This is a genomic window from Mucilaginibacter sp. RCC_168, from assembly GCF_041355315.1.
Taxonomy (GTDB): domain Bacteria; phylum Bacteroidota; class Bacteroidia; order Sphingobacteriales; family Sphingobacteriaceae; genus Mucilaginibacter.
Window position 1 is genome coordinate 115,344 of record NZ_JBFUPN010000004.1, and the last position, 115,343, is coordinate 230,686.

Sequence of the window (115,343 nt, forward strand, 5' to 3'; positions counted from 1 at the left end):
GCCGCCGCCTAAAACAAGGTCATCTGCAGGTACATCGGCAACCAATTCGCCGTTCACAAAATATTCCAGGCGTTTGGTATCGGTCACCTCACCAATAACAGCGCAGTTAAGATCCCATTTGTCAAAAACTGCCTCTACGTCTTTTTCGCGACCTTTATGAACCACAATCAGCATACGCTCCTGTGATTCAGACAGCAAAATTTCGTAAGGTTTCATATGATCCTGGCGGGTCGGCACTTTATCCAGGTGGATACGCATACCATGCTCGCCTTTAGCGCTCATTTCGGAGTTGGAGCAGATGATACCGGCAGCGCCCATATCCTGCATACCTACCACGGCGCCGGTTTTAATTACTTCTAAGGTAGCTTCCAGCAACAGTTTTTCCTGGAAAGGGTCGCCTACCTGAACAGCAGGAAGATCGTTCACAGAATCGGCAGTGATATCTTTGGATGCGAAAGCCGCGCCGTGGATACCGTCTTTACCGGTTGCAGAACCTACTATATATACCGGGTTGCCTACGCCGTAAGAGGTTGCCGAAACAGTTTCTCCCGCTTTAACAATACCTGCCGACATGGCGTTAACCAGTGGATTTACATTATAACAATCGTCAAAAAACAGCTCGCCGCCTACAGTTGGAATGCCAAAGGCATTACCGTAGTGACTGATACCTTTTACCACACCTTTTACCAGCCATTTGGTTTTATCCAGGCTCAGATCGCCGAAACGCAAAGAATTGAGTTGCGCGATAGGACGTGCACCCATGGTGAAAATATCACGGTTAATACCACCTACACCGGTTGCAGCGCCCTGGTAAGGCTCTAAGGCCGATGGGTGGTTATGCGACTCGATCTTGAAGGCGCAGCCGATGCCATCGCCCAAGTCAACCAGACCGGCATTTTCTTCACCAGCCTTAGCCAGCATACGCGGACTATCCTTTGGCAAAGTTTTTAGCCAGGTGATCGAATTTTTATAGGAACAGTGCTCACTCCACATCACCGAAAAAATAGAAAGTTCGGTAAAGTTGGGTACGCGGCCCAATATTTCTTTTATACGTTCAAATTCTTCGGGTAATAAGCCTAAATCTTTGGCGGTTTCAACGGTGGTTAATTCCTGGTGCTCCAATGTACTATTGTTTTATTTGAAAGGATGCGCAAAAGTAGGAAAAAAGGCTGAAAGCGGAAAGCTAAAAGGCGAAAGGTTTTGACTCCTATCAGGGTCGGGTATCGGTTTCGGGGTTCGGGTGCCGGAATGGTTAACTAACTCTCATCACCTGAAAACCAAACTTATAAAATTCAAGCTACTAAAACTTTTTAAACCTTCAATTTTAACACTTTTCCGCTCGGAATTGGATGAAAAACCGATCGAAAACACTTCAAAACTTGATCAAAACGATCGACTTTAACACTTTTTAACAAATTTTTGATGGGTTTTGAAACTTTAAAAAGTATTAGATAATTGACATTCAAATAGCTGCATACCAAACGGTCGGTTTTTGTTATTCTTTTTGAGGGAGGTAATTATGTTTTTCAAACAGGGCTAAAAGCCGGGCTGGCCTACTTAAATATACAAAAAATGTTTGGGAGCTGCAATGGGGCTATGGAGTTCCCAAAGCTGATTAAATAATGGTGCGGTGTTATCACTGACCATAGGCTGAATATGCCCAAAACCGAACTACAAGTGTCCGCTTTCGTCACAACGCTTTTTTAATTCACCTGCCACACTATACTGGCTATTAATTAATTATAATTTTGGCATGCATTTTACTGCAATAAGGCATGAAGAAACTACTTCTATTATTTATCCTCTTTACTTACACCTATAACTTGGTAAGTGCTCAAAACATTGATTCTACGGTTCGGCATGCGGCAAGCACTTTTATGGCAAGCGGACCGCGCGTTGGATTTTCTGTTGGCATCATTAAAAACAACCAGGTTTATCGATACCATTTCGGTAGTACGCAAAAAAACATAAACGATATCCCTACCGATCAAACTATTTACGAAGTAGGATCAGTTACCAAAACATTTTTCAGCCTGTTGCTGGCACAAGCCGTAATTGAAAAAAAGGTTAGTTTAAGCGATGATATCCGTAAATATCTTAAAGGAAATTATCCAAACCTGCAGTATAATGGCAAACCTATCCAGCTGGTGCATTTAGCTAATTTAACCTCGGGGTTGCCGGATAATCTTCCGGAAAAATTACCGGCAATTAAAACCATGAGTCCTGATTCGCAATTCTTTGAGGGCAAGAAATTTTATGATGCCTTTACGCGAAACCAGTTTTTAACGGAGCTTCATAACGTAAAGCTGAGTCAAGAACCCGGATCAAACTCAGCACACTCCAACAAAGCAGCCCAATTGTTAGGGCTTTTGCTCGAAAATATTTATGGCACAAACTATGATGCCCTCCTCATAAAATATATAACAGGGCCCTTAAAAATGGGAAGTACTTTTTTTACTGTACCAACAGCTAAACAAGCGCTTTACGCCAGAGGCTATAACGAAAAAGGGGTATTAATACCCGAAATTCCGAAAGACGCCGGAAGCGCGGCCGGACTAAAATCATCACTGGCAGATATGCTGGTGTATATGAAGTATCAGTTGGAAGAGAAAAACGCGGTGGTCACCATGAGCCATAAACCCACCTGGGGCAAGCCCGAAAGTACAGCTGTTGGTTTGGTTTGGTTTACCAGAACACATTTTGATGGTAAAAGGGATATATGGGAATCGGGAGGCACGGGTGGCCATTCCTGTTTAATTGATCTGTACCCTGAAAGAAACTTCGGCATTGTAATACTTACTAATGAAAGCGACAACCAGGCCCAGGACAGGATATCTGACATGGCCGAAACTATTTATAATGAGCTTTATTTTACCTCGGCCCAGCGTTCAAAAGAAGGCTTTGGATTTTCTGCCGCTGCAAATACCCTACTTGATACTTTAAACAAATACGGGTTTCAAAACGCTATTAAAGTGGCAGATGATTTAAAGAAACATAACCCTGCGTTTAAATTAACAGAGGATGAAATGAATGTATTGGGCTATAAATTCCTAAACAAGGGTCAAAAAGAAAAGGCGCTGGAACTATTTAAATTAAATGTAAACCTTTACCCTGCAAGCTCAAATACCTATGATAGTCTGGCCGAAACTTATGAAAATACGGGCAACAAGATTTTGGCCATCAAAAACTATAAACGAGCGCTTGAACTTAACCCCCAAAGCACTAATGCTGTGGAGCATTTAAAGAAATTAGAAAAAGAATAATTACCACCCGCCGGTTACCTGGCTTTAGTCTTGGGACGGGTCCTATAAATACCATAAGGATGTTGGTGCCATTTTTTATATGGCACTAATTTTCCACTATCAAAATCATAATAAATAGTATAATCGGGCAGGTATATCTTAAATCGATAATAGGCAAATAAACGATCGGCAAAATCATCGCATACAGATACCGCGTAATATTGCTGCTTTGGCGTTGGTGTACTTTCTATATAGGCGGTTATCTGCCTGTTCTTTGGTCTCTCCCGGTTTGATAAAATAATTTCGGATAAAGAGTTAATGAGTTTTAAAACTTTCTTTTCCTGGCTGTTAGTCCCCACTGCATCCTGGGCAGCTGCTTTACCAACGGTTAAACTACATATGATCAGGATCAGGTAAAGAGCTCTCATTGTTAAAAGACTCATTAAATATACACATAATCTCCGCCCATTCAGGCGTCTTTCACCTGAATGGGCGGGGTATTAAACTCATGTGCTGCGGCCCCCCTCATCCCAATCACACATTCTCCCGCCTTTAAAAGCCTTCCGAACATCTATGGTGATAACCCGACAATTGTCTAAATCGGACTTCAAAGAATTTATAATAAATTATAATTGACTATCCCTCAGCCCATTTGAAGAAAATAGTTATTTTTTATAAAAAAGATTATAAACTATAACTTTCAATATATAATTTCGCTTATTATTTAACAAAAAAATATCACACATGAACCTTTTCAAAACCTGCTTATTATTTGCGCTTTTAACCTGCTCAAAAGCGCTGTTTGCTCAAGACAATCCAACCATGCAGCCTACCTCACAAAATGGCCAGGCGGTCAATGTAAGGCCTTCCGCTGGTCAGGGTTACATTGCTTTTAATCAAGGAGGCACTTGTATCCTTTTATATGGTGTTTCTGCCACTACATCTCTTAATTTAAAAAAATGCGACCCAAATGATCCAAATGACAAAATAAACAATGCAGTTGTTGTAGGGCCATATAATGGTACAGTTTGGATCTGGGATAATCCAGATGGCCAACAAGACGACGATTATATGTCAATTACTGTAACAAATTTGCCTGCTGGTGCAAGGGTTACTATACCTACCTTCAACAATGGCGGAGCTGCTCCTTCTGTTTGGTATGATAATGGCGCCGGAGTGAAAGTTCAGTCAAAAACCTATTATCATAATGGCTTGAACTCAAAAGTATCAAGAATCAGCAGAGGTATAGGACAATAATTATTTTCTTACTTACTCAGAAATAGATCATTATAGGCATAACTATAATGATCTATTTTTTTGTACACCTATAAATCAAAATATTTGATTTCGGAGGTATGATGTCTTGAACATGGCCAATTTTTTTGAGCGCTTGAAGGCTAATTATTTTCGTTATAATAACTATAAATAATTTAAGGTTTGAAATATGGTTCGAATATTTTGAGCGCTTATAAGCCAAATAAAATGTTAAATATTAAACAATCCCGATTGTTGCAAAATTTACGCTTATTAGGTTCCGAAATATTTGATGGGTTGATATTGATGAAAGCTTATAAATGCAAAGCCTCTTCCGTATTTAAACTTGTAACCGTTATTTGCATAGTCAATTTAGCATCATTCAGTCAGGTATCTGCGCAAAACCAAAACAGGGTTACCGGAACAGTGGTTGACAGTACTTCCTTCCCAATAAGTGATGCAAATATTGCCTTGATTAGTGGTTCTGATACTTTAAAAACCAGAAGCGATATAAATGGGGCATTTCTTTTTTTTATTAAAGAAATCAGCTATTTTCAATTAAAAATAAGTCATATTGGTTTTACCGAGTTTAATAACACATTTTCTTTAACTACAAATTCCGACAGTGTTAATTTAAAGCCAATTAAGTTAAGCATCCACTCAACGCAATTAAAAGAGGTTTTGATTAAAGCTACCCGTAGGCCTATTCTATTTAAAAAAGACACCATTGAATACGATGTGGATTCTTATAATATGAATGATGATGATCTGGTGGAGTATCTTTTGAAAAAATTGCCGGGTTTAACTCTTGATAAAGACAGAAATTTGACCTCGGAGGGTAAAAAAGTCACCAAACTGCGGGTAAATGGAAAAGATTTCTTCTCTGGAAATATTAAAGAATTTATAAAAAAATTACCCCTTGGCATTTTATCTAAAATACAAATCATCAATGATTATGGTGACGATGCAGCATTTAGTGGCATCAAAACCAAACCCATTCAAAAAATGCTTAACCTGGTTACCAAGCCCGACGAGGATAATGGCATCTTTGGTAATGTGTCTTCAACTGCCGGAACTAACAAATTGATTGGGGCTGATATTAATGGCAACTACTGGAAAGGGGTTAAACAAATATCGGGTGATGTAAATTTACAAAACGCTACAAGTGCTGTTGGATCGAGTGTCAATAACAAGGCAGATCTCAGTTATAGTAACCAAATAGGTAAGTATTTAAAAATTGGGGGTAATTATAATTTCGGTAACTCCAGAACAAGTAATGAAACCAATACATTCTCAGAGACAATAAATTCGTTGGGCACCATAAAAAATCAAATTAATAGCAAATCATTTGCAAAAAACACTACCCATTCTTTTAGTTTAAATACCAGTTATAATCCTGACGAAAAAACGGAGATAAAATTAAATGCAAATTTAAATTTAAACAATTCTACCGACAGTACTTTTTCAGATTCACGGCAAACGGGTTTATTTAATCAGGGCCTAATTTCAAGTGATTATGGCAATAGTAAAAACCCAACAGGGAACATTAATGTGCAGATAGGCAAAAGATTTAATAAGGCCGGGCGGGTAATTATGGCCAACATCGAATATAAAAATAGTAATAATAATACTGCCAATGCCATTAATAGAAGAATTAGATATTATGATACACTCGGTAATTTTAAAAAAGATTCAACATTTAATAGTTTAACTACTAACCGGTTAAAAGTTATGAGCACAAACGTAACTTTATCCTATACCGAACCATTAAACTCCAAAAGTAACCTGGACTTTGTTTACAAGTTTTCGGGCAGTAAACAAAACGCATCATTAATTACGGAAGAAAACTTACCTCAAGGGTTAATTAGGATTGATTCTCTTAGTAACCACTACGATAATTATACCTCTAATCAAAAATTAGATATTAATTATCGTTTTGAGGGTGAAAAAATTAATTTAGTTAGTGGATTAAGCTTGCAAAGAAATACCTTATCCGGATTTACTGCCAATACAGTAACCAAAGTTCAACAAAGCATTTATAACTTTTCACCAGCCCTTAATATAACTTACAATCCAAACAGCGCTATGAGTTTAGATTTAAACTATAGTGGCGAGAGCGAGGCTCCTGCAATTGATGAACTACAACCGGTTCGGAATATTAAGGATATACAAAATATTTTCATTGGAAATCCTCGATTAAAACCAGCATTTACTCATCAGGCTGAACTTAACTTTCGTCACTTTAGTGATAAGTCTAATCAATTAATCACTGCCGGGCTATCAGTATCCATTACTCAAAATAAAATAGTTAACAATACTGTAATAATTACAGATACTCTAAACTCATTAAAGCAGCAAACCAGCTTTATAAATGCTAATGGTTCCTATCGGTTAGAGGGAAACTATGGTTATACAGTACCAATAAAAATTTCAGAAGTAAAGTTAAACACAAGTTATACCGGGAACATTGACTTTACAAATGATATAGTGTACACCGATAATATTAAAGCCAATAGCTTCAGTCGGACTATTTCACAAACTATTAAAACTGCGGCATCGTTCAAACATTTTGACAGCGAAGTGGCTGTTAACTATATGACGGCTTTCAATCACTACAACGTAGGGCAAGGATTAACCAATAACGTACATCGATGGATATTTTCGCTTAATGAAAAAGTTACCTTTGATCAAAATACCTCTTTAACTATTGATGCAACAAAAAATTTGAATTATGGATATGCCAATATTAGTTCAAGCAATCCATTTGTTGTTAATGCAACTGTAATGCGCTCGTTTTTTAAACAAAATTTAATGATCAATATACAGGCAACTGACATACTAAATCAAGCAAATAAAATAAATCAGGTTACCATAGGCAATAGTGTTATTAATAATAGAACAAATTATATAACCCGATTTTTCATATTAGGCCTTAGCTATAAAATAAGTAAGTTTGGCCATTTGAAATAAGTATTTACTCTTTTGTTCACTCAGTCCCCCTCGTAGCGGAGCCCGAAGTTCACTGTGCCAACCTCCAGGTGCCTTTCAGGAGATCCGGAGGGAGCTATAGATGCTCCCTCAACCACAATCAAAATAACACATCCATGACAAGGTTATTTGTTTAGACGAAAGTTTGTTCCGATCTTTGAATTAGATGTTTAAACATTTATTTGGAAATAACAAGATGGAAATAGGAATAGATAGTTTCGCCTCGGCGATGTACGGCAGTAAGGAATTGAGCAGCGTGGATGCCATGGAACAATTGCTTGACCGCATTGCCTTTGCCGATGAGGTTGGGCTGGATGTTTTCGGTATCGGTGAACACCATAAAAAGGAGTTCCTGGATTCGGCTACAGCTGTGATCCTGGCTGCTGCCGCGGCACGAACCAAAAATATTAAATTAACCAGCGCGGTAACGGTACTCAGCGCCGCCGATCCGGTACGGGTATACCAGAGTTTTGCCACATTAGACCTCATATCTAAAGGTCGCGCCGAAATGGTTGTTGGCCGGGGATCATCTATTGAAGCCTACCCCTTGTTTGGTTTTAACCTTGATGATTACGACGCGCTGTTTAAAGAAAAGCTGGACTTATTGCTCAAAGTACGCGATAATGAATTTGTAACCTGGTCTGGTAAATTCCGCGCGCCTTTAAATAACAGGCCTGTATACCCAAGGGCCTTACAGCAAAAACTGCCCATTTGGCTGGGTGTTGGCGGAACGCCTGAATCATTTGCACGTGCCGGAACGTTGGGCTTACCCTTAATGGTAGCCGTGATAGGCGGCGAAACACATCGCTTCCGGCCCCTGATAGATTTGTACCGAGAAGCCGGCAAAAGAGCAGGTTTTACACCCGATCAGTTAAAAGTTGGGCTACATTCGCCGGGCTATGTGGCCGCGACCAATGAACAGGCTGTTGCCGATTATTATCCGGGCTATGCCGAACTCTGGACAAAATTAGGCCGGGAACGCGGCTGGCCGCCGGTAACCAAAGCACAGTTCGACAGCCTGATAGCGCCAAAAGGTGTATTGGTAGTGGGCGGACCGGAGCAAGTTGCCGAAAAGCTGTTGCGCCATAGCGAAGCATTGGGCGGTGTGGATCGTTTTACTTTTCAGATGGATAACGCAGGTTTAACCCATACCCAGTTAATGAGTTCCATTGAACTGATCGGGAAGAAAGTGATGCCGTTGGTGAATGCATCATAAGCTAAAGGATATAAAAGGCCTGTCAGTCTGAGCCGGTCGAAGACTCGTGCGCAGAGGCCTGCCCACCATGCTTCGACGGCGCTCAGCATGACAGCCTATTGTTTTTTGTGAGGGTACAGTAATAGCACCATAGGCTAATAAATTGAAAAGCTATCTAAAAATGCGGAAATTGCAATCCAAAATCAACATATGGAAATATCCGTACAAAGCTTTCTTACTCATGCGCAGCTCCAGGCGGTTTATCAATTATGGAATGATGAATACCCCGGGAAATTACAATACGATAGTATCAATGATTTCAACACCTACCTGGACAATCTGGAGCAGAAGAAATATTTTTTGTTAATTGATGAGAATGAAATTCTGTTTGGGTGGTCAGCCACTTTTTTACGTGATAATGAACGATGGTTTGCCATCATTTTGAACAGCAATGTCCAGGGAAAAAAATACGGAACCCAAGTATTGGATGAAATAAAAAAGCATGAAACCCATTTAGTAGGTTGGGTTATAGACAAAGAAGGGGAATTAAAATCAAACGGAAGCCAATATGCATCACCGCTGGCATTTTATATCAAAAATGGCTTTAAAGTACTCGAGGCTCACCGGATTGAATCTGATAAAATATCAGCGGTAAAAATCAGCTGGCAATCTGATGGTAGCCTACATAAATAGTCAGGTGACTACATAAGATACATGGTACGGTGATGACACCGCTCCATAGGCTAAATAAAAACGTGTCATTTCGAACGATAGTGAGAAATCTTTTGCGCTGGAGTTGTCCCGCGCAAAAGATTTTTCGCTGCGCTCAAGAGATAGTTTCTCCTCGTGCCTCGTTCGAAATGACACCTTTTTTAATTCTTTTATCCTGATTCTTGATTCTAACATCTTGACTCTCTAACTTACTTCATAACCGCAAGCACCTGCGCAACCGGCAAGTAGGGTGCTAAAAGTTTCCTGATAAACTTGCTAAAGAAAATCATCGTTTTTTTTTAAAGCATTGATCACCTCATCGGTATTTAATACAGTGGCAAATTCCTCGTTTATCTGTGCCAGGGCAGTTAAGTGGATGGTTTCCGCATCATAATGCTCGCCCTTGATGCCAGTTTTGGCAAAGGCAGCTGTAGCATCGGCTACTACAAAGGTGTTGTACCCAAAATTGCCTGCCATTCGTGCGGTGGTTGATACACAATGTTCGGTGGTGAGCCCAACGATAACCAGGGTATCAATACCGGCAGCATCCAGTCGCTGTTGTAGATCGGTACCGATAAAAGAGCTGTTCACCGATTTTTTGATCACCGGCTCGCCGGGCAAAGGTTTTACAATTTCTTTATGGGCATTGCCTGGGTTACCTTCTGCCAGCAGGGAGTTGGGGTTGGTGGAACAATGCTGAATATGAAAGAGCGGCAGGTTGTTTGCCCGCCAGTGATCAAGCAGTTTACGGGCATTTGCTTCGGCATCCGGGTTATTGCGTTCGCCGCCCCAGTAAGGGATATTGTCAAAACCCTGCTGTATATCAATCAGTATCAGCGCCGGGTTGGTATTTGTTAATGTTTTCATACCTCAAAATTGCAGCTTTGCCAGCACCCGGTTTTTGCTGTGAGGCTTTATTTGTTTGTTATGATAACACCGGTTCGTTACGCTCGCTGCTGGGTGGCGCGCCAAACTTTTGCTTATACACTTTTGAAAAATGCGAAATATTCTCAAATCCACTACTGTACGCTATCCTCGATACGGAGTCGTTGGAGTTTTTGAGCTGGTAAGCGGCATACTCCAGCCGGCGGTTAATCTGCCATTTTACAGGCGTGGTATTAAAGCGCTCGGTAAATTCCTTTTTAAAAGCACTCACGCTCCTACCGGTCAGTTTAGCCATATCCTGTAATGAAAGCTGCCGGTTAAAGTTTTGCTCCATAAAATAGGCCAGGTCGATCTTATTTTCGCTTACCATATGTTTTAAAAACGAAACAAAGGTTTTCGAACTGTCGTTCGATAAAATTTGAAGCAATACCTGGTGCGTTATAAATTTCACGATGCAGCGCGAGTAATCCTGCGGATGTAAAATATGGTGAATGGCCTGTGCTATGTTGGCGTTTATAAATTCGGATGTTTTAAAAATGAAAGGAAGCAGATCGTCGCTTAGTTTTTCCTGCCTAAACTCGGGCACATGACTTTCCAAAAAGTAATCCACAAACTCATTTTCCATAAAAATGAGCATGCTGGTGTAATCGTCAGACGGGAATATCTGGTAATTGCCCCGCCTCCTGAACTGAATATCACCGGCCTTTAAATGTTGCACATAGCCGCCATACCAAACATCGATAGATCCGGTTAAAACCACTTCGAGGCAATGCATGGTTTGCAGGGTATCGTCACAGCCGAAAGGCCGTTTTTTGTCAATAACAAAACCATACATTTCGCACATGCGTAACTTAACATGTGCATGATAACCAAGCAGATCCTTAGGAATTTGTATCATCGTTAACAATTTATTCACACTAAGCTACGGGTTGTAGGGCTATATTCTTAAATTTTGGTTTAATTGTAACAAAACGATGATAAAAGGTGACCTACTAATCCTCTCTTGAGAGTAATAACCCGTGATTAGGCAGGATGCAAGGATCAAACGCGCGTTATCGACCCACCCGACGTCGCTGCGCTTGTCACCCCTCTCTGCCCTTTGGGCAAAGAGGGGATTTTTAATCTTTTTTCTTTACCCTCTTTGCGGCGAAGCCGCAGAGAGGGTGGTCCAGCGAAAGCGCAGACCGGGTGAGTCTGCTATGCTTCATGCTATTGCTCGTCAGAATTTGAGATACATGTCTACCTATGGACTATCATCCGCAAGAAGAGTTACAACAACTTTATACAAACAAAAAAGGGCAAACGAAAAATATTCGCTTGCCCACGGTGGTCATCTAACGATTTCTGTCCCCCCGGAGACGCTATACAACCACTTTATCTTGATTGCTTATTACTCACTTAGCTGAAAATTGATAGGGATGTTATACCGTACCCGTACCGGCTGACCGTTCTGGATACCGGGTTTCCAGGCTTTGGCCAGCTTAAGCACGCGCAGGGCTTCTTCATCAAACCCATACCCTGCGCCATGCTCAACTTTAATATTGGACAAAGAACCATCTTTCTCAATAATAAAACTCATGATCACTCTTCCTGATACCCCCTGTTCCTGCGCAACAGCCGGAAAGCGAAGGTTCTTTTGCAAAAATTTCCCCCAGGCTGCCGCTCCGCCAACTGGTTCGGGCATTACCTCGAGCGTACCAGGGTCATATACGGTTGTTGATGATGGTGCTGTACCCTCTCCCGGTCCTCCGGCCGGTCCTTTTCCTTGATCTATTACATTTTCAGGCCCTTTTGCAGGCCCCTCAACATTTTTGGGACCTATTGCGCCTTCTATTTTACTGATATCAGGTGGATCTACTGTACGGGGATCATCATCTGGGCGTACGATAGTTGGTATAGCGGTTTGTTTTACAGGAACCGCCGGTGCAGGAGGTTCAGCTGCTTTGGGTTGATCTGGCTTTTTGAGTTTTGGTTCTACTGGAGGCTGTATTGTAAGATTCTTCAAATCCACCGGCGTCATAGTTACTTTGGCAACAGGCTCTATTTTGTGTTTGAATATAATGCTTGCCACAACCAAAATAGCCACGCCTGTAAGGGCAAATCCTATGGCTTTGCCCATGGTGCGGCCATAATTCTTTCTCAGATCATAAGCACCGTACTCTTTGTTACGATGGTCAAATACAAGGTCGAGCCACTCGGCGTTGTACAAATCAAATTTGGCAATACTCATAATTTTCAGAATTAAATTTCTTATTAAACGAATATACATATATAATATTTTACAAAACAAGAATTATTTTAAAAATAATTTTCATTCGTATTACGCTGCGCCAAACCCGGTAAAATTTAAATTTTCAGATAAGAGCTTTTTTGCTGAAAGTATTTAGCAATTGAAAACAATCATTGTTAACCCAAAAACAATGTCATTTCGACGAGGAACTAAGAGAAATCTTTTATTTCTTGCGCTAACCGCGGCCAGAAACTATGATATTTTTCAAAATACCGAGCAAACATTCTATATAAACATCATACGAATACTTTTTCTTGCATTTTCAATTAAAAGCACAATTTAAAAAACACTTTACTTATATATTTACTACATAAACAAACAAAAAGTTAAAATATTTATAAAAAAAGTGTGTTTATTTTAATTTTTTACTACTTTTAAACATGGTTAGCAGGATTTATCAATTTACTGCCTTAATTTTTTTCCTTTTTTCCGGATTTGTAGCATCCGGACGGGGAGGATCATACCATATTAATCATCAGAACGAAAAAAAAGCTTCTTTTAAAACCGCAAGCCCTAATCATCGCCCATCCAATTACGAATACAGTCTTAATAATGTACCCCTGCCGGTTATCAATATTCAACAACACCGCGGGGCGCATTCATTACAAGGCTTTGATCACAGTCCCAATTTTTTCTCGATAGGGATCAAATACATCACCTTTACTTGCGGCCGCGGCACAAGTCAGCTGTCGCGTTTCCGCAAACTCATCCTTTTTCCGTTTCACGCTTTTTGGTAGTAGAAAAAACAATGCTATCCCGCTGCCCTGATTAGGCAAGCGGTATTTATTGTTTTTAAAAATTTAGTTAATACCCACGGCATTTTGATTGGATGCCGGGAGATTATTTGAATCAAGAGCCAAGAATCAGGAGTCAAGACAAAAGAATAGTTGATTTTAAAATCCTTTGTTTGAATGTTCATTCTTCAAATCAGGGACAACATTAAGCTATTGCTGTTTTCTTAACTCTTGATTCTAAAATCTTGGCTCTTCATACTGCCTGGTATTTTGATTGGTACCAGGCAGTACTTATCAACTTTATTAAAACTCCCTAAAACCCGAAACATGAAAAAATTCATACCCTTTGGCGTACTTATCCTGGTAATTATACTTGCGCTTGTATATCCCTCGGTTACCCTCACTACTATAAAAGACAGTAAAATTGATACCGGCGATACCGCCTGGCTATTAGTAAGTACCGCCCTTGTATTAATCATGACCCCCGGACTGGCATTCTTCTATGGCGGCATGGTAAGCAAAAAAAATGTACTATCAACCATGCTGCAAAGCTTTGTTTGTATGGGCGTAATTACCGTTATATGGGTGATATTTGGCTTTAGCCTGGCTTTTGGCGATTCCATTGGCGGTTTTATTGGTGATCCGCGCACCTTTTTTATGATGAAAGGTACACTGGGTAATGCTACCTGGAAACTGGCGCCAACTATACCATTGGTATTATTCGCTATGTTCCAGTTAAAATTCGCGGTAATTACACCAGCCCTTATCACCGGCGCTTTTGCCGAGCGTATCCGTTTTAATTCCTATGTAATTTTCCTTTGCCTGTTCATGATATTTATATACGCTCCGCTGGCACACTCTACCTGGCACCCGGATGGTTTCCTGTTTGGCAAAGGCGTATTGGATTTTGCCGGTGGCACAGTAGTACATATGTCGGCAGGCTGGGCTGCATTAGCTTCGGCATTATATTTAAAACAACGTAACGATCAAGCACATTCACCGGCACGTATCAGCTATGTATTATTAGGCACAGGTTTATTATGGTTCGGCTGGTTCGGCTTTAACGCGGGTTCGGCCTTAGGCTCAGGTACATTAGCCGCCACAGCTTTGGCTACTACCACCACAGCATCTGCAGCCGCAGCTATGGCCTGGATGTTTTTTGACATATTACGCGGCAAAAAACCAGGCGTTATGGGCGCTTGTATTGGCGCGGTAGTAGGCCTGGTAGCTATTACACCGGCAGCGGGTTTTGTAACCATACCCCACTCTTTGATCATCGGTATTGTGGCCGCTGTAGTGAGTAATCTGGTCGTGATCTGGAGAACATCAACCAGCATTGATGATACCCTTGATGTATTCCCTTGCCATGGCGTAGGCGGCATGGTGGGCATGTTATTAACCGGTGTATTCGCGCATCAAAATGTAAACGCGGGTAATACTACCGGCAATGGCTTATATTATGGCGAAACCCACTTATTTTTCATCCACCTTATTACGCTGGTAGGTGTTTCGGCCTTTGCTTTTTTTGGCTCACTATTATTACTAAAGATCACAGATATGATCAGCACTTTACGTGTTAGTCCAGAGGAAGAACTCGCCGGTCTTGACGTAAGTCAGCACGACGAAGGTCTTTAATCCGACACACTATCTATCAAACCAAACAACAAGAAAAAACTAAAGCTGCATTTTTAAAGATGCAGCTTTTTTAATTATTGAATTATTGATTTAGTGAATTAGTGATTTGCTTGTCTGAACCCGAATTTGTAGAATTTAAGGATTTTCAGAATTTGTCTAACTTGCTTACCAATTTCTCACCACTCACCACTCACCACTCACCACTCACCACTCACCACTCACCACTCACCACTCACCACTCACCACTCACCACTCCTTCGTCGATATCTTATTGATCTTTTTCTGCTCTTTGGGCAGGGCAGATATTTTAAGCATGTATGATCTCAGTACAGCTCCTACTTTACGGCTATTCAATAGCATGCGGTTCAAAAACTCGGTTACATCGCGCTTATCCAGTTTATCTTTGGCTTTTTCCATGGGAATAGTAACACCTGGTACAGCCTCATACACATTATACCGATTGCGCTGATACGGCACATACACAAAATCGGTAAACCAGTAGCGATATTTATTGTCCTTTACCTCCACGCGCAGGGTGTAGGTTATCTCACCATCTTCATGGGTGGTAACAAATGATTTTTTGGATACCAGGAAACCGCTGCTACCCACCAGCACACCCTGGGCCTTATCAGCGGTTGACAGCTTTAGTTTGCCTTTGGGGTATGCCGACTTAAAAAAATAAAGTCCACGGCTATACAAAGTATCGGCGCTCAGGCCTTCCTGGGTAACCGTTTGATAGTAGATATACTTGTCATTTTCATCAAAAGCCAGCGAATCTGTTTGAGCCGAAGCGCTTTTCACAAACAACACACAAACAAGCGCTATCAATATATTTTTCATTTTTATACTTTATTAAATTAAATGAGCAAGGATTTTTGCTTGAGAGCAAGGATTTTGAGAACAAGGAGCAAGGATAAAAAAAATTAAATCCGAGTAGACAAAGTCCTTGCTCTTTGTTTTTTATCTTTAATCAAAAGTCCTTGTTCTTTACTCCCAAAATCCTTGCTCCCTGAAAACAAAGATAAAAGCCGTTCCGGTAATAGGAACGGCTTTCATAAAAAGATTTGGAATTTATTTTTTTCTTTAGAACGCGTAAACCGCAGCTAACACAAACTGCGAAGCTTTATTGGTTGATACACCGCTGCTGTTAACAAATGGCGCATAGAATTTATCGCTCTTATTATCAAACCTAAGCTCAGGTATCAGTGTTAGCGGACCCGCCTTGATATTTGAAGTTATAGTGATCGCTTTTACATCGCCGCCATCCTTTTTAACTTTAAAATACTCACCTCTTAAACCAAAGCTAACCGCTTTTGATACCGCATACTGTGGATAAAGCGCAACGCCCTCAAAGCCGCCGCCATCATTAGGAGCAGAGAAGGTAGCGCCATTTAAGCCTAATTTAAAGGCATCGGTTATCTGATAGGCAGTTGTAAGGTCAAATTCTGTTCCGGAGTATGAACCGGTTAATACGTTCAGATAAGCTGTCCAGCCTTTAACCGGAGCAACCATCAATTGCGCGCCAAAGGTTGACACATCACCCGAGGTTGTGGCACCCTCGCCTACTGTTCTGAAAGAGGAATAAGTATTCCAGTAGTTATTAAAGATACCGGCCATTAAGCTCACTTTATCAGAAAAAGCATAAGTGGCTTTGAAACCCGCGTTCTGGAACGGTCCATTAGTAAACAGGTACGAGGTTGAATAGTTATAGTTGCCTGTTGGCGCTATTACCTCATAACCCACAAATGTAGCCATATAACCAGCTGTTAAATTAAACTGACTGGTAACATCGTAAGACACATACAGATTTTGAATGTGGTAATTGGGGTTGGGGATGGACTGATCATTTCGCGGACCAAAAGACAATTCACCAACAAACGATGCCTTCCCTACCTTTTTCTTCAAACCCAGATCGATCATACCTATCGAAACCGAGTTTTGATCTGTGGCGAAGCTGGTTGGTATGTTGGCACGTTTAGAAAAATCATACTTATAATAAGCGTCAACAGATCCGGTAATAGTTAGCGGCGGATCTGGTGCTGCTGTTTTTGTGGTGTCCTGTGCTTTCACTGTAAAAGCCGCGATAGAAAAGAAACATAATAGTAAAGCTGTTTTTTTCATGATAACGATTTAATTGTTAATAAAAATTGGGTTTGTTAATTTTTTTGATTTGAAATACTGATATACAAATAGTTATTACCTTATAGGATCTTTTATTGTCGGCATAAAAAATCCCTGTGCAGTTGGCGATGCCATTACATTAAAGCCACACACCAACCACACAAGGTATTACCGATCCGGATGAGGGATCTTTTATTATTATTTATTCGTCTTAAACTTCAGAAGTCGACTTAACCCCTTTGTCAAAAAGACCGCTCAAGCTGATCTCTTCTTCCTGGGCTGGATAAACCTCAATACCGTGATCAAACACGTCAAGACCACCCAAACCAGCTTCTCCATGTTCTTCAACACGCAGTCTCCATGGATTTGGCAATTTGTTAAGCACATACATCATAATAAAGGTTACCACAAAAACCGAAGCTGTAATAGCAAAGCTGCCAATGAATTGGGCCTTCAACACGCCAAAACCACCACCGTAGAATAAACCGGCAACCGGGGCTGAATTATCGGCACCTGTTGGGCTTGTAGCGCCAAACTGACCCGATGCAAATAAACCTAATGATAAAGTGCCCCAGATACCGCAAAGGCCGTGAACAGAAACCGCGCCAACCGGATCGTCGATACGGAACCACTCAATAATATAAACACCTGCAAAAATCACGAAGCCGGCAACCGCGCCAAGCAAAATAGCGCCAAGCGGGCTTACCCAGTAACATGGACAGGTAATTGCAACCAAACCACCTAAAAAGCCATTGATAGTAAAGGCCAGATCGAACTTACCTTTTGTTGGGCCCCACCAAAGAGCGGCAAGCATAGCGGCAAAACCACCGGCACAGGCAGCAAGGGTAGTATTAGCGGCAACACGGCCAATTCCCTGCATATCCATTGCAGACAGGGTTGATCCCGGGTTGAAACCATACCAGCCAAACCATAATATAAAACCACCTACAGCAGCTACCAATAAGTTATGACCAGCAGGTAATCCGCCTTTTTCTTTATCATCGCGGGCAAAGATCCTGCCTAACCGTGGCCCTAACACCATGGCACCAGCCAATGAAGCCACACCACCTATGGTATGCACAACGGTTGAACCGGCAAAGTCACGGAAAGGCTGAGCGGTTAAGTGAGCGAAAACTCCTGAAGTTCCCATGGTAGCCAGGAAACCATCAGGACCCCAAGCCCAATGACCAATTATTGGATAAATAAAACCTGTAATACCTATACTGTACAATATATCGCCACGGAAACTGGTACGACCGATCATAGCACCAGATACAATGGTTGAGCAGGTATCGGCAAACGCGTACTGGAATATCCAGTGTGCCAGGATCGGGATACCGGTTGCGCCATAAGTAGCAGGGGTATTTTGTAAAAAGAACCAGTTAGTAATGGTTTTGCCATCGGCGCCTAAGCCGCCCCAGCCAATAAAGCCATTACCGTTACCAAACATAAAGGCATAACCTATTGCATAAAACAATAACCCGCATAGGCATGTATCAAAAATACACTCCATTAAAACGTTAACCGTTTCTCTTTTACGGGCAAAGCCAGCTTCAAGCATCACAAAACCAGCCTGCATACCGAAAACCAAAAAGGCAGCAACCAAGGTCCATACCGTATTAACGGTATTGATGAGTGCTGTTTCATGAGCGGTATAAGTGTCGGCAGCGTGCGCAGATGTACCTAATAGACCAGGTAAAGTGAACATAGCCACGAGCACCAACCCTAAACCAATCATCTTTCCTGTTAAAATGGTGGCTCCCAGCGCCCATTTTTCACGTGACAGTTGTCGGACTGCACTCAGGAGGTTGTGTTTTGTTGAACTTACTTTCATTTGTCTTTAATTTAGTTTGATTGTTTTTAAAAGTTTAATTTAGTTTGATTGTTTATTTAATTAAGCTTGATTGCAGGTTTAAAATTTAACAAAACCACCACATTCACTCACAAATCCCCTCTTTTAGTCTTTTAACTATTGACATTTTTATAAAAAATACAATAATTATGATGTTTCTGTAAATTATTTTCTGAAATTATGTAGTTATTTTAACAATAACAAATTTTTAACAAAAAAATAACGTTAAAAAATGAAATATTTACGAAAATTGTAAATCAAAACTAAATTTTGTATCATTTATTGATGATTTTGAAATTTTATTTCTTTTCAAATCCAAATAAATTCTATCAACATAAAAATTATAGGCATTTTTCAGAAAAAAAGTCAATTTTTAGGTATTTAAGAGCAAAAATTAACTAAAAAGCCTATAAAAATTCAATTTTGGCTAAGCTCAGCACATTAAAACCATACTTTTCTTGAAATATTCAGCAACTAACTTTTTATTGATTGGGGGCAATTGCCTTTTAAAGCCCATTGTGTTTTTTATTGGCTGAAAAGGGGACGAAAGCTAAATGGCGGAGATTATGCCGGATATTTTGGCATCTCACTTGCAAATACGTTCCATAACAGGCAAATTTCTGACCCGACAAGTGTGAATATCCTGTCGGGTGCCGAAATAAATTCGGCATGACGTGTTTTTCTTTGAAAAAACGACGTTTTACTTGCATTATTTGCTACTTATATCATATTTCCTTTAATTTTTGTGTATATTTTAAATGATAGTTCTATTTTTGAAAGTTGACCTTTATTTAAACCGCATATCTTATGTCTAACATCCGATTTAAAGCACTACAGGACGTCCTGGGCAGGACCATCCCGGAAGTGAAACCACCTTCTTCAAAGATTTCAGATTACTTTGGCGCCAATGTTTTCGATAAAAAGAAAATGAAGGAGTACCTTTCTACCGAGGCTTACCAGGGAATTATTAACTCTATTGAAAAAGGCGAACCAATTCCACGCGACCTGGCCGAGCAAATTGCCGCTGCCATGAAATCATGGGCATTGGGTAAAGGGGCAACGCACTATACGCACTGGTTTCAGCCGCTTACCGGCACTACCGCCGAAAAACATGACGCTTTTTTTGAACCCACCGCCGACGGGGGCGCTATCGAACGTTTTTCGGGCGATGCCCTGGCGCAACAGGAGCCTGATGCTTCAAGCTTTCCGAGCGGCGGCATCCGCAATACTTTTGAGGCCCGTGGTTATACCGCCTGGGATCCGTCGTCACCTGCATTTTTGATGGCCCGTACCTTATGTATACCAACCGTATTTGTATCCTACACCGGCGAGGCCCTGGATTATAAAGTACCTTTATTAAAAGCATTAAGCGTTTTAGATAAGGCCGCTGTAGATGTTTGTCATTATTTTGATAAAGGCATTGAAAAAGTAAACGCATCATTAGGTATCGAACAAGAGTATTTTCTGGTTGATATCGCTTTATTTAATGCCCGTCCCGATCTGTATTTAACCGGTCGTGCTTTGTTTGGCCACATATCTGCCAAAAACCAGCAACTGGAAGATCATTATTTTGGATCTATACCTGAACGGGTATATGCTTACATGCAGGATATGGAAGCCGAAGCCTTATTATTAGGGATACCTTTAAAAACACGTCATAATGAGGTTGCACCTTCGCAATTTGAGTGTGCCCCTATTTATGAAGAAATAAACCTGGCCATTGACCACAACCAACTGTTAATGGACCTGATGGACCGTGTTGCCCGCCGACATAACTTTAAGGTATTATTGCATGAGAAACCTTATGCCGGCATCAATGGCTCGGGTAAGCACAATAACTGGTCGTTAATAACTAACACGGGTAAAAACCTGTTGTCGCCAGGCAAAACGCCTAAGAACAACCTGATGTTCCTCACTTTCTTTGTAAATACCATCAAAGCGGTTTATGAACATGCCGATCTGTTACGTGCATCTATCGCTTCGGTAAATAACGATCACCGCTTAGGCGCTAATGAGGCCCCTCCTGCTATCATCTCCATTTTCCTGGGCAGCCAGCTGAATGATGTACTGGATGAGATAGAAACATCGAGGATCAGCAAAAAGATCAAAGAAGATAACCTGTTATGGCAAGGTATTCCTAAAATACCGCAAATACTGCCTGATAATACCGACCGTAACCGTACCTCGCCTTTTGCTTTTACCGGTAACAAGTTTGAGCTGCGCGCCGTAGGTTCATCAGCAAACTCTGCCAGCCCGATGACAGTATTAAACCTGATTGTGGCTGATCAGCTTAAAAAATTCAAGTATGATGTAGATAAGCTGATTAAAAAAGGTGAGAAAAAAGATGTGGCCTTATTAATGGTGATCAAAAAATACATCAAAGAGTCCAAAAATATCCGCTTCGAGGGCAACGGCTATAGCGAGGCTTGGGAAAAAGAGGCAGAGGCAAGAGGTTTAGCAAACGAAAAAACCACGCCAAAGGCATTGGATGCTATGCTTTCTGAAAAAACAGATATTCTTTTTGCAGAAACCGGCATATTTACTCCACGCGAAGCACATGCCCGCCATGAAATTTTGCTGGATGCCTTTTATAAGAAACTACAGATAGAAGCCCGCGTTATTGGCGAGTTGGTACTCAATGTGATCATCCCATCGGCTATTGCCTATCAATCTAAACTGATCGAGAATGTAAAAGGGCTTAAAGACCTTGGTTTGGCAGATACCACTTACGCTGCACAACTGGATATTATTAACAAGATATCCGAGCACGTGAACTTTATTAAAACCAATGTAGAACAAATGGTTAATGAGCGCAAAAAAGCCAACGTGATCGAAGACTTACGCCAACGCGCCATTGATTATGACGAAAAGGTAAAAACATTCTTCCAGCCAATACGCTACCATGTAGATAAATTGGAACAACTGGTTGATGACACCCTTTGGCCGCTGCCAAAATTCAGGGAGCTGTTATTTATAAAATAAGTACGTCATTAATTGCACGAATTACTTCGAATTTCAGGAATTATTAGAAGGGAGCCGGTGGATACTGGCTCCTTCCTTTTTAGGATCCCTTTTCCACGCGTCATTGCGAGGCACGAAGCAATCTCTACAAAGGCAGGTCAATTATACATACTTGCTCTGTACAGCATAGAGATTGCTTCGTGCCTCGCAATGACGTATTTTAGTAAAGCACATTACACTCTAAGAAGAGTGATGTGTAGAGCGACGCCAGGGTGAGTCCGCAGCGCGCGCAATTCGTGTAATTCGCTAAAATTCGTGCAATTCGTGTTAAAATAATTAGTTTTGCGCCATGGTTTCTTCACAACGTTATGATCAACGTGGCGTATCTGCCTCCAAGGATGATGTACACAATGCAATAAAAAATATCGACAAGGGTATTTTCCCTCAAGCCTTCTGTAAAATTGTACCTGATATATTAACTGGCGACGACGCGTACTGTAATATTATGCATGCAGATGGCGCGGGTACCAAATCATCCTTAGCTTATACTTACTGGAAAGAAACCGGCGATATATCTGTATGGCGCGGAATTGCGCAGGATGCCATTATCATGAACCTGGACGACCTGCTTTGTGTAGGCGCTACTGATAATATCCTGCTGTCATCAACTATCGGTCGCAACAAAAATCTGATACCCGGCGAGGTGATTGCCGCCATTATTAATGGTACCGAAGAAATATTGAGCGAATTACGTGATGCAGGCATTGGCATATACTCCACCGGCGGCGAAACCGCTGATGTGGGCGACCTGGTGCGCACCATCATTGTCGATTCCACCGTTACCTGTCGGATGAAACGGGAGGATGTGATATCCAATCACCGCATTCAACCTGGCGATGTGATAGTTGGTTTAGCCAGCTACGGACAGGCCAATTACGAAAAAGAATATAACGGCGGCATGGGCTCTAACGGCCTTACATCTGCCCGTCATGATGTATTTAACAAAACCATAGCCGATAAATATCCGGAAAGCTATGATGCGGCCATTCCTTATGAACTGATCTTCAGCGGCAGTAAAAACCTGACTGATCTGGTTGATATTGGCAATGGACAAAGTATTACCGCAGGTAAACTGGTATTGAGCGCTACCCGTACCTACGCCCCCATCATTAAAAAAATGCTCGATGCTTACCGCAGCCAGATACATGGCATGGTACATTGCAGCGGCGGTGCGCAAACCAAAGTGCTGCATTTTATTGATAATCTGCATATCATTAAGGATAACCTTTTCCCGGTTCCACCGCTGTTTAAGCTCATCCAGGAAGAATCAAAAACCAGCTGGCAGGAAATGTACAAAGTTTTCAATATGGGTCACCGCATGGAGCTTTATGTACCCCAGGAGATCGCTGGCGAACTGATTAGCATATCCCAAAGCTTTGGTATAGCTGCTCAGATCATCGGTCGCGTTGAAAAAGCTGATACCAAAAAAGTAACCGTAACATCAGAGTTTGGGGTATTTGAGTACTAATAAGAATCAAGAGTCAAGAATCAAGACAGGAAAATTATCTGTATATAAAAACCATGTTTTAATAGTTGCGTTTTAAAAACCGCCAACTGCTGTTATTTTTCTTGCATCTTGACTCTTATATCTTGACTCCTATACAACATACATATTCCCCCGCTTATGCTCAGGTTCCTGTTGGCACAATCATCCTTTAACCTTTGGGTGATATTTTTGGCCGAGAATCTGCTGGTTACCGTACTGGCTTTGCTATTTGGCTGGTTGGTACTCAAATTAAACCACAAGCCTATTAAAGCCGCTTCCCGTCAGGAAGTATTCATTTGTATTCTGACCAACGTAATTAATACGGCTATAACCTATGCAGGCTTCTGGTTATGGCAGCATGGTTATATCCGGTTTAGTTATACCCTATCCTGGTATATAGCTTTTGATTTTATAGTACTTTTTATACTGATGGATCTGGCTATGTTCCTGTTTCATTACGCTATACACCGCTCTGTATTTTATAAAGCCATCCACAAATTCCATCACCATTATGCAGATCCCATCCCTATTGATCTGTTTGTACTTCACCCGCTCGAAACAGTAGGCTTTGGCTCTTTATGGATCGTGATCATCGTATTATTCAACTTTAACTTATATGCTGTCTTTATTTACCTCATCGTTAATGTATTTTTTGGCATCATGGGGCATTTAGGGATAGAGCCCATCCCGGCATGTATCAGAAATACGATGCCTTTTAAATATTTAGGCACCTCTTCCTTTCATCACCGGCATCATCTGGATATTCATCACAATTATGGTTTTTATACCAATATCTGGGATAAGCTTTTTAAAACTTATAAAGGATGATTTTGGGAGTAAGGATTTGGGGAGCAAGGACTTTAGGACTTTAGGATAAAAAGAAAAGCCCGGCCAAATTGGCCGGGCTTTTCTTTTTATTGTCTCTGTTTCAGGAAAGAAACGGATTAGTTAAATATGTATCTAACACCGATCTGAGCCTGGAAACGTGAGAACTGGCTGATATCTGTTTTGTATGAAGAAGTAACAGGTACCAGGTTGTTGGCATCAAGATATGGGAATGAATAAGTTGCCTGGTTTTCGTTATTTGCATTTTTAACAGTACCCATATACCTTAAAACAGTACTTGCTCCAAAGTTATTACCAGTTACTGATGACACCTGTTGGTTACCCCAGTTGCGGTTCAGCAGGTTAGTAAAGTTAATTACGTCAAAAGTAACTTCGATGGTGTTTTTAGTTTTACCAGCTTGTACAAAAAAGTCTTGTGCAAAGTGTAAGTCAACTCTTTTGTAAGTAGGTAATATAGCACCGTTTCTTTGCGCAAACTGACCTCTGTGCTGGCTCAGGTAAGGATCCTGGTTGATAAAGTTATTCAACTGAGTCCAGATCTGTGCAGGTGTACGAGGGTCGGCGGTTCCGTTTGCAGCCTTAGGAGCAGCAACCAGAATAATGTCGTTTTGATTTTTAGGAATGTACATCAAATCGTTAGTAGCACCGTCACCATTAGGGTCATTAGCTGTAATGTATGATACAGCACCGTTGTTAGCAGCTTCAAATACTAAACCAATTGTTGAAGCCAGGTTTTTAGCATATTGCTTACGGTATGATACGGTTGCAATGATACGGTTTGGCTGTACATAGCTACTGTTTGACAGGTTGTCTGCATTCGGGTTACCGGCAACATAACGGGTACTCCAGATAGTTGCAGCAGTTGAACCGCCATCGTTAACATCCTTTGATTTGGTGTACGTATAAGCTACGCTGGCAGCAAAACCGTTAGAGAAGCTTTTTTGTAACTGACCGGTAATAAAGTACGAGAAACCTTTGCTGGTATTTCTCATATAATATAAACCGCTAATTGATGGATTTGTTGCAGTTGCATTAGCAGCAGACGGCGTAGTATTTTTTGAAGCATACTGAATTTGACCTTCTGGACCGGCTAAAGTGCTGTATGCATCAGATAATACTAAGTTCTGGTGATAAATAGCACGGATATCTTTGGTGTATGCACCTTCGATAGTACCGATGATACCGCCTGGTAATTTCTGGTCAACCGCTAAGTTGGTTCTCCAGATTTTTGGATATTTCAGGTTAGGATCAGCAACATCTAATTCATAAGCTGTACTGGCCGCTCCTGCTGCCGGACGATTAGCATTTGGATTAGGATTGAATTTTAAGCGTGGATCCTGATCTGCAAGGGCCTTTTTAGGATCGCTGTTGATGGTGTACGCTCCGAATAACAAACCGTTGTTTGAAGCCTGGTTAGATATCCATACAAATGGTACCGGACCGGTAAATAAACCAGAACCACCACGTATCTGGGTTGACTGATCGCCATTTACATCCCAGTTAAAGCCTACACGAGGTGAAAGTTGTACCCTGTTTTTTGGCAATTTAGATACATCTACATGAGTACCACCCTGGAAAGTAAGAGCTGCAGCATTAGCGTTAGACGCTAATGTGGTAGGGAATACATCATAATCAGCACGTAAACCATAAGTTAACCTAAAGTTATCAGTTACGTGATATTTATCCTGTATATAAACGCTGTAAAGAGACGCTTTGATTTTAGCATACGGGAGCCCGCTACCTACAGCCGAATAACGTAAAGTGTAACCATTTGCTGGCCTGTCATTCAAAAAGTCAGAAGCTGAATTATAAGTATATAAACCGTTATAATCAGGAGCAAAACCGTTAGTGTAGCTCTGGATCTGGTTGCTGGTACCAAAAGTAAACTCGTGCTTACCTGAATAAATGGTAAAGTCATCAGCAAACTGCCAAATGTTGGTACTTAGCAAGTTACCGGCGGTATAAAGCTCAGAACCGAAGCTGGTTGCTGTTGCTGATGCTGGAGAGATAATGTTACCCTGGTCATCAGATGTACCGTTACCGATATCAACCATTGGCACTGAGCCGCCATTACCCAGGAAATTACGGAAATCTCTTAATGCCGAGTATCCAACAGTCAGTTTGTTTGACATGGAATTGCTGATGCGGCTATTTAACTCTACAATTCCAATATTAAAATTGTTATTGATAGTATAACCTGAACCATAAAAAGGCAGAGTATTAGGCCCCGGAGTACGTGTTGTACCATAACCTACAGGGATACTTTTTTTACCTGTAGGATCGGTTGGATCAAGGAATGAACCATTACCTATACCTGAATTACTTGCAGGCTGATCTTTAAACGATTTTAAATAGAAATATTTAGCGCTTAAGGTGTTGTTCTTGTCGATGTTCCAGTCTAACTTAGCAGTTAATTTATTGCTTGAAGTTCTGTAAACATAATCTTGATAAGCTCCTGGATTATAACCCAAGGCAATCAATTTAGCTTTAATAGCATCCAGCGTACTCGCTTGTACGTTTGATACGTTTGAGCCGCTTGCACCGTTACCGCCGGCAACATAAGCAGCGGCTGGTGGCGCGCTAACTCTTTCCTGCTCGCCTGATACGAATAAGAATAATTTATTTTTGATGATCGGGCCACCTACGGCAACACCATCGGTATGGTAATCAAATGGAGTGATAGGCAAGTTGGTTGTACCTGCATGGTAACCTGTTAATCTGGTACCGCGACCATAATAATAAGCAGTACCTTTTACCTGGTTGGTACCTGATTTTACTACGGTGTTAACACCGGCGCCGGTAAAGTTACCCTGACGTACGTCATAAGGGGCAATATCAACCTGGATCTGATCGATCGCGTCCAATGATATAGGCTGTGAGCTGGCCTGACCACCCAAAGTACTTGATAAACCAAAAGAGTTATTGAACAATGCACCGTCAACAGTTACGTTATTGAAAGCTCCGCTACGGCCACCGAAACTATTAAAAGTACCGGTTGAGTTTGCTGATGGAGTTAATTTGGTAAAATCCTGTAATGAACGGGCAACAGTTGGTAAGTTTTCAATTTGCTGGCGGTTGATAGTTTCACGCGCGCCGGTACGTGATGAGTTGATCACTTTACCTTGCGAACCGGTAATTACTACCTCTTTTAATGCAGTCAGATTATCCTCCAGTCTGGTATTGATCTTTTGATCCTGACCGATGGAAAGGGTGATACCTTCCTGAACAAAGTTTTTGTAGCCAACAAAGCTTACTTTAAAGGTGTATGGACCACCTACTCTTAAGTTTGGGATGTTATAACGGCCATCTGCACGGCTTACTGTAGAGTATACAGTACCCGTTGGCACGTGGGTAATGGTTACGGTAGCACCCGGAATGGCACCCTTGGCATCGGTAACAATACCGTTTACACTGGCTGTTGTTACACCCTGTGCAAAGGCATTCCTGTTAAGGAACATAAAACCGGCCAATAATAATAAAAGAAGTAAAGGCTTCCTCATAAATTGCTTTTTTAATTATACTTTCTGTTGATTAGCCGCAAAGATAAGTAATAGCCTGATTGTCAATGTTAATTTTATGTTAACAATTATTATATATTTTTCAACACTTTCATTCATACATAACATTAATTACAAGTAAATTGATAGATATTATATAATATTTATAATAATCCGTACACTTAATCCGGTAAATGGCATTTAATTGTAAATAATAACACGATGCCTACGGGGCGCCTTATTCCATTTTTGCTTTTCAGCCCTTTTACTTAGCTTTGGGCCAATTAAAATTAAGGCCGGTGCTAACAACACGGTTTAGCTTTAATCCGTACAAAGCGAAAATTTAAATTATACATCATTAAAAATATGGACTACGATTTAATTGTTATAGGATCAGGCCCGGGTGGTTACGTAGCAGCAATCCGCGCTTCCCAACTCGGTTTAAAAACGGCCATCATTGAAAAAGAATCATTAGGCGGTATATGTCTTAATTGGGGCTGTATCCCTACTAAAGCCTTATTAAAAAGCGCGCAGGTGTTTGAGTATATCAATCATGCTGCCGATTACGGCATTAACGTAAACGGCAACGGCGAGGTAAATTTTGAATCGGTTATCAAACGCAGCCGTGGTGTTGCCGATGGCATGAGCAAAGGCGTTCAGTTTTTAATGAAGAAAAACAAGATCGATGTAGTACTTGGTTTTGGTAAATTAAAATCAAAAGGTGTTGTTGAAGTTAAAGCCACTGATGGCTCAACTAAACAAATCACCGCTAAACATATTATTGTGGCCACAGGCGGTCGTTCGCGCGAGTTGCCAAACCTGAAACAGGACGGCAAAAAAGTAATTGGTTACCGCGAGGCCATGTCATTACCCAAACAGCCAAAATCAATAGTGGTTGTAGGTTCCGGCGCTATTGGTATCGAATTTGCTTATTTCTACAACTCTATAGGCACTAAAGTTACTGTGGTGGAATACCTGGACAACATCGTTCCCTTAGAGGACGAAGAAGTTTCAAAAGGATTGAATCGTATCCTGAAAAAACAAGGCATCACCATTATGACCAGCGCCAATGTGGAATCTGTTGACAGCAGCGGTGAGCTTTGCAAAGTAAACGTTAAAACTGCATCAGGTATTGAAGTACTGGAGGCCGAGGTTGTATTATCAGCCGTTGGTATCTCCACTAACATTGAGGGTATTGGCCTGGAAGAAACCGGCGTAAAAACCGATAAAGGCAAGGTATTGGTTGATGATTTTTACCGTACCAATGTAGAAGGTGTTTATGCCATTGGCGATATCGTAAAAGGTCAGGCACTGGCACACGTAGCATCGGCCGAGGGCATCATTTGCGTAGAGAAAATTGCAGGTCATAGCCCTGAGCCATTAAATTACAACAACATCCCGGGCTGTACTTATTGCTCACCGGAAATAGCCTCTGTAGGTTATACCGAAAAAGCGGCTAAAGAAGCCGGATACGAAATTAAGGTTGGTAAATTCCCATTCTCGGCATCGGGTAAGGCAAGCGCTGCCGGAGCCAAAGATGGTTTTGTAAAACTGATATTTGATGCCAAATACGGCGAGTTTCTGGGCGCGCACATGCTGGGCTATAACGTTACCGAAATGATTGCCGAAGTAGTTACCGCCCGCAAACTGGAAGCTACCGGTCACGAGATCATTAAATCGGTACACCCGCACCCAACCATGAGCGAAGCCGTAATGGAAGCTGCTGCCGAAGCCTACGGTGAGTGTATACACTTGTAATTTTTAGTTCATAGATCATGGTTAATGGTTCATAGCTAAAATCAGATCTGTTATTATTCTTAATCGTCATAAAATGAATGCATAACATTTAATTTATGGCGATTTTCTTTTTATCTGATCATAAAACCTGAACTATCAGCCACCAACTTAAAAAGATTGTGTTATTTTAGCTTTCGATGATATGGCTCCCCTACCAGCTACCATGATCTATGAACCATCAACCATGAACTAAAACATGAAACTCCACACAATAGATACCGGTTTTTTTAAATTAGATGGCGGCGCTATGTTTGGCGTAGTGCCTAAAACCATCTGGACTAAAACCAACCCTGCCGATGATAATAATTTGTGTACCTGGGCCATGCGCTGCCTGCTGGTAGAGGATGGCAAACGGCTGATACTGATCGACACCGGCATCGGCAACAAACAGGATGAAAAGTTCTTCAGCCATTATTACCTGCATGGCACTGCCACATTGGACAGTTCGCTGGCGGCCCTTGGCTTTCACCGTGACGATATTACCGATGTATTTTTAACCCATTTACATTTTGACCATGTTGGCGGCGCGGTGATACGCAATGGTGATAACCTGACCCTGGCATTTAAAAACGCTATTTACTGGAGCAACCCACAACACTGGGAGTGGGCAGTAAAACCCAATGAACGCGAAAAAGCATCATTCCTGAAAGAAAATATACTGCCCATACAGCAAAGCGGCCAATTACAATTTGTGGATAGTACGGACGGCGTACAATTCACAGAAAACTTTCATATACGTTTTGTTTATGGCCATACCGATGCCATGATGCTGCCATTGATTGATTATAAAGACAAAAAGATACTATATATGGCAGACCTGCTGCCATCTGTAGGGCACCTGCCGCTCCCTTATGTGATGGCTTATGACATGTTTCCGCTTAAAACTTTAGGCGAAAAGAAACTATTTTTGAACGAAGCCGTAGAACAGAATTATATTTTGTATTTTGAACACGATCCTGTTAATGAATGCTGTACATTGCAGCAAACAGAAAGGGGACCAAGGCTAAAAGAGGCGTTTAAATTAAGTGATATTTAATAAGTGTTTCAGGAATGCCACAAAAATCATACCGCTTACAGGATTGAACAGTTAATAATGCAAAAATGAACAATTTGTTAACATTAAAATAGTTAATATCTCATAATCAACAGCTTATAAATGCAATTTATGACGTGCTTTTTTTCGAAATACTATTTGCAATTATATTTTTTTAGAACAATTTTATAACTTTGCACGTTCTGTACTAAATAGAAAGTACCGAAGGTTTATTAAATAAATGAGACAACTCAAAATAACGCAATCCATTACCAATCGCGAGTCACAATCGCTGGACAAATATCTTCACGAGATTGGTAAAGTTGATCTGATAACTGCCGAAGAAGAAGTAATATTAGCTCAAAAAATACGCGAGGGCGACCAGGCAGCTTTGGAACGATTGACCAAAACTAACTTACGCTTTGTGGTGTCTGTTGCTAAACAATATCAAAATCAGGGTTTAACGCTGGGCGATTTGATTAACGAGGGCAACCTTGGTTTGATCAAGGCCGCTAAACGTTTTGACGAAACCAAAGGTTTTAAATTCATCTCCTACGCGGTATGGTGGATCCGTCAGTCGATCCTGCAGGCTATTGCCGAGCAATCACGTATTGTGCGTTTACCACTAAACCAGGTAGGCTCATTAAGCAAGATCAGTAAGGCATTCTCCAAACTGGAGCAGGAATATGAGCGTGAACCTTCACCAGAAGAGTTGGCCGATATTCTGGAAACCACAGTCGATAAGATCTCTGACACGCTGAGCAACTCAGGTCGTCACGTATCTATGGATGCGCCATTTGTACAGGGCGAAGAAAACACCCTGCTTGATGTACTCGAAAACCAGGAACCAAATACCGACTCTATACTGATCAACGAATCGTTATCAGAAGAGATCAAACGGTCGCTCTCAACCTTAACAGAACGTGAACGCGAGATCATTGTGTTATTCTTCGGCCTGGGAACCAACCACCCGCTTTCATTAGAAGAGATCGGTGAAAAATTTAATCTTACCCGTGAGCGTGTACGTCAAATTAAGGACAAAGCATTACAACGTTTACGTCATACCTCCAGAAGCAAAATATTAAAATCATACCTGGGTTAATCTATAAACCCCAATCCTATTGAAAAGCCACCGGTGATCCTGGTGGCTTTTTTTGTTATTTACCTACCATAACTATCCTTTGACCAATCAAGCGTGAACGCGTATAATCATTATAGTTACATGATTAGTGCAACAATTATAGGTTTAAATGCGTCATCGATAATACTCAAACTTATTTACCTTTAATCAGATTCTTATGGCTTCACGATACAAAATACATGGCTTGAAAAACCTCCTTTTACTCATCTTCTTTTTTTATGCTCCATGTTCTTTTGCTCAATATAAAGACCAGTTATCACCAAAAGTCTCTGTCATCATCAATACCAATCTCGAAACCTATTTTTTTGCCGAAAAGCTTGCTGTTGAACACATCAACGATTATGTGTTTGATCAAAAAGGAGGCGATTACGCACATCAACCAATTGTTCATTATGGCTTTCTGCATTTTAATCGCTACGTAAATACTCCGGTTATATTAAGAATCGCAGATCTGCTTAAACAAATAAAGGACACTTATCATGATAATGGCCCTATTATGAACTATTTGCTAAATGAAAAAGAATTCCCCTCCAGAGGACATTTGTTTAAAGGTCTTCCAAAAGACCCAAATCATCCCGAAACGTCAGTTTTATTTGCTGAACTTACCGATAGCTTAAACAGTTTTTATCATTTAGCCAAAGTAAATGAGTTCCTTAAAGAGAATGCTCCATTTTATCAAGGTGCATTAAAAGAAGTGGAGAAAGACATAGATGTTCCTTCTTTTCCGGCTTTGGAAAAATGGTATGGTAAAAGGTTCCCGCAATATTGCATCTATTTAACACCTGCAATGCCAATTACCAAAGGTGAAGACAATTACCGCGGATTTGGCCCAAACATCCTCTCTTCCGAAGGCACTATTCCCGCTATGATCATGAGTTCTGACCAAATGTTGCTACCAGAACCTGGCTTGGCATCTTATAAACATTTCGGCTTTGATAACCCCGCGGTAACTCATTTTTTAACTAAACATGAAATTGGCCACTCTTTTGTCAATCCTGTCATTGAAAAGTATTCAGCCCAGCTTCAAAAAGACTCGGCCTTATTTACCCCCGAGCTTAAACAAATACTCGCCCCTCATTATATTAATAACTGGTATGTATGCGTGATAGAACACCTCGTACGGTTAGGCGAAATCCGCACGGCGATATCTATGAAAGATTTGAAGGAAGCTGAACGCTTACGCAAGCTGCATATTTACAGTGAAAAATGCGTGTTAATTCCGCTGCTTGAAACTCAGATCAGGGGTTATGAACTTAATCGTAAGCAGTACCCTACTTTTGAGAGCTATGTTCCACAACTTATTTCTTATTTCCACTCATTAACGCCTGCTATAATTAATGAGCAGGTTAAAAAGTTCAATTGAAATGACAGTAGGAATTTTAAGTGACTGGAGACTCATTAGCAGTAGAGAACATACATGGCCTCATACAAACAAACCAACATCTACCTGCGTTCTTAAACCATGCAACCCTCCCAGTATGAAAACCTTACAGCGGCACAGGCCATCGCCTATCAGCATGAATTGCGCAGGCAGATCGATCTTACGCCACTGGATAAATCCATTAAAACTATTGGCGGGGCCGATATTTCATTCAACAAATACTCAGAGGTGGTTTACGCAGGTATCGTCCTGTTCAATTATCCGGAGTTGAAAGTTATCGGCACAGCAACAGCCATCAGTAAAACCAAATTCCCTTATATATCGGGCCTGCTGGCCTTTCGCGAAGTGCCCGCCCTGCTGGAAGCCTGGAACAAACTGGAAATAAAACCCGATCTGATGGTTTTGGACGGACAGGGCATAGCGCACGAACGCCGCACCGGCATTGCCACACATTTCGGCCTTATTACCAATACACCATCCATAGGCAGTGCCAAAAGCCGTCTTACGGGGCGCTATGACGAGCCCGGTAACCATCCATTTGACCAAAGTTCCATGTATGATAAAGGCGAAGTGATTGGCATTGCCCTGCGCAGCAAAGCCAACTGTAATCCCATCTATATTTCGCCCGGCTACCGGGTGAGCATAGAGCAAAGTGTGGATATCATCAAAAACTGCATCCGAGGTTATCGCATCCCCGAACCTACACGCCAGGCACACCTGCTGGTAAATAAAATACGCGTTGATGACGGCGGCAACAATAATCGGCAGATTAATCTGTTTGATTAGCTGTTACCTATCTATTATCGCATTGAAACGTTTAAGCATCATTACCTTCCAGTTTTACCGGTTGCTTCTGCTGTATAATATAGCGTTCACCGTACTGGCGCTGTTTCTTTTAATTTTCAATGCAGGAACTATTAACCCCGGAGCAACTGTACTTTTATTAATACCTGCCAAAATTATAGGGTTCATGTGTGCATTAGCCCTTCATTATTTTTCGGCTAAAGAGAACTACTTTTATTTCCGCAATGCCGGTTATGGTATGAAGCGTATGTTCATCAGTGCTTTTGTCATTGATCTTTCTGTCTGTGTATTATTGATCATCTTATTCAAAATCATATTATATGCAGCCCTTCACCTTAAAGGTTGACAGCGTTCAGCTGGAATTTAATGGCAGGATGATCCTGCAAGATGTTTACCTCGACTGTAAGCAGGGTGAGATCATTGGTCTGTTGGGCCGTAATGGTTGCGGAAAATCATCCCTGTTGCGTATCATATTCGGAATTTTAACACCTGGCTTTAAGTATGTAAGTATCAATGATCAGTACATAGCTAAAGGCTATCGCCATACCCGGATAGCTTATCTACCACAGCATAATTACCTGCCGCACGGCATTTCGATAGAAAAACTGGCCAAAAATTTTATCGATCCCTTTTTCTGGGATGAGTTTAGCAGTTTGGATATATACAAGGATCATTTCAACAAAACCGTCGGGCAATTATCTGGTGGTGAACTGCGGCAACTGGAAACCCTGATGATAATTTACAACAAAGCCGATTTTATTTTACTGGATGAACCTTTCACACACATCTCGCCCATACAGGCCGAACAGTTCAAACCCATCATCAAAAGATGCGCCCAACACAAAGGTTTTATTATTACCGACCACCAATACCGCAACATTATTGATGTAAGTGACCGGATCATCCTCATCAGAGATGGCAGCACCAAACACGTTAAAAGCAAAGATGATCTGATCACCTGGGGTTACGTGAGTCATTTAGATTAGCGTTCTTAGAATAATTCAATTGCTGCACGGTGTCGACTCACCCCGCCTACGCTTCGCTGGGCGACCCTCTCTCCCGCTTTGCGGCAAAGAGGGCTGGGAAATTCTTTTTCAAGTCCCTCTTTACACCGAAGGTGAAGAGAGGGATGTCGAGCGAAGCGATGACAGGGTGAGTCGGCACCGCGCGACAATTTGATTTACATTCCCATGATTTAATATTCACATAATAAAAAAGTAATTTAGCTTCATTAGAATATCAATTATGACCATTCCCATATACCAGGCCGACGCGTTTACCGATAAATTATTTGGCGGCAATCCCGCGGCTATTTGTCCGCTTACCGAGTGGCTGCCCGATGATGTGATGCAAAAAATAGCCATCGAAAATAACCTGGCCGAAACCGCTTTTTTCGTAAAAACCGCTACCGGTTACAAACTGCGCTGGTTTACCCCCGAATATGAAATTGATCTTTGCGGTCATGCCACCCTGGCATCGGCACATATACTGTTTACCGAACTGGGCTTTGCGGGCGATACCCTGCAATTTGAAACCGTAAAAGCGGGCACATTAACCGTAAAAAAAGACGGCGATAAATACACCATGGATTTCCCCTCCAGGCCGCCTATACCCATTGAACAACCCATGGGATTGGCCGAAGCCCTGGGCGATAAGCAACCAGTAGCCTTTCTAAGGTCGAGGGATTATTTCCTGGTTTATGAAAGCGAGCAGGATATCAAAGATATTACCCCTGATTTTTTTGCCTTATCAAAAATGGATACCGTTGGCGTTATTGTAACCGCTCGCGGTGACAATGCCGATTTTGTATCCCGGTTCTTCGCACCCGGCGCAGGTATACCAGAAGATCCGGTAACAGGATCGGCACATTGCAACCTGATACCTTACTGGGCAAAAATATTGGGCAAGAACAACCTGCACGCCTACCAGATCTCGGCCCGCCGCGGCGAACTCTGGTGCGAACTTAAAGGCGACCGTGTACAAATGAGCGGCAAAGCCGTAACTTACTTAAAAGGCGAGATCAGGATTATTCATTAGTTCATTAGTTCATTAGTTCATTAGGAAAACTTAGTAACGCTGAAAAGTTTTAGTTTTTTCCTTCCCCGTCAGCAGAACAGCTTCGGGCGAAAGCGGGCAGAACGATGGTGGCATGTGCGGTTGCGGGGACATAGCAAGTTTTTGCTGAAGCGTAGGAAAACGCGCGAACGAAGTAGGGCAAAATAATTGCAGTTCGTGGTTTTGACTGATTTGCAGGGCAAAGGCCATGAGCGCAAAGAAGCATTTCTGGTGACAGCCTTTTTGGTTACTTTTGTGGCGACAAAAGTAACTGGCCCTCCCGCGGCCAAGAGCGGGTATGCGCCATGTAGAACCGCCCTATACTACAACGAAATTGCTTCGTACTCCGCTAAACTACATCCTCAAAAAAAGTTTAATAAAATCATTTTTTTATGATTACTTTGAAGGTTCGATCTTTTATACGGACACAATAATATAAATGCAGCTTACCCGCTTAGAAATCAAGGGCTTTAAAAGTTTTGGAGATAAGATCACCATTAATTTTAATGAGGGTGTAACTGCTATTGTGGGACCAAATGGCTGTGGAAAATCAAATGTAGTCGACTCCATACGCTGGGTTTTGGGCGAACAAAGCACCCGGATGCTCCGTTCCGAGAAGATGGACAACGTTATTTTTAACGGAACCAAGAGTCGGAAGTCGGCCAACCTGGCCGAGGTTTCCCTCACCTTTGATAATACCAAGAACGTACTGCCTACCGATTACTCGCAGGTTACCCTAACCCGCAAGCTTTACCGCACCGGCGAAAGCGAGTACCGCCTGAATGATGTACAGTGCCGCTTGAAAGATATTACCGATCTGTTCCTGGATACGGGTATCGGGTCCGACTCCTACTCTATCATCGAGTTAAGGATGATCGACGAGATCATTACCAATAAGGAAGGCTCGCGCCGTAATCTGTTCGAAGAGGCGTCTGGCATATCCAAATACAAGCTCCGCAAAAAGCAAACTTTTAGTAAGCTTAAAGACACCGAGGCCGACCTGGAACGCGTGGAAGACCTGCTGTTCGAGATCGAAAAGAACCTGAAATCGCTGGAGAACCAGGCAAAAAAAACCGAGCGCTATTACCGCATCAAGGAGCAGTATAAAACGCTCAGCATTATGCTGGCCTCGTTCCGCATTGTATCGTTCAGCGAATCGTTAAAGAAAATTGAAGACCAGGAGCAACAGCAGAAAGCCGAAAAAGGCGGTATCGTTGCCCAAATAGATACTTTAGAGGCCGCCCTGCAGCAGCAAAAGCTGGATAGCATCACTAAAGAAAAAAACCTGTCGGTTCAGCAAAAAACCACCAATGAGTTTGTGTCCAAGATCCGCGCTTATGAGAGCGAGAAAAAGATCAAGAACGAGCAGCTTAAATTTCAGCAAGATAAAGAAGCTCGTTTAAGTGAAGAACTGGAACGCGATAAGAACCAGCTGAACCACGTACTATACAACATCAAGCGCCTGAGCGAAGAGAAGGCTATCGAGGACGAGAACCTGCAGGCCATCCAAAGCAAGGTAACCGACCTCAAAGAGGCGGTTGACGAACTGCGGCAGCAGCAAACCGAGGCCCGTAACGAGCTTAATGAGCTCACTAATATCAATACCCGGTTACAAAACCAGGCGTATAAAGCCGAAAAGGATATTGATATTTTACAGATCCAGCAGCAGGCCCTGGAGCAGGAAAGCCAGCGCAATATGGAGGATACCACCAACAAAGAGGTGGAACTTTCGCATTTTAACCAGGTTGTTGCCGAGCTGCAAGCCCGCAAGGAAACGCTTGATGATGAATACCAGGCATCGCTGGAGGCTGAAAATAAGTTAAAGGAGCAGATCACGGTAACGGAAACCGAACTTACTGAGATAAAGGATACCATTATTAAGGAAAGCCGCAAACTCGACGCCAAACAAAACGAATATAACCTTACCAAAAGTATGGTCGACAACCTGGAAGGTTTCCCGGAGTCGATCCGCTTTTTGAAAAAAAATACCGATTGGGCCAAAAATGCGCCGCTGTTCAGCGATGTACTGTTTTGCCGCGAGGAGTTCCGTGTAGCCATCGAAAACTATCTGGAACCACTGATGAACCATTATGTGGTTGAAAGTTATGACGAGGCTATAAAGGCCATCAATTTACTCAGCACCGCGTCAAGGGGAAGGGCACATTTTTTTATCCTCGAAAATTACAGCGAAACCACACCAACCGAGCCAGCGTTTGAAAATGCCGGCGCAGTATCGGCACTCAAGGTAATTGAGGTAGATAAACGGTATACCAACCTGTGTAACCATTTATTAAAAAATGTGTACCTGGTTGATGACGATAAGGACCAACAGATCAACAATGCACAGCTCCCCGAGGGCGTGGTATTGATCGGCAAAAGCGGCAAGTTCAACAAATCAAAATATACCATGGCCGGTGGCTCGGTAGGTTTGTTTGAGGGTAAAAGGATTGGCCGGGCTAAAAATCTCGAGAACCTGGCCAAGGAGATCAAAGGGATCGAGAACCAGGTGAATGGCTTAAAAACCCGCGTTGATGATCTGCAGAGCAAACTGGCGGCCCTCAAGGCATCCACCAAAACAGCGGAGTTGAATGAGCAGCAATTGATCATCAACCGCTTAAATACGGAGCTTATTACGGTTAAAACCCGGCAGGAGCAATACCAGACCTTTATTGAAAACAGTCTGAACCGCAAGGAGGATATCGCCCGTAAAATAGCCACTATTACCGAGGAGATGCAGAACCTACACCCCCTGCTGGCCGAACTTAAAACACAAAAACAGATCCAGAACGACCTGCTGGTTGAAAAACAAGCCGCTTTTAATGAGCTGAATGAATATGTATCGGTGCAATCAAATGCTTACAACCAGGAGAACATCCGGTTTCATCAGCAGCAAAATAAGGTATCCGGTTTAGTAAAAGATCTGGATTATCGCGATACCCAGCAGGAAAGCCTGGAAGCACGCATCAGGCAGAACAGCGCCGAATTTGAAAACGTAAAAATAGCCATACAGGAAAACCTGAAACAGGCCGACAATTCCGATGAAGGCCTGCTGGAAATGTATGAGCAAAAAGAAGCCCTGGAAAAAGCCACCCAACAAGCCGAACAGGAATATTACCAATGGCGCGGCGTTATTACCGAGAACGAGAATGAAATAACTGCCCTGCGTCGTAAAAAAGATAACAGCGAGGTTATTGAGAACGAGCTGCGGGAAGAGCGCAACAACCTGAAATTGGAACTGAACGCCCTGAAAGAGCGACTTTCGGTAGAGTTTAACATCGATATTGAGGACCTTCCCGAAACCGAAACCCCGGCAGACGAAAATGAACAGGACCTGCGCGAACGGGCCGAAAAACTTAAACGCCAGCTGGATGATTTCGGCGCCATCAACCCTATGGCGGTGGAGGCTTATAACGAAATGAATGAGCGTTATACCTTCATCCAGGCGCAAAAAAAGGATCTGAGCGAAGCTAAGGCATCTTTACTGGCCACCATACAGGAGATTGATGATACCGCCAAAGAAAAGTTCATGACGGCCTTTATTATGGTGCGCGAAAATTTCATTAAGGTATTCCGTTCGCTGTTTAATGAGGAGGATTCCTGCGATCTGGTGCTTACCGACCCAGATCATCCGCTGGAATCTGACATCGATATTATTGCCAAGCCAAAAGGTAAACGCCCGCTGTCTATCAACCAGCTATCTGGTGGCGAAAAAACACTCACCGCAACGGCTATCCTGTTTTCGCTTTACCTGTTGAAGCCAGCCCCTTTCTGTATTTTTGATGAGGTTGACGCGCCGTTGGATGATACCAATATTGACAAGTTCAATAACATTATCCGTACTTTCTCCAAAGATTCGCAGTTCATCATCGTATCCCATAACAAAAGAACCATAGCCAGCACCGATGTAATTTACGGGGTGACGATGGTTGAACAAGGTATCTCGCGCGTGGTTCCCGTTGACCTCCGGGAATTGGCCGATTGATTTTTAACTTACTTTTAGAAGGTGTGCGCTGTTCGAAGTCTCTGACTTCGAACGAATATGTCTGTAGTCTTCAGACTACAAGGAGCTTTTACCGCACAACATCTGAAATTCCCATACTCCAACCAAGACTATTGTCTTTAATAGGCTATTGATACCGAACAAATCTGTCATCGATTTAACATTTCTTAGTAATTATCCTGAAATGATGGAAACATTTCCAGATACCTCGGCTTTAACTTTATAGAACGATAACTTAAATTTCTGTTTATGAAAAAAATTGCAATTTATGGCTTTGGACGTATTGGCCGCCAATTGTTACGGATTGGACTCGACCGGAATCTTTTTGTTCCGTCTGCGGTTGCCGATGTGAAAGATCTGAAAACACTTACCGCCTTATTCAGCGTCGATACCAATTATGGACACTGGAAAGGCAAGGCAGCTTCTAATAATAACGGTTTTGTATTGAATGACCACGAAATAGCTTATGTGGATTCCGCGGCGGGTGTACCTGACTGGGAATCTTTAAACGTCGACTTGGTGGTGGATTGCTCAGGTCGCGCAACCAAAAGGGAAGGCGCACAGGCTCATTTGGATAAAGGCGCAAAATATGTCCTGGTTAGCGCACCCAGCAAATCGCTGGCCGACTGCGATGCTGTTCTTTTGAAAGGCATCAACCTGGATCATTTCGATGCAGAAAAACATCATATCGTTAGCATGGGGAGTTGCACCACCAATGCACTGGCTGCGCCAATCAAGGTTATACGCGAGGCATTCGGTATTGAATATGGCTTGTTCTCAACTGTTCACTCTTATACAAACTCTCAATCGTTAACCGATCAGCCCATGAAGGATCGTCGCGACTCCTGGGCAGCTGCTGAAAACATTATACCCTCTTCTTCAGGGGCGGCGAAAGCCCTCCAATTCATTTGGAATGATCTCAAGGTGACCGGCAAAGCCTACCGCGTTCCGACAAGGACGGGGAGTATTGCCGAATTGAATCTGATCACAACGAAGCCCTGTACCGTGGAAGAGGTAAATGATGCGTTTCGCAAAGCATCAGCCGAAGGAGAACTGCACGGAGTGCTGGATGTGCTCGAAGATGAATGGTCATCAGCAAGGATAGTTGGAGACACCCACTCTGCCATAATGGACCTTCCATTGACAATCAAACAGGGAGATCTGCTCTCCATCGCCTCATGGTATGACAATGAATGGGGATTTAGCAACAGGCTGGCGGAAGTAACGCAATTTATTGCCTCGAAAATTTAAAAATGTTTAAGCATAAGAAGGAGCAACCGATTTATTGGTTGCTCCTTCTCTGTATACCACAGCTCTTTTATTTCCTTCCTTTTAACGTCAGGAACATCGAGCTCTTACGGGACGACTGTTTGTTTACCGAAAGTAATCTCCGCTGATAATCGCTCATCGTTATGGCATTGGTAGCCAGGCTTTGAACCTTTAATGTGGTACTTGACGGATAAATTCCATTTTCAATATAACCCAGGGCGTTGGCCAATAAAGTTTCATTGGTATCACCAAAATCATTCTGAATATTTTCTAAGATCCTTTTACCCTGGAAGGTTCCACCGCCTGATAAGCTGCCCACAGGCGGTATACCGGTATAATAACCGCCTTCGCCATTTGAATTTTTTGTTTCAAACTCTGGCGTATAAAAATAATACCCGTTAACCTTAAGATCTGACAGAAAGCCTACTGGTTTACCAAAAGTGGTATCACCTACTAACTGAACATTCATTTTAGGCCTCAGATTATTGATGGTAAGCTCACTGGCCGATGCCGTATTACCCGTTACTAAAAAGAAAACGCGATTTACGCTTAAAGGTCCTTTTTTATCAAATTTTTCTATCTGTGCCGCATTGGTCGGCTTAAAATATCCGGTAGAAAACGGGCCTAATTTTTTTTGGATAATGGGATATTTATCATTCTGCATATTGGCTGTCCAATAAGTAGTATTCATTACGCTGCCGGTTACGCTTGCCGGTGCTATAAGGTTGGTGAGGTAAACGCTCATATCTACATCACCCCCACCGTTATAGCGTAGGTCGATGATTAGGTCGGTCACATTTTTATTCTTAAAAGCATTAAAAACAGAATCAAGCCTGGCCTGTACATCTGGATTTTTTTCCAAAGTTACAAAACTGTTAAACACCATATAGCCGGCTGTTTTACCACCACTAAGCGCATAGGTATTGGTATAAACAATTGGGTTAACCGTATAACTTTTGGCATTTATAGTAACCGTTTTCTCGGTACCGTTTGCCTTACGGATCTGAAGCGTTATGGTGCTGCCATTATTAACCGCGTTACTTACAAATTTGTAGCCCGCATCATTTGCCGGGTCTTTAAGATTAGTAATGTAGATACTATTACCTGTTTGGCCGTTAATGCCAGTTATCTGATCGCTACGTTGCAATCCAGCCACAGCCGCCGGCGAACCCGGATAAACCAGGCTTACCCTGATCACATTAGCGTATGTATAAAAGTAATTGAAACCAAAATCACCTTTTACAGCATTTAACTCGCCGTTAATAGTACCATCATCAATAAATGAATATTTGGAGCTGCCTGGATTGAAAGGATCGTATTCATAAGGCAGGTTATGATCCGCAGCGTTTGCCGATAACTGGGTATAATGATCAATTTCGTCGCCAAAATTAAGCAGATCCGTGCTCTGCTTGGTATATTTCCTTGGATTAAAATCATTATAGGAGGGCAAAGAACTATTCCAGTAATAATCTTCCTGGGCTATCATATAAATGGAGTCCTGGGTAAGTTGAAACTTGGTATTATCGGTAGGTTTATTGTTATCGGGACTGCTTTTTTTACAAGCCGAAACAACCATTATGCAGGAAAAAAGTATTGGGTAAAATAATTTTTTCATATAGGATCAGTTTATTTAAATGCTTAACGCCATATAACCAACTATGTTACATTGGTTTTATAAAAATTTATCGATATTGATAGAATCTATTCCTACTACTTCGGCACACATCCGGTCAACTTCAGAGTTTTCGATCATCACAATATCCCTTCTTTGTAAATTATGGTCTTGCATAAGCAGGTGAAAAACGTCTGGTTCGGGTTTTAAGGCAGTTTCTTCGGCAAAATAGCAGGCCAGGTACTTTTCCAACCCATGCCATTCTGTTTGTTTAATTTTATTTATCTGCTGCGAAATGTGTCCGTTGGTTACGATAAACAGTTTTTTACGATCAACAACGATTTCCTGCATCAGCGTCAATATATTCTGATACAACAACAGCTTCAAAGGCAGCTTGGCCGTAACCAGCAGATTTTCAAATTTGTCCCTGTACTTTTCAACAATCGGGAAAGCTTCGGCCACTTTATTAAAAACCGAGTCTTTCCCTATGGATGTATACGTATTAACCATGATATCGGTTGTCTGCTTCGCGTCAACTAATTCGGTGTATTCCAGTAAATTGGCAAACAGGTAATAAACCTGATATAAATAATCTTTTTCAGGATAAAGTACATTATCCAGTTCAAAAATAAAAGCGCTCTTGCGCCCGTCGATGTCCTTATAGTTCATTGGTTCATTAGTTCATTGGTCAGGATGCGGATAATCTTGCACATCCGCATATCTGCACATTCGCGCATTACTTCTCCACCACGATCTTTATATTGTACTCATTAAATAATGTCTCGGCCTTTATTAACAGGTCAATTTCTGCCTGGCGAAACAGATAAACCGCTTCAACCCCCATATCCAGGCATAAGGTAAGCATTTCATGCGTATAACTTACTGATTTTGGATCGGGTAGGCGAATAAACTTACCCGGTTTCAGCATAAAATCGGGCAGGTCCATATGATCACCCATGATCACATTATCGCCGTTCAGCAGGTTTTTTAATTTATAAGCGGGTGCGGAGTTGGCCGCGGTTATCAGTATACTCACGTTTAAGCTAAGGGTTGTTCGGCAATTAAACCATCTTTCATTAAAATTGTACGGTCGGACAGGTTAGCCAGATCCTCGTTATGCGTAACGATCACAAAGGTTTGATTAAAATCTTTCCGTAGTTTGATGAACAATTCATGCAATTCAAGCGCGTTCACTGAGTCGAGGTTGCCCGATGGCTCATCGGCAAATATCAAGGCCGGGTTATTGATGAGCGCACGTGCTACGGCTACCCTTTGCTGTTCGCCACCTGATAGTTCATTGGGTTTGTGGTTCACCCTATCAGCCAAACTTAGGCGTTCCAACAGCTCCGTGGCTCTTTTTTCAGCGTCGGGGCGCGAAAAGCCGGCTATAAACGCGGGGATACACACATTTTCTACAGCCGTAAACTCGGCCAGTAAATGATGAAACTGGAATATAAAGCCGATTTTACGGTTCCGAAAATCACTCAGCTGCCGATTGCTCAGCTTGCTTAGTTCAATATTATTGATAAACAGCTGACCAGAATCGGGCCTGTCCAGCGTACCTAAAATATTAAGCAATGAACTTTTACCCGCACCGGATGCGCCAACAATGGTTACAATTTCGCCCTGCTGTACCTCCAGGTCAACCCCTTTTAATATTTGCAGCTGCCCGTATGATTTGTGGATAGATGTAGCTTTAAGCATTTTACAAATGTAGAATTAGTATCAAGTAGTTAGTATCAAGTATCAAGATTTTTTACAAAGGAATTCAAATCTAACAACTGATATATAGAAAAACGGTCGGGATACTTGATACTAACTACTTGATACTTCCCCCTATTGTAAAGACAATGTTAATAAAAGTATTAAGGGTAAATAAACTCCATTTAGGGTATTAACCTTTCAAACAAAATTGTAGCTTTACCGCAAATTCTTCAAAAAACATGAATATTCACGAATATCAGGGTAAAGCTATATTAAAGAGCTTTGGCGTTAGAGTTCAGGAAGGCATTGTTGCCGACAATCCTGAAGAGGCTGTTGCGGCTGCGCAAAAAATGAAGGAAGACTTTGGGTCTGACTGGGTAGTTATAAAAGCACAAATACATGCCGGTGGCCGTGGAAAAGGCGGCGGCGTAAAAGTGGCCAAAAACCACGATCAGGTTAAAGAGATCGCCGGTAATATTATAGGTATGCAACTGGTTACTCCGCAAACCGGACCAGAAGGTAAAAAAGTAAAAAAGGTTTTAGTAGCACAGGATGTTTACTACCCGGGCGAAAGTGAAACAAAAGAGTTTTACATGAGCGTATTGCTTGATCGCGCTAAAGGTCGTAACATTATCATGTACAGCACCGAAGGTGGTATGGACATTGAAGAAGTTGCGCACTCAACCCCCGAATTAATATTTAAAGAAGAAATTGATCCTAAAGTTGGTCTGCAGCCATTCCAGGCGCGCAAAATCGCGTTTAACCTGGGTGTAAGCGGCGATGCTTTTAAGGATATGGTAAAATTCATCACCGCTTTATACAAAGCTTATGATGCTACCGATTCTTCACAATTTGAAATTAACCCGGTATTAAAAACATCCGACAATAAAATTTTAGCGGTTGATGCTAAGGTGAACCTGGATGATAACGCATTATACCGTCACCCGGATTACGCTGCTATGCGCGATACCGACGAGGAAGACCCAACCGAAGTAGAAGCCGGTAAATCAAACCTTAACTATGTAAAACTCGATGGTAACGTGGGTTGTATGGTTAACGGTGCCGGTTTAGCCATGGCTACCATGGACATCATTAAACTGGCCGGTGGCGAGCCTGCTAACTTTTTGGACGTAGGCGGTACCGCTAACGCGCAAACTGTTAAAGCTGGTTTTAACATCATCCTGAGCGACCCGAACGTGAAAGCTATCCTGATCAATATTTTTGGTGGTATAGTACGTTGCGACCGTGTGGCACAAGGTGTTATTGACGCTTATAAAGAAATTGGCAACATCCCTGTACCTATCATCGTTCGTTTGCAAGGCACCAACGCTGCCGAAGCCAAAGCACTGATCGATAATTCGGGTTTGAAAGTATACTCAGCTATCCTGTTAAAAGAAGCTGCCGAAAGAGTAAAAGAAGTATTGGCTTTGTAATTAAAGCTGGTATTTGATAAAACAGCGATGGGCAAAACCCATCGCTGTTTTTATTTCGTGTTCCTAATAGGATAAAACAAGAAAACCTGCTTTTGGTAAAAGCAGGTTTTTCTTTATGGTATTAATTTAGTTTTGTTCTCTTTTATATCTCGAATGAGAAGTCATCATCGGCGCCGGCAGTTTTGGCCACTTCAGAGCCTTCGCTGTATTCGTAGCGTTTTTCAACTACTTCCTGATTCGCTTTGATATACTCAACGGTTTCTTTTAAACCCTCGGCAAATTTTTCGAAGTCTTCTTTGTATAAAAATATTTTGTGCTTAATAAAAACACCATCCTCCAAACGTTTTTTGCTTTCAGTTATTGTAACATAATAATCGTTTGAACGGGTTGCTTTCACATCAAAAAAATAAGTCCTCTTCCCGGCTCTCACCTTCTTTGAAAAAACCTCTTCTCGCTCTCTATTGTCAAAATCTCCCATAATGAATATACCTGTAATTAGTTTTGGTTGGCATAAATATAAATCAAAATTTGAAAGTGCAAGTATTTTATTCAATTTTATTGAACTTTTTGAAACATTTTCGTCATTTTATTGTGTTTACGCAAAAAAATCAGGCGTCTTGTTCTTCTTCCAGCAATTGTTTTTCGTACAACTCAAAGTAGGTGCCTTTCAATTGCATCAGGTGATCGTGGTTGCCGTGTTCAATAATCCGGCCATTATCCATTACCAGAATTTTGTCGGCATTTTTAATGGTTGATATGCGGTGAGCTATAATAATACTGGTTTTGTTTTGCATTACCCTACCCAAATTGTTTAATATCTCCTCCTCGGTACGGGTATCTACTGCCGAGAGGCAATCGTCAAAGATCAATATCTGCGGGTGCTTAAAAATTGCACGGGCTATGGATACACGCTGCTTTTGCCCGCCTGATAAAGTTACACCGCGCTCCCCTATCAGGGTTTCAAAGCCCTGCTCCAGTTCTACGATATTATCATATACCGCGGCATCTTTAGCGGCCTGTTCTACCAATGGCAGATTAAGCACATCGGCGCTAAACGCGATGTTATTGGCAATGGTATCCGAAAACAGGAAAACCTCCTGCGGCACAAAGCCAACCTGCGAACGATAACTTTCCAGGTTCAGTTGTTTTACCGGGTTACCATCGATAGTAATTTCTCCGGTCGTAGTATCATACATACGCATTACCAAATTGGCGATAGTTGATTTCCCGGACCCTGTACGACCGATAATAGCCACCATTTGCCCTGGCTCCACCGTAAACGACACATCTTTTAAAGCTTCTATGCCCGTATCGGGATAAGTAAATGACACATGGTTAAACGCGATGGCCCCTTCAACGGTATGCGCCGGCATATCAGGCGATATGATCTCAGGCTTTTCATGCAAAAATTCATTGATACGCTTTTGTGAGGCCGCAGCACGTTGAATTAATGATGTTACCCAGCCCAGTGATATTACCGGCATAGAAAGCATGTTCAGGTATACAATAAACTCCGCTATGTTGCCAGAAGTAATATTTCCTTTCATCACCTCAACCCCGCCAACATAAATAGTGATCACGGTACTTAAACCTACCAGCAACAGCATAGCTGGATAAAACATAGCCTGTACCTTAACCAGGTCCATAGAGTGTGTCTTGTAGTTTTCGCTCTCGGCGGCAAAATTCTTGCGTACAAAGCCCTCCCGCACGTACGATTTGATAACCCGGATACCCGAAAAATTCTCCTGCACAAAACTCGACAAGGCCGATAGCCGCTCCTGGATCTGCTCGCTGCGCTGATTGATCACATTATTTACATAATATATAACGCCCGCCAGTATGGGTAAAGGTAATACGGAAAGAATGGCCAGCCTTACATTCACGGTAAGCATGGCATATATCACCAATACAAACAGTACCACCGTATTAACGGTGTACATAATGCCTGGCCCCAGGTACATACGCACCCGGCTCACATCTTCGGTAACGCGGTTCATCAGATCGCCGGTATTGTGACGGCGGTAAAAAGCCAGGGAAAGTTTTTGGTAATGATGATAGATCTCGTTCTTCAGATCATACTCGATATGCCGCGACATCAGGATAATGGTTTGCCGCATAAAAAACAGAAACAAACCGCGTAAAAGCGCCAGCACCAATACCAGCACGCCAAAAAGCATCAGGCTGCTGCCAAAAATATCATAGATCATGTTTTGCCTGTTAAAACCGGCAAAAAGCTGGTAGGCTCCAATGTTTTCGGTCACCAGGTCAAACGCCACCCTGATCACCTGCGCCGGCAGCACCGCGAAAATGTTAGAGATGATCACAAACAGCACACCGGGTATCAGCCGCCAGCGATATTTGTAAAAGAATTTATTAAGGTAAGCAAGGTCTTTCATATTTATGTTGTCCGGATAGCCGGGAAGCCGGAAAATCCGAAGGGTATCGTTGCCAGATATCCTTTAATCAAAAGTATTAAAAAGTTGGCAGAGTGGATTAACCAGAAAGTCAGTTAAAAGTCTTAAAGTGATAAAATCGCAGCCCAAAACCTGCCGGGCTTATTACTTTGCCCACTTCCCCGCTAATAAACTTTGTCAGAATAAAAAAAACCTCTACTTTTGTCCACGCCTTAAAACATTTACTATCGTATAACTAATGCCCGTTCAACAACAACCGGAATCCATATTCAATCAGCTCGACGCCTTTGGCCACAAAAAAGTTGTATTCTGCAGCGATCCGGACACGGGTTTAAAAGCCATTATAGCTATTCATGATACTACGCTGGGCCCTGCATTTGGCAGTACCCGTATGTGGAGCTACAGAACCGAGGCTGATGCGTTAAACGATGTACTGCGCCTTTCAAAAAGCATGACCTATAAATGTGCCATCGCCGGTTTGAACATGGGCGGCGGTTACTCGGTAATTATAGGCGATTCGCGCAAGGACAAATCAGAAGCACTCATGCGCAAGTTTGGCCGTTTCATCAAAAACCTGAATGGCGAATTTATCACTTCCGAAGATGTAGGCACCAGCCCGCGCGATATGGAATACATCCGCATGGAAACCGAACACGTTACCGGTATACCTGAAAGCCTGGGTGGCAGCGGCGATCCATCGCCTGTGGCTGCGCAAGGTGTTTTTCAGGGCATCAAAGCTTGTGTAAAAGAACAATTCGGCAGCGATAGCCTTACCGGCAAATCGGTTATTGTGCAGGGCGTTGGCCATGTTGGTGAACACCTGGTACGTTTGCTTCGGGATGAAAATGTAAAAGTTTATGTGAGCGATATCCAGGAAGAGCGCATTGGCCAAATAGCCAAAAGATACGGTGCCCAAGCTGTATCAAATAATAGTATATTTGATATCGATGCCGATATTTACGCGCCATGCGCTTTGGGTGGTACTATCAATACACAAACCATCAATAAGCTCAAATGCAGCATTATAGCAGGCTCGGCCAATAACCAGCTGCTTGATGAAGCCGAACATGGCGCCATGCTTTTGGAAAAAGGAATATTGTTTGCGCCCGATTATGTGATTAACGCGGGAGGTATTATCAATTGCTATTCGGAGCTGATGAGTTTTAGCAAAAAACGCACCATGCAGCTTACCGAGAACATTTACGAGGTAACACGTAATATTTTAAAACTTTCTAAATCAGAAAACATTTCTACCGTAAATGCTGCCAATAAAATAGCAGAAAAACGGATAGCGGATATTAAAAAAGTAAAATCGTCTTATTAAAATCATACTTAACCATCCGCCAGCTGACGGATCAAATCGTTCTTACACATGTTAAACAGAAGGCACCTCCGGGTAAAGGTATTACAGGCACTCTACGCGTATCATCAGTCAGATACTAAAGACGTAAGGCTACACGAAAAAAACATGCTGCATGGCATTGACCAGGTATTTGAAATGTATATCTGGATGCTATCCTTAATTTCAGAAGTGGCTAATTACGCGGCTAATGATGCCGAAGAACGCGCCAATAAACATTTGCCAACCGCTGAAGACCTGAATGCTAATCGTAAAATATTGAGCAACAGGTTTATCGTTACCCTTAATGATAACCGCGATTACCTCATCGCTTTAAAAAAATACAAAGTAGAATGGCACTTTGAGCCCGAGCTGGCCAAAACGCTGTTCATCACGCTTAAAAATTCTCCGGAATACGCCGAATACCTGGCTAAAACCGACGACACTATCCATACAGATAAAGACATCATCAAATTCATTTTCAAAAAAGTGATCCTGAAATCGTCATTAGCCGAACAGGTTTTTGAAGATAAATTTATTTTTTGGCCGGTTGACCGTGATGTATTGCAGGCTTTGATCGCTAAAACATTCAAAAACTTTGCATCAGAAGATGCCAAGCAGAACCACCTGGCCGAAATTACCGGCAACTGGATAGAGGATCGCGATTTTGTGGTAACGCTTTTTGATCAAAGCATCAGGTTTGATAAGCCTTACCAGGAACTTATAGCCGCCAAAACCCAAAACTGGGAGCCTGAGCGTATTGCTATGATGGATACCCTGCTCATGAAAATGGCTATTACCGAGTTTATTAACTTCACCTCCATCCCGGTTAAAGTAACTATTAATGAGTACCTGGAGATCTCCAAAGAGTTTAGCACTCCTAAAAGTAATTCATTTATAAACGGTATCTTAGACAAGATTTTAATTGACCTGAAAGCCGAGCAAAAAATCAAAAAAATAGGACGAGGATTAATAGAATAATATTTTAACCGATGAAACGATTATTTTTAAGCTTATTAACTGCAGGCGTATTATTATCGGCCTGTAACCAGACACCCGCCAATAGCGCGGCAGCAACCACAGCCGACAGTTCTGCAACCAAAACAGCTGCTACTACGGCAAACGCCGCTACTGCCCCTGTTATGAAGTTTGAAAAAGAAAGCCATGATTTTGGCAAGATCAAACAGGGCGATAAAGTTGGTTATGATTTTAAGTTCACGAATGACGGCAAATCGCCATTGATCATCACCGACGCGGTTGCCAGCTGCGGCTGCACCACTCCCGAGTGGCCTAAAACCCCAATTAAACCAGGCGAAAGCGGTTTAATTAAGGTGGTATTTAACAGCGCCGGTAAAACAGGTTTGCAGGACAAACAAATAACCATTACCGCCAATACCGTACCGGCACAAACCATGGTACACCTGATTGGCGAGGTATTAACAAAATAACAATTAATTAAAAAAATGATAGCTACTATTTTATTACAGGCACCAGCAGGTGGTTCAAGTCAGTTCGGGATGTTGATACCAATGGTATTGATCATCGTGGTGTTTTACTTTTTCATGATCCGTCCGCAGGTTAAAAAGCAAAAAGATCAAAAGAAATATGTTGAGGAACTAAAAAAAGGCGATAAGGTAGTTACCACTGCCGGTATACATGGCCGTATCATTGATTTGAACGAGACTACTTTTTTAGTGGAGGTAGAGAACGGCAAAATCCGTTTTGACAAATCAGCCGTTTCTTTAGATGCCTCAAAAGCACTAAACACACCTCCGGTAGCTGTAAAGAGCTAATTAAGGAAGCTGAAAGCGAAAGGCTTAAGGCCTAAAGCTAAAAAAACTTAGCAAAATGACTAAAGGCTGAAAGCTATAAATGATTAATCTCGTTTCTTGCTTTCAGCTTTTGGCTTTCTGCTTTAAGCTCAATAAATATGGCAATAGTAAAATTATCGGCTACAGAACGCAGGCGCTTATCGGCATTTTTCACCTGCCTGGTGCTGGCTGTTTTGGCCTGGTTGTTTACTACGCTCTCTACTCCGCAACCCTATACTATTCAGGAAGTACTTACTTATAAAAACGCGCCACAAAAACGCGCTTTTCACTCCCTGCAGCCCGATACGGTGAACGCTACCGTACAGGGTACCGGCTGGCAAATGCTTTTTTCGAGCATGAATAAAGAAAGTAAGCCCATTACCATTGATCTTTCGACGCTGGAAAACCGTAATTACGTGGTGCTTAATTCTCAGCTCAAACAGATCAATCTTAACAAGGATATTACGCAGCAAATCATATCTATCGACCCGGATACACTGTATTTTGATTTTTCGAACCGTTTGGTAAAAAAGGTGCCGGTACAGCTGATGCTGGGCATCAAATATCGCAAGCAGTTCGCCATATCTGGCAATTTGATCATTAAACCTGCATACGTAACCGTAAGTGGCCCTACCGAACGTTTAAAACAAATAAACGTATGGAAAACAGATTCGCTGCTGAGAAATGATGTGGGCGAAACCGTGAATACCCGTGTAAACCTGCAAGCGGTTAAAGAAGGAAATTTAAATGTTTATCCCAAAACGGTACAGGTGATCATACCGGTTGATGAATTTACCGAAAAAACATTGGATCTGCCGGTTAAGCTCATCAACAATCATAATTACGATAATGTAAAAGTGTTTCCACAACGGGTTAAGGTTACCTTCACCACCTCGCTGAGCAGGTATCCGGATATGACCGAAGACCTGTTTGAAGCCACTGCTGATCTTGACCTGTGGCGCGACCATGGCTATACTACCCTTCCGGTAAAACTCACCCGCGTACCCCCGTTTTGTAAAATTGTAAAGGTGAGCCCTACTAATATTGATTTTATTATTAAAAAGTGATTTTAAAATAGGTTTAACAGGTATAAAATTTTAATATGGTTTCAACTAAAAAATGATGTCATTTCGACGAGGAACGAGGAGAAATCTTTTGCGCCCTGCTATGTGAATAGGCTGAAGCAGAAGATTTCTCCTCACCCCCACTCATGCCATACGCATGTTCGTCGAAATGAAAATACTTATAGTCTAATAAAATCTCCTCAAAAAAATGCTTAAAATAGGTTTAACAGGTAATATAGGTAGCGGTAAAACTACGGTAGCCAAAGTTTTTGAGCTTTTGGGTATACCCGTTTTTTATGCCGACGATGAGGCAAAAAAAGTAATGGTGACCGATGCCATATTAATTGATGCCTTAAAACAAACCTTTGGAGCCGCATCTTATTTTGATGATGGCAGCCTGAACCGTAAATATATTGCCGGTATAGTTTTTAATAACGAAGCCGAGCTTAAAAAGCTAAACACGCTGGTACATCCGGCAACTTTCAGAGCTTTTGATAACTGGATAGCCAACATCCATGCGGCGCCTTATGTGATCAAAGAGGCCGCCCTGCTGTTTGAAAGCGACTCTTATAAAATGTGCGACCGCAGCTTGCTTGTATCAGCCCCTTTAGAGAACCGCATAGCACGTGTTATACAGCGTGACCATATTACACGGGCCGAAGTAGAAAGCCGCGAAGCACGCCAGCTTACCGAAGAAAAAAAGAAACAACTGGCCAATGATGTGATCATTAATGACGACCGGCAGCTGGTGATTCCGCAGGTGTTGGCTTTGCACCGGCAATATTTAGCCCTCGCGGTAGGTCAAGAATCAGGAACCAAGAGTCAAGAATCAAGAAAATAGCCAAATGTTCGAAAATCTGAGTAATGCTTAGTCCTATCAATAAAAATCAATGCATTAGCTTTCAGCTTTCTGCATTCCGCTTTAAGCTCCAATACAAATGATACTTAATGATTTTGTACAGATAGATGAAAAGGGATTGTATTGTAAATACGGTGATTTTTATCTGGACCCTAAACTACCCGCCAAAACAGCGGTGATTACCCATGGCCATGCCGATCATGCCGTAAGCGGGAACTATGATGTTTATTGTACCCGGGCAACGGCCAGCGTTATGCAGCTGCGTTATGACCGTACCGCGGCTAAGGTTTTTAATATAGTAGGCTTTAATGAGCCATTTACTATTGGTAAGGTAACTATAACCCTGATACCTGCCGGTCACATGCTGGGTTCGGCACAGGTACTGATGGAATATGAAGGCACCCGATACCTGTACACCGGCGACTATAAACTACAGCCTGATGATACCTGCGAACCTATTGAATGGGTAACCACCGATGTACTGATCACCGAAAGCACTTTTGCCGATCCTGAAGTGATACATCCTGACCCGGTTGCCGAAATACAGAAGATCAATTCCATCAAAACCAATATCCTGCTGGGCGCTTATGGTTTGGGGAAAAGTCAGCGGCTTATTAACCTCATCAGTACCCATGCACCTCAAAAAAAAATACTGGTGCATCACCGCATTATGCCCATCAACGCTATTTATCAAAAAATGGGTATTGTATTGGGACCGCATCAAATTTATGGCCGCAAACTGATGAAGGTGCAAGATGAGTTTGTTTATATCGTTCCGCCGTTTACGTTTGATAGCTATATCAGGGCTACAGGTGTAACCCGGCTTTTTGCCTCGGGCTGGAAAAACCTGCAGGTTAACCAGCGCGACACCTTATTTATATCAGACCATGTGGATTGGAACGACATCCTGGAAACCATAGCCCGCACTCAGCCCAAACAAATATGGACACTCCATGGCGATGGCCGGCATTTAAAAGCGCATTTTAACAATGATATTTTTGTAAAACTGCTTTAAAGTAAAACGTTTACAATTACCAATTTTTTTAGTAAATTTGTATAACGATAGCCCTAACGCTCTTTTTCAGAGGCGGCTGATTGTTTAGCTAAGCATAAATACGATCAAAAAGAGGGGTAATTTCCCATCAAGTTATTAAATAGATGTTTTTAACACCGTTTTAAGTCTTTTTAGATGAATTTCGGTCAGTTTTGATCACTTTTTGTGACTATTTATGTTAAAAATTGAACTTTAAAAAGTTTTGCCCACTTAAATAAATGTTACAGGAAGGGATAGATTATTACATTAATGAGGATGGCAATTTTGTTTTCACAAAAGAGTATCATTTAAAACGGGGCTATTGTTGTAAAAATAAATGCCTGCACTGCCCCTGGAATTATGGTAAAACAGATATTACTGATACTCAAAATGAATTAAATAAAAACAAGCTGTAATGAATAGTCCCTGGCATACGTATAGACTTAGCTCAAATTAAAAATAATTAAACATATTTACATTCTTATTGATTGTTACCAATTATGCGCATTGACGACGAAATACAAAGTTCAAACTTTGAAGATAACTATCATAAAGCGGTAATTAACATTGCATATACAGCAAGCTGGTTAACCAACGCTTTCAAATGCAGCTTTGATAAATATAATATCACCCAACAACAATTTAATATTCTGCGGATATTAAGAGGACAGTACCCTAAACCAGCAACTATCAATCTGCTGAAAGAACGCATGGTTGATAAAATGTCGGATGCATCGCGTATTGTTGACCGATTGATCCAAAAGGAACTGGTTTCGCGTTGTACCAATAATAAAGATAGACGAGCGGTTGATATCCGCATCAGCGAGCTGGGTTTACAAATTCTGGAAAAAATGGATAAGGAGTTTAAAACCAAAGATATGCTGAAAGATCATATAACCGAAGAAGAAGCCGCTATACTCAGCGACCTGCTGGATAAGCTGAGAGGGTAGTGTTAAATACTTTTATTTCTCATCCTGAGCGAAGCGAAGGATCTATTCGCGAACTTTGCATACTTTAAAACAGATTCTTCGCTCCGCTCAGAATGACAAGTATTAATAGTTGGTTGTAATATTAAAAATGCCCTCTTATTTTATCAGCTATCTCGGCATCATACAATGATCTTAATTGCTGATGAACCTCTGTTGATAAATGAGGCAGTTTTACCGCCTCTACATTGCTGTTAACCTGCGTTACTTTGGATGCCCCGGGTATTACAGTAGTAACCTCCGGATGATCCAAGATCCAACGAATGGCCCATTGAGGCATCCGGTCATCGGGCAACAGACTTTTTATTTTTTCGGATAGTTTTACCCCCTCAGCAAACTCGATACCCGAGAATGTTTCACCTGCATTAAAGGCTTCGCCGTTGGCATTATAGTTACGATGATCGTTCTGGCTAAACTGGGTTTGTGTAGTGAATTTACCGGATAATAACCCACTGGCCAATGGTACGCGCGCAATGATAGCTACGCCTTTTTCAGCAGCTTTTACAAACACCTCATCGGCCACGTGCTGCCTGAACAGGTTAAAGATGATCTGTAACGACGCCAAACCCTCCTGCTCCAGGCAGATCAATGCTTCCTCAGATGTTTCCACACTGGCGCCAAAATGGGTAATGAGCCCCTGCTCCTGCAATTGGCGCAAATGATCAAACACTTTGCCCGAGCGCATTTCTTCGGTAGGTATACAATGCAGCTGCTCCAGGAATATACGGGGGATATCCAGGTGGCGAAGCGAATCTTCTACCTGACGTTTCATGGCATCATAGGTAAAATTCTGAGGACAGCCGTTTGGAGCATCACCGCGGCGGCCCAGCTTGGTGGCAACATATACTTTATGATCAACAATTTTTAAAAACTTGCCGATCACGGTTTCGCTAACCCCCATACCATATACATCGGCAGTATCCAAAAAGTTGCCGCCAGCATCGGTATAAGCTTTTAATATATTGATGGCTTCATATTCGTTTACATTGCCCCAGTCGGCGCTGCCCAGTTGCCAGGTACCTAATCCAACTTCGGCAATGGCTGTGCCTTTAAAATCCCTGTAGTTCATCGTGTGGTTGATATGTTGTAAAAGTACAAAGCCGTTCTGATAAACAAAACGGCTTTGCAAATAGTATGATCGAAATATTTTTTAACTTATGCTTTAAATGCCGCGCTCTCCTGTTTCAAGATCTCCAATACCGATGGTGTAACCCGGCCAAAGAAGGATACTCCTGACGCCCCATTTTTCAAAGCATACTGAATACCCGAACGCACTTCTTCATCATTATTAAAATCAGAAAGATAAAGGCCTGCATACAACGGGAATTTACCATCAAGCACGTGAATCCCTTCGGCAACGGCATCGCCTATCCAGCTTACGCTTTCTTTGTAGAAGCCGTGATATATCATAGGGCAAACGCCATCCAATTTAAAGTTTGTCCAGTCCTGGCGTACATTACGGCGTGCCACCTCAGGCGTTGGGAAAACGGCCGCCGTGATCGGTTTTTTATGCTGATGAGCTACTGCTGATACCGCGTTCACCACCCTGATGATATTACCATACCTGAACAAACGCCAGGAAAGACTGGCATCCGGGTATTGGATGGCCTTAATATCCTTACCATATTGTTCTTTAAACTTAGCCTGGCAAACTTCGCAATAGCAAAAATCATATTCGGGCAGTTCTTTAGTTTGTTCAATTTTGTATTTATCCCACAGGTTTACAGGAAGTATCACATCGCAATAACGCACGTAATCCAGGTGGATGCCATCCACATAGTCCTTGGTCAATATATCATTAACGGTACTGGTTAGGTATTCCTGAACCTCCGGGCGCGATGGGCAAAGCCAGCGGTAATATTGAACATAAGGCGGTTTATCGGCACAGGAATCACCGTTGCGGCTTTTGCTGTACCATTCCGGATGATCGGCTAATTTTTCGGCACGGTTAAAAGTCCAGATCCAGCGGTGAGCCTCAATACCAGCAGCTTTCGCGGCGCGGAAGTGTCTTTCGCTATCATTCTCGAAAAATATCCCGGTAATACCGGCTGCCTTATATGCTGCGTAATTAGTTTTCAGATCCTCATCCGTATCCTTTAGGTTAGGATTGATCCAGATCCAGTTTTTCATGGCTTTTTTCTTATTTACAGCAATAGGTTTTGCCTGCCCTTTTACAGGTAATTGAGCGGCAACGGTGGCTACTAAACCAGCTTTTAAAAATTCGCGCTTATTCATGGCGTTTAGTGATTGGTGGTTAAGGGTTCAACAAATCCATCCTGGTTAATGGTATATGTTATTTTATTTTCCTCATCGTTAATTAAAGCCATAAACTGGTGTTTAGTAGCTTCGAGCTGTAAGTTATTAAATTTTTTTAAAATGTTATAACTACTTTCCAATCCCAGTTCTTTTAATGACCGCGCGTAACTATGATTTTGCCTTTGCCACTCTTTTTGCTTGTAATAAACCAGCCATAAATATTTTTTCTGCAGTTCGGCGTAAGGCATTTCAAACACCACATCATCGGCCTGATGATCGCTGAACAACAGGTAACCCCAGCGCTCCGGATAATGCATATTGATCAAGCCCTGGGCCGACCATACCCAGTTATGTTCCGGCAGATCACGACCGGAAACCGTATCCTTTACCTTGATATATTGGCCTTTCTGAATGTTTGTATCATATTCAACCCGCGAAAAATTAATACGCCATAAGGTTCCGTTTTGAGGCACAGCTCTCCGGAAACCTGGGCTAAGTGCCTTATAAGGGATAGCCATTTCAACTGTCCAGCCCTTGTCTGTATCGGCAGCATTATTGAGGGTGCCCTGTACTTTTACAGCGGTACGCAAACCAGGAGCATCCCATCCCGATATGGCGGCGCCCTGGTTACGATAGGGCTTTGTCAAAAATAAATCGAAAATGGTGTTCAGGGCATTAACTTCTATTTCATAGTATTGATGCCCGGTATTTATAGGATCAACAAACAATTCAAAATCATTCTCCCGGTATACAACCTCATCATGTTTTTTTAAGTTAGCCCACACACGCGGATCGTATATCCTGGCGGCGATATACAAACAGCTATCGTCCCAAAGCATTTTCACATTGGTTTGCAATGGAGGGTTGGGTTTCAGGCTGCCTTCAATATCTACAAAATCCTTCGTCCATTTGGCCTGTTGCCATATTTGCTCGTCAATATCCCCATCAATTGCGGGAGCCTTACTGGTATGTTTTACCACATAACTTTCGGGAACGGTAAACAGGTTTTCGAGCCCTTTAAAAACATCCTGAGCTTTAAGTTGCCAGGGCATCAACATCACAAAAACAGTAAAAGCCATCATTTTACGACGGCTTTTTAATAAATTGGAAGTAACGATATAGATTTTCATTAACTGCCCAGTTCTAATATACGGTCAAACTCCTCGCGTTTTAAACCCATTACCGAAAGGCGGCCTTGCCTAACCAAACCTACATCTTTTAATTGTTCATCAGCTTTAATGGTTTCCAGGGTCACTGGTTTCTTCAGGGTCTCAACCGGCGACAGATCAACCACTACCCAGTTAGGGTCTGAAGTTGTTGGATCCTGATAGGCCTCTTTCATTACTTTGGCAATGCCTACCACGGCTTTACCATCGTTACTGTGATAAAACAGTACCAGGTCGCCTTCCTTCATCAATCGTAAATTATTACGGGCTTGATAATTACGCACACCGTCCCAAAAAGTACGTCCATCTTTATTAAACTTTTCCCAACTGTATTTTACGGGTTCCGATTTGACTAACCAGTGCTGCATAAATGTTTCTGAATTATATATTTTGTAACCGTAAAGATGTTAAAATACACCGATAAACTAAAACAGCATTTTGTAAAAAACAAGGAAGGGCAAGAAATTCGGATAGTATCATACATTAGATAAATTATTGTTTAAATTTGATATATGACAAAATCTATAGTATTACTATTGTTGCTATCAGTTTCAACAATTTGCTACTCTCAAAATCTTTATTCGGCTTTGCATATGAACGATAGCCGGGAATATAAATTTGGGAGGCCAAAACGGATCATTGAAGAAAACACCTTTTATTCCAGCCATACGGAAATAGCTAAAAATATAAAAGTATTTGATGCAGCCGGGATGTTACTAACAGAAGAACGATATACCCAGGATGGGATACTGACCGCCAAGCTCACCTATATTAATGATACTACCAGGCACCTTAAACTCTCCAGGATCTTTGAAAGATGGTTAAAATATGGCCGAAGCAAGGAAATAGCTGTTAGCCACTACGATGAGCATGGCTTTCTGATTGGCTCTATTGATAGTACGGCAAATGGAAAGATCATTGATGTGGTGAAAATAGTTAATAACAGCAAAGGTGATCCTATTGAACTGGTTCTTTTTGATGCCAATAATAATCCATTCGGAAAAGAGACAGCTGAATATAACTATGATAAAAACACAGTAGTGGCCTCTGTATTTAAAAATGATGGAACAAAGCTTAGTTCCGACACAGCAAAGATTCGTTTTGATGCTGCCTCAAGTTATGATAAAAGCAACTACAATCAATATAATGACGTTGTTGGCTATTCTACAACAAATTTAAATGGCTCGGTAAATTTATATGAGTGCGAGTATAAGTATGATAAAACAGGTAATTGGACCGAACAAAAAATATATAAAACTACGCTAAAACCCAATGGCAAAAAGGAAAGGCAACTTGACAGGTTTTTCAAAAGAGAAATTACTTATTAGTTGAAAACCGGCAACAAAAACCAGATCTCTTAGAAACAAAACACAAAAAACCCCGCGATTGGCATCCCGGGGTTTTAGCTTCATAATTGGTCAAATCTATTTATTGTCCGGGTATGCTGTAAAAAAATCTTTCGTAAACAATTTTGCCATCTTTAACTTCATATACGCATACTTCCTGCATATTAACCCTGCCCATTGCCTTAAAGGTAATGTCCATATCCATGGTTATTGCAAAAAAGTTTCCTGCCACAATCGGATCAGAAATGGTACCGCCATGGATCTCTTCTACCGATTCAAACCATTGTTTTGATTTTTCCAATACCGCTTCTTTGCCCCTTGTAAATTCCTGATATCCGCCTTCCTGCTCCTGACTTACTATATTGTCGGCATACAGTTCATTCATGGCATCAAAATTTTTACCCTCGCGACAAAATTGCACTAATGCATTAGCTACTTCTTGTGTGTTCATAATCAGATGTTTTTAATTGGTAATTCTTTATTGTTAAAGTTATTAATAATCTATTCAAAACCGCAAACCATCATTTTAACTTTAAGTTACCTTTTGCTGAATTTTAGATTGTCAATAATCTGTTACATCCGGCATTATACCGATGATTAAATTAATATGAACTATTTTAGCGGGGAACAACCCGGTTTATTCATCATTTCACCTTTATCATGAATCAAAACTATACCGCACGACTAAACTTCCTGTTAACCGTTTTAAGCTTCCTGATGTTAACATTCCAGGCAAGGGCACAAGCACCCAATGATGACCCACATTTGGGGATCATCCCGGCGCCGGCTTCCATAACAAAAGTCCAGGGTACATTTATATTCAGCCAGCTAACCCAGATCAAAGCCGATAATATCAAAGACAGGAACGTTGCTTTTTTGAAGGATTTTCTGTTGAACAGCCGGCATTTTAATAACAAACTGTCTAAATACAATTCTAAAGTAAAATCGACCAAAGGAACTATCCTCATATTAACCGCTAAAGGAGCTGCCGCCTTGCCTAAAGAGGGTTATAAGCTAACCATAACCCCTCACCGCATTACCATTATTGGTAAGGATGCCGGCATGTTTTACGGCATTCAAACCTTCATGCAATTATTCCCGGTGGAGACTTTGGGTACCGAAAAATTCAGTTGCATAACCATTGAAGACAGTCCCCGATTTGGCTATCGAGGCATGATGCTGGATGTATCGCGTCATTTTTTTACTGTGCCACAGGTAAAAAAAGTTATTGAGCTGATGGCGGCCTATAAGCTGAACAACTTCCACTGGCATTTGGTAGATGGCCAGGGTTGGCGTATCGAGATCAAGAAATATCCTAAGCTAACCCAGGTTGGCGCCTACAGGATGCAAACTTCCTTTGGCACTAACCGCGATTGGCCCGATTCATTATCTTATGGCGGTTTTTATACCCAGGATGATATTCGCGATGTGGTTAAATTTGCAGCCCAACGCTATATCAATGTGATCCCTGAAATTGAAATGCCCGCACACTCCGAAGCTGCCTTGCGGGCCTATCCCGAACTCAAATGCGAGCCACCCGCCGATACCAAGATCCCCGCGCGTGACATCAACAATATCTATTGCCCTACCGAAGAAACTTTTACTTTCCTGGAGAATGTACTGACCGAGGTAATGGAGCTTTTTCCGAGCAAATATATTCATATAGGCGGAGACGAGGCTGGCAAACAACCCTGGAAAGAGTCGGCCTTTTGCCAGGCGCTAATCAAGGAAAAGGGATTAAAGGACGAGCACGAACTGCAAAGCTATTTTATACAGCGCATTGAAAAATTCCTGAACTCTAAAGGCCGCAGTATTATTGGCTGGGATGAGATATTGGAAGGCGGACTGGCCCCTAACGCCACCGTGATGAGCTGGACGGGCGAAGCCGGTGGCATTGCCGCCGCGCATCAAAAACATAACGTGATCATGACGCCGCAAACCACCGGCAACTACTTTGACCATTATCAAAGCGGATCACCGCAGGAGCCGGTTTCGTTTGGTCGTTATGCAGCTTTGGACGAAACTTATAATTACGATCCCGTATCCAAGGAATTAACACCTGACGAACAAAAATATGTGATAGGTACCCAGGGTAATCTTTGGACAGAGTACGTGCCTACCATGGCCAAATTACAATATCAGATATTGCCGCGGCTGTTCGCCCTTTCGGAAGTGGCCTGGAGCCTGCCAAAAAATAAAGACTATACCAATTTTGCCGAGGTACGACTGGCCAAACATTTTGCACGCTTGGAGGCTATGCACTATAACTATCGGGTACCTACCGCACTGCCGGTTATTGACACCATGGTTTTTGGCAATAAATTTACCTTTGCGCCCAAGTCTGTAGTGCCGGGTGCCCGGATCTTTATTACCTATAACGGCCGCGACCCGCTGGATACCGATTGGGAATATACCTCACCCGTAACTATTATAGTGCCGCCTAATGAAAAACGTGAGTTTAAAACACGTGTGATCACACCAACCGGTCGCCGCAGTATAGCTACCCGCATATTGATGTATAACCGCGCGCTGATACCGGCAGTAAACTATACCGCCAATAAATCTGGACTGAGCTATAAATTGATCAAAAGCAAATTTACGACACCCGAACAACTGGACTATGCCAGCGCGACAGACTCAGCCATTACCGATCGTTTAAATGCCGAAACCTTTAAAAAGGATAACCCCAGCTTTGGTATAGTGTACAGCGGTTATATCAACATCCCCGCAGATGGGGCTTACAATTTCAGTACGGCATCTTACACAGATACCCAGGTATTTATTGATGGCGAAAAAATAACCGAAAGCGAACCAGCTCTTCCACTGGCTAAAGGGTTCCATTCCATTAAGGTAAAATATATTTACAACGCTCCTGTACCCGTCCCGGGATCATATAGGGTAAGGCAAACCCCGCTACGCGTTTTTATATCTCCTCCGGGCTCGGCAGGCAAAAAGGAAATGATGCCGGGTATGCTGTTTAATTGATAAGGTTACCCATTATAAAAAGTGATTAGAAAAACGCCAGTTCAAGCGTGGACGCTTGAACTAACAAAACTGTGAGCGTCTACGCTCACAGCTACCCAAAACGTCAGGGAAATCGTTTTTAAAATAGAAGATCATATGAAGCCGTTACTGAATAAATAGTGGGTTTCGCGAGCGTGGACGCTCACTCGTCTTATATTCAAGCGTGGACGCCTGAATGGGCGATGGCAATCACAAAGCCCCCGGTAAGGGCTTTGTTCTAAGCCTATAATTTTATGGCTAAGTATCTTGATTAATTCATTTTATATTATATGTTTGTACATTATAACATATTAAATTATCCCGTTTGATTTTAATCATCCTCATTATAATGAAAAGACGACAATTCGGTATAAAAAGCTTCTGCCTTATCACTATTCTGTTTTTACTGAGCACCGTGGTTACAGGCGCTTATGGTCAAAAAGCGCAACCTGCTTTTACCTCCATAACCCTGCAGCCTACGGTGGCTTATGTAAAATATCATGGCGAAAACAGGCGAATAGCCAGGTTACTGTTCAGGAATGGCAAAAGTTATAATGCCGGTACCTTGTCGGTTTCATTTAATAACCATACAGACAATATCGTCATTCTTGCCAGTACGGCTGGTTTGGATGTTTTTGAAGTGCCCCTGCCTGGCCCTGCTATTAAAATAGCTACCCAGGCTACGGTTACTTTAGCATATAAGGGGCAAACTTATACGGCCCGCTGCATTATGGAACCAGCCCGCGATAATTGGAGTGTTTATGTACTCCCCCACTCCCATGTTGATATTGGCTATACCAATACACAAGCCAAGGTGCTTAAACTGCATATAGATAATATTGACGAATCTATTGATCTGGCCGAAAAAACACAGAACTATCCTGCCGAAGCCCGTTTTAAATGGACTACCGAAGCGATATGGGTGGTTGATAATTACCTGAAACAAGCTAGTGCCGAAAAGAAAGCCCGATTCTGGAACGCTGTAAAAAAAGGATGGATAAGCCTTGATGGAGCCTACGGAAATATCAATACCAGTATGACCGATTCCCGGCAGCTGATGCAGATGTTTGCCAAATCGCAAAAACTGGCACGCGAGCAGGGTATCGGGATCCATACCCTGTTCCAGGGCGATGTACCGGGGGCTTCCTGGGGATTAGCGGCCCAGGCTGAGCAAACGGGTATCCATTACTTTTTATCAGGCCCTAACGCGTCTGACCGGATCGGTAACCTGGCCAAGTGGCAGGATAAACCTTTTTACTGGTTATCCCCATCCGGTAAGCAGAAATTGCTGTTCTGGCAATGCCAGCCTTATTCCATCGGTTATCGGCTTAAAGGCACCAAAATACCTAACTTTTTTACCATCGATGATCCTAAGCCTTATTATACCGGTCATCCTGAAGAAAATTTCCTGAACCCATATCTTTTCCAATACCTGGGCGATCTGGAACAAAACAATTTTCCGTACAACATGACCATACTCACCTGGGCCATGAGCGATAACGCACCTATCGACCCGGAACTACCTGATGCCGTAAAAGCATGGAACGAGCATTATACTTCGCCCAAACTGATCATCACCTCGGTAAAACAGTTTTTTAATGACCTGGAAAAGCAATACAAAAATGAGATCCCTTCTTTTACCGGCGATTATACCGAATATTGGACGGATGGCGTTTCGTCTGCCGCACGGGAAACCGCTTTGAGCCGGGTTACATCCGACAGGCTGAAACAAGCAGGAGCTATCTGGGCCATCCGTAATACGCCAGCCTACCCGACTATTGCTTTTGACGATACCTGGAAAAACCTGCTGCTATATAACGAACACACCTGGGGAGCCTATAACAGCGTGAACGAGCCTGATAACGAAAAGGTAAAAAGTGAGTGGAATGTAAAGCAAGGTTATGTACTGCGAGCCGAAAAGCAGGTGGATTCTTTAATGACCGAGGCCTTAAAACCAACTGCAACGCAAGCCAATGCCATTGATATCTACAACACCACCAACTGGCCCCGTACAGACGTGGTTTATGTACCTGCAAATCTCAGCAAAACCGGCGACCTGGTTAAGGATGCTACAGGTAAAAAGATTCCCTCACAACGTTTAAGCAGCGGCGAGCTGGCTTTTGTGGCGGATGCCGTATCAGCCCTGGGTAAAAAAACCTATACCATTTATGCAGGCAAAGCCTTCAGCAATGGTCAGGCTAAAATCACAGGGAATAACTTAAGCAATGGCATTTATACCCTGGCTGTAGATCCCCAAAGCGGCAATATCGTAAAACTTATAAAAGGAGCAACTAGTCGTAATTATGTTGCTGCGGATTCAGCCGGGTTAAACCAATATATGTATATGCCGGGTGATTCATTAAAGAAATTGGTGAGCTCTACCAATACCCATATCAGCATAAAAGAAAATGGGCCGCTGGTAGTGAGTATGCTCATTTCTTCGGATGCTCCCGGAACTAAGGGCATTACCCGCGAAGTGAGACTCGTGAGCGGACTGGATCAGGTAGAACTCATCAACACTATAGATAAAACCGCCATTAGACGCAAAGAGAGTGTACATTTTGCATTTCCCTTTAATGTACCGGGCGCATTGGTGTGTTATAGTATTCCCTGGGGCAGCGCCCGTGCCGAGGCCGATCAGTTGCCCTATGCCAACCACAACTGGTTTACCATGCAACGCTGGGTTGATGTATCTAACAGTAACTATGGCATTACCTGGTCGAGCCCGGACGCGCCTTTATTTGAGATAGGTAACATTACTACCGGCAATCTGTTGGGTGGTTTGCATCATGCGCCGCAATGGCTTTCCTTCACTCCACAGGCATCAGTTTTGTATTCCTGGGTGATGAACAACCTGTGGCATACCAATTTCCGCGCAGATCAGGAAGGTAAAGCTACTTTCCACTACTTTATGCAGGTTCATGAAAGCGGTTTTAACAGCTTTAAAGCTGACCAAACCGGCCTGAATAATCATCAACCGCTGGTCGTATCCGCGGCCACCGGTGCGCCGGAAAAAGGCTTATTTTTTAAGATCACTGGTGATAACATTTATGTAGAAGCTATCAAACCAACTGACGATGGACAGGGCGTGATAGCTCAATTAGTGAACAGTAGCGATACCGATAGTGAGGTGAGCATCAGTCCATCAACAGTGCCCGCCATTAAGATCTGGGAAAGCAATCTGATGGAGGATAAGCTGAAGGAGTTAGGGAATCGTTTTACTATCCCAGCTAAGGGAGTATTGAGTGTGAGAATAGAGAGATAGTAACCTTCCCGGCAATCTCATTAAATTAGGGCTACGCCGTAGGAGTAAAAGCTTTGTAGCAAACAAAAAGGAGATATTAAGCATGCCGTAGGTATGCAACCTGGGTATAGTACCAACGGCTCTCGCGCTGTTTGAAGTCTCTGACTTCGAACCATTATGCCTGTAGTCTTCAGACTACAGGAAAACATGGAACCAACCGGCTATCTGTAGTTTTAAACTACAGGCATAGTCGCCCGAAGTCAAAGACTTCGAACAGCGAAGTATGCACCCTGGGTTTAGTACTTACGGTCAATGTCATTAAGTTACGAGATTCCCGAATGCGCCGTAGGTGCACAATGTCGGTAGAAAATTCATTTAACATTTTAGCGTGCCATCGGTACGCAACTTGGCGAGTTGCGTACCGATGGCACGGTATTTTTACATGCCATTTTCTACCGACATTTGACCCCTTGGGGTCGATCCTTAAATAATGACATTGACCAACCCACTTTTTTTGTTAATTGAGTATCCGGATGGATCAAGAAAAAGAGGCTGATCATGATGTATGATACAGCCTCTTTTTTATATCAGGATCTATGGTTTATTTATGTTTTGATCCCATATAAAAAGTGATCTCGCCACCGTTCATGATATCGGCATGGCTTATGAAAAGACCGTTAAGTACCTTACCATTCAGTTCCATTTTTTGTACATATACATTTTTAGGGCTTTGGTTTTTAACGTTGATGGTAAACGTTTTGCCATTATCCAAGTTGATCACCGCGCCATTCACCGCCGGGCTGCCGGTTGAATATTGGTCAGACCCAGGCGCTACCGGATAAAAACCCAATGAGCTGAAAATGTACCAAGCGCTCATCTGACCGGTATCATCATTACCGCCTAAACCATCTGGTGTTGGTTTGTACATGCGTGGTAATATCATACGAATGCGTTCCTGTGTTTTCCATGGTTTATCTGTCCAGTTGTACAAATAAGCCACGTGGTGTGATGGCTCGTTACCATGTACATAATTACCGATGATACCGTCGCGGGTAATATCCTCGGTTTCGGCAAAGTACTTATCCGGCAGGTTCATGGTGAACAAGGAATCGAGGTAACTTACAAAGCGTTTATTACCGCCCATCAGCTTGATCAGCCCTTTTGGATCTTGTGGGGCAAACAGGGTGTAGTTCCAGGAATTCCCTTCAATAAAGCCCTCGTTAATAGTACTCAATGGATCAAACTTTTGACGAAAGGTACCATCTGCCAGTTTGGGGCGCATAAAGCCAGCTTTGGCATCGTATACATTCTTGTAGTTTTGCGAGCGTTTGATAAACTCTTCGTAAATATCGTTGCGTTTCAGTTTCTTAGCCATCTGTGCAATAGCCCAGTCGTCGAAAGCATATTCCAGGGTTGACGATACCGACACACCACTTTTTTCATCCGGAATATAACCCCTATCTATGTATTCACCTATACCTTCATAATCGCGATGACGGGCAGTAGCTACGCAGGCATCCAGCGCTTTGTTGGCATCAAACGGGGCATTACCTTTTACAACCGCATCGGCCAGTACCGTTACGCTGTGGTAACCACTCATGCACCAATTTTCGTTGCCAGAGTTTGACCATATTGGCAGCATCTTTTCCGGACTTTGATCAAAGTGCACCATCATGGATTGTACCATATCCGCATTGCGCTTAGGATCAATAATATTGAACAAAGGGTGCAAAGCACGATAAGTATCCCACATTGAAAAAGTGGTATAGTTGGTAAAGCCATCTGCTTTATGCACATTTTGATCAAGCCCTTTGTAGTGGCCATCCACATCCATATAAATGGTTGGGTTGATCATGGCATGGTACATCGAGGTATAAAAGTTCTGCTTAGTCTCTTTGCTGCCTTGTATCACAATTTTGTGCAGTTCCTGCTCCCATTGCTGCTGTCCTTCGTTTTTCACCTTCTCAAAATCCCAGCCTGGTAATTCGGTACGCATATTGTTGAGTGCGCCATCCATGCTTACCGGCGATATGGCAAATTTGATCTTGATTTTTTCGCCTTCTTCGGTTTTAAAATCAAAGTAACTTCTAATTTGGCGACCCGCTATTTCAGGGAAGTTTTTGGTTTGATTGAACTTACCCCAGAAACCTCCGTAAACTTCACGTTTATCGTATTTTTTGTAACCATGCTGATAGAACGGTTTTGAAAAGCTCATAGCAAAGTACAGTGAGCGGGTGCGCGCCCAACCATTAGTTTGGCGATAGCCTATCACGGTGGAGTCATTCAATACCCGCAGGTAAGTCCACACATTTTTGTCGGGATAGTTATAAATGCTCGCCATCAGGTCCAAAATGATGTGCGATTGATCTGACTTCGGGAAAGTGTATTGGTGAAAACCCACGCGCGTGGTGGTGGTCATTTCGGCAATGATATTGCTGGCATCCAGCTTCACTTTGTAATAATTGGCCTCGGTAACCTCATTTTGGTGTGAAAATGCAGAACGGTAACCGCTACCGGGCTTGTCTGCAGTACCCGGATTCAGTTTTAAAGCGCCTACGGTAGGCATGATCAGGAAATCGCCCAGATCAGAGTGCCCTGTACCGCTGAAATGGGTATGGCTAAAACCAACAATGGTTTTATCATCATACTGATAACCCGCACAGTATTTATATACATCAGGATTATAATGACCGTTGAGTTCATAGCTGGCCGTATCTGTTTCGGGACTTAACTGCACCATACCAAAAGGCACGGTAGCTCCAGGATAAGTGTGCCCCATCCGTTGAGTACCTATAATGGGATTAACGTACTGTACCAGTTTTTCTGCCGGATGTGTTTGTGCACCTGCTATAAAAGCGGTGCCCAATAAAAAAGCAGTGAATAAATGTTTCATATGATATAATTAGTTTTTCTCTGACAGAGAAAATGGAAAATCTTTGTCTTGCGTACCCCTGCTTTTGTTTGGTGTTGCTCCCATATCCACATTGATCACCGCACCCTGCATCAGCGCTTTGTGACTCAACCAGTTTGGAGTATATGTTTTACCGTTAACATTAAACGTTTGTACATAGCGGTTTTGCGCATTGTTGGCAGGGGCGTTAATCACTACTTGCTTGCCGTTCTCTAATGTAAGGGTTAGTTTTTTAAACAATGGTGCGCCCAGCACATATTGGTCGCTGGCAGGGCAAACCGGGTAAAAACCCATGGCCGAGAACACATACCAGGCCGATGTTTGACCATTGTCTTCATCACCGCAATAACCATCGGGTGTAGCCTTGTACATACGGTTCATGGTTTCACGAGCCCAATACTGGGTTTTCCAGGGTTCACCTGCATAGTTATACAAGTATATCATATGCTGGATAGGCTGGTTGCCATGAGCATACTGACCCATATTAGCTATCTGCATTTCGCGGATCTCGTGGATCACACCACCGTAATAACTATCGTCAAATACCGGCGGCATGGTAAATACCGAATCAAGCTTGGTCACAAACTTTTGTTTGCCGCCCATCAGGTTAATGAGTCCCTGAATATCATGAAAAACACTCCAGCTATAATGCCAGCTGTTACCCTCGGTAAAGGCATCGCCCCATTTGAAAGGGTTAAAAGGTGTTTCAAAAGAGCCGTCTTTATTTTTGCCACGCATTAAACCGGTTGATGGATCAAACAGATTACGGTAATTTTGGCTGCGTTTTTTGTAGATGCCAATTTCAGATTCTGGTTTGCCCAGGGCTTTGCCCAATTGGTAAATGGCAAAATCATCATAAGCATATTCCAATGTGCGGGCTGCATTTTCATTGATCTTTACATCATAAGGAACATAACCCAATTCGTTATAATATTTTACGCCGTAACGGCCTGTGGCAGATATCGGGCCTTCGTTATTAGCGCCGTGTACCAGGGCATCATATAAAGTATTAATATCATACCCGCGCAAGCCTTTCAGATAAGCTTCGGCAACAACCGAGGCTGAGTTATTGCCCACCATGATATCAGCATAACCCGGACTCGACCACTCTGGCAGCCAGCCACCTTCTTTATAGTCGTTGATCAAACCTTCCTGCATTTCTTTGTTGATGGACGGATAAACCAGGTTCAGGAATGGGTAAAGCGCCCTGAAAGTATCCCAAAAGCCGGTACCGCCAAACAAATAGCCTGGCATTACCTTTCCATTATAGGGACTGTAATGCACTATCTTATTCTGCGCATCCAGCTCATACAGCTTGTTCGGAAAAAACAGCATGCGGTACATGCAGCTATAAAAAGTGCGGGTTTGGTCAATGCTGCCACCTTCTACATTAATACGGCTCAGGGTTTTATTCCATACCGCTTTAGCTTTTTGGCAGGTAGCATCGAAGTTATCGTTTGCCAGTTCGCGTTTCAGGTTCAATTCAGCCTGTTCAAAGCTTACAAATGAGGAAGCTACTTTCAGATGTACCTTTTCACCTTTGGTTGTTTTAAAACCAATAACTGCTCCGGAATGGGCGCTGTTGATCTCTAATGAATCATGAGCAAGTGTTTTATCATGCCATGCTTTGGCCAATGTAAAAGGTTTATCTATGTAAATAACAAAGTAGTTTTTAAAATTGGTCATTTTACCGCGTGCATAGCGGGTACTATAACCGATGATCTTTTGCTCCTTAGGCAATATTTTGATGTATGACGCCCGGTTAAAAGCATCAACTACAATGAATGAGCTATCAGATTTAGGGAAAGTGAACCTAAATTGGGCGGCTCGTTCGGTTGGCGTAATCTCTGTAGTCACATCAGCGTTGGCCAGATAAACACTATAGTAATAAGGTTTGGCTGTTTCTGATTTATGCGAAAACCAACTGGCACGCTCGTCCTGGTCAAAACGCAGTTTGCCGGTTACCGGCATAATTACAAATTGCCCGTAATCATTCATCCAGGGACTTGGTTGGTGGGTTTGTTTAAAGCCTCGTATTTTATCGGCCGCATAAGTGTATTGCCAGCCATCGCCCATTTTGCCGGTTTGCGGTGTCCAGGTATTCATCCCCCAGGGCAATGCTATAGCCGGATAAGTATTTCCGTTTGACAAATCGGGTTTAGAATCAGTGCCCATCAAGGGATTAATATAATCAACAGGACTGCTGATCTTTCCAGTTTGCTGTGCATAGGTACTCAGGCAAAGTGAAACCAAAATGGCGCTAAAAAGTGCTTTCATTAGTTATAATTTAGTTGTGATGAAACTGCAGGGCTGCATAACAATCCCAAGCAAATTGCTTTTGTACTATTACTTAATTTCATATATATAATGGTGTGAATAGGTTACGCTGCAATAACCGGATTGGCCGCATAGGCTGCCCAAAGTTCATCTAATGTTTTGCCGGTTTCTTTTTTCCAGCTATCATTAGTAAAGGTATGGTTGCGTAGTTGGGCATCCAAATTTTTTACCAGCCCCGATTTAATGTTTTTCTCTATCCACACCAGGAAACGGGCGGTGATGCGATAGCTGTTTTCATAGCTTTGGGTTGCCTTAAACGCAGGTAATGCCCATTTGGCACCTTCGTTATCGACACCAAATTTATAGCGGGCATAATCGGCAATGCCTTCGGTTAACCAGCCGGGTCCGTTGTTATTGCTACCATAATCCTGCACAATATGCATTACTTCATGCGTAACCACATCAATGTCATGCGGGTGCTTGGTCATGTATTTTGAACTAAAAACAACACGGCCGTTATCTGTGGCAGCAACACCATTATAAGCGGTATCAATAACAAAAGTTACACTTTTTAAGGTTTTTTTATTGTAGGCTTTTGCCAGTTTAGGATAAACAACGTAAAAAGTTTCGACTAACTTAGTTTTAAGTTCAGGGCTGAAATTGGCATCCTGATTTTCAAAGGTTAATTGGTAACCTTTTTTGTTAAAAACTTCGGTTGGCTGTGCATTGCTGTTGCTTGAAAGCCCTAAAATGATCAGGAGATTTAAAAGTAAGATTCTTTTCATGGATGCTTTGGTTAATGTTGCGATAATGATTATTTAGATGTTTTCCAAAAGTAAAACGTTTTACCAATATATATAGTATTATTTATTTTTTTTGATTGTAACAATTATGATTTTAATAAGCGTTCATCGCTTCTTCGATAAACGCTTTGAGTACTTAATTATTAAAGAGCTAAAAAATCGATAAAACCACATACAATTAAGCACATGTTGCGTCAAATTACTTTAAAACTCACTTTTATTTGATTTAATGAATTTAATTTACTTCAATAATGGCATTATTTTTTAGAGGTGTCGATCCTCTTTCTATAAGTTTGGATGGTATTTGATATTGGATTTTTGAATTACTCTTCTTGTCTCCTCCTATTCCTGCCAACAGAAGGTCAATAGCCGACTTTGCTATTTCATAAGTAGGTTGTTGTATGGTTGTGATTCCGGGCGGATACAAACTAAATATTTCATTATCATCAAAACTTACCATAGCCAGGTCTTTAGGAATATTTAGCCCGAGCTGTTTAATACCTTCCAGGCCCATTGTACCTAAATAGTTGGTGGTAAAAAATATCGCATCCATTTGCTTCTGCTGTTTTATAAAAGCCTTTATAGCTTCTATGGCTTTGTCCTTATCTGTATCAAAAGGCAATTTGAATAGTAGCTTTTTATCCTCCTTTATGTTATTCATTTTTAAAGCATCTTTATATCCCCTTGTACGATCCTGTAATTGAATAAGGTCAAGATCAGCCGTTACCAGGCCGATCTTTTTATACCCTGCCTTTAAAAGATGACTAACCGCACTAAAAGCGCCTTCATGATTATCAACCAGCACATGTGGAATATCCAGCCCAGGGAAATAACCGTCAATTAATACTACCGGTTTTTCATTGGCGATAAGGTTTTGGATATCTTTCTCTAAACCTTTCATAGGGGTGATGATATAACCATCTACCAATTGCTGCGAAAGCATTCTGATCACATCTTTTCCCTTCTGAACATTATTGTTGGTACTGCAATAAATAATTCTATAGCCTTCTTTTTCAGCTTCTTCTTCTATTACTTTGGCCATAGCCCCAAAAAATGGACCTCCAATAGTTTCAACCACCAAGCCTATTACTTTTGAAACACCGGTACGAAGACCTACTGCCATCCTGTTAGGCTCATATCCATTTTTGGCGGCTACATCCAGGATTTTTTTGGTTATTTCTTTACTAATACGGCCTTTGCCGTTTAAAACAAATGATACCGTTGTAATAGAGGTATTGGTTAGTTTTGCGATATCCTTTATGGATATTTTTTTATTTATCATTATTTGTAGTCTCTCGTGATTTTAGGCTTATTGTATAATCCGCAACAATTTAGGTAAATACCCAGTTTATCAAAAATATAAATTTACAACAATGTTGCTACATCTATTACTTATGATATAGGCGTTATTGATAAACGTTTTTTTTCTATAAATAATATACTTGTTGCTGTGTACTAAACCCTTTTAGTGATACGGATATAGTTAATAAATATGCTTAATTTACCATTTTAAATTGACGTCCCTTTAATAATTAAACACTGACAGACAAAAACTGCTATGAGCATTACGCCCAAACTTACCCGTTTTGATCTCTCGATGATCGTTATCAGCCTGGTGATTGGAATGGGTATTTTTGCAACACCCGGAGAAGTAGCTATTAATTCAAGTAATCCTTTCCTGTATTTTGGCGCCTGGTTTTTTGGAGGTGCTATCAGCCTATGCGGGGCCCTTACTTTTGCCGAAATAGGGGCACGCTATCCCACTACCGGGGGTTTTTACAAGGTTTTCTCCTATTGCTTTCACCCGGCATTCGCCTTTATGATCAACTGGATATTGGTGATCAGCAATGCCGCCTCGGTGGCTGCTGTGGCACTCATAGGTGCCGAGTATATAAACCCCGTAATTATGCCTGCCAGTCTGCAAAATGACCTGGGTATTAAGATCACAACTATCACGTCGGTACTTATCTTATATATCATAAATTTATTAGGCATTAAAATGAGTGCACGAACTCAAAATGCACTTACCATATTTAAAATAAGCATGATCCTTATTCTTTGTACTGCCGTATTCAAAAGTCATATAACACCCGGTGCTTACAGAGTTATTGTACCACCTGAGAATAATAATTATGATTTGAGCGCATTCGGGATAAGTTTAGTGGCTGTATTCTTCACGTATGGCGGTTATCAACAAACCATTAATTTTGGAGGAGACATCATTAACGCCAAAACCAACATCCCCAAAGCAATTTTTACAGGGATGATAACCGTTATACTTCTATACCTGCTTATTAACTTTGCTTATTATTCCGTATTGGGGATCAAGGGCTTGCAACATAAAACCGCACTGGCTGCCACTCTTGCGGGTGCTATTTTTGGCGCCGTTGGCTATAAGATCATCTCATTGCTGATGTTTGTTTCTGTGCTCGCCTTCATCAATGTTAACATTATGGCTAATCCCAGAGTTTACTATGCTATGGCCGAAGATGGAATTTTACCTCATCGTTTTAAGCGTGTTAACCAAAAAACACAGGTACAAGAGTTTGGCCTAAGCTTTTTTGTGACCGCGATACTCCTTATATTGTTTTTTATAAGTTCATTTCAAAAGATACTCAGCTACGTGATGTTTTTTGATACCATAGGACTTTCTACAGCAGCAGTAACCATTTTCATTTTAAGAAGAAAAACCAAACATCTTGACAGAACGGGTATTTACACCATGAAATGGTACCCTGCCATCCCTATTATTTTTATTGCCGCTTATTGGTTTGTTACTATAAGCATATTTATCGAAAATCCAATGGCTGCATTGATCTGTCTTTGCGCTTTTGTTACCGGTCTCGTTATATATTTTATTACTAAAAACAGCCAGAACACCATTATAATACCCTAACTATGGAGCTTTCATTTATATTAAATGAATTGGGAGAAGAAAGAGAAAATTACTTTAACGCGGTTTCGCCTCCCATCATACAATCAAGTAATTTCACTTTTAATACGGTAACGGGCCTCAGGCAGGCTATGGCCGATGAATTTGATACCAATCTGTACTCCAGGGGGCAAAATCCAACACTAAGCATCTTACGAAAAAAACTGGCCGCGCTTGATGGTGCCGACGATGCTTTGGTATTTAGCAGCGGTATCGGGGCCATAAGTGTTCCTTTACTTTCCCTGCTTAAATCCGGCGATCATATTGTGGCTGTAGAGAATCCTTATAGCTGGACCATAAAACTTTTCAAAGAATTTTTGCCCAAATTTGGCATTAACACCACTTTTATTGACGGCACCATTTATGACAATTTTGAAACTGCCGTTACCTCCCAAACACGGTTGATATTTTTAGAAAGTCCTAATACTTTTAGTTACGAGCTACAGGATATTAAAAGGATCGCCAAATTTGCCAGATCGCATGGTATTGTAACCATGATCGATAACAGCTACTGCAGCCCTATATATCAGCAACCTATCAGTATGGGTATCGACCTGGTAGCCCAATCGGCCACCAAGTATATCGGAGGGCACTCTGATGTAGTAGCGGGTGTGCTTACAGGTAGCAAAGAACTGATCAGACAGATATTTGATCATGAATTCATGAACCTGGGTCCTGCCATTTCGCCACATTCTGCATGGCTGCTGTTGAGGGGGTTAAGAACTTTGCCCTTGCGTTTACAACGCAGCTTTGAAAGTACCGGGGTTATTACTAAATGGCTACAAGAACATGAACACGTTCACCAGGTGATATGGCCTTTCAGCACGGACTTTAAACAAACACAACTGGCGCATGAGCAAATGCAGGGTTGTGGCGGGTTATTCAGCTTCTGTTTGAAAAATTCTTCATTTAAAAAAATAGAGACATTTTGCAATAGTCTCCAACATATATTACTGGCCGTTTCCTGGGGTGGGCACGAGAGTTTAATGCTACCATCAATCGCCGCTATTTCAGAGCAGGGGTATACTGCAACGGATGAGCGCCTTCAATTGATCAGGATGTATGTTGGCTTAGAAGATACTGCATACCTGATTCAGGATCTTCAGCAGGCATTGGCCAAAATTTAATTAAATAGTTATCAGCGCCTCCATATCATGTTAACTCGCCAGATCGTGCCGTAAAAAAGCTTCCCAGGTTATCCGCCCGTAACTATTGGTTGGCCAGATATTATTTTCAGACCGATACCGGTCGTATTCTTCGCTCTGAAGCGGTCGTACTTTTAGTTCGTCTGTACGGCTAAGTACATGGAGATATGTTTTTACCATTTCCTCAAATTTAAGCAGTTCAGGCCCCCCTACTCCACGAACCAATCCTACAGGTTCTCTTTGCGCTAAATCAACCAGCAATGTTGCGGCTTCTTTTACTTCTATAGATTGAAAATGCATACCATCGGGAATAGCCAGGGTGCCATTTTTTTTATCCAATGATTTTAAAATAGAGAGTACATAATTATGAAACTGAGTAGTGCGTAAAACAGAAAATGGTATGCCGCTGGCGGCAATCATTTGTTCAACTCTTATTTTAGTTTGATAATAAGCATAATTACTTTTATCGACATTAATAATGGAGATATAAATAAAATGCAGGGTTCTATCCCGGTCTATTGCGTCCAACAAGTTTTGTGTGCCTTTGATATCCACACTTTGAGTGTCTTTAGGGTTACTTGCGCAGTGGATAATAATATCAGCATCCCTTGTGGCTTCTTCCAAACCTCTGTTCGAAGCCAGGTCACCTTTTACCAACTGCACACCGGCGGGGACAATAGCATTTTTTTTTGAGCTTAATACAGTAACTCCATAATTAATGGATAGTAACTGATCTACAACTTCTTTTCCCAGCAAGCCGGTACCTCCCGTTACTAATACGTTCTTCATCTGTTAAGCTTTTCTGATAAATAATTGATAAGGTATAGGTTCGATAAATTATTTTAGTTTTTGTTGGATTGCTCCAAAACAGGACGAGGATCAAATATCACTCTAAAAGAGCTTATTTTACCGCCTTTAACCTGGTACCACCCACAACTGAATATCGTAACACGCCCCATATCAATATCATAAAACAAGCATACATCATCTCCATCAGCAATGGTCTTTTTCAGATCATATTTAAACTTCATTTTCTCCATATCGTTCATATACGCCTCGGCCCCTTCACGCGAACCCAGTACGCCTTTAAAGGTCATATCTGTTGCTAAATATTTGCGGGCAGTGGCAAAATCCTCTTTATTCATTGCATCTATAAAAGCCAGTACCACTTCTTTAGCATTCCTGGTTAATTCTACTGTATCTTTTTCCATATTATTATTCAGACAAATCATTATTATATAACAATAAATAAAACACCTTAATGTTTCATAAAAAACAAAAAGGGTATGTTAATGCCTAAACATTAACATACCCAATATTAACTTGTTATGAAGAAGTTATGTTTGTTAAGGATGTTTACCCTGTCTGTAAACAGTATCACACCGCTGCCAGTGATCTTTACCTCCCAAATGCTCAAATCTGTTTATCATAAACAACAGATTAGTTGCAATAAAGAGTACAATAACCAAAATAGCAGACACCTTTGTAATGATGATTAAAGCAGCTTTTTTGAAAACTCGCCAAAAACATAACCGATAATAAATATCATACAGGTAATAAACAATATCCGTATGATGATAGATGATAGCCATTGATCAGCACAGGTATTAAGGTCAGCATGCGGCGCACTACGATAACAACCCAATAAGCGATAGAAAAGCGATAATACCATATAATAAACGAGGGGCTGATGTTGGCTTTTTCATACATGGATAGCTTGGTATGATGTAAAGCTATCAGCATAAAAATTTACATAAACACAGAATAGACCAAACAGGAAACTATGTAGACAAACAAATAAAGAACATAGATGATGCTATTTCTTGGGGATAACGGCGGTAGCCTCTATCTCGATCAAAATATCATCCCTGAATAGTTTACTAACCTGCACCAAGGTACTGGCAGGCGGATGAGTGGTATTCACAAATTTATCCCTGATACCACGTAGCACCTGTACCTGCGAAACATCGATCATATAATAATTAAGCTTCACAACATCACTCATAGATCCTCCCGCAGCCTCAACTATATTTTTGATATTGGTAAATACCTGCTGAATTTGAGCCGTGATATCATCCTTACCTATAAGTTGGCCACTTTTATCTAAAGCCACCTGCCCGGAAAGAATGAGCATAGTACTTTTTCCCAGATCAACGGTAACCGCTTGCGAATATCCTTTAGGTGTACTTACCGATAAGGGGTTTATAAATGTGATATCATTTGTTTGGGCGAAACCTACTGATGAGATGAATAGCAGGAATAAATAAAGATGTTTTTTCATAGTGTAAGTATTTGACAATCATTTGCCTATTGTGGTAATTGAGCTTAGCAAAATTGGTTGACATCCTTCTATTCAGGATGCCAACCGGTAATTATTCTTTTAGACTTATTTATCCAGTCCACCACGGCGGGTCGCCTTAACCTGGACAGGCCATTTAATGCCTTCTGTTTTTGTATTGGTTGTTTTAGCCGGGTCTTCGCTGGCCATGTAGGCCATAACGGCGGCCAGTATGGCATTATTCTTCAAATCGTCAAAAACTACTTTGTCATAGGTATCGCGGTTGGTATGCCAGGTATAAGAGCCGTACGACCAATTCAGTGAACTTAACGAAAAGCCAGGCGCCCCAACAGCTACAAATGAAGCAAAATCAGATCCACCGCCTCCGGGCTGACCGGGGAAGTTTGTTTTGATGCGGTTTTTAATAGTATCGGGCACGGCTGCTAACCAACGAGTTAAATAATCCTTAGCCTCCACAAAACCTTGTCCGGATAGGTTTACAACCCTGCCGGTACCATTGTCCTGGTTAAACAAGGCTTGCAGATTCTGTACAATTTCAGGATGATCCTCTACAAAAGCGCGCGAGCCATTCAGGCCTTCTTCTTCACTGCCCCAGTGACCAACCAATATGGTACGTTTTGGGTGAGGGTAATATTTTTTCAGTAAACGCATGGCTTCCATCATTGTTAACGTTCCGGTACCATTATCTGTAGCACCGGTACCGCCATCCCAGGAATCAAAGTGGGCGGATAGCATCACATATTCATTTGGTTTTTCGCTGCCTTTTATTTCGGCAATAGTATTAAATGTAGGCACCACACCCAGCTCCTTCGATTCAGTATGCATGCTGATTACCGGCTTACCGCCAGATTCACTCAATCTGTACAACATCCCATAATCTTCCAGCGCGATATCAACCGTAGGGATTATTTTGGTATAAGCGCCAAAGATCTTATCAACCCCAAAACCAGCCGACCAGTTGTTGGTCAATATGCCAGCAGCACCCGCTTTTTCAAGCGCCACTGGAAGCGTGCGGCTAGTATATCCGGTTTTGCTGATGCGTTTGCGCCAGGCATCGGTTGCGGCTGTACGCTCGGCTTTCATCTTTTCAAATGACTCTTTGAGGGCAAATTCCTGCCAATTATAATCAGGCCGGCCGGTTGGCTGGCACATAGATATCATTACAAATTTACCTTTTACTTTAGGCAGCCATTGCTGAAAAGCTACAGAATCGGCCAGATCGGGCAGGATGATCACCTCGGCACTTACCGTCTTTTTACCCATACCCGGACTCCATGCCAATTGCGTACCCTCCAATGATTTTACCCGTGGCGATACCATATCAATGTGTGATATACCCCGCTCCCACCCGCGCCATTCGCCCCATTTTTCGTTATGGGCATCTATATTCCAGCTTTTATACTTGGCAACCGCCCAGTCATTGGCCTGTTTCATTTGGGGTGTGCCAACCAAACGTGGGCCAATGCCATCAAAAAGCTCATGAGCCAGTTTTTCAAGTTGCGAATTATTGGTTTCTTCCTGCATAATGCCGTCAATGACCGCTTTGCTGGATTGTGCCTGGCTCATACCGCAGCAAAGCAAAGCGCTTACCATAAGCGGAACGGCTTTACGCCAACAATTAGTAAGTAGATTAAGATCAGTTGTTTTCATGAACCTAATTTATAAAAATTTGAACAGCCCTTTATAATTTTGTTCTTAATGGGAAGTTTCAAAAAAAATTTCGCAACCCATCGCTTGTACTTGTATAGTAACTCACCTATCGTTGCTTCGCTCTACCATCCTCTCTTCCGCAAGCGATAAAGTGGGTCGAGAAAGCTTTTTACCCTCTTTGCGGCGTCGCAGAGAGGGTCGCCCAGCGAAGCGCAGGCGGGGTAAGTCGGTCGCCGACATACCGACTTTGGGAAAAATATTTTGGCATTTTCTTTACTTAATTAGTAAGTTTTTTTGACTATAAATTAACTTTGGGGCAAACAATTTGTAGCTTATCATACTTTTTAGTCCGGATAACCTATATTTGTTAATTCCAAACATCAAAATTTACCATGAAATTATTTGTCGGCGGCTTTCCTCTTGATATAGCAGAGATTGAATTAGTTAAAATATTCAATTCCTATGGCACGGTTAATACCATCAAGATAGTGCGGGATAAAAAAACCCGTAAATGCAAAGGATACGCCTTCCTGGAAATGACCGACCAAGCCGGGGCCGACCGCGCCATTGAAGGACTTGATGGTACCCCAATGGGCGACCGCGTACTCAGTGTAAAACAAGCTGCTGATAAACCTGCCGCCAAACCTCCAATGCCGCAGCGTAGTTTTCGCCCGCAACAAAGTAATTACATTAAAACAGACCGAAGCGCTGCTGGAGACACTACAATAAAAAAACGCCCAAGGATATAGCTTAATTGCACAGTAAAACAGATGTCATGCTACCCCGTCGAAGCATGGTGGTCAGGCCTCTGCGCGCGCCCTTCGACAAGCTCAGGATGACAGGCTCCCCCGCTTTATTTTTTTGCAGTACCAAAGCGGTCCAATACTTTGTTAATGGTAACACTGTCGCGCAATACGCTTAGCCTCATCCGGGTCATGGCATAGTCTGATATTTGCCAGCCGAGGGGCAACACAGGCCAGATCCGGGTATTCGGCACCCTTTCGGCAGTTGGGCGGAACAGGTAAAATCCATAATGCTTTATTCTCGAAATGGAGTAATTCCAATCTTCTGATTTTTTCATGTACCCCACGCGGCTATTCAATATTCCTACGGGTGGCGCCAATGGTTCAAATAAATTACCGGGTTTACCCGCATCTTCCGTCTGCTTAACCGAGTTGGGCAACGACAGGAATTGCGGCTGGATATGGCTAAATATAGCATCCTCTTTGATCAGCTTGGCCCGCACCCGTTCAAACACCGTAAGTACGCCCAACGAGGTTTCAGCGCCCGAATTATCCCAGGTACCCCCGTCCGTAAAATGATGTTTTCCATTAAGTTTAGCTGTAGGACTTACATATGGGAACCGGGCACTCAAAAAAGTAGCTGTACTCAGGCGCAGATCGCCGGGATCTTCAATTTCCTGCTCTAAAAATATGGTTGAAGGAAAATCAAGGCTATCCAGTAATACCGGGGCTGATATACCTTTTTTACCGCTATCTACATCAAAGGTATTGGCAAAAAGTAAGGGTATTTCATAATGTCCGTCTTTCCACATCCTTCCCATAGTAACTTTCATATTGAGGTGATGTGCGTGGGTATGCCTTTCCCAATCTTCCTCCATCAATCGTGCCCTATCGGCCCATGGAGCAATCCCTAATGACGAGGCCAGCATATCCCTGCCTAATAAAGCCACAATGTTTGAGGTAAGATAATCATTACGATAGATGGCCAGTGAGTTAGCCGGGTAAAACACGGTATCGCCTGCCATATTTTGTTGATGCTGATACCGGGCATTGCAGAGCAGCGATAGCCCAATAGTACCTCCTGATGCTCCGGAATAGGAAAAAACATAATGCTGAAAGTCATGGGTGTTTGGCCCTTCACCATAACGTTCTTTTACCAGGCTATCCAGCGTTCCCATCACCATGGTTGTCCAAACCGTTGCCCTTAGTCCTCCGCCATAAGCGTTTACAAAAAACACCGGGTAAGGCGTGCCTGGACTCCGGGCAACAAAGGCTTTAATTTCCTGTTTACGGCTTTTGAGCCAGTTTTCGGTATAGTGGTCTAAAGAGTCCAGCGATTTATGATAGTTGTCTTGTTTCTGGATATAGGCCTCATGATAAGCTGTTATTGTACTTATGGACCGATACAGCGTAAACACCAGCAAAAAGGTGATCAAACTAAAACCTGTTTTTTTACCGGCGAATAATAAAAACGAAAAGAACAACAGATAGCCCGCGGCCGCGCATAATACAATAGGCATCGTATAGTAGCGGTTGCCGCTGGTCAGTTCATTTAAAAATGGCGGAAAGTTGCATAGAATAAAAAACAGCATAGCTACCATTCCACAAAAGGTTATCCAGGGTGCCACGTGCCATTTGCGTATGCCAGGGATACCTGTACGCAAAGCCGCAGTGATCACAAACATGGCCGATAAAAAGAACAGGTCGAGCGATAAATAGGCCAAAAAATGTGGTTCGCGGTTACGCTTTCCATAAATACTACCCCAGATGATCATAGGCAATATTAAAGCTGCCATGCTTAGCCAAAAACGCCATACAACTACTTTACCATCCGATTTAAATAGCTTATCTATCCATTTATAGCGCAAAATGATCTTATAAAAAATAATGGAAGCCAGCAATAGTATCAGCGGGGGCACATCTTTCAGCATATAATCAATCTGGTAGGCATTCATGGTTTGCAGGATGCCTGTGGCCGGTATCAGGAAAGCGGCAGTCCCGAATAGCCTGGCCGTATCTACCTTGAGCGATGGTCTCGAACCAGCGGGCAAACGACTGGTGTCAAAATCAATCGGGCCTATAAAAAAGCACTTATAACTTATTCTGAGGGAATTATCAATAGCCTTGGGCAAATGCCAGCACATGAGCGCCAGCAAAGTTATGGCCACCAGGAAGTAAAAACTGGCCCAGCGGGAGGTATTGATAGAGAGCAGCATATCCTGGATCTGCGCGCTGATAAAAAGTCCCAGGAAAAAAATCAACAGCGTGATCAATACAATACGAAAACGCCAGGAATAGGTTAGCAGGCGCCCTATCCAGGCCGTTGTATAGTCGAGCCAAAACCGGGGTTTACCCAATTTAAAACCCTCATACAGCAGTTTTCCAAATACAAACGCCAGCAGCAGGTATTTGATACAAGCCGGCAGGCCGATAAGCCAGGCATCGGGCAAAGGCAGTTTCAGTTTAAAATGCTGCAGAGCCCGGTTGGTCATAATATTCTCAAACACATCCAGCAGTGCCGCAAAGAGCACTAATGCGCTTAATATGGCAACTGAGCGTTGCGATATCACCCGGCGGCGGCGATTGGCCTTCTGGCTTCCTATCCGGAAGATGAGAATGAGCAGGATACCTACATAAATCCCGATGAAAGTATAGTCGGCATTGTTCCGGAAAACCGCGGTTTCGATACCGGTGACGGTTTCTGGATAAGTGGTTTCGCGGGTATAGATCTGGTTTTTCTTAAATCCGGCCTGCCATTCTTTTAAGATGGAATCCCTGCGGGCATTGCTGGCATTGATCTCCCAATTGATGATGCCCGAAGGGGTATACTTGGTTACAATAAGGTAATTATCCTTCAGCGTCATACTGCCGATAACCAATAAGGCCATCAGCAATAATGAAAAAACAGACGAAAAATGACGGTTGACCCAATTCTGTAAACGCCGGAACATATAAATGTGAATAATTTAAAGTTACAGAAAAAAGAATGATCACGGAGTTACTTGGGTGTATTTTAAATTGTCGCAAGGTTTCGACTCACCCCGACATCGCTGCGCTCGTCACCCCTCTCTCCGCTTCGCGCATAGAGGGGCTTTTATTTTATTTTTTGTCCTGAGGCACGAGGATCTACTCTACAATTGAAAAGTTCAACAATAGATGCTTCACTACGTTCAGCATGACAAATCTATTTTCTTACCCTCTTTCCAGCGAAGCTGAAGAGAGGGTCGGCGAGCGTAGCGTTGCCGGGGTGAGTCTTAGCCCGCAAGCCTTAAACCTTAGCATACAACTCCTCTATTTTTTCAAGTGGAACGCCTTTGGTTTCAAACACATAACGGCTCACAAACAGGATCATACTGATATTGATGATACCATAAACTCCAAACGTATACACCGGCCCCAGTTGCGCAAGCATTACCGGGAACGTCAGTGAAACGATAGAATTGGCCACCCAATTGCCAAACACCGCTATAGATGTGGCCGTGCCGCGAACCCTGTTAGGGAATATCTCGGCCACGTAAACCCACAATACCACGCCCCATGTACAGGCAAAACCGCCTATGTAAACAAATATAGTGACCAGCACAAAGTAGTTTTGCAGCAGGTTAAAGTGAAACAGGGCTGCCAGCACAAACATGCAAAGCCCCATGATCACCGAACCGATGAGCAGCAGCTTTTTACGGCCCAACCTATCGATCAGCGGGAAAGCCAGGACGGTGAATATGAGGTTAACCACCCCGGTGAGCATGGTTTGAAACAAAACGCTGCCGCCCACATGCACTTTCTCAAATATCAACGGGGCGTAGTAAAACACAATATTGATACCTGTAAGCTGGGCTATGGAGGCAAATACCAGGCCCATGATCACTACTTTCCGGTAACGCGGCGTAAACACTTCGCTCAAAGCCGGGCTCTCCTCCGACGCGATATCCTTTGTAACGAGGTCAACCTGTTCTATGCTTTCTGTTTTTGAATAGATATGATCAAATACCCTTTGGGCATCTTTGATCTTGTTTTTAGCAATGAGCCAACGCGGACTTTCGGGTACGAGCAGCAACAGGATGAAGAAAATTACTGAAGGCACAACCGCCGCGGCCAGCATATAACGCCAGATATTACCATCGTTTAAAAACGCAAAAGGCGCTTTGGCTATAATATAATTAGATATGAACGATAGCAAAATACCGGTTACAATAGCCAGCTGCTGCAGCATCCCCAGCCTGCCCCGAAATTTTGGCGGCGCTACTTCTGATATATAAATAGGTGCCAGGGTTGATGCCATGCCTATAGCAACTCCGCCTATAAAGCGATATACCACCAACTGAACATAGCTGCCCGCGACACCACTTCCCAAAGCCGCTATAATATACAATATCGAAGTCACGATCATGAGGTTTTTACGCCCGAACTTATCGGCCAGCCCACCGGCAAACAGGGCTCCGGGGATACAGCCTATCGAGGCAGCCGCTACTACCAGACCTATTTCGGCATCATTCAAATGAAAAACGGGTTTCAGGTATTGTAAGGAGCCCGCAATTACGGCGGTATCGAAGCCAAATAATAGTCCGCCTAAGGCAGCCACAATGGAAATTAAAATGGTATAACTTTTCATAAAGCAGATCGGTTAACGGTAAAGCCCCAAGACGGGGTAATTGGTTTATAAACTCGATTTAGCAGTGCAAAATTCGCCGCTTTACAAATATATAATTCCCCTGCATATATAAGCCGTTCATTTTTTGACATCTGCTTTTTGTCAGCAAATTGTTATTTAACCCGATGAAGTGCATTAAAATATACCGATTGGTATATATTTGCTTCATGAATGAGATCTGGTCATATTCTCCATCTATTTGTATAATCCAAACATAAAAAAATTTACCATAAAATATACCGATTGGTATAATATATTATGAACCCCATCAAACGACAAATCCTCCTGATCACGGTAATAGCCGCCGCTATTATGGAACTGATTGATACCTCCATTGTAAATGTAGCCCTCAATTATATGAGCGGCAACCTGGGCGCCACCCTCGAAGATATTTCCTGGGTGATCACCTCCTATGCCATTGCCAATGTGATCATCATCCCTATGACCAGCTTTTTGGTAAACAATCTGGGGCGCAGGAATTATTATATCGGCTCTATCATCCTGTTTACCTTTTGCTCTTTTATGTGCGGTAACGCTACCAATATATGGGAGCTGGTGAGCTTCCGGTTTTTGCAGGGTTTGGGTGGCGGTGCCTTGCTTTCCGTTTCGGCAACCGTGGTTTATGAGCTTTTTCCGAAGGAGAAACAAGCTACTGCGAGCGCCTTGTTTGGTATTGGTGTATTCATCGGGCCAACTATAGGCCCCACACTGGGTGGTTATATCACTGAGAACTTCTCCTGGCCCTGGATCTTTTATATCAACATTCCTATTGGTGTGGCAGCTGCCATTTCCTGCTATTTCCTGCTGCACGAACCCGCCATCAGGCAAAAGATCAAACACGTAGACTGGGCGGGCATTATCCTGCTCATCATCGGCATAGGCTCCTTACAAGTAGTACTGGAACGCGGACAAACGGACGATTGGTTTGCGGCCGGCTATATTGTTTTTTTAACCGTGGTGGCTACCCTTGCCCTTACTGCTTTTATCATCTGGGAGCTGTATACCGAAAATCCCGTGGTGAACCTGCGCATCCTTCGGTTCAGATCGTTAAGCATAGCGGCTGTGCTTACTTTTATCACCGGCATGGGTATGTATACCTCCATTTATCTTACCCCCGTGGTAGCGCAGCGTCTGCTTAATTTTACCCCTACCCAATCCGGGCTCTTACTTTTGCCCGGCTCTATTGTAGCGGTATTGGCTTTGGTGATCACCGGTAAGCTGTTGCAAAAGGGCGTTCCAGCGGCGCTGATCGTATTTTTGGGCTTTTTGTGCTTTATCTATTTCAACTGGTCGATGTCAAGGATCAACCTGGAATCGCCGGCTATTGATCTTACTTTGAACCTCATTTTCAGGGCGATAGGCATGGCTTTGTTAACCGTGCCTTTGGGTACGCTGGCTGTATCATCCCTGGAGCTTAAGGATATGCCCCAGGGAACGGCCCTCAACAATATGATGCGGCAACTGGGCGGCTCGTTCGGGATCTCGATCATTAATACCTATGTGGCCCGGCGCATTGCCTCGCACCGGATGGATCTTATTACCCATATTACACCTGATAATCCTGCCTTTATTAACCGGATAAATGGCTATGCCACAGCCTTTATGCAAAAAGGATTCGGTTTATTGGATGCCAAGCAGAAAGCCATGTTGCTGGTAGAAAAAGTGGTAGTGCAGCAATCATCTTTTTCCAGCTACCTCGATAGCTTTTTCCTCATCGGATCCTTTTTCGCGATCGTGCTACCGCTGTTGCTTTTTGTGGCTAAACGCGATAAGAAGAAACCGCTGGTTATTCCGTCCTCAGATCATTAACATTTGGGGCCGAAAACTTTTTAAACCATAGATTTTAACACTTTTCTCCTCAAAAACAAGATGAAAACGGGTGAAAATCTATTGGAAAAACCTCATTTTAACACTTTTTAACAAATTTTAACGCGGTTTTAAGCGGTTTTAAAAACTTTAAAAAGTATTAATTTAGTAACTGTCAAATAACTACATACCAAACGGCCATTTTTTGACCTTGTTTGGGCTTTAACAAAACAGCCCGGTTATCCTTTTTATGGGATAACCGGGCTGGTGATTGTATAAAGATACGAAAAATAGTCAGGATTCGGAAGTCTTTAGTTTTAAGTGGCTGCTTCTTATACAGTCTTAAGACTACCGGCATAGTAGTCTTAAGTCGGAGACATTCGGACAGCGCGAACTAATCATCTACGCGCGTCATTGCGAGGTACGAAGCAATCCCTATGCTGTACAGAGCAAACAAGCATTGTCGATCTGCCTATGTAAAGATTGCTTCGTTCCTCGCAATGACGTGTTTTTTTTCTTTTACTTTACCTTCGCTACCACAAGGGTTTTATTTCATCAGCCTATACAGGTGTACCTTTAAGATATTATTGTATTTTAGTAATTCATCTAAACTGGCATGCATCATCTCGTTATTCAATATACCTGCTTGCTGGCCATCATTATAGCCATAGTGATGCTGGCCCAGAAAATCAAGATTGCTTATCCCATATTACTGGTGATAGCCGGATTGGGCCTGGGTTTTGTACCGGGTTTAAGGGGCATTGAGATAGAGCCCGATATGATATTTGTGATCTTTTTGCCGCCGCTGTTATACGAGGCGGCATGGACAACTTCCTGGAAAGATTTCTGGAAATGGCGGCGGGTGATCAGCAGTTTCGCGTTCGTTATCGTTATTCTGACCGCAGGTGTGGTGGCTTTGGTATCCAGTAATGTTATTCCGGGTTTTACACTGGCCGCGGGCTTTTTGCTGGGCGGCATTATATCACCGCCCGACGCGGTATCGGCCACTGCAATCCTCAAAAATGTAAAAGTACCCAAAAGACTGACCACTATACTGGAAGGCGAAAGCTTGCTGAACGATGCGGCCAGTTTGGTGATTTTCAGGTTTGCCGCCGCCGCCATAGTTACGGGCTCCTTTGCCTTTGGCCAGGCTGCCCTGAGTTTTGTGCTGGTGATTGTAATGGGCATATTCATAGGCCTGGCCGTGGCCATAGTATTCTACGTCATTCACCGCTGGCTGCCAACTACTACCAATATTGATATCATCCTTACGTTTATTACACCCTATGCTATGTATATGGCGGCAGAGGCCTTTAATTTTTCGGGTGTACTGGCGGTGGTAAGCGGGGGATTGTTCCTTTCTATCAGGCGCGATAGCTTTTTAACCTACAGCAGCCGGCTGCAGGGTATTAATGTTTGGGAAGCCGTGGCTTTTGTGCTGAACGGTTTTGTATTTATACTCATCGGGCTGGAATTTCCGGTGGTGATCAAAGACCTTGGACCAAATGGTTTAGGGCCTGCCATCCGTTACAGCGCCATTATTTCGGGGGTTTTGATCGTTACCCGTTTGGCCAGCACCTTTGGGGCAGGAGTGTTTACGGTATTCATCAGCCGGTATATTACCACTGCCGATAACCGCCCCGGCTGGAGGGGCCCTTTGTTATTGGGCTGGGCGGGTATGCGCGGTGTGGTATCACTGGCGGCGGCGCTCAGTATTCCAGTAACACTTCAATCAGGAGCACCTTTCCCTAACCGGAGCCTTATTTTGTTCATTACCTTTTCGGTTATCCTGGTTACACTGATATTACAGGGGCTTACCCTACCCCTGCTCATCAAATGGGTTAATATGCCCGACCCGGATTATACTGTTTCTTTCGAACAGCAAAGGCAGCTGGTACGGAAAAAACTTTCGATGGTTACATTGGACCTGCTCCAAAATAAATACCCCAAACACCTGAAAGAAAATGATATGGTAAAGGCCATCAAGATAAAAATTGATGCCGATATGGAACTGCTGGCCGATTGGGACAAAGCCGATGGCAAAGGACGTGCGGAGGAGTTTTACCGCGATTATATTATGATACTGGAAGATATGATGCAGGAGCAACGTAATCTGCTGAAAACACTGAATAAGAAAGAAAACATCAACGACGATATCATCAAGCAGCAACTCGCCCTGCTCGACCTGGAACAGGAGAAGCTGCGTCAGCATTTTTCTTTCGAGGAGGAGTAGATACCGGCATCCGCATGTCGTGTAAGAACGCCGGTGAAGACTCACCTCGACATTGCTGCGCTCACCGACCCTCTCTTCGCCTTCGGCGCAAAGAGGGTGGAACGCCCTTTCTCTGCACGCGTCATTGCTGTAAGGTACGAAGACAACAGACCAGCGGGAGCTCATTAATACCAATAAGAACAAACACAACATTAATAATCTCTATACTTTACAGAGCAGTTTTGCCTGGCGCATACCCGCTCTTGGCCGCGGGAGGGCCAGATACTTTTGTCGCCACAAAAGCATCCAAAAAGGCTTTCAGCATAAATGCTTCTTTGCCGCACAAGGCCTTTGCCCTGCAAAGCCGACAGAGCCACGGGCTGCAATTATTTTGCTCCACGTTGTTCGCACAGTCCCTCGCTTCTGCAAAAACTTGCTATGCCCCATGCAACCGCACAAGCCACCATTGTTCTGACTGCTTTCGTCCGAAGCTTATCTGCTGACGGGAAAAAGAATTATGGTTATCGCTTAAACAAGAAAGGCAGCCGGTTACCCGGCTGCCTTTCTTGTTTTTTTAAAGATCCCCTCTTGAGAGTAATAGCCCATCAAATGACAGGAGAGGTAGCCCGCTACGGGGCACACCAAATTTTTACAATTATTTTCTACAAATATGTAGTCCCTACGGGACATAGAGCAACAATTTAAGCTGCAAATGTGGCTGTATTTTATGTCCCGTAGGGACTACATATTTGTAGAAATAGAACCAAAAGGTTTTTTGCCCCATTAGGGGCTACACCTCTTGAATTAGTATAGATGCCGTCTTTTCATGGGCTATTCCCCTCAAGAGGGACGCGTGAGCTTGAGCGGTGACGGGGTGTATTTATGTAAGCATAATAACACACCCCTGCCCCCTCTCCAGAGGGGATTCACACACAACCCCTCCTTTTTATTTATTACCAACCAGCGTTTTGTTTGATAACGCCGTTGCTACGGTCAATTTCTTTTTGAGGCACAGCCCAAACACCGTTTACAGCCGGGTTAAAGTTACGTGCAGGCCATATTACAGAACCTGTATAACCATGTAAAGGCTTGGCATAGGTTGCGGCGGCATCGCCCCAGCGTACCAGGTCGCGGTGACGATCGGACCATTCGCCGGCCAGTTCACAACGGCGCTGGTTTTTCAGATCGGCCATGGTAGCGCCCTGAATAGCTTTCAAGCCGGCACGCTGACGGATCATGTTGATCTCCGCATCAGCATTTTTTCCCTGCATCAGTTCGGCCTCCGCCTTGATCAGGATAACCTCGGCATAACGCATCAATGGTACATTCAGGTTGGTTGTAGGGTGATCGCCATTAGGACTGATAGAAGCCCCTACCGGACTCGCATATGAGAATGGCTCCATGTATTTATTGAACTGGTAACCCGAAAGACTGTTTACCGAAGAATAAGTTCTTGAGGTGCCGAAAAACTGAAACACATCGCCCGGTTTCAGGATGGTAGCTTCACGGCGTTTGTCGCCGGCTTCAAAGGCATCATACAGTTCTTTGGTTGGCTGATAGTAGCCCCAGCCGTTATAAAATCCCCAGCCTTTGTTCTCCAGCATTACGCCCGGCAGGATACTGCCCCAGCCACTTGCACCTTTCGCTGTGCTCACTGCCGACCAGATATATTCTGAGCTGAAGTTATTGGCCGCTTTAAAAACGTCGGCAAAGTTTGGCAACAAAGCACGTTTGCCCTGATTAATCACCGAGTCGGCATATTTTTGAGCATTGGCATAATCCTTTTTAAACAGGTACATTTTTGAAAGATAAGCCCAGGCGGCCACCTTGTGTGGCCTGCCCTGATCGGCTGGGCCCAGCTGATCAAAATATGGCAGCAGATTGGCGGCTTTTTTCAGCTCACCTTCAATGTAGGTGTAGTTTTCGCCAACATTTGCCGCCCTTGGTGTAGGGTTGGGGTCGTTGTTGTTGGCACGGGTAATGATGGGTAACCCGGCGCGATCGTCGCCATAGTTATAAGCCATTTGAAAATACATCAAACCGCTTAAAAAATAGGCTTCGCCCAGGTAGCGGTTTTTCAGAGCCCCATCCATGCTGATAGCAGGCACTTTGTTGATCACGTCGTTAGCACGCCTGATCACGGAGTAACGCATATTCCATTGATCAACCGTGTACCCCCCTGAGTAATAAGTAGGACTGAAATTTTTGATAGCATCGGCATTGGTATTGATACGGCCGGTCACCATATCGTCGCTGGCGTTAATGAACCACATATAACCACGACCGTAAAACTCTTCGCCGTCAAAGGGCTCGTACATGGCGTTTACCCCCAATAAGGCATCATCGCCGGTTTGCCAGAAATTAATTTCAGACACCGCGCCTTGTGGCTTGATATCCAGATTTTTGGAGCAGGCACCCAAAAGCATGCTTGCCGATATTGCTAATATAATATTGCTGATCTTTTTCATGATTGCTTTGCTTACAGATTTAAATTGATACCGAAAATAAATGAGCGTGATTGCGGGTATCTACCTACGTCGATACCGTAGTTATCAAACCCAACCTCCGGATCAAAACCTTTGTATTTGGTAATGGTGAACAGGTTGTTTGATGTGGTGTATATACGCAGACTGCTGATACCGGCACGGGTTAACAAGGCCGGAGAAAAGGTATAACCCAGGGTTACGTTCTTAAACCGCAGGTATGAGCCGTTCTCGATATAAAAATCGGAGTTGGTGCCAAAGTTACCGTTAGCATCGCTGGCGGTTACACGCGGGATAGTGGTGTTGGTATGTTGTGGAGTCCAGGCGTTCAGCACGTCTTTCAACAGGTTATAGTTTTGGCCTAAACCACCAGCATTTAAGCTGGTATATTTTAAAGCATTGTACAGCTTGTTACCCTGCACACCTTGCAGAAAAATGTTCAGATCGAAACCTTTGTAGCTGGCGTTCAGGCTTAGGCCATACGTGAATTTAGGATACGCGCTGCCCAGGAACTGACGGTCGCTATCATTAATTTTGCCATCGCCGTTGGCATCCACAAAACGGATATCACCCGGTTTGGCATTTGGCTGGATGGGCTGCCCATTCGGGCCTTTGTAAGCATCCACCTCTGCCTGGTTCTGGAACAAACCATTGGTTTTGATGGAGTAGTACGAATAAAGCGGCTGACCAACCTGCACCCAGGCCGGTGCCAGCAAGCCACGTACGCTTGGGCTTACCCCCGGGATGGTGGTATTGCCATTAGGTAATGACAGTAATTTATTGGTGAGTGTGCTCACATTGGCATTGATACCATAACGGAATGCTTTTTTAGGGTCGCTGTTATAACCCAGACTTACCTCAATACCATTATCACGTGCCTCGCCACCGTTAACCCATACATTACCCAGGCCAATACCTGCAGGTATGTTCATCAGCATGTTCTCGGTTTTTTTAACAAAATAGTCGGCAGTTAAGGTGATACGTTCATTTAGGAAACCCAGGTCTAAACCAATATCAGTTTGTTTTGAACGGGCCCAGGTCAGGTTCGGGTTGGCCCTGTCATAGCTGTAATAACCGTTTAGTTGTGCCGGATCTGAACCCAGATAAACACTACCTACACTCAGGTTAGGACTCACAGCTGTTGTACTAACAGATGATAAATTACCCAATACACCATAGCTGCCCCTGATCTTTAAATTGCTCAGCCAGGTTAGGTTTTGCATAAAACTCTCGCGGCTTACTACCCATCCCGCAGATACCGAACCAAAGTTCTGGAACCTGTTTTTTGGGGCTACCAGCGATGTGCCGTCCCTGCGACCGGTAAATGATAACAGATACTTGCCATCGTAATCATAATTAACACGGGCAAGGTAGGAGATCAGAGCCTCATCAGTCCTATAATCGCCAGGTTTTGGAACCGGGGTACCTGTACCGTTTACAAAATAGCGAAACAGCGGATCTTCATTGCTAAAACCAGAAAGGGAAGCCGACAAACCCATGCTGCTGTTTTTCTGATAAGTGTAACCAGCCAGCACATCCAGGTTGTTTTTACCTAATGATTTTTTATAGTTTAAGGTTTGCTCGGTCAGGAACCTTGAATCCTGCGATGATGATTCGTTTAAGGTATTGGTTAAGCTGGGCTTACCAACCTCGGGTACGATAGGTGAAAAACCTTTAAAATAATAGAAGCTTTTGGTAACCGAATAGTTCGATCTGAACTTAAGACCGGGAATAATGCTGGCCTCAAAATATGGGTTAGCGATAATGGTATTTACCGGGTTGCTGGTATCAATACGCTCCAGGTTGGCAACGGGGTTAACTACATCGCCGTATGAACCTGCATAATTTAAAGGCAAACCTGAATAAGCGCCAGATGGGGTACGTACCGTAATACTCGGCGGATAAAATATGGCAGCCTGGATAGCGCCGGTATAACCGCTGAATGTGTTGGTACCGCGCCCATCTGAGTAGGTATATGATAAATTTTCACCAACTTTTAACCAGCTATTTAACTGATGGGTGGAGTTGATACGGTAAGCATAACGCTCAGAGTAGGTATTCAATAATATACCGGTTCCTTTGCGGTAGTTGAAACTCATGAAGTAGCTGGATTTATCGTTGCCTCCGTTCAGGTTCACACTATAATCCTGGGTATGCCCTGTTCTGAACACCTCGTCAACCCAATTGGTGCGGGTTATTTGTCCGTCGGGATATTTGGTAGCATCAAAAGCCGGAAGGCGTGGCTTGCCCGCGTTATCCGCGGCTGTGTTATATACATCGGCATATTCCTTGGCATCCAATGCTTCCAGTTTTCTCCAGGCATTGGCAAAACCTTGCTTAGCATCAAAAGAGATGTTCATTTTGCCTTTGGTACCCTTTTTAGTAGTGATGAGGATAACACCGCCAGATGCACGGGCGCCATAAATAGCTGCAGAAGCATCTTTCAATACCGAAATAGCTTCTATATCATTCGGGTTAACTACAGGTGTACCCGGATAAAAAACCGAACCATCGATAACATACAGCGGTTGTTCTCCGTTGATACCACCCAGGCCGCGGATGTTTACCTGCGGCGCATTGGTAGGGTCGCCGCCATTGTTATTAACCACCACACCAGCAGCTTTACCTTGTAACGCTTCCTGCAGATTATTGAATGAACGTGATGATACTTTATCCAAACCAACGGTTGATACCGCTCCAGACAAGGTTGAACGGGTTTGTGTACCGTAACCTATAACTACCACTTCTTTTAACGACTGGCTGTTGGCCTTTAGCACCACATCAATGTTTTGTTGTCCCTTTACCGCTACCTCCTGGCTGTCATAACCAATGTATTTAAAAACCAGGATCGAAGTTTCATCGGTGCTCAGGGAATACTTGCCTTCGGTATTGGTCATCGTGCCGGTGCTTGTTCCTTTTACGGCAACACTTACGCCGATCAGGGTTTCACCGCTTTCGTCGGTTACTTTTCCCGTAACAGTGATGGCCTTTACCATCAGCTCCTTTTCTTTGGTTTTTACTACCGGTTGTTGTTTTTCAACCTGTAATAAGATGTGCTCCTCATCAACCTGCCTGATGTTACCTTTGTAGCCTTTAATCAGTTCTTTCAGCACATCAATCAGCAGCTCATTATTGGCTGATATAGAAATTTCTTTATCAGCATCAAAGCTGGTAGAGTTGTAACCAATTTTAAAAGAGGTTTTTTGTTCGATCAGTCTGAAAACACTTTTGATGCTTAGATTTTTAGCTGTAAGACTGATACGTACAGTATTCATGGTTTGTGCCGCCGCCGAAAATGACGGGGTTGAGCAGGCTCCAATAATAACCAGAACAATGCAGTAGGTTGCCAGCCATTTGAGGTGATTTTTTAATGATAATATGTGTAATAGATTTCTCATTTTTATAATGTTATTTTATGTGATAAAAAGAATCGTTAAAAATGACATGGTCTGCTGCTACAGCAGCCATATAGCAGGCAGGTGTTCGCGCATCTGCCTGTTTTTTGTTTGGGGGGAACGGTTACATAGCTTAACGGCAATTTTGTGATTGGATAAAAATTTTATGGTTGGTGTACTGATAGGTAATGCCTGTAAGCTGACTTAACACCCGGAGCACTTTATCTAAAGGCTGGCTGTTAAAACCAATGGTATATTTACAGTTGCGACCGGGTTTATCCTGCAGCTGAACATCTATATTATACATTCTGGATAGTGTTGAGCTTATTTCGGGGATGGTAGCCTCGTCAAAATAAAGCCCGCCGTTTTGCCAGGCGCTCAACTTGTCAGCGTCGGCGGTTTTAATATAATGCTCATGTGCCTGGCGGTTATAAACCAGCATTAAGTTGCGGGTAAGCACTTTGCCCATGGTTACTACTTTATCAGATGCCTTCTTTTCGCCAACGCTTACCATACCGCTTACTACGGCTATCTTATATTCGCTTTCGTTATTATAGGCGTGCACATTAAACTGGGTTCCCAGTACCTGGGTTTGTATGTTCCCGGAGGTTACGATGAAGGGTTTGGCAGCATCATGCTTTACATGAAAAAAGCCTTCGCCGCTGAGTTTTACTATTCTCTTCTTTTCGCCAAAATCGGCACTGAGGGTTAAAACAGATGATGAGTTCAGGGTTACTACCGTACTATCAGGCAGGATCAGCACTTTACGCTCACCGCGGGCTGTAGAATATTGCTGCAAAGCCTGCGGAGCGGGCTGCTTTAATTGGGAGTACAGCAAAAAGCCTCCTGGTACCAGTAATAACAGGGCTGCTACTTTAAGATATTGGAGTACATAAATTTTTCGTTCTGCCGATCGTGATGGTATGCCTTTGAGCACCCGCTTCCTGATCCGGTTCAAGATGCGGTCTTCTGCCGATGACGTAGTACCGGTTTGTGATGTGTTATTTAATTTATTGAGCCAGGCTTCTACCCGTGCCCGTTCGTCAGGTGTACATTCGTCCTTCTGGTACTTTTGTAATAATGCTTTGATCTCTGCAGATTCTTTTGTGTTCATCTGCCCATATAATCGGTGCTTACCGAAAATAGTACCGTTAAATAATCATCAAGTGTTTATTAACTAAATGTTACCCAAATTTTAGATTATGAGATTTTTGGACTATGGGATTGAGAGAACAAGGAGCTATATTTTTTGGGGAAGTGAACAAAGAAAGTCTCAGAATCCCATAATCTAAAATCGATCACTTGAGATGAAGTATGATCTTTATCACGATCAAAAACATAGGGAAGCTTTCCATCCGCTTTAACCGCATTTGCAGGCGCTTTAATGCTATAGTGAGGTTGTTTTTTACGGTTTGCTCAGACAAGGCCAGCCGACCGGCGATTTCCTTAACCGGCAATTGCTCTAACCGGCTTAGTTTAAATACATCCCGCACATTATCGGGCATTTTATCAACTTCGGAGCTTAGCCAGTCTTCCAGTTCGGCTTCAATTACTTCATTTTCTGGCGATGGGGATATCAGGTGCTCATAATCGGGCAACAGCGTTTCAAAATGAGCTAATTTTTTATTACCTGCCAGGTAAAAATCAATGGTTTTATTTTTGGCGGCCTTAAATAGATAGGGCGAAAGCGTGTCGTCTATAGCCACGGCATAGCGGTTATGCCAAAGCGAAATAAAAATATCCTGAACGGCTTCTTCCGCAGTTTCGAGCGAGTTGGTTTTGGAGAGTATATATCGAAAAAGGGCTTTATCGTACCGCTGCATCAGCGCCAGCAGGGCCTGTTCGTCATCGTCCTGAAGCCGGGCCAGTAAATCAGTATCCGAAATAAACCTGCCACGCATCATGGCGCAAACTTATATTTACACCTTTAACTCAATGTTAGCTCAGCATAAAATATCACGGTTTTTCCACTCACCCCGACATCGCTACGCTCGTCACCCCTCTCTACGCTGCGCGCATAGAGGGGGTTTCATTTCTTTGTTTCCTCACCCCCTTTCCGCCGCAGGCGAAGAGAGGGTGGTCCAGCGAAGCGTAGACCGGGTGAGTAGACTCGTCACCCTGGCTGTATACCCTCAAACAAAAAGCCTCCTTCAATTGAAGGAGGCTTTTTGCAGTCAGCTTTAATTAGCCGGTACCGTTATGGTTTTACGTGTGATGGGATAGGCGCTGAAATAACCCAGCACCCCGCCGGTAATATTACTGGTGGGATTGGATGGCGCAGCGTTGTTGCCATTACCTGTTGAGCCGGAATTTAAGCTAAAAAAGTATTTGTAAACCGCGGCATCAATACATTCCATCTCTACCATGAGCTGTTTGCCGGTCCTGATCTCGCGGGCGGGATCATCATTATCATTATTGAAATTAATGCGGCTGTTTACGGTTTGACCATTGGTAAACTCATCATCATCTATCATTAAACTCTTTTCCTTTCTACCGTCAATATATTGAATAAAGCGGTAATAGTTTTTTTCATTCGCAGGATCCTGATACTTTACCGCAGCCACCCGCAGTTTGGTTTTGTCTTTATTGGTACCCAACTCATCGTCAACAACATAAATACTATCCAGCTTAGTAATCTGGGGCATAGTACTGGTTGAGGTATAAGTTTTATCATTCAGCTTAACGGTTAAATGATAAGTATGCCCCGGTATACCCACAAGAATGCTGTTTTGGTAAACACCTGTAGCGGTAGGATCAAAATTATAAACCGTACCATCAGCCTCCACGCTTACCAGCGCGCCGCCGATACCGTCAAAGGAACTGTCGTCGGTAAATTTTTTAGACAAACTTATAGATACTTTGGCGCCGCCGGCTTCATTACTCACCGTACCTTCTATCACCGTTTGGGGGGCGCTGTTATTCAATTTCAGGTCGATAACCTTTTCGCAGGAGCTCAGCAGCCCCAGCAGGATCATCAATATGGCCGAAAAACGTATGGTATGCATCTGTTAAAATTTAAAGTTATAAGTAATAGAAGGCACATAGGTAAATAAAGTGGTACGCACGGCCTCTGTTTTGTTAGGATCTGTTTTGTTATCTCTGAAATATATACGGTAAGCGTTACGGTTGCCATAAGCGTTATATAAACTAAAGTTAAGCTCCGAGCTGTATTTTTTGGTTTTCTTAAGCTGCTTGGTAGCGCCCAGGTCGAGCCGGTGGTAGGCAGGCAGCCTTGAGGCATTACGATTGGTATAATAATAATAGGTAGCCCCATCTATCTGGTATTTGCCGCTTGGATAGGTAACCGCATCGCCGGTGTAGAATACGAAATTGGCGGATAGCGTCCATTTGTCGTTCAGCTTATAAATACCTACTATGGCCAGGTCATGGGTACGGTCCTGGCGGGCATTGTACCATTGATTATTATTGATACCATCAATCAGGCGTTCTGATTTGGATAGCGTATAACTGATCCAGCCGGTTAAACGGCCTGTCTTTTTCCGCAGCAAAAACTCGGCGCCATAAGCACGACCTTTACCATACAACAACTGCGTTTCTATTGGCTGATTGGTGAAAATATTGGCATCGTTACGATAATCTAACTGATTTTGCAGTTTTTTATAATAGGTTTCAAACGTGAACTCATATTTATGCCCGGCCAGGTCGCGATAGTATCCAACAGAAAACTGATCGGCCAATTCCGGCTTGATCAAATTGGTACTGGCTACCCATTTATCAGTTGGCGAACCCGGGGTGGAGTTGCTGATGAGGTGCAGGTTTTGCGCGTTGCGGGCATAAGAAGCCTTTACCGAGCTGATATCATTGAGTTGAAAAGCAGCAGCTACACGGGGTTCCAGGTTTACATAGTTTTTAACTATCTGGCCAGAGTTATAATGTTTTGAGCCGGTTATATCGCCATCGGCATTCACGTCATAATATGAACCAGGTCCTATTACCGAAAAGGCAGAAAGCCGTGTACCATAGGTTAAACTAAAGCGGTCTGTAACTTTCCAGGTATCACTTACATAGGCGGCATTATCCCAGGCATACCGGGTTTCGAGCTTTTGGGATATAAAACCTGAGTTGCCCGTGGCCGATATCTCACCGGGTTTAATGGTATGATAAACACTGTTGACACCAAAACTCAGGGAATGATCCGCACCGATATCATATTGCATATCTTCCTTAAAATTCCAGTCTTTAATGCGCGATGTAATATTATAGGTATTTACATCCTGCTTTACTTTGATCTCATAGTCGTAATTACTATAGATGAAAGAGGTGTTTGAGAAAAAACGGTTGTTAAAAATGTGGTTCCAGCGCAGGGTTGCCGTGGTATTGCCCCAATTGATGCCGTTCACATTATTTGCCGAAAGCACATCCTTGCCCAAATATCCCGAAATATAAACCCGGTCCTTATCACCCAAAACCAAATTGGCCTTGGCGTTAATATCGTAAAAATAAAGCCGGCTGTTTTTAACCACAGTATCTTTTGACAGTTTCAGGAAAGCATCGGCATAAGTACGCCGGGCCGAAATCAGGAAGGATGATTTACCCTTTTGGATAGGACCTTCTACATTTAAACGGGCTGCTATCATGCCCACACCGCCGCTCACGCCAAACTTTTGGTTGTTACCATCGTTCATCTTCACATCAATTACCGATGATAGCCTGCCGCCGTACTGCGCGGGCATATCGCCTTTGTAAATGCTTACGTTTTTAATCGCATCGGAATTAAACGTGGAAAAGAAACCTAACAGGTGATAGGCATTATATACGGTAGCTTCATCCAGCATCAGTAGGTTTTGATCGGTAGCGCCGCCGCGTACATAAAAACCGCCGCTGCCCTCCCCTGCCGATTTAATACCAGGGAACAGCTGTATGGTTTTCATCACATCATGCTCGCCCAATAATACGGGCACATCATTTATTTCACGGATGTTTAATTTTTCGACACCCATTTGTGGGCTTTTTAAATCGCGGGCGCCTTTTTGCGTGGCGGTTATAATTACCGTTTGCAGCTCCTGCGCATTATCGTCCATAGTAATATTCAACCGCTGATCGCTTGTCAGCGCAACCGGTACAATCAGGCTTTTCTGCCCGATAGCGCTGATGAGCAACTGATGGTCACCGGCCGGCAGTGTTATCGAGTAGAAGCCATAACCATTGGTTGAAGTGCCCTGCGCCCCATCTACCACTCGTATACTGGCTCCTATTATCGTCTCCCCAGACTGTTTTGATGTCACTGTTCCGCTGATGGTGAACTTTCCTGCTGCCGGTTTTGCCGCCGGTTCGGCGACCGGCTTTTTTAGCTTCGCAGCGTCATAGCGGATCAGTATATCCTGATCAAGCTGGGAATAACTATAAGGATAATTGGCCAGGGCAGCATCAAGTACCTGCTTCAGGCTTTGCACCTTTGCTTTAATAGTTAATTTGATGTTGCTGGCGGCTACAGCTTCGTTATAGGTAAAGCGTACGCCGGTAGCCGAGGTGATCTTGTCCAGGGCCTGCCTTAATGGTACGTTATTTAAATTGATGGTAACGGTTTTATCAAGCGGCGATTGGGCGAAAGTTTGTAAGCTGCCAAACGCAATGATAAGGTTTATATAAAAAAATACACGTAAAACTTGGTATAATTTCTTTAATGAATAAGTAGGGTTAGGGAACCACAGAGGTTCTTTTTTTTTCATAAATTTAACAGGTTTAAAATAATCAGTCGTTAGTTTCAAAGGCCATGACTGATCAAAGGTTTTAAATACAAGCCCGGTTCTGTTTCCCTGAACCGGGCTTTTTTTCATAGGTACGTGTGCAGGGGCGAAATTAAGACATCATGGTTGCAGTTTTGTGGGGTAATAGGAGTAAATAAATCATATTTATATTAAGGGTGAAGCAGGTAAGTTCCGTTTTGTTTTTCCCAGCGTATCTCCATAACTGTACTTAATTTTTCAAGCGTACGGTTAATTGGCTCGGTAGTTTGTAAACGGCCATAAAAAGTTTTTGAGGTTAAACCGGGGGCCAAACTGATGTGAATGCCATATTGAATTTCGAGGTCACGAACAACCTCGGCCAGTGAGGCGCCGCTAAAATCAAAGATCCCTTTGCGCCGGTCAAGAAATTTGGCAGCGTTTGGATAGTTTTCCTTTACCAGCCTGGCTGTAGCCTTTTGGTATATCGTTCTTTGATTGGCGGTTACCATGGCTGTGTTAGCACTTGCTTTTGCAGATACCCCTACCTTACCGCTCACTACCGTTACATCGATATATTTAGCGTGTGCATAAGCCTGAATATCAAAACTGGTACCCAGTACCACCGTTTTTACAGCTCCGGATTGTATCACAAAGGGATGACCGGTATCGTGCTTAACTTCAAAATAAGCTTCGCCATCGATACTTACATCACGCAATTTGCCTCTGAATTTTTCGGGATAACTAAGCGTAGTTGCGGGGCTAAGCCAGATATGGGTACCATCGGCCAGGAATATCTGTTTGTATTCTCCCGGGTTGGTAGTCAGTTTTAATTGTTTTACCGGATCAACCAGGTTGAGTATGGGCGCCCTGTATAATACCGCTATGCCTATGGCAACAACAACGGCTGCCGCCGCGGCCAAATTGCGCCATAATTTGTATATTTTCACTGGAGGTGCCGGCTGTTCATTTATACTGGCGTTAATCCGGTTTAATATAGTTTCCCTGATCTGTTCGGTTGATGTATACCGACCATTTGAAAGCAGTAGTTCTTCATCATTAAAATCGGCATACCACTGCTCAAACCGCGACTTTTCGTCGGGCGTAAGTGTTCCTGTCAGCCATTTATGGGCCAGCTCTTCAGGGTTAAAGCTATTACTATCCATGGTTTATCTGGTATGTTTACACATATAGTCAGCTATAGTGCGGTTTACCCTTAGTGGTAGATGAAAAAAAGTCAAATTATTTTTCGAGCAGGTAAAGCAGCAGCGGAATGGTGATGTTTAATGTTTGCCTAAGCGTGCTTAATGCTTTGGTCATATGTGCCTCTACCGTTTTTTCGGCAATGTTGAGTTCGGCGGCAATTTCGGCGTTTGTTTTGTTTTGTTCACGGCTTAGTAAAAATACTATCCTGCACTTTTCGGGTAAGCAGCTGATGCTTTGTTCAAGCTGTATACGAAGTTCCTTTTCAGATAACCATTGGCTGGTACTATCCGCCTCACGCGGCTCGTGAATAGTCAGGTGGTCAATATGCTGCTTTTTACGAAACTGCTTATCCAGATGATTAATGATGCGGTACTTAACAGCAACCGATAAATAGGTATTTAAACTATGGGTAAGTTGGATAGTTGCACGCCGCTGCCAAAGGCTCAAAAAAATTTCCTGTACTACTTCTTCGGCCTCCTGTTCGTCATTTAAGCGATGCATGGCTACGGTGAACAGTTTATCCCAATAACGATTATAGAGTTCTGTAAAGGCTACACGGTCATCCTTGCGGATCAATTCCAATAACCGGCTATCTGTTGCTGTTTCTGGTTGGTAGCGCTCCATATATAAACTATGACGATCAATTCGCGTATTCGTTACATAGCAAGTATGCAAGTTTACAAGAAATCATCTGATTATATTGTATACAGGAGAGTACCTTGTTAAGTATTTCGATACTTTATTTTAAAACAACATGCCAAAATAACAAGTACAGATAACGTACGGGGTTATTTGCCTTTTAGCTGTACCATTACCCTGATGGTTTTTAAAATTATCCCCATATCACTGTTGAAATTGATATTGTTGAGATAGATGAGGTCATAACGGATACGGCTATGCATTTGATCCAGATTTTCGGCATAGCCGTAAGATACCTGGCCAATAGAGGTAAGACCGGGTTTAATACGTAACAATTTTTTATAACTGGGCGATTTTTCGATAAGCTGTTCAATAAAATGCTGCCGCTCTGGTCTTGGGCCGACTACAGACATTTCGCCTTTAAGCACGTTCCAGAATTGGGGCAACTCATCCAGCCTCGATTTTCTTAATATCCTACCCCATCCGGTTATGCGCGGGTCCCACTCGCTTGATAGCTGCGGACCAGCCTTTTCGGCATTTACATACATGCTTCTGAACTTATATATGGTAAATGGTCGATGATTCCGGCCTATTCTTTCCTGCTTATAAAAAACCGGGCCTTTTGATGTGAGTTTTGTAATTAACATCAATAAAAGGAATACCGGGAAGCCAACAATCATTACACATAACGAAAACACGATATCAAAACTCCGCTTAAAAAATATCACCTTAAAACTAAGCTCGGGATTTGCAGACAGCTGAATAACCGGAAGGTTTTCATAATTAACTATACTGGCATAGTTATTATTTAATATCAGATCTGACACCAATTTAATTTTAACCGCGTTCTGTTCACCAAAATCAACCAGCTTTTGCAGTAATAATGGGTGAAGGTATTTATAACATACAAATATCTCGTCCGGGCTTTTGTCAATCAATTTCTCCATCAAAACCTGTTCCGGAAAGTCCTTTATCATATCCTCCGAAATAAAATCAGTAAAGTAGTAACCGTATTCCGGATGTTTGGAGAATGACCTGATGAGACGATTGGCAATGTCCTGATCTCCTATAACCAGTACATGCCTTCTGTTGTATCCCTTTTTCCGGATATAATCCAGGATAAAGAATATAACCGATCGCTGTATAATAATGAAAAAGAAGAACAGGGAATAAGTGAAGAACATTTCCCAGCGACTAACCTCGTACAGCTTGAAAAAGTAGATAACCCCGAGAACCACAAGCAGATGATAAAGCAAGGACGATAAAAACCGGTTCAGGTTATCCTTTAATACCAACGGTCTGGAGATAATATAATTTTTGGTAATGGTTGAAACCGATACCCAAACCAAATTAACAAGTAGCGTAAAATTTACAGATTGTATCTGGGATGAGTAGTATGTAAATACCAGCGTATGTGCACACTGTAAAGCAATATTTAATACTATTAAATCACTTATAAAAGTAACGGGCGGTAGAAATTTGGAGTATCGTATTGCCATAGGTATAGTTTTGCAAATATAGCACTTTATCTGTTATATTATTTACATAACGATAAACATTGCGTTTTAATACCAATACGATGATTAAATAAAAAACGCTACACCATAAATTATTTTTTCCACATTTACTTACTATAGTAAAGGCTTTAAACCTGCTTTTTGTTTTGCAATCCGTTATTTTTTTTTAAAAAATCTTCTTTTAAAAAACTATCCCAAAGAATGATTAGGATCCGATCTCTTTTAATATTTATAATTAAATAACAATAAATTAATATCACACCATGATATTAATAGTCTAAAATCAGACTCTTTTGTATGAAAAATTGAATAAAACATAAGACTTTATTTCCAATAAAACTTATGCATTGAAAATTTTCTGAGGAGCCATAATGGCATTTTTTTATAGAGGCCTCCAGCTTTATATCCTAACCATTTGGCACCCAATGAAAATGTGGATTTAAAAACAGCCTTTAAATCATTTTTAAATACATACTTTAATTCCGATTTCATAAATTTAATACCTTCTCCAATAGGTTTCCCATAGGTTTCAATCAACCATTTATTTTGTTCATGAAAAACTCGGGTATCAAAATATCGTTCAAATTCTTCTTTTAGTTTATAACTATGTGAATGATAAACCGTAGCATTGGCTACATATGCTTTTTTAAAGCCTGCTTTTAACATCTTTGCGGCCACGATAGCATCTTCCCCCATAATTGAATCAGATGGGAAGCCCCCTACAGCCATCAATGCACTATGCCTGTATGCAGCAAACGAATTTGAACAGAAAAAAACCTTAAAACCAAGTCGGTCTTTATCATTATAAGAGCGTACATTACTTTGATCCGGATAATTATATAAACGGGCATGGCTTTCCAGTGTTTTAGCATTTTTATGTGGTAATTGCCTGCCATAGGCCATACCTATTTCCGAATCATTAAAGACCTTAACAAGATTTGATATACTGTCCTGCGAAGCTAAAATCGCATCTTGTGTTAAAAAAATGCATATATCAGGTTCATCTGAAAGATCAATAAGCTGTTGCCGGGTTTTACCATGATTAAAATCACTTTTATTAATTTCAACTATCTTAAATCCAAACCTATGTGCCAACGGTATCGTATTATCTGTTGAGCCAGAATCAATAATAACTTTATCAATTAAGTTATATGTTTGGTTGCTAATACTTTCAAGCGTGTTAAGCCAGTGCTGGTCTGCATTTAATGTAGGAATTAAGATGGCAACTTTATAATTCATAATTTATTTGGCCGAATTGTTTGTTGGTTAGAAATGAAATACACATATGGTTGATAGTTCTTGTTAATGATTTGCTTATAACATAGGATTTATACGTACTTTTTGTAAATTTTGAATGCTATAAATAAAGCTTAAAATTATAGCAAAGGATACCCATCGAAGTCATTTGCTTAGCAGATGCATTTAAATGCAATTTGTTTATTGAATCAAGCATTTCCAAGTAAGATTTTACTTAAATCACCTATAATTGATTTGGCATTGGAACCAGTAAACAATGAATAATATTTATTCGCAACCATAAAAGGCGTCATGAATTTGGCATCGAAATGGCGTGATTGGTTATAAATAACAAAATGTGCCTTTTTTAAATGGCTAGCCAAATGATAGGGTAAGCTTTCGGCACTTATAATTAAATCATATGATGAAATTAGTGCTATCAGTTCATTAAAACTTGAGTAGTATAAACAGTCATTATTAACTCTATTATTATTTGTAGAAAAATGTGCTACGTTGGTAACAATGCTTTTAAATTCGTTTCTGATCAATTGTACCAGATCAGGGCTTATACTTTTTATTTCTATCCTGCTATCAGGCAAGATAAGTATTCTCGTTAATTTATCAGGGTCAACCGTATTTATCAGGTCTGCTGACGAATTATCACGAATCAGATTTAAATCCGAAAATAATTTCAACCTTCCTTCATAAGCATTTAGTTTTTTTTCGGGCCAAACTAAATTAGCTCTCGTAAATGCAAGCCTTTTACTACTATAGTCAACAAGGTACCTATCATTATGATTAACAGTAGAAATAAGTATCTTTATGTCATTAATAAGCCTTGTAAAGTTTTTAAAATCTTTTACCTTGTATAATTCAAAAAAGGCTGGCTGATTTTTATAATTATTTGTACTCCGTATCTCAAAAAGGCTTTCTGCATTGATGGCACTGAATATTTCTTTAAAGTAATCAGGCAATATGATAGGAATTTTATTAACAAAGTTATGTTTTACAACTGATGCTGTAATTATAAAATCGCCAAATGATCGTATGGGTAAATAAAATGTATTCATTAACTAAATTATAAACATTGATGCCTTACAATCTGTCCTTTATATTTAATACAAAATAACTTGCATATTAAATTTTATATTGACTGTAATCGGACTTTAATACCTGGACTGAGTAAGGATCACGATTTCAATAATGATGTAGGGCATAATTGTATTCAAAGACACTCTTCATACCGAAACAATTTTTAACCTTTGAAACCACTTTTTTTAACTCTGTTTAAACTGGTTTTTTATAGAATACTCATTAACAGCGCTTCCATACTTTTAAGATTACAAATAATATTATCGGCTTTCAATATTGAAGATTAATTTTTACATAAATTATTGTTTATTATGATACGTTACAATACTACTGCCAGTTAATTCCTTGTTTTTTGTTTTACCTGCCATTATAATTGTATAGAACAACACAAAGGCTGGAAGAGAATAAATAGAAAGGAAATAAAAATTCGTAAATACAACGGCAATATTGCTAAACACAAACTGAATTAAAAAGAATGAGACATAGCCGCTCTCATTTGCACGTAGGGTATTAATGATTCTTTTGACTTTTTTTACAATATAGCCCGTAAAGACGCCGGAAAAAAATGGAACCAAGGCTACTCCAATCCATCCAAAGCTTATGTAGCCCCAAAGTGAAACAGGTAATCTTAAGCCGCCTGACGCTACTTCGGAAATATCATTACTGCTATTTAAAATGGTTAATGTATATACAGAGGGGTTCCAGGGGAAGTTAAAGGGTATAAGCCCCCCAAAAAAAGTTAAACCGTATGAGTAGTGGCTGCCAGAATCTAAAAATGCACTTAAAAATGATAATTGATCAGTTATATCTGGTGCTCCCATAGCTACGGCTTCAAAAAACCCGACATTTGCGGCATCGCCAAAAAAACTGTCAGGAAAGGCCAACCCGAGTAAATAGTATACGCCACTTCCCAATATATAGGATGAGAACACTATTATCAAATATATCCAAAACGGTCCATTGTTCTTTTTCAAAGCGACAAATATGGAAATAGCTACCAAAAATCCCGATAAAATTGGCCCTCTATTTAAACTTACGGCAATTAGTAGAATGCCCGATAAAACCAAAATAACGCTCTTGAGATTAAAGTTTATAAAAAGTTCCAATATTCGTAAAGGCATTAAGAATTCAAGTAATTGTCTTGCCGTTCTGTATAAAAATGCAACCCTTTCATAGGGGGCTTGATATTCGCCCTTAAAAAATTTGGCCATAAAAGGATTGGCTGCAAACAACGGAACAAAACCCATCAAAATATAACTTATGATAATACCACCAAGGGCCGCAACGTATATAATAGATGATACCTTTCTAATCTTTTGTATACCGTGTTCATTATCATGTACCGTGCTTAAAAAGCGAAATTGTAGTAAGGTATTAACAGCTATGAGCGTTTTTATTCGATACCCTAATAGCATACCGCTAAGATAGGTGAAACACCCCAAAAGGTTAATTATTACATATAGGCGTATTACATCAGGTGTTGAATAATCATCATATTTAATTACAAAAGCTGGAACCAGGTAAGCAACAAAACACAACCCCAATACAGAATGATTGAAAATGTTTTTTTTGCTGAACCATATTAGATATGTTCCTACCAGGAAAACACTAAGGCTAATACCTATGGCAAATTCTGTAAACATTCTTTGTTCATCTAACTATTTAACAATTTCACAAATGATGTTATAACTTTTTCCCAATTAAAATTATCTACTCTTTTATAACCACGGTCAACATAATATTCCCTATTTGATTTAACTTCTGATATAGCATTTAGCCAATCATTAACATCCCATGAATTTACAGTTATTCCCACACCTTGTACAACTTCAATCATTGCGGAGTTATGAGAGCAAACAACGGGACAGCCACAAGCCATTGCTTCAAGCAATGGTAGTCCCAGGCCTTCATTAAATGAAGTTGTTAAATAAAGTGCAGCATTTTTATATAACGCTATTAAATGATCAGTATCAATATTGCTAATAACCCTTACATTGTTTTTCGGATAGTCCTCGGCATTAAGAATACTCGATATTTTATTTTCTGCATTGCCCCATCCTTTACCGCCTAAAATTATTAAATCAAATTGATTTGATAGTTTTTTAAAAACCGTAAGCAGAAATGGTATGTTTTTTCTTGGTTCAATGGTCCCAACAAATATAATATAGGGCTTCACACTGTTTTTTACTGCTGCTGCATTTGTAGTGTTATATTTAGCCAACGCTAATTTAAAATCAATATTTAAGCCTGCGCCTACGAAGATTGGCTTTGTATCGGTTTGAGAATGATAGTAATTCAATAACTCTCGTTTGGTGTAATTCGAGTTACACCATATTATGGCGGCCTTCTTTATCGAATATTTGAATAAGATAATCAATTGGATTTTATTCAAAAAAGACATTGTTGCCGGCCAGGTTTTGAAAACTAAATCATGTACAAAAATTATTTTTTTGACCTTTTTATTTGCGAAGAATGGATAAAGTAGCGTATTAGGAGCGATAAAATAATCGGGGTTTAGATTGTTTATCATTCTATTAAGCTGAAACAGTGACCAAAATAAGCTCTTACTATTAAGAAGAGACGGGCGACTAATAATAAATTTGATATTATCTTCAACTAAAACACCTTTCAACAGGGGGTGAATTTCGGCGCGTAGCAAAACATAAATATTCCATGATGGACATTGAATTGCCAATTGTTTAATAATCGAGATTACAATAAATGTTACTCCCGACGGTTTTCTGGATAAACGGACCCCATCCACTGCTATTCTCATACTTCACACCATCATGCAAACTATTATGATTGTTAAACCAATCATCACAGTTACTAAAATATAATCTATTTGTTTTTTAAAATAAATGTTTGCTTTTCAAACCTGTTATATATTGAAAAGAAACGCATCATCAGGTAATACTTTTCTATGCCAAATAAAAACTTGAAAATACGGAGTAGTTTAAAAACTTTATTGAATATTGGAGGCTGACTGCCATATGTTTTCTTTAGAGTTTTGAATTTGCCTTCTTTATCAAATAGCATTGCTTTATTTCTTACCAATAATTGGTAATACGAATTTTCATTAGTTGTTGAAAAAAGATCATGGAAAATGTGACCTTCTTCTACTAATCCTCTAAATAATCGTCTATGATATTTTAAAATGCTATTTCCGTTATCAAATTCATTGTATTTGTAACTTAATTGACTTAGCCTGTTCAAATCATTATTTTTCAGACATTCAACATAAGCTTCAAACAAGGCCCTATATTCAGGAATAATTGACAGGGTATACTTTGTTTGTTTTTTACACACAGCTTCAACATTGTGTGCCTCTAAGCCCGAAAAATGCAGGATCACTAAGGGGTAATCTTCATCCACAAAATAGTCGTTATTTACTTTGCTAAGTTTTCTCTCATGAAAATTCCAAAATGCAAGGTTAATCCCAGGATGTCTTAATATTAATACTTCGCGAGTATATAACGATGGCAGAAAATCCATCCATCTTTGGTCAACATGTAATGCATCTTCCTTGTCGGCGTAACACTGGTTACTTAACTTCTCAATCCACCAATTAGTTATATGATTACCTGTCACTGAGTTTTTTATAGCAAAAAAGCCGAGGTTGTATATGCCAACAAATAATAACTCCTCTTCTGATGTAGCTCCGGTATACTTTATATAGGGCTTTAATAAATGTGGTGTTAAAACAGCATCATAATCATTCAAATGATCAAATATAAAATTAAGGCTGCTGTAAACAACCATGTCTGGATCTATGTAAAGTACTTTATCATACCCCTCGTTAAAAAGCTTACTAATGAAATAAGGCTTGATGGATGTGCTAAACTCAATAACGTCGTATTGAAAAGCCATTTTTTCAAATCCCACTATTCCGATATCTTTTGATTCGATAACTTTATAATCACAATTTAAATCGTTTCCATCCAATTCGTCAGATAGTAAAATAAAAAAATCACATTCAGGATGGAATTTCTTTGCAGAATCGGCCAGTGTTTTTGCATGAGCCATGTAATTTTTAGCGCAAATTGTAAATATTGCATTTTTCATTCAATAGTTTTTATGAGTTTAGCTGGGTTCCCACCGATCAATGAGTTTTCAGGGAAGCTTTTGGTAACTACAGCATTGGCACCAATAATAGAATTTTTCCCTATTGTAACATTAGACAATATGGCAACTCCTTCTCCAATCCATACATTATCTTCAATTATTACAGGTCCTTTTGATACAACCTTTCTTGCGGAAGGCGGAGTTTCAAGCGCCAAAGTGTTAATTTCACCGTGGGAGTGGTCAGTGATAAAAACCTTACTTGCTATCAATACGTTATTGCCAATTTCGATATTATTTATACACGCGATATGACAATCAAAATTGATACTAACGTTAGCCCCAATATTAACAATCGGTGTATAAGAATTATCCAAATGCTTATCAAAAGCCTCAAGCCTTAAACGAGAAAAACAACTAAAATTATTATCAATAGAAATAAATTTCAATCCAACATGGTTCATGGGATATTGTACAGAAAAATTTTCACCTACTTTTTTTAATGATGATTTGATCCAACCAGAATAAATAGCATTTTTAACTAAGTCAAAAAACCAAAATAATTTCTTTGTTAAAAGAAATGAAGCTATGTACCCAACGGAAGAAGCTATGTTTATAACTGCTTTTTTTAACATATTATTTTAGTTTCATTTCAATAATGCAAAAAAACGTTTTTTTGCATTTTTAAGAAAAGCTCTTTTATATGCCAATATAATCATCTGATAATAACAGAGTTCGGAATAATATACTTTTATTGAGGCCTTGATACCTGATAAATCAAATGTGTATTGGTTGATTGCCACTTTGGTGTTATAGTACCATACCACAAGGAAATTCTTGAACAGATCTTGTTTAATATGATTGAAAGTATGCTGAGTAATTTGATTTTTCTTTAGGCAATCTTCAACCATACTTAAATATTGAACAGCAAAGGCATTGAATAGATTGTATCCCCCTTTTTTATTAACCTCGTAGTTGTTGAATAATAATATATCATTGATGACGAATGACCTTTTTTCATGTTGAAATAAGAATAATGATGTATGTGGGAATACTTCATTTAGATCCATTTTTGAATAAACATTAAAATCTTCTTTCCAAATAGCAAAACCGGTACTCCAGGTATTCAAAAAAGACAAATCGTAAATAAATGAATCAAATGAATCATATCTGGCTATATCATTTCGCCTTCGCTCGTAGTTAGAAAAAAAGATTAAAGGTTTTTTTTCTGCTTCAGTCTTGACAAATGATATAATTTCGGCTAAAGCTCCTTTTTTTAATATTGTATAATCATTGTGAAGCTTTAGAAATAGTCCCTTTCCCATTTTTAAAGCATTTATTGAATTTAAAAAACCTTCCACATTGGTTTTTTCATAAACAATATTAGGATGCTGTTTATATGCATTCAACATTTGGGGTAATAATTCGTCGGTTGAATTATCCGAAATCACGACTTCAAATTCATCGTAATTACCCTCGTAATCCGAATAAATACTGTCTAATGTATTTTTCAAAATTTCTAACCTACCCTTAGTGGGAATACATATAGAAAGGCAAATGCTCATCTTTTATTTTTAATGATATCAATTTATTTTTGAACATACTTTTTTCTCCCAACAAGCAATGTAACGAGCTGAAGGATAGTAAAAATAATAATCGCAGCGTTGAAAGAATGATAAAATTTTAAACATACAAGGAAAGTTACCAGTGTTAACAAGCCATTAGCAACCGATAAAAATAAATAGGGTTCTGATTTATATGCCCTTAAATAAACTGCCCAATTGCCAAATAACAACTTTGCAAACTCTGATATCAGAACAATAGCTGTAACCCATACCGGTAAAAATTTAATGCTTAAATTAAATAAATTAACTTGTAAAACTATCAATACTATAGCTGAACATAGAAGGAAGAAAAACAAGCTGCTTTTATTCAGGGATCTAAAAAGATTTTTAGCTTCATTTTTTTTGCCTAACGAAATGTTCATATTAAGTTCTGGTATCTTATTCGATACCCAGGAATACGACATTTGCAAAATTGCGGAGGTTGAGGTAAAGGTAATCCCTACCTTTCCAGCCATAACCGGTCCTAAGAAATATAGGGTTACAGGTGTTACGAAATTAAAAACAAAGTATCCGGCTATCCAACTAATAGAATAACGCATCTGTAAACTATAAACCTCTTTACCCCAGTTGAATTTATTGATTATGGGGTACGAATAAACCTGGGAAAAAAAATGATAGTATTTACTAAAGAAAAACGAAAATGAAACTGCACAAAGCATTAAACTACTAATAGTTAGCGCCCAAATACCGCCTCCACTAATTAATACTACCCATATAGTTATTGTACTTACAATATTAGCGTACAAATTAATTTGAAGTACATGTTTAACCTTATTGATCCCTTGTATAATGGACGAAAGCAAAGAGGTGAAAAGGGTAAGTCCTCCTGAAACAGCATAAATGATCCAAACTGTAATTAAGTGAGTGTTATACAATGCATTTTTAAAAAATATAAAACCTACTAATAAAACGATGAGCACACCTATAGGTATGATTATTAGATATCTGTTTATGCAAAATTTTATTAAACCAATAAACTTTTCAAGTTTTAAACTATCTCCAGATACTGTATTATCTTCATTCAACTGTAAATGAGCAAATTCATGGCTAACGTACTGAATGACTATAGAAGTAAATCCTAACTCGGCAAATACAGTAAGAGCAGCCATACTTAAGAACGTATACCAATAGCCTTGATATTCTGGGCTCAGATATCTGGTAATAAATATAACCGATAAAGGTGTTTTGATTACACTCCAAGCCTTTGAACCTATTGACAAGTATACGGTAGAATCTAAATTAAGAAATTGTTTTATCTTATAAAGGTAAAATGTATAACTGCTCTTTTCTTTAACCATTGCTTTTTATTGAGAACCTAACTTACTTCTGATTTAAACTTATATGGCCCGCCGCTATCAGTTTGAAGTTGGCCCCCTGCATAAGCAATAATAATGTTTGATTTATTCATTTTTTGATTTTCCAAGTTGTATTAAATGCCAGTTGATTGGTGGGTTTCTTTAATTAAAGAAGGAATAACAATAATTTGCTATTCTGTTGAAGTTGTAATTAATTCCCAAATAGCTTTTTAGTGGCTAATACTAACGAAGTCAAGAAAACGCCCAAAAACAAACCAATAATAGCTGCTGCTATTTTACCTATTTTAGTTACAACAAGTGGTAATACAGGATTATCTATTACTTGTATTAAAGGAGCCTCCTGCCTAAGTGTGATTTTAGACAATTCTAAGTTCTTAACTATTTCTGCATAAATAGCTGAGCTTGCCTGCACATCTATCTGCTTTCGCTGAGATGGTACTTTAAGAATAGTTTGCAATGGATTGGCATTAGGAATAGCATCAATAGATGAAGCTACGCCACCTAAACTGTTATTTAAAACATTTTTTACACTATCGGCCTGGCGCTGAAGGATATTTACATTAGTTAATGTTTTTTTTGTTTTAGTTTTAATATAAAAGTCATTTACTGTTGTAACTAGTTTATCGTTAAACTCCTTCGCAAAGATTTCATCAACAAACGAAATATCAACTTCTATAATAGTTAGTTTTTTATCTGGCTTACTTATTTTTAATACCTTTTTATTAATGGTTTTGGCTATATCAGTTATAATACTATCCTGCTTTCGGCTAAAGCTACCTGATGCCCCTTGGAAATTGATAGTATCTATATCATCTTGTTTCCACTTCCTTCTAAGCCCTAATACCTTGATATACCTGTCAATTAATAACTGTTTATTATTGTTAACTGTTATTTCGCTTAGAAGCACTTTCTCGATCATATTTCTGGACTTGTAAAGCTCCATAATATTATCGCCCTGAAAAACGCCACCCCCACCTGTAGCTCCACCCAGATCTATACCTGCCAGCGAAGCAAGCCCAGCAACCTGACTTAGGCCCCCTCCAGCCTTACCTTCATCTAAAACAAATGTGCATGTGGCCGTATAAACAGGTTTCTTTATAAAGGCATAGGTAAGCCCCAAGGCTCCGCCTAAAACACCAAAGACAGCAATAATTA

Annotated in this window: 87 protein-coding genes and 1 pseudogene (2 of these 88 cut by a window edge); 38 read left to right on the plus strand and 50 right to left on the minus strand. The window is 41.7% G+C overall.

Annotation, left to right across the window (positions count from 1 at the left end; all coding sequences use genetic code 11):
* Window positions 1–1,122, minus strand: partial view of a phosphoribosylformylglycinamidine synthase subunit PurL gene (purL, locus tag AB6735_RS04670; protein ID WP_370994683.1) — the 5' portion only. The gene continues 1,101 nt to the left of window position 1, outside the view; the window shows 1,122 of its 2,223 coding nt (coding positions 1–1,122); its start codon is at window positions 1,120–1,122; its stop codon lies off the left edge, out of view.
* 653 nt (window positions 1,123–1,775) lie between these two features.
* Between purL and AB6735_RS04675 the strand changes: the two genes are divergently transcribed.
* Window positions 1,776–3,263, plus strand: coding sequence for a serine hydrolase (locus AB6735_RS04675; RefSeq protein WP_370994684.1), 1,488 nt, complete (start codon window positions 1,776–1,778; stop codon window positions 3,261–3,263).
* A 14-nt stretch (window positions 3,264–3,277) separates the two neighbouring features.
* On the opposite strand, the gene AB6735_RS04680 is transcribed toward AB6735_RS04675, so the two are convergent.
* Complete coding sequence (locus AB6735_RS04680; protein ID WP_370994685.1) at window positions 3,278–3,670, minus strand: hypothetical protein; 393 nt, start codon at window positions 3,668–3,670, stop codon at window positions 3,278–3,280.
* Window positions 3,671–3,986: 316 nt separating this feature from the next.
* Here AB6735_RS04680 and AB6735_RS04685 point away from each other — a divergent pair, with 316 nt between their 5' ends.
* The 4 genes from AB6735_RS04685 to AB6735_RS04700 all read left to right on the plus strand — a co-directional run bounded on the left by AB6735_RS04685 (window position 3,987) and on the right by AB6735_RS04700 (window position 9,372).
* Window positions 3,987–4,499 carry a hypothetical protein gene (locus AB6735_RS04685; RefSeq protein ID WP_370994686.1) on the plus strand — a complete coding sequence of 171 codons (513 nt, stop codon included), beginning with the start codon at window positions 3,987–3,989 and terminating at the stop codon, window positions 4,497–4,499.
* Window positions 4,500–4,724: 225 nt separating this feature from the next.
* Window positions 4,725–7,466, plus strand: a complete 2,742-nt coding sequence (locus AB6735_RS04690; RefSeq protein WP_370994687.1) for an outer membrane beta-barrel protein — start codon at window positions 4,725–4,727, stop codon at window positions 7,464–7,466.
* A gap of 214 nt (window positions 7,467–7,680) precedes the next feature.
* Entirely contained in the window at window positions 7,681–8,700 is a 1,020-nt protein-coding gene (locus AB6735_RS04695) for an LLM class flavin-dependent oxidoreductase (RefSeq protein ID WP_370994688.1), read from the plus strand.
* 189 nt (window positions 8,701–8,889) lie between these two features.
* Window positions 8,890–9,372 (plus strand): N-acetyltransferase, encoded by a 483-nt coding sequence (locus tag AB6735_RS04700; protein WP_370994689.1) that lies wholly within the window; start codon window positions 8,890–8,892, stop codon window positions 9,370–9,372.
* Between the two features lie 294 nt (window positions 9,373–9,666).
* Here AB6735_RS04700 and AB6735_RS04705 read toward each other — a convergent pair whose 3' ends face one another.
* The 3 genes from AB6735_RS04705 to AB6735_RS04715 all read right to left on the minus strand — a co-directional run bounded on the left by AB6735_RS04705 (window position 9,667) and on the right by AB6735_RS04715 (window position 12,505).
* A complete protein-coding gene (locus AB6735_RS04705; RefSeq protein WP_370994690.1) occupies window positions 9,667–10,257 on the minus strand; it encodes a cysteine hydrolase family protein in 591 nt (196 codons plus the stop codon).
* 58 nt (window positions 10,258–10,315) lie between these two features.
* Window positions 10,316–11,173 (minus strand): helix-turn-helix transcriptional regulator, encoded by an 858-nt coding sequence (locus AB6735_RS04710; protein ID WP_370994691.1) that lies wholly within the window; start codon window positions 11,171–11,173, stop codon window positions 10,316–10,318.
* A 492-nt stretch (window positions 11,174–11,665) separates the two neighbouring features.
* Window positions 11,666–12,505: an energy transducer TonB gene (locus tag AB6735_RS04715; RefSeq protein ID WP_370994692.1), complete on the minus strand. Its 840-nt coding sequence runs from the start codon at window positions 12,503–12,505 to the stop codon at window positions 11,666–11,668.
* Between the two features lie 440 nt (window positions 12,506–12,945).
* Between AB6735_RS04715 and AB6735_RS04720 the strand changes: the two genes are divergently transcribed.
* Window positions 12,946–13,302 (plus strand): hypothetical protein, encoded by a 357-nt coding sequence (locus AB6735_RS04720; protein WP_370994693.1) that lies wholly within the window; start codon window positions 12,946–12,948, stop codon window positions 13,300–13,302.
* A 324-nt stretch (window positions 13,303–13,626) separates the two neighbouring features.
* Complete coding sequence (locus AB6735_RS04725; protein WP_370994694.1) at window positions 13,627–14,934, plus strand: ammonium transporter; 1,308 nt, start codon at window positions 13,627–13,629, stop codon at window positions 14,932–14,934.
* A gap of 246 nt (window positions 14,935–15,180) precedes the next feature.
* Here the strand turns inward: AB6735_RS04725 and AB6735_RS04730 are convergent, their stop codons facing one another.
* The 3 genes from AB6735_RS04730 to AB6735_RS04740 all read right to left on the minus strand — a co-directional run bounded on the left by AB6735_RS04730 (window position 15,181) and on the right by AB6735_RS04740 (window position 18,889).
* Window positions 15,181–15,774 (minus strand): DUF4468 domain-containing protein, encoded by a 594-nt coding sequence (locus AB6735_RS04730; protein ID WP_370994695.1) that lies wholly within the window; start codon window positions 15,772–15,774, stop codon window positions 15,181–15,183.
* Between the two features lie 243 nt (window positions 15,775–16,017).
* Window positions 16,018–17,055, minus strand: a complete 1,038-nt coding sequence (locus AB6735_RS04735; RefSeq protein ID WP_370994696.1) for a porin — start codon at window positions 17,053–17,055, stop codon at window positions 16,018–16,020.
* 211 nt (window positions 17,056–17,266) lie between these two features.
* On the minus strand, window positions 17,267–18,889 hold the full coding sequence (locus AB6735_RS04740; RefSeq protein ID WP_370994697.1) for an ammonium transporter: 1,623 nt from the start codon (window positions 18,887–18,889) through the stop codon (window positions 17,267–17,269).
* Between the two features lie 825 nt (window positions 18,890–19,714).
* Here AB6735_RS04740 and AB6735_RS04745 point away from each other — a divergent pair.
* From AB6735_RS04745 to AB6735_RS04755, 3 genes are all read left to right on the plus strand, one after another.
* Window positions 19,715–21,889, plus strand: coding sequence for a glutamine synthetase III (locus AB6735_RS04745; RefSeq protein ID WP_370994698.1), 2,175 nt, complete (start codon window positions 19,715–19,717; stop codon window positions 21,887–21,889).
* A gap of 328 nt (window positions 21,890–22,217) precedes the next feature.
* Window positions 22,218–23,396: an AIR synthase related protein gene (locus AB6735_RS04750; RefSeq protein WP_370994699.1), complete on the plus strand. Its 1,179-nt coding sequence runs from the start codon at window positions 22,218–22,220 to the stop codon at window positions 23,394–23,396.
* Window positions 23,397–23,552: 156 nt separating this feature from the next.
* The gene (locus AB6735_RS04755; RefSeq protein WP_370994700.1) at window positions 23,553–24,242 is read left to right on the plus strand and encodes a sterol desaturase family protein; all 690 of its coding nucleotides are present in this window, start codon (window positions 23,553–23,555) and stop codon (window positions 24,240–24,242) included.
* A 116-nt stretch (window positions 24,243–24,358) separates the two neighbouring features.
* On the opposite strand, the gene AB6735_RS04760 is transcribed toward AB6735_RS04755, so the two are convergent.
* Entirely contained in the window at window positions 24,359–27,760 is a 3,402-nt protein-coding gene (locus AB6735_RS04760; protein ID WP_370994701.1) for a carboxypeptidase regulatory-like domain-containing protein, read from the minus strand.
* Window positions 27,761–28,123: 363 nt separating this feature from the next.
* On the opposite strand from AB6735_RS04760, the gene lpdA reads away from it, so the two are divergent.
* The 8 genes from lpdA to AB6735_RS04800 all read left to right on the plus strand — a co-directional run bounded on the left by lpdA (window position 28,124) and on the right by AB6735_RS04800 (window position 35,950).
* On the plus strand, window positions 28,124–29,515 hold the full coding sequence (lpdA, locus tag AB6735_RS04765; protein WP_370994702.1) for a dihydrolipoyl dehydrogenase: 1,392 nt from the start codon (window positions 28,124–28,126) through the stop codon (window positions 29,513–29,515).
* 235 nt (window positions 29,516–29,750) lie between these two features.
* Entirely contained in the window at window positions 29,751–30,590 is an 840-nt protein-coding gene (locus AB6735_RS04770; RefSeq protein WP_370994703.1) for an MBL fold metallo-hydrolase, read from the plus strand.
* 238 nt (window positions 30,591–30,828) lie between these two features.
* Complete coding sequence (locus AB6735_RS04775; RefSeq protein WP_090466905.1) at window positions 30,829–31,689, plus strand: RNA polymerase sigma factor RpoD/SigA; 861 nt, start codon at window positions 30,829–30,831, stop codon at window positions 31,687–31,689.
* Window positions 31,690–31,885: 196 nt separating this feature from the next.
* Entirely contained in the window at window positions 31,886–33,091 is a 1,206-nt protein-coding gene (locus AB6735_RS04780) for a DUF4932 domain-containing protein (RefSeq protein WP_370994704.1), read from the plus strand.
* A gap of 99 nt (window positions 33,092–33,190) precedes the next feature.
* Window positions 33,191–33,895 (plus strand): deoxyribonuclease V, encoded by a 705-nt coding sequence (nfi, locus tag AB6735_RS04785; protein WP_370994705.1) that lies wholly within the window; start codon window positions 33,191–33,193, stop codon window positions 33,893–33,895.
* Between the two features lie 22 nt (window positions 33,896–33,917).
* On the plus strand, window positions 33,918–34,259 hold the full coding sequence (locus AB6735_RS04790) for a hypothetical protein (protein WP_370994706.1): 342 nt from the start codon (window positions 33,918–33,920) through the stop codon (window positions 34,257–34,259).
* Complete coding sequence (locus AB6735_RS04795; RefSeq protein WP_370994707.1) at window positions 34,234–34,899, plus strand: ATP-binding cassette domain-containing protein; 666 nt, start codon at window positions 34,234–34,236, stop codon at window positions 34,897–34,899. The genes AB6735_RS04790 and AB6735_RS04795 overlap by 26 nt, the downstream gene beginning before the upstream one ends.
* A 259-nt stretch (window positions 34,900–35,158) precedes the next feature.
* On the plus strand, window positions 35,159–35,950 hold the full coding sequence (locus AB6735_RS04800) for a PhzF family phenazine biosynthesis protein (RefSeq protein ID WP_370994708.1): 792 nt from the start codon (window positions 35,159–35,161) through the stop codon (window positions 35,948–35,950).
* A 30-nt stretch (window positions 35,951–35,980) separates the two neighbouring features.
* Here AB6735_RS04800 and AB6735_RS04805 read toward each other — a convergent pair whose 3' ends face one another.
* A complete protein-coding gene (locus tag AB6735_RS04805; protein ID WP_370994709.1) occupies window positions 35,981–36,178 on the minus strand; it encodes a hypothetical protein in 198 nt (65 codons plus the stop codon).
* Window positions 36,179–36,407: 229 nt separating this feature from the next.
* Here AB6735_RS04805 and smc point away from each other — a divergent pair, with 229 nt between their 5' ends.
* Both smc and AB6735_RS04815 read left to right on the plus strand, forming a co-directional pair.
* Window positions 36,408–39,950, plus strand: coding sequence for a chromosome segregation protein SMC (smc, locus tag AB6735_RS04810; protein WP_370994710.1), 3,543 nt, complete (start codon window positions 36,408–36,410; stop codon window positions 39,948–39,950).
* A gap of 267 nt (window positions 39,951–40,217) precedes the next feature.
* Window positions 40,218–41,219, plus strand: coding sequence for a type I glyceraldehyde-3-phosphate dehydrogenase (locus AB6735_RS04815; RefSeq protein WP_370994711.1), 1,002 nt, complete (start codon window positions 40,218–40,220; stop codon window positions 41,217–41,219).
* Window positions 41,220–41,286: 67 nt separating this feature from the next.
* Here AB6735_RS04815 and AB6735_RS04820 read toward each other — a convergent pair whose 3' ends face one another.
* The 4 genes from AB6735_RS04820 to AB6735_RS04835 form a co-directional block, all read right to left on the minus strand.
* A complete protein-coding gene (locus AB6735_RS04820; RefSeq protein WP_370994712.1) occupies window positions 41,287–42,852 on the minus strand; it encodes a S41 family peptidase in 1,566 nt (521 codons plus the stop codon).
* 57 nt (window positions 42,853–42,909) lie between these two features.
* On the minus strand, window positions 42,910–43,518 hold the full coding sequence (locus AB6735_RS04825; RefSeq protein ID WP_370994713.1) for an HAD family hydrolase: 609 nt from the start codon (window positions 43,516–43,518) through the stop codon (window positions 42,910–42,912).
* 67 nt (window positions 43,519–43,585) lie between these two features.
* Window positions 43,586–43,885: a hypothetical protein gene (locus AB6735_RS04830; RefSeq protein WP_370994714.1), complete on the minus strand. Its 300-nt coding sequence runs from the start codon at window positions 43,883–43,885 to the stop codon at window positions 43,586–43,588.
* Between the two features lie 2 nt (window positions 43,886–43,887).
* Window positions 43,888–44,553, minus strand: a complete 666-nt coding sequence (locus tag AB6735_RS04835) for an ABC transporter ATP-binding protein (protein WP_370994715.1) — start codon at window positions 44,551–44,553, stop codon at window positions 43,888–43,890.
* A gap of 236 nt (window positions 44,554–44,789) precedes the next feature.
* Between AB6735_RS04835 and sucC the strand changes: the two are divergent.
* Window positions 44,790–45,986, plus strand: a pseudogene (gene sucC, locus AB6735_RS04840) (ADP-forming succinate--CoA ligase subunit beta); the annotation flags it as partial.
* A 142-nt stretch (window positions 45,987–46,128) separates the two neighbouring features.
* Here sucC and AB6735_RS04845 read toward each other — a convergent pair.
* A complete protein-coding gene (locus tag AB6735_RS04845) occupies window positions 46,129–46,464 on the minus strand; it encodes a DUF3276 family protein (RefSeq protein WP_370994814.1) in 336 nt (111 codons plus the stop codon).
* Window positions 46,465–46,594: 130 nt separating this feature from the next.
* Window positions 46,595–48,382, minus strand: coding sequence for an ABC transporter ATP-binding protein (locus tag AB6735_RS04850; RefSeq protein ID WP_370994716.1), 1,788 nt, complete (start codon window positions 48,380–48,382; stop codon window positions 46,595–46,597).
* Window positions 48,383–48,638: 256 nt separating this feature from the next.
* Between AB6735_RS04850 and AB6735_RS04855 the strand changes: the two genes are divergently transcribed.
* From AB6735_RS04855 to AB6735_RS04895, 9 genes are all read left to right on the plus strand, one after another.
* On the plus strand, window positions 48,639–49,724 hold the full coding sequence (locus AB6735_RS04855) for a Glu/Leu/Phe/Val dehydrogenase (protein WP_370994717.1): 1,086 nt from the start codon (window positions 48,639–48,641) through the stop codon (window positions 49,722–49,724).
* Between the two features lie 48 nt (window positions 49,725–49,772).
* Entirely contained in the window at window positions 49,773–50,720 is a 948-nt protein-coding gene (locus tag AB6735_RS04860) for a transcription antitermination protein NusB (protein WP_370994718.1), read from the plus strand.
* Between the two features lie 11 nt (window positions 50,721–50,731).
* The gene (locus AB6735_RS04865) at window positions 50,732–51,187 is read left to right on the plus strand and encodes a DUF1573 domain-containing protein (RefSeq protein ID WP_370994719.1); all 456 of its coding nucleotides are present in this window, start codon (window positions 50,732–50,734) and stop codon (window positions 51,185–51,187) included.
* Between the two features lie 15 nt (window positions 51,188–51,202).
* Window positions 51,203–51,532, plus strand: a complete 330-nt coding sequence (yajC, locus tag AB6735_RS04870) for a preprotein translocase subunit YajC (protein ID WP_370994720.1) — start codon at window positions 51,203–51,205, stop codon at window positions 51,530–51,532.
* Window positions 51,533–51,669: 137 nt separating this feature from the next.
* Window positions 51,670–52,617 (plus strand): YbbR-like domain-containing protein, encoded by a 948-nt coding sequence (locus tag AB6735_RS04875; RefSeq protein WP_370994721.1) that lies wholly within the window; start codon window positions 51,670–51,672, stop codon window positions 52,615–52,617.
* Window positions 52,618–52,822: 205 nt separating this feature from the next.
* A complete protein-coding gene (coaE, locus tag AB6735_RS04880) occupies window positions 52,823–53,455 on the plus strand; it encodes a dephospho-CoA kinase (RefSeq protein WP_370994722.1) in 633 nt (210 codons plus the stop codon).
* Between the two features lie 97 nt (window positions 53,456–53,552).
* Window positions 53,553–54,488 carry an MBL fold metallo-hydrolase gene (locus AB6735_RS04885; protein ID WP_370994723.1) on the plus strand — a complete coding sequence of 312 codons (936 nt, stop codon included), beginning with the start codon at window positions 53,553–53,555 and terminating at the stop codon, window positions 54,486–54,488.
* Between the two features lie 257 nt (window positions 54,489–54,745).
* Window positions 54,746–54,922, plus strand: a complete 177-nt coding sequence (locus AB6735_RS04890; RefSeq protein WP_370994724.1) for a DUF5522 domain-containing protein — start codon at window positions 54,746–54,748, stop codon at window positions 54,920–54,922.
* A gap of 84 nt (window positions 54,923–55,006) precedes the next feature.
* Entirely contained in the window at window positions 55,007–55,456 is a 450-nt protein-coding gene (locus tag AB6735_RS04895; RefSeq protein WP_370994725.1) for a MarR family winged helix-turn-helix transcriptional regulator, read from the plus strand.
* Window positions 55,457–55,577: 121 nt separating this feature from the next.
* Here the strand turns inward: AB6735_RS04895 and AB6735_RS04900 are convergent, their stop codons facing one another.
* The 4 genes from AB6735_RS04900 to AB6735_RS04915 form a co-directional block, all read right to left on the minus strand.
* Window positions 55,578–56,561, minus strand: a complete 984-nt coding sequence (locus AB6735_RS04900) for an aldo/keto reductase (protein WP_370994726.1) — start codon at window positions 56,559–56,561, stop codon at window positions 55,578–55,580.
* A gap of 86 nt (window positions 56,562–56,647) precedes the next feature.
* Window positions 56,648–57,727 (minus strand): family 10 glycosylhydrolase, encoded by a 1,080-nt coding sequence (locus AB6735_RS04905; RefSeq protein WP_370994727.1) that lies wholly within the window; start codon window positions 57,725–57,727, stop codon window positions 56,648–56,650.
* A 5-nt stretch (window positions 57,728–57,732) separates the two neighbouring features.
* Window positions 57,733–58,878, minus strand: coding sequence for a carbohydrate-binding family 9-like protein (locus AB6735_RS04910; RefSeq protein ID WP_370994728.1), 1,146 nt, complete (start codon window positions 58,876–58,878; stop codon window positions 57,733–57,735).
* On the minus strand, window positions 58,878–59,282 hold the full coding sequence (locus AB6735_RS04915) for an EVE domain-containing protein (protein ID WP_370994730.1): 405 nt from the start codon (window positions 59,280–59,282) through the stop codon (window positions 58,878–58,880). Before AB6735_RS04915 ends, AB6735_RS04910 begins: the two co-directional genes overlap by 1 nt.
* Window positions 59,283–59,426: 144 nt before the next feature.
* On the opposite strand from AB6735_RS04915, the gene AB6735_RS04920 reads away from it, so the two are divergent.
* Window positions 59,427–60,242 (plus strand): hypothetical protein, encoded by an 816-nt coding sequence (locus AB6735_RS04920; protein ID WP_370994731.1) that lies wholly within the window; start codon window positions 59,427–59,429, stop codon window positions 60,240–60,242.
* A 100-nt stretch (window positions 60,243–60,342) separates the two neighbouring features.
* On the opposite strand, the gene AB6735_RS04925 is transcribed toward AB6735_RS04920, so the two are convergent.
* Complete coding sequence (locus tag AB6735_RS04925) at window positions 60,343–60,711, minus strand: SnoaL-like domain-containing protein (RefSeq protein ID WP_370994733.1); 369 nt, start codon at window positions 60,709–60,711, stop codon at window positions 60,343–60,345.
* A gap of 209 nt (window positions 60,712–60,920) precedes the next feature.
* On the opposite strand from AB6735_RS04925, the gene AB6735_RS04930 reads away from it, so the two are divergent.
* A complete protein-coding gene (locus AB6735_RS04930) occupies window positions 60,921–63,245 on the plus strand; it encodes a family 20 glycosylhydrolase (protein ID WP_370994734.1) in 2,325 nt (774 codons plus the stop codon).
* A gap of 367 nt (window positions 63,246–63,612) precedes the next feature.
* The gene (locus AB6735_RS04935; RefSeq protein ID WP_370994735.1) at window positions 63,613–66,528 is read left to right on the plus strand and encodes a glycoside hydrolase family 38 C-terminal domain-containing protein; all 2,916 of its coding nucleotides are present in this window, start codon (window positions 63,613–63,615) and stop codon (window positions 66,526–66,528) included.
* A gap of 580 nt (window positions 66,529–67,108) precedes the next feature.
* Here the strand turns inward: AB6735_RS04935 and AB6735_RS04940 are convergent.
* From AB6735_RS04940 to AB6735_RS04955, 4 genes are all read right to left on the minus strand, one after another.
* Entirely contained in the window at window positions 67,109–69,400 is a 2,292-nt protein-coding gene (locus tag AB6735_RS04940; protein WP_370994736.1) for a GH92 family glycosyl hydrolase, read from the minus strand.
* Between the two features lie 9 nt (window positions 69,401–69,409).
* Window positions 69,410–71,695, minus strand: a complete 2,286-nt coding sequence (locus AB6735_RS04945; protein ID WP_370994737.1) for a GH92 family glycosyl hydrolase — start codon at window positions 71,693–71,695, stop codon at window positions 69,410–69,412.
* A 104-nt stretch (window positions 71,696–71,799) separates the two neighbouring features.
* Window positions 71,800–72,480, minus strand: coding sequence for a basic secretory protein-like protein (locus AB6735_RS04950; protein ID WP_370994738.1), 681 nt, complete (start codon window positions 72,478–72,480; stop codon window positions 71,800–71,802).
* A gap of 253 nt (window positions 72,481–72,733) precedes the next feature.
* Entirely contained in the window at window positions 72,734–73,780 is a 1,047-nt protein-coding gene (locus AB6735_RS04955; RefSeq protein ID WP_370994739.1) for a LacI family DNA-binding transcriptional regulator, read from the minus strand.
* Window positions 73,781–74,056: 276 nt separating this feature from the next.
* On the opposite strand from AB6735_RS04955, the gene AB6735_RS04960 reads away from it, so the two are divergent.
* Entirely contained in the window at window positions 74,057–75,394 is a 1,338-nt protein-coding gene (locus AB6735_RS04960) for an APC family permease (protein WP_370994740.1), read from the plus strand.
* A gap of 2 nt (window positions 75,395–75,396) precedes the next feature.
* Entirely contained in the window at window positions 75,397–76,557 is a 1,161-nt protein-coding gene (locus tag AB6735_RS04965; RefSeq protein ID WP_370994741.1) for a PLP-dependent aspartate aminotransferase family protein, read from the plus strand.
* A 30-nt stretch (window positions 76,558–76,587) separates the two neighbouring features.
* On the opposite strand, the gene AB6735_RS04970 is transcribed toward AB6735_RS04965, so the two are convergent.
* The 5 genes from AB6735_RS04970 to AB6735_RS04990 all read right to left on the minus strand — a co-directional run bounded on the left by AB6735_RS04970 (window position 76,588) and on the right by AB6735_RS04990 (window position 80,524).
* Window positions 76,588–77,364: an SDR family oxidoreductase gene (locus AB6735_RS04970; RefSeq protein ID WP_370994742.1), complete on the minus strand. Its 777-nt coding sequence runs from the start codon at window positions 77,362–77,364 to the stop codon at window positions 76,588–76,590.
* Between the two features lie 53 nt (window positions 77,365–77,417).
* Window positions 77,418–77,786 (minus strand): nuclear transport factor 2 family protein, encoded by a 369-nt coding sequence (locus AB6735_RS04975; RefSeq protein ID WP_370994743.1) that lies wholly within the window; start codon window positions 77,784–77,786, stop codon window positions 77,418–77,420.
* Between the two features lie 334 nt (window positions 77,787–78,120).
* Window positions 78,121–78,318 (minus strand): hypothetical protein, encoded by a 198-nt coding sequence (locus AB6735_RS04980; protein ID WP_370994744.1) that lies wholly within the window; start codon window positions 78,316–78,318, stop codon window positions 78,121–78,123.
* A gap of 73 nt (window positions 78,319–78,391) precedes the next feature.
* Entirely contained in the window at window positions 78,392–78,856 is a 465-nt protein-coding gene (locus tag AB6735_RS04985; protein ID WP_370994745.1) for a RidA family protein, read from the minus strand.
* 105 nt (window positions 78,857–78,961) lie between these two features.
* Window positions 78,962–80,524, minus strand: a complete 1,563-nt coding sequence (locus tag AB6735_RS04990) for a M20/M25/M40 family metallo-hydrolase (protein WP_370994746.1) — start codon at window positions 80,522–80,524, stop codon at window positions 78,962–78,964.
* Window positions 80,525–80,916: 392 nt separating this feature from the next.
* Between AB6735_RS04990 and AB6735_RS04995 the strand changes: the two genes are divergently transcribed.
* Window positions 80,917–81,273: an RNA recognition motif domain-containing protein gene (locus tag AB6735_RS04995; protein WP_370994747.1), complete on the plus strand. Its 357-nt coding sequence runs from the start codon at window positions 80,917–80,919 to the stop codon at window positions 81,271–81,273.
* Between the two features lie 104 nt (window positions 81,274–81,377).
* Here AB6735_RS04995 and AB6735_RS05000 read toward each other — a convergent pair whose 3' ends face one another.
* The gene (locus AB6735_RS05000; protein WP_370994748.1) at window positions 81,378–84,218 is read right to left on the minus strand and encodes a hypothetical protein; all 2,841 of its coding nucleotides are present in this window, start codon (window positions 84,216–84,218) and stop codon (window positions 81,378–81,380) included.
* 317 nt (window positions 84,219–84,535) lie between these two features.
* Entirely contained in the window at window positions 84,536–85,876 is a 1,341-nt protein-coding gene (locus tag AB6735_RS05005; RefSeq protein ID WP_370994750.1) for a sugar porter family MFS transporter, read from the minus strand.
* 297 nt (window positions 85,877–86,173) lie between these two features.
* Here AB6735_RS05005 and AB6735_RS05010 point away from each other — a divergent pair, with 297 nt between their 5' ends.
* Window positions 86,174–87,724, plus strand: a complete 1,551-nt coding sequence (locus tag AB6735_RS05010) for a DHA2 family efflux MFS transporter permease subunit (RefSeq protein ID WP_370994751.1) — start codon at window positions 86,174–86,176, stop codon at window positions 87,722–87,724.
* A 613-nt stretch (window positions 87,725–88,337) separates the two neighbouring features.
* On the plus strand, window positions 88,338–89,954 hold the full coding sequence (locus AB6735_RS05015) for a Na+/H+ antiporter (RefSeq protein WP_370994752.1): 1,617 nt from the start codon (window positions 88,338–88,340) through the stop codon (window positions 89,952–89,954).
* Window positions 89,955–90,886: 932 nt separating this feature from the next.
* Here the strand turns inward: AB6735_RS05015 and AB6735_RS05020 are convergent.
* The 18 genes from AB6735_RS05020 to AB6735_RS05105 form a co-directional block, all read right to left on the minus strand.
* On the minus strand, window positions 90,887–92,401 hold the full coding sequence (locus AB6735_RS05020; RefSeq protein ID WP_370994753.1) for a RagB/SusD family nutrient uptake outer membrane protein: 1,515 nt from the start codon (window positions 92,399–92,401) through the stop codon (window positions 90,887–90,889).
* A gap of 11 nt (window positions 92,402–92,412) precedes the next feature.
* Window positions 92,413–95,814 (minus strand): SusC/RagA family TonB-linked outer membrane protein, encoded by a 3,402-nt coding sequence (locus tag AB6735_RS05025; RefSeq protein WP_370994754.1) that lies wholly within the window; start codon window positions 95,812–95,814, stop codon window positions 92,413–92,415.
* Between the two features lie 130 nt (window positions 95,815–95,944).
* On the minus strand, window positions 95,945–96,925 hold the full coding sequence (locus AB6735_RS05030) for a FecR family protein (RefSeq protein ID WP_370994755.1): 981 nt from the start codon (window positions 96,923–96,925) through the stop codon (window positions 95,945–95,947).
* A 184-nt stretch (window positions 96,926–97,109) separates the two neighbouring features.
* Complete coding sequence (locus AB6735_RS05035; protein ID WP_370994756.1) at window positions 97,110–97,715, minus strand: RNA polymerase sigma factor; 606 nt, start codon at window positions 97,713–97,715, stop codon at window positions 97,110–97,112.
* Window positions 97,716–97,991: 276 nt separating this feature from the next.
* On the minus strand, window positions 97,992–98,816 hold the full coding sequence (locus AB6735_RS05040; RefSeq protein WP_370994757.1) for a DUF4249 domain-containing protein: 825 nt from the start codon (window positions 98,814–98,816) through the stop codon (window positions 97,992–97,994).
* Window positions 98,817–98,819: 3 nt separating this feature from the next.
* Complete coding sequence (locus AB6735_RS05045; RefSeq protein ID WP_370994758.1) at window positions 98,820–101,501, minus strand: TonB-dependent receptor domain-containing protein; 2,682 nt, start codon at window positions 101,499–101,501, stop codon at window positions 98,820–98,822.
* 188 nt (window positions 101,502–101,689) lie between these two features.
* On the minus strand, window positions 101,690–102,661 hold the full coding sequence (locus tag AB6735_RS05050) for a FecR family protein (protein WP_370994760.1): 972 nt from the start codon (window positions 102,659–102,661) through the stop codon (window positions 101,690–101,692).
* A 76-nt stretch (window positions 102,662–102,737) separates the two neighbouring features.
* The gene (locus tag AB6735_RS05055; protein WP_370994761.1) at window positions 102,738–103,325 is read right to left on the minus strand and encodes an RNA polymerase sigma-70 factor; all 588 of its coding nucleotides are present in this window, start codon (window positions 103,323–103,325) and stop codon (window positions 102,738–102,740) included.
* A gap of 164 nt (window positions 103,326–103,489) precedes the next feature.
* On the minus strand, window positions 103,490–104,839 hold the full coding sequence (locus AB6735_RS05060; protein ID WP_370994762.1) for a sugar transferase: 1,350 nt from the start codon (window positions 104,837–104,839) through the stop codon (window positions 103,490–103,492).
* Between the two features lie 342 nt (window positions 104,840–105,181).
* Window positions 105,182–106,096, minus strand: a complete 915-nt coding sequence (locus AB6735_RS05065; protein ID WP_370994763.1) for a glycosyltransferase family 2 protein — start codon at window positions 106,094–106,096, stop codon at window positions 105,182–105,184.
* 206 nt (window positions 106,097–106,302) lie between these two features.
* Window positions 106,303–107,163, minus strand: a complete 861-nt coding sequence (locus AB6735_RS05070; protein ID WP_370994764.1) for a hypothetical protein — start codon at window positions 107,161–107,163, stop codon at window positions 106,303–106,305.
* Between the two features lie 321 nt (window positions 107,164–107,484).
* A complete protein-coding gene (locus AB6735_RS05075; protein ID WP_370994765.1) occupies window positions 107,485–108,828 on the minus strand; it encodes an O-antigen polymerase in 1,344 nt (447 codons plus the stop codon).
* 11 nt (window positions 108,829–108,839) lie between these two features.
* Window positions 108,840–109,961, minus strand: a complete 1,122-nt coding sequence (locus AB6735_RS05080) for a glycosyltransferase family 4 protein (protein ID WP_370994766.1) — start codon at window positions 109,959–109,961, stop codon at window positions 108,840–108,842.
* A gap of 65 nt (window positions 109,962–110,026) precedes the next feature.
* Window positions 110,027–111,250, minus strand: coding sequence for a hypothetical protein (locus AB6735_RS05085; RefSeq protein WP_370994767.1), 1,224 nt, complete (start codon window positions 111,248–111,250; stop codon window positions 110,027–110,029).
* Window positions 111,247–111,882, minus strand: coding sequence for a DapH/DapD/GlmU-related protein (locus tag AB6735_RS05090; RefSeq protein WP_370994769.1), 636 nt, complete (start codon window positions 111,880–111,882; stop codon window positions 111,247–111,249). Before AB6735_RS05090 ends, AB6735_RS05085 begins: the two co-directional genes overlap by 4 nt.
* 12 nt (window positions 111,883–111,894) lie before the next feature.
* Entirely contained in the window at window positions 111,895–112,812 is a 918-nt protein-coding gene (locus tag AB6735_RS05095) for a glycosyltransferase family 2 protein (protein WP_370994770.1), read from the minus strand.
* Between the two features lie 23 nt (window positions 112,813–112,835).
* On the minus strand, window positions 112,836–114,170 hold the full coding sequence (locus AB6735_RS05100) for a hypothetical protein (protein WP_370994771.1): 1,335 nt from the start codon (window positions 114,168–114,170) through the stop codon (window positions 112,836–112,838).
* Window positions 114,171–114,378: 208 nt separating this feature from the next.
* Window positions 114,379–115,343: the 3' portion of a Wzz/FepE/Etk N-terminal domain-containing protein gene (locus tag AB6735_RS05105; protein WP_370994772.1), read on the minus strand. The gene runs 97 nt beyond the window's last position; the window shows 965 of its 1,062 coding nt (coding positions 98–1,062); the start codon falls outside the window, past its right edge — the gene reads right to left on this strand; it ends in the stop codon at window positions 114,379–114,381.

Coding starts and splice junctions, on each gene's coding strand:
- AB6735_RS05025 (WP_370994754.1), bottom strand. CDS start 95,814: ATGAGAAATCTATTACACATATTATCATTAAAAAATCACCTCAAATGG.
- AB6735_RS04740 (WP_370994697.1), bottom strand. CDS start 18,889: ATGAAAGTAAGTTCAACAAAACACAACCTCCTGAGTGCAGTCCGACAA.
- AB6735_RS04975 (WP_370994743.1), bottom strand. CDS start 77,786: ATGGAAAAAGATACAGTAGAATTAACCAGGAATGCTAAAGAAGTGGTA.
- AB6735_RS04825 (WP_370994713.1), bottom strand. CDS start 43,518: ATGAACTATAAGGACATCGACGGGCGCAAGAGCGCTTTTATTTTTGAA.
- AB6735_RS04720 (WP_370994693.1), top strand. CDS start 12,946: ATGGTTAGCAGGATTTATCAATTTACTGCCTTAATTTTTTTCCTTTTT.
- AB6735_RS04805 (WP_370994709.1), bottom strand. CDS start 36,178: ATGGCCTTTGCCCTGCAAATCAGTCAAAACCACGAACTGCAATTATTT.
- AB6735_RS04710 (WP_370994691.1), bottom strand. CDS start 11,173: ATGATACAAATTCCTAAGGATCTGCTTGGTTATCATGCACATGTTAAG.
- AB6735_RS04680 (WP_370994685.1), bottom strand. CDS start 3,670: ATGAGAGCTCTTTACCTGATCCTGATCATATGTAGTTTAACCGTTGGT.
- AB6735_RS04750 (WP_370994699.1), top strand. CDS start 22,218: ATGGTTTCTTCACAACGTTATGATCAACGTGGCGTATCTGCCTCCAAG.
- AB6735_RS04995 (WP_370994747.1), top strand. CDS start 80,917: ATGAAATTATTTGTCGGCGGCTTTCCTCTTGATATAGCAGAGATTGAA.
- AB6735_RS05080 (WP_370994766.1), bottom strand. CDS start 109,961: ATGAGAATAGCAGTGGATGGGGTCCGTTTATCCAGAAAACCGTCGGGA.
- AB6735_RS04760 (WP_370994701.1), bottom strand. CDS start 27,760: ATGAGGAAGCCTTTACTTCTTTTATTATTATTGGCCGGTTTTATGTTC.
- AB6735_RS04985 (WP_370994745.1), bottom strand. CDS start 78,856: ATGAAAAAACATCTTTATTTATTCCTGCTATTCATCTCATCAGTAGGT.
- AB6735_RS05050 (WP_370994760.1), bottom strand. CDS start 102,661: ATGGATAGTAATAGCTTTAACCCTGAAGAGCTGGCCCATAAATGGCTG.
- AB6735_RS04795 (WP_370994707.1), top strand. CDS start 34,234: ATGCAGCCCTTCACCTTAAAGGTTGACAGCGTTCAGCTGGAATTTAAT.
- coaE (WP_370994722.1), top strand. CDS start 52,823: ATGCTTAAAATAGGTTTAACAGGTAATATAGGTAGCGGTAAAACTACG.
- AB6735_RS05085 (WP_370994767.1), bottom strand. CDS start 111,250: ATGAAAAATGCAATATTTACAATTTGCGCTAAAAATTACATGGCTCAT.
- AB6735_RS05045 (WP_370994758.1), bottom strand. CDS start 101,501: ATGAAAAAAAAAGAACCTCTGTGGTTCCCTAACCCTACTTATTCATTA.
- AB6735_RS04700 (WP_370994689.1), top strand. CDS start 8,890: ATGGAAATATCCGTACAAAGCTTTCTTACTCATGCGCAGCTCCAGGCG.
- AB6735_RS04900 (WP_370994726.1), bottom strand. CDS start 56,561: ATGAACTACAGGGATTTTAAAGGCACAGCCATTGCCGAAGTTGGATTA.
- AB6735_RS04835 (WP_370994715.1), bottom strand. CDS start 44,553: ATGCTTAAAGCTACATCTATCCACAAATCATACGGGCAGCTGCAAATA.
- AB6735_RS04875 (WP_370994721.1), top strand. CDS start 51,670: ATGGCAATAGTAAAATTATCGGCTACAGAACGCAGGCGCTTATCGGCA.
- AB6735_RS05070 (WP_370994764.1), bottom strand. CDS start 107,163: ATGAATACATTTTATTTACCCATACGATCATTTGGCGATTTTATAATT.
- AB6735_RS05060 (WP_370994762.1), bottom strand. CDS start 104,839: ATGGCAATACGATACTCCAAATTTCTACCGCCCGTTACTTTTATAAGT.
- AB6735_RS04800 (WP_370994708.1), top strand. CDS start 35,159: ATGACCATTCCCATATACCAGGCCGACGCGTTTACCGATAAATTATTT.
- AB6735_RS04940 (WP_370994736.1), bottom strand. CDS start 69,400: ATGAAACATTTATTCACTGCTTTTTTATTGGGCACCGCTTTTATAGCA.
- AB6735_RS04745 (WP_370994698.1), top strand. CDS start 19,715: ATGTCTAACATCCGATTTAAAGCACTACAGGACGTCCTGGGCAGGACC.
- AB6735_RS05020 (WP_370994753.1), bottom strand. CDS start 92,401: ATGAAAAAGATCAGCAATATTATATTAGCAATATCGGCAAGCATGCTT.
- AB6735_RS04820 (WP_370994712.1), bottom strand. CDS start 42,852: ATGAAAAAATTATTTTACCCAATACTTTTTTCCTGCATAATGGTTGTT.
- AB6735_RS04730 (WP_370994695.1), bottom strand. CDS start 15,774: ATGAAAAATATATTGATAGCGCTTGTTTGTGTGTTGTTTGTGAAAAGC.
- nfi (WP_370994705.1), top strand. CDS start 33,191: ATGCAACCCTCCCAGTATGAAAACCTTACAGCGGCACAGGCCATCGCC.
- AB6735_RS04865 (WP_370994719.1), top strand. CDS start 50,732: ATGAAACGATTATTTTTAAGCTTATTAACTGCAGGCGTATTATTATCG.
- AB6735_RS05015 (WP_370994752.1), top strand. CDS start 88,338: ATGCATCATCTCGTTATTCAATATACCTGCTTGCTGGCCATCATTATA.
- AB6735_RS04770 (WP_370994703.1), top strand. CDS start 29,751: ATGAAACTCCACACAATAGATACCGGTTTTTTTAAATTAGATGGCGGC.
- AB6735_RS04915 (WP_370994730.1), bottom strand. CDS start 59,282: ATGCAGCACTGGTTAGTCAAATCGGAACCCGTAAAATACAGTTGGGAA.
- AB6735_RS05000 (WP_370994748.1), bottom strand. CDS start 84,218: ATGTTCCGGCGTTTACAGAATTGGGTCAACCGTCATTTTTCGTCTGTT.
- AB6735_RS04930 (WP_370994734.1), top strand. CDS start 60,921: ATGAATCAAAACTATACCGCACGACTAAACTTCCTGTTAACCGTTTTA.
- AB6735_RS04775 (WP_090466905.1), top strand. CDS start 30,829: ATGAGACAACTCAAAATAACGCAATCCATTACCAATCGCGAGTCACAA.
- AB6735_RS05030 (WP_370994755.1), bottom strand. CDS start 96,925: ATGAACACAAAAGAATCTGCAGAGATCAAAGCATTATTACAAAAGTAC.
- AB6735_RS04715 (WP_370994692.1), bottom strand. CDS start 12,505: ATGAGTATTGCCAAATTTGATTTGTACAACGCCGAGTGGCTCGACCTT.
- AB6735_RS05005 (WP_370994750.1), bottom strand. CDS start 85,876: ATGAAAAGTTATACCATTTTAATTTCCATTGTGGCTGCCTTAGGCGGA.
- AB6735_RS04910 (WP_370994728.1), bottom strand. CDS start 58,878: ATGAAAATCTATATCGTTACTTCCAATTTATTAAAAAGCCGTCGTAAA.
- AB6735_RS05035 (WP_370994756.1), bottom strand. CDS start 97,715: ATGATGCGTGGCAGGTTTATTTCGGATACTGATTTACTGGCCCGGCTT.
- AB6735_RS04780 (WP_370994704.1), top strand. CDS start 31,886: ATGGCTTCACGATACAAAATACATGGCTTGAAAAACCTCCTTTTACTC.
- AB6735_RS05095 (WP_370994770.1), bottom strand. CDS start 112,812: ATGAGCATTTGCCTTTCTATATGTATTCCCACTAAGGGTAGGTTAGAA.
- AB6735_RS04990 (WP_370994746.1), bottom strand. CDS start 80,524: ATGAAAACAACTGATCTTAATCTACTTACTAATTGTTGGCGTAAAGCC.
- AB6735_RS04815 (WP_370994711.1), top strand. CDS start 40,218: ATGAAAAAAATTGCAATTTATGGCTTTGGACGTATTGGCCGCCAATTG.
- AB6735_RS04735 (WP_370994696.1), bottom strand. CDS start 17,055: ATGAAAAAAACAGCTTTACTATTATGTTTCTTTTCTATCGCGGCTTTT.
- AB6735_RS04895 (WP_370994725.1), top strand. CDS start 55,007: ATGCGCATTGACGACGAAATACAAAGTTCAAACTTTGAAGATAACTAT.
- AB6735_RS04845 (WP_370994814.1), bottom strand. CDS start 46,464: ATGGGAGATTTTGACAATAGAGAGCGAGAAGAGGTTTTTTCAAAGAAG.
- AB6735_RS04690 (WP_370994687.1), top strand. CDS start 4,725: ATGTTAAATATTAAACAATCCCGATTGTTGCAAAATTTACGCTTATTA.
- AB6735_RS04695 (WP_370994688.1), top strand. CDS start 7,681: ATGGAAATAGGAATAGATAGTTTCGCCTCGGCGATGTACGGCAGTAAG.
- AB6735_RS04850 (WP_370994716.1), bottom strand. CDS start 48,382: ATGAAAGACCTTGCTTACCTTAATAAATTCTTTTACAAATATCGCTGG.
- AB6735_RS04980 (WP_370994744.1), bottom strand. CDS start 78,318: ATGCTGATAGCTTTACATCATACCAAGCTATCCATGTATGAAAAAGCC.
- AB6735_RS04960 (WP_370994740.1), top strand. CDS start 74,057: ATGAGCATTACGCCCAAACTTACCCGTTTTGATCTCTCGATGATCGTT.
- AB6735_RS04755 (WP_370994700.1), top strand. CDS start 23,553: ATGCTCAGGTTCCTGTTGGCACAATCATCCTTTAACCTTTGGGTGATA.
- AB6735_RS04920 (WP_370994731.1), top strand. CDS start 59,427: ATGACAAAATCTATAGTATTACTATTGTTGCTATCAGTTTCAACAATT.
- AB6735_RS05065 (WP_370994763.1), bottom strand. CDS start 106,096: ATGAATTATAAAGTTGCCATCTTAATTCCTACATTAAATGCAGACCAG.
- AB6735_RS04860 (WP_370994718.1), top strand. CDS start 49,773: ATGTTAAACAGAAGGCACCTCCGGGTAAAGGTATTACAGGCACTCTAC.
- AB6735_RS04725 (WP_370994694.1), top strand. CDS start 13,627: ATGAAAAAATTCATACCCTTTGGCGTACTTATCCTGGTAATTATACTT.
- AB6735_RS05010 (WP_370994751.1), top strand. CDS start 86,174: ATGAACCCCATCAAACGACAAATCCTCCTGATCACGGTAATAGCCGCC.
- AB6735_RS04705 (WP_370994690.1), bottom strand. CDS start 10,257: ATGAAAACATTAACAAATACCAACCCGGCGCTGATACTGATTGATATA.
- AB6735_RS05040 (WP_370994757.1), bottom strand. CDS start 98,816: ATGCATACCATACGTTTTTCGGCCATATTGATGATCCTGCTGGGGCTG.
- AB6735_RS04905 (WP_370994727.1), bottom strand. CDS start 57,727: ATGAATAAGCGCGAATTTTTAAAAGCTGGTTTAGTAGCCACCGTTGCC.
- AB6735_RS04855 (WP_370994717.1), top strand. CDS start 48,639: ATGCCCGTTCAACAACAACCGGAATCCATATTCAATCAGCTCGACGCC.
- AB6735_RS04965 (WP_370994741.1), top strand. CDS start 75,397: ATGGAGCTTTCATTTATATTAAATGAATTGGGAGAAGAAAGAGAAAAT.
- AB6735_RS05090 (WP_370994769.1), bottom strand. CDS start 111,882: ATGTTAAAAAAAGCAGTTATAAACATAGCTTCTTCCGTTGGGTACATA.
- yajC (WP_370994720.1), top strand. CDS start 51,203: ATGATAGCTACTATTTTATTACAGGCACCAGCAGGTGGTTCAAGTCAG.
- AB6735_RS04950 (WP_370994738.1), bottom strand. CDS start 72,480: ATGAAAAGAATCTTACTTTTAAATCTCCTGATCATTTTAGGGCTTTCA.
- AB6735_RS05055 (WP_370994761.1), bottom strand. CDS start 103,325: ATGGAGCGCTACCAACCAGAAACAGCAACAGATAGCCGGTTATTGGAA.
- AB6735_RS04890 (WP_370994724.1), top strand. CDS start 54,746: ATGTTACAGGAAGGGATAGATTATTACATTAATGAGGATGGCAATTTT.
- AB6735_RS04945 (WP_370994737.1), bottom strand. CDS start 71,695: ATGAAAGCACTTTTTAGCGCCATTTTGGTTTCACTTTGCCTGAGTACC.
- AB6735_RS04935 (WP_370994735.1), top strand. CDS start 63,613: ATGAAAAGACGACAATTCGGTATAAAAAGCTTCTGCCTTATCACTATT.
- AB6735_RS05075 (WP_370994765.1), bottom strand. CDS start 108,828: ATGTTTACAGAATTTGCCATAGGTATTAGCCTTAGTGTTTTCCTGGTA.
- AB6735_RS04970 (WP_370994742.1), bottom strand. CDS start 77,364: ATGAAGAACGTATTAGTAACGGGAGGTACCGGCTTGCTGGGAAAAGAA.
- AB6735_RS04925 (WP_370994733.1), bottom strand. CDS start 60,711: ATGAACACACAAGAAGTAGCTAATGCATTAGTGCAATTTTGTCGCGAG.
- AB6735_RS04885 (WP_370994723.1), top strand. CDS start 53,553: ATGATACTTAATGATTTTGTACAGATAGATGAAAAGGGATTGTATTGT.
- AB6735_RS05100 (WP_370994771.1), bottom strand. CDS start 114,170: ATGGTTAAAGAAAAGAGCAGTTATACATTTTACCTTTATAAGATAAAA.
- AB6735_RS04675 (WP_370994684.1), top strand. CDS start 1,776: ATGAAGAAACTACTTCTATTATTTATCCTCTTTACTTACACCTATAAC.
- lpdA (WP_370994702.1), top strand. CDS start 28,124: ATGGACTACGATTTAATTGTTATAGGATCAGGCCCGGGTGGTTACGTA.
- AB6735_RS04685 (WP_370994686.1), top strand. CDS start 3,987: ATGAACCTTTTCAAAACCTGCTTATTATTTGCGCTTTTAACCTGCTCA.
- AB6735_RS04955 (WP_370994739.1), bottom strand. CDS start 73,780: ATGATAAATAAAAAAATATCCATAAAGGATATCGCAAAACTAACCAAT.
- smc (WP_370994710.1), top strand. CDS start 36,408: ATGCAGCTTACCCGCTTAGAAATCAAGGGCTTTAAAAGTTTTGGAGAT.